This window comes from Phaeobacter sp. SYSU ZJ3003 (genome assembly GCF_041300735.1).
GTDB classification, from domain to species: domain Bacteria; phylum Pseudomonadota; class Alphaproteobacteria; order Rhodobacterales; family Rhodobacteraceae; genus Phycobacter; species Phycobacter gallaeciensis_A.
This window is the reverse complement of record NZ_PXNU01000028.1, coordinates 1-87,602: the sequence shown is the minus strand read 5'-3', so window position 1 is coordinate 87,602 and position 87,602 is coordinate 1. Positions and strand designations below refer to the sequence as shown.

86 protein-coding genes, 2 tRNA genes, 1 pseudogene and 2 riboswitches are annotated in these 87,602 nt (G+C 62.0%); of the genes and pseudogenes, 40 read left to right on the top strand and 49 right to left on the bottom strand.

The window, feature by feature from the left end:
• Position 1 precedes the first annotated feature (1 nt).
• The gene (cueR, locus tag C6W91_RS11335; RefSeq protein WP_370570825.1) at positions 2 to 421 is read left to right on the top strand and encodes a Cu(I)-responsive transcriptional regulator; all 420 of its coding nucleotides are present in this window, start codon (positions 2 to 4) and stop codon (positions 419 to 421) included.
• A gap of 311 nt (positions 422 to 732) precedes the next feature.
• A pseudogene (locus C6W91_RS11330) lies at positions 733 to 1,308 on the top strand (transposase); the annotation flags it as partial.
• A 96-nt stretch (positions 1,309 to 1,404) separates the two neighbouring features.
• Here C6W91_RS11330 and C6W91_RS11325 read toward each other — a convergent pair.
• The 5 genes from C6W91_RS11325 to C6W91_RS11305 all read right to left on the bottom strand — a co-directional run bounded on the left by C6W91_RS11325 (position 1,405) and on the right by C6W91_RS11305 (position 5,742).
• Positions 1,405 to 1,560: a hypothetical protein gene (locus C6W91_RS11325; protein WP_274839873.1), complete on the bottom strand. Its 156-nt coding sequence runs from the start codon at positions 1,558 to 1,560 to the stop codon at positions 1,405 to 1,407.
• A gap of 171 nt (positions 1,561 to 1,731) precedes the next feature.
• Positions 1,732 to 2,916, bottom strand: a complete 1,185-nt coding sequence (locus C6W91_RS11320) for an AraC family transcriptional regulator (RefSeq protein WP_274866707.1) — start codon at positions 2,914 to 2,916, stop codon at positions 1,732 to 1,734.
• Between the two features lie 473 nt (positions 2,917 to 3,389).
• Complete coding sequence (locus tag C6W91_RS11315; protein ID WP_274866706.1) at positions 3,390 to 4,586, bottom strand: UbiH/UbiF family hydroxylase; 1,197 nt, start codon at positions 4,584 to 4,586, stop codon at positions 3,390 to 3,392.
• Positions 4,587 to 4,660: 74 nt separating this feature from the next.
• Positions 4,661 to 4,909, bottom strand: coding sequence for a hypothetical protein (locus C6W91_RS11310; RefSeq protein WP_274829657.1), 249 nt, complete (start codon positions 4,907 to 4,909; stop codon positions 4,661 to 4,663).
• Between the two features lie 188 nt (positions 4,910 to 5,097).
• A complete protein-coding gene (locus C6W91_RS11305) occupies positions 5,098 to 5,742 on the bottom strand; it encodes a pyrimidine 5'-nucleotidase (RefSeq protein WP_274829656.1) in 645 nt (214 codons plus the stop codon).
• Positions 5,743 to 5,886: 144 nt separating this feature from the next.
• On the opposite strand from C6W91_RS11305, the gene C6W91_RS11300 reads away from it, so the two are divergent.
• Positions 5,887 to 6,537 carry a GntR family transcriptional regulator gene (locus tag C6W91_RS11300; RefSeq protein ID WP_274866705.1) on the top strand — a complete coding sequence of 217 codons (651 nt, stop codon included), beginning with the start codon at positions 5,887 to 5,889 and terminating at the stop codon, positions 6,535 to 6,537.
• Between the two features lie 28 nt (positions 6,538 to 6,565).
• On the opposite strand, the gene C6W91_RS11295 is transcribed toward C6W91_RS11300, so the two are convergent.
• Complete coding sequence (locus C6W91_RS11295; RefSeq protein WP_274866704.1) at positions 6,566 to 8,344, bottom strand: glycosyltransferase; 1,779 nt, start codon at positions 8,342 to 8,344, stop codon at positions 6,566 to 6,568.
• A gap of 343 nt (positions 8,345 to 8,687) precedes the next feature.
• Positions 8,688 to 9,851 (bottom strand): glutamine-hydrolyzing carbamoyl-phosphate synthase small subunit, encoded by a 1,164-nt coding sequence (carA, locus tag C6W91_RS11290; RefSeq protein ID WP_274866703.1) that lies wholly within the window; start codon positions 9,849 to 9,851, stop codon positions 8,688 to 8,690.
• Positions 9,852 to 10,032: 181 nt separating this feature from the next.
• Between carA and C6W91_RS11285 the strand changes: the two genes are divergently transcribed.
• Positions 10,033 to 10,506, top strand: a complete 474-nt coding sequence (locus C6W91_RS11285) for a GatB/YqeY domain-containing protein (protein WP_065271200.1) — start codon at positions 10,033 to 10,035, stop codon at positions 10,504 to 10,506.
• Between the two features lie 77 nt (positions 10,507 to 10,583).
• Here the strand turns inward: C6W91_RS11285 and C6W91_RS11280 are convergent, their stop codons facing one another.
• The 3 genes from C6W91_RS11280 to C6W91_RS11270 form a co-directional block, all read right to left on the bottom strand.
• Positions 10,584 to 11,339 carry a prephenate dehydrogenase gene (locus tag C6W91_RS11280; RefSeq protein ID WP_274866702.1) on the bottom strand — a complete coding sequence of 252 codons (756 nt, stop codon included), beginning with the start codon at positions 11,337 to 11,339 and terminating at the stop codon, positions 10,584 to 10,586.
• A gap of 209 nt (positions 11,340 to 11,548) precedes the next feature.
• Positions 11,549 to 12,043: a DUF2244 domain-containing protein gene (locus C6W91_RS11275; RefSeq protein WP_274866701.1), complete on the bottom strand. Its 495-nt coding sequence runs from the start codon at positions 12,041 to 12,043 to the stop codon at positions 11,549 to 11,551.
• Between the two features lie 161 nt (positions 12,044 to 12,204).
• The gene (locus C6W91_RS11270) at positions 12,205 to 13,908 is read right to left on the bottom strand and encodes a cytochrome c oxidase subunit 1 (RefSeq protein ID WP_065271198.1); all 1,704 of its coding nucleotides are present in this window, start codon (positions 13,906 to 13,908) and stop codon (positions 12,205 to 12,207) included.
• A 241-nt stretch (positions 13,909 to 14,149) separates the two neighbouring features.
• Between C6W91_RS11270 and C6W91_RS11265 the strand changes: the two genes are divergently transcribed.
• Positions 14,150 to 14,572 (top strand): HIT family protein, encoded by a 423-nt coding sequence (locus tag C6W91_RS11265; protein WP_065271197.1) that lies wholly within the window; start codon positions 14,150 to 14,152, stop codon positions 14,570 to 14,572.
• Between the two features lie 365 nt (positions 14,573 to 14,937).
• On the opposite strand, the gene lipB is transcribed toward C6W91_RS11265, so the two are convergent.
• On the bottom strand, positions 14,938 to 15,621 hold the full coding sequence (gene lipB, locus C6W91_RS11260) for a lipoyl(octanoyl) transferase LipB (protein WP_274866700.1): 684 nt from the start codon (positions 15,619 to 15,621) through the stop codon (positions 14,938 to 14,940).
• A gap of 133 nt (positions 15,622 to 15,754) precedes the next feature.
• Between lipB and C6W91_RS11255 the strand changes: the two genes are divergently transcribed.
• The 4 genes from C6W91_RS11255 to C6W91_RS11240 all read left to right on the top strand — a co-directional run bounded on the left by C6W91_RS11255 (position 15,755) and on the right by C6W91_RS11240 (position 20,632).
• A complete protein-coding gene (locus C6W91_RS11255) occupies positions 15,755 to 17,386 on the top strand; it encodes a peptidoglycan-binding protein (RefSeq protein ID WP_274866699.1) in 1,632 nt (543 codons plus the stop codon).
• A 170-nt stretch (positions 17,387 to 17,556) separates the two neighbouring features.
• Positions 17,557 to 17,643: transfer RNA gene (locus C6W91_RS11250), tRNA-Leu, on the top strand.
• A gap of 298 nt (positions 17,644 to 17,941) precedes the next feature.
• Positions 17,942 to 18,919: an ABC transporter substrate-binding protein gene (locus tag C6W91_RS11245; protein ID WP_274866698.1), complete on the top strand. Its 978-nt coding sequence runs from the start codon at positions 17,942 to 17,944 to the stop codon at positions 18,917 to 18,919.
• A gap of 3 nt (positions 18,920 to 18,922) precedes the next feature.
• On the top strand, positions 18,923 to 20,632 hold the full coding sequence (locus tag C6W91_RS11240; RefSeq protein WP_370570824.1) for an ABC transporter permease: 1,710 nt from the start codon (positions 18,923 to 18,925) through the stop codon (positions 20,630 to 20,632).
• A 13-nt stretch (positions 20,633 to 20,645) separates the two neighbouring features.
• Here C6W91_RS11240 and C6W91_RS11235 read toward each other — a convergent pair whose 3' ends face one another.
• The 3 genes from C6W91_RS11235 to C6W91_RS11225 form a co-directional block, all read right to left on the bottom strand.
• The gene (locus C6W91_RS11235) at positions 20,646 to 21,164 is read right to left on the bottom strand and encodes an HD domain-containing protein (RefSeq protein WP_274866696.1); all 519 of its coding nucleotides are present in this window, start codon (positions 21,162 to 21,164) and stop codon (positions 20,646 to 20,648) included.
• Complete coding sequence (locus C6W91_RS11230; protein WP_274866695.1) at positions 21,151 to 22,224, bottom strand: ABC transporter ATP-binding protein; 1,074 nt, start codon at positions 22,222 to 22,224, stop codon at positions 21,151 to 21,153. Before C6W91_RS11230 ends, C6W91_RS11235 begins: the two co-directional genes overlap by 14 nt.
• Before the next feature lie 105 nt (positions 22,225 to 22,329).
• Positions 22,330 to 23,040, bottom strand: a complete 711-nt coding sequence (locus C6W91_RS11225) for a GntR family transcriptional regulator (protein WP_274837389.1) — start codon at positions 23,038 to 23,040, stop codon at positions 22,330 to 22,332.
• Positions 23,041 to 23,277: 237 nt separating this feature from the next.
• On the opposite strand from C6W91_RS11225, the gene C6W91_RS11220 reads away from it, so the two are divergent.
• From C6W91_RS11220 to C6W91_RS11200, 5 genes are all read left to right on the top strand, one after another.
• Positions 23,278 to 24,261: an ABC transporter ATP-binding protein gene (locus tag C6W91_RS11220; protein WP_274866694.1), complete on the top strand. Its 984-nt coding sequence runs from the start codon at positions 23,278 to 23,280 to the stop codon at positions 24,259 to 24,261.
• A 57-nt stretch (positions 24,262 to 24,318) separates the two neighbouring features.
• The gene (locus C6W91_RS11215) at positions 24,319 to 25,584 is read left to right on the top strand and encodes a PotD/PotF family extracellular solute-binding protein (protein WP_274829808.1); all 1,266 of its coding nucleotides are present in this window, start codon (positions 24,319 to 24,321) and stop codon (positions 25,582 to 25,584) included.
• Positions 25,585 to 25,655: 71 nt separating this feature from the next.
• On the top strand, positions 25,656 to 26,504 hold the full coding sequence (locus tag C6W91_RS11210; RefSeq protein WP_274866693.1) for an ABC transporter permease: 849 nt from the start codon (positions 25,656 to 25,658) through the stop codon (positions 26,502 to 26,504).
• A 3-nt stretch (positions 26,505 to 26,507) separates the two neighbouring features.
• On the top strand, positions 26,508 to 27,344 hold the full coding sequence (locus C6W91_RS11205) for an ABC transporter permease (RefSeq protein WP_274866692.1): 837 nt from the start codon (positions 26,508 to 26,510) through the stop codon (positions 27,342 to 27,344).
• A 3-nt stretch (positions 27,345 to 27,347) separates the two neighbouring features.
• Positions 27,348 to 27,986, top strand: a complete 639-nt coding sequence (locus tag C6W91_RS11200) for an aspartate/glutamate racemase family protein (RefSeq protein ID WP_274866691.1) — start codon at positions 27,348 to 27,350, stop codon at positions 27,984 to 27,986.
• Positions 27,987 to 27,995: 9 nt separating this feature from the next.
• On the opposite strand, the gene C6W91_RS11195 is transcribed toward C6W91_RS11200, so the two are convergent.
• Positions 27,996 to 28,081: transfer RNA gene (locus C6W91_RS11195), tRNA-Leu, on the bottom strand.
• 336 nt (positions 28,082 to 28,417) lie between these two features.
• Between C6W91_RS11195 and C6W91_RS11190 the strand changes: the two genes are divergently transcribed.
• The 6 genes from C6W91_RS11190 (at position 28,418) to C6W91_RS11165 (ending at position 34,554) form a co-directional block, all read left to right on the top strand.
• Positions 28,418 to 29,188, top strand: a complete 771-nt coding sequence (locus C6W91_RS11190) for a LuxR family transcriptional regulator (RefSeq protein WP_274866680.1) — start codon at positions 28,418 to 28,420, stop codon at positions 29,186 to 29,188.
• Positions 29,189 to 29,306: 118 nt separating this feature from the next.
• On the top strand, positions 29,307 to 30,368 hold the full coding sequence (locus C6W91_RS11185; protein ID WP_274866679.1) for an ABC transporter ATP-binding protein: 1,062 nt from the start codon (positions 29,307 to 29,309) through the stop codon (positions 30,366 to 30,368).
• A gap of 11 nt (positions 30,369 to 30,379) precedes the next feature.
• Positions 30,380 to 31,321: an ABC transporter permease gene (locus C6W91_RS11180; protein WP_274866678.1), complete on the top strand. Its 942-nt coding sequence runs from the start codon at positions 30,380 to 30,382 to the stop codon at positions 31,319 to 31,321.
• 22 nt (positions 31,322 to 31,343) lie between these two features.
• Positions 31,344 to 32,156 carry an ABC transporter permease gene (locus C6W91_RS11175; protein WP_274866855.1) on the top strand — a complete coding sequence of 271 codons (813 nt, stop codon included), beginning with the start codon at positions 31,344 to 31,346 and terminating at the stop codon, positions 32,154 to 32,156.
• A gap of 49 nt (positions 32,157 to 32,205) precedes the next feature.
• Positions 32,206 to 33,237, top strand: coding sequence for an extracellular solute-binding protein (locus tag C6W91_RS11170; protein WP_274866677.1), 1,032 nt, complete (start codon positions 32,206 to 32,208; stop codon positions 33,235 to 33,237).
• A gap of 93 nt (positions 33,238 to 33,330) precedes the next feature.
• The gene (locus C6W91_RS11165; protein WP_274866676.1) at positions 33,331 to 34,554 is read left to right on the top strand and encodes a serine hydrolase; all 1,224 of its coding nucleotides are present in this window, start codon (positions 33,331 to 33,333) and stop codon (positions 34,552 to 34,554) included.
• A gap of 8 nt (positions 34,555 to 34,562) precedes the next feature.
• Here the strand turns inward: C6W91_RS11165 and cobF are convergent, their stop codons facing one another.
• The 7 genes from cobF to cbiE form a co-directional block, all read right to left on the bottom strand.
• Positions 34,563 to 35,324: a precorrin-6A synthase (deacetylating) gene (cobF, locus tag C6W91_RS11160; protein ID WP_274866675.1), complete on the bottom strand. Its 762-nt coding sequence runs from the start codon at positions 35,322 to 35,324 to the stop codon at positions 34,563 to 34,565.
• 77 nt (positions 35,325 to 35,401) lie between these two features.
• Positions 35,402 to 36,079, bottom strand: coding sequence for an energy-coupling factor ABC transporter permease (locus C6W91_RS11155; protein ID WP_274837413.1), 678 nt, complete (start codon positions 36,077 to 36,079; stop codon positions 35,402 to 35,404).
• A gap of 57 nt (positions 36,080 to 36,136) precedes the next feature.
• Positions 36,137 to 36,353, bottom strand: a riboswitch (cobalamin riboswitch).
• Between the two features lie 69 nt (positions 36,354 to 36,422).
• Positions 36,423 to 37,154: a uroporphyrinogen-III C-methyltransferase gene (gene cobA / locus C6W91_RS11150; RefSeq protein ID WP_274866674.1), complete on the bottom strand. Its 732-nt coding sequence runs from the start codon at positions 37,152 to 37,154 to the stop codon at positions 36,423 to 36,425.
• Entirely contained in the window at positions 37,151 to 38,485 is a 1,335-nt protein-coding gene (locus C6W91_RS11145) for a cobyrinate a,c-diamide synthase (protein WP_274866673.1), read from the bottom strand. The genes cobA and C6W91_RS11145 overlap by 4 nt, the downstream gene beginning before the upstream one ends.
• Positions 38,478 to 39,272 (bottom strand): precorrin-4 C(11)-methyltransferase, encoded by a 795-nt coding sequence (gene cobM / locus C6W91_RS11140; protein WP_274866672.1) that lies wholly within the window; start codon positions 39,270 to 39,272, stop codon positions 38,478 to 38,480. The genes C6W91_RS11145 and cobM overlap by 8 nt, the downstream gene beginning before the upstream one ends.
• Entirely contained in the window at positions 39,269 to 39,646 is a 378-nt protein-coding gene (locus C6W91_RS11135; RefSeq protein ID WP_274866671.1) for a cobalamin biosynthesis protein, read from the bottom strand. Before C6W91_RS11135 ends, cobM begins: the two co-directional genes overlap by 4 nt.
• Positions 39,643 to 40,842: a precorrin-6y C5,15-methyltransferase (decarboxylating) subunit CbiE gene (gene cbiE / locus C6W91_RS11130; protein WP_274866670.1), complete on the bottom strand. Its 1,200-nt coding sequence runs from the start codon at positions 40,840 to 40,842 to the stop codon at positions 39,643 to 39,645. The genes C6W91_RS11135 and cbiE overlap by 4 nt, the downstream gene beginning before the upstream one ends.
• Here cbiE and C6W91_RS11125 point away from each other — a divergent pair.
• The gene (locus tag C6W91_RS11125; RefSeq protein WP_274866669.1) at positions 40,841 to 41,602 is read left to right on the top strand and encodes a cobalt-precorrin-6A reductase; all 762 of its coding nucleotides are present in this window, start codon (positions 40,841 to 40,843) and stop codon (positions 41,600 to 41,602) included. The genes cbiE and C6W91_RS11125 overlap by 2 nt on opposite strands.
• On the opposite strand, the gene cobJ is transcribed toward C6W91_RS11125, so the two are convergent.
• The 7 genes from cobJ to C6W91_RS11090 form a co-directional block, all read right to left on the bottom strand.
• Entirely contained in the window at positions 41,578 to 42,342 is a 765-nt protein-coding gene (cobJ, locus tag C6W91_RS11120) for a precorrin-3B C(17)-methyltransferase (RefSeq protein ID WP_370570821.1), read from the bottom strand. The genes C6W91_RS11125 and cobJ overlap by 25 nt on opposite strands.
• Positions 42,339 to 43,055 carry a precorrin-2 C(20)-methyltransferase gene (cobI, locus tag C6W91_RS11115; RefSeq protein WP_274866667.1) on the bottom strand — a complete coding sequence of 239 codons (717 nt, stop codon included), beginning with the start codon at positions 43,053 to 43,055 and terminating at the stop codon, positions 42,339 to 42,341. Before cobI ends, cobJ begins: the two co-directional genes overlap by 4 nt.
• Positions 43,056 to 43,057: 2 nt before the next feature.
• A complete protein-coding gene (locus C6W91_RS11110; protein ID WP_274866666.1) occupies positions 43,058 to 43,687 on the bottom strand; it encodes a precorrin-8X methylmutase in 630 nt (209 codons plus the stop codon).
• 1 nt (position 43,688) lies between these two features.
• Positions 43,689 to 44,849, bottom strand: a complete 1,161-nt coding sequence (cobG, locus tag C6W91_RS11105; RefSeq protein WP_370570820.1) for a precorrin-3B synthase — start codon at positions 44,847 to 44,849, stop codon at positions 43,689 to 43,691.
• Complete coding sequence (gene cobN / locus C6W91_RS11100; protein ID WP_274866664.1) at positions 44,846 to 48,091, bottom strand: cobaltochelatase subunit CobN; 3,246 nt, start codon at positions 48,089 to 48,091, stop codon at positions 44,846 to 44,848. The genes cobG and cobN overlap by 4 nt, the downstream gene beginning before the upstream one ends.
• Positions 48,092 to 48,240: 149 nt before the next feature.
• Positions 48,241 to 49,275 (bottom strand): cobalamin biosynthesis protein CobW, encoded by a 1,035-nt coding sequence (gene cobW / locus C6W91_RS11095; protein ID WP_274866663.1) that lies wholly within the window; start codon positions 49,273 to 49,275, stop codon positions 48,241 to 48,243.
• A 3-nt stretch (positions 49,276 to 49,278) separates the two neighbouring features.
• Positions 49,279 to 49,701, bottom strand: coding sequence for a DUF1636 domain-containing protein (locus C6W91_RS11090; protein WP_274866662.1), 423 nt, complete (start codon positions 49,699 to 49,701; stop codon positions 49,279 to 49,281).
• A 102-nt stretch (positions 49,702 to 49,803) separates the two neighbouring features.
• Positions 49,804 to 50,020, bottom strand: a riboswitch (cobalamin riboswitch).
• A gap of 52 nt (positions 50,021 to 50,072) precedes the next feature.
• On the opposite strand from C6W91_RS11090, the gene cobO reads away from it, so the two are divergent.
• On the top strand, positions 50,073 to 50,708 hold the full coding sequence (gene cobO, locus C6W91_RS11085; RefSeq protein WP_274829575.1) for a cob(I)yrinic acid a,c-diamide adenosyltransferase: 636 nt from the start codon (positions 50,073 to 50,075) through the stop codon (positions 50,706 to 50,708).
• 73 nt (positions 50,709 to 50,781) lie between these two features.
• Here cobO and glpD read toward each other — a convergent pair whose 3' ends face one another.
• The 11 genes from glpD to metG form a co-directional block, all read right to left on the bottom strand.
• Positions 50,782 to 52,350 carry a glycerol-3-phosphate dehydrogenase gene (glpD, locus tag C6W91_RS11080; RefSeq protein ID WP_274866661.1) on the bottom strand — a complete coding sequence of 523 codons (1,569 nt, stop codon included), beginning with the start codon at positions 52,348 to 52,350 and terminating at the stop codon, positions 50,782 to 50,784.
• Positions 52,343 to 53,140 carry a DeoR/GlpR family DNA-binding transcription regulator gene (locus C6W91_RS11075; RefSeq protein ID WP_274866660.1) on the bottom strand — a complete coding sequence of 266 codons (798 nt, stop codon included), beginning with the start codon at positions 53,138 to 53,140 and terminating at the stop codon, positions 52,343 to 52,345. The genes glpD and C6W91_RS11075 overlap by 8 nt, the downstream gene beginning before the upstream one ends.
• A 172-nt stretch (positions 53,141 to 53,312) precedes the next feature.
• A complete protein-coding gene (locus tag C6W91_RS11070; RefSeq protein ID WP_274866659.1) occupies positions 53,313 to 54,392 on the bottom strand; it encodes a DUF1513 domain-containing protein in 1,080 nt (359 codons plus the stop codon).
• Between the two features lie 18 nt (positions 54,393 to 54,410).
• On the bottom strand, positions 54,411 to 55,445 hold the full coding sequence (locus C6W91_RS11065; RefSeq protein WP_274866658.1) for an imelysin family protein: 1,035 nt from the start codon (positions 55,443 to 55,445) through the stop codon (positions 54,411 to 54,413).
• Positions 55,442 to 57,004 carry a di-heme oxidoredictase family protein gene (locus tag C6W91_RS11060; protein WP_274866657.1) on the bottom strand — a complete coding sequence of 521 codons (1,563 nt, stop codon included), beginning with the start codon at positions 57,002 to 57,004 and terminating at the stop codon, positions 55,442 to 55,444. Before C6W91_RS11060 ends, C6W91_RS11065 begins: the two co-directional genes overlap by 4 nt.
• Positions 56,961 to 57,449 carry a bacterioferritin gene (gene bfr / locus C6W91_RS11055; RefSeq protein ID WP_065271139.1) on the bottom strand — a complete coding sequence of 163 codons (489 nt, stop codon included), beginning with the start codon at positions 57,447 to 57,449 and terminating at the stop codon, positions 56,961 to 56,963. Before bfr ends, C6W91_RS11060 begins: the two co-directional genes overlap by 44 nt.
• A complete protein-coding gene (locus tag C6W91_RS11050) occupies positions 57,397 to 57,690 on the bottom strand; it encodes a bacterioferritin-associated ferredoxin (RefSeq protein WP_082996010.1) in 294 nt (97 codons plus the stop codon). The genes bfr and C6W91_RS11050 overlap by 53 nt, the downstream gene beginning before the upstream one ends.
• Before the next feature lie 225 nt (positions 57,691 to 57,915).
• Positions 57,916 to 58,926 carry a porin gene (locus tag C6W91_RS11045; RefSeq protein ID WP_274829569.1) on the bottom strand — a complete coding sequence of 337 codons (1,011 nt, stop codon included), beginning with the start codon at positions 58,924 to 58,926 and terminating at the stop codon, positions 57,916 to 57,918.
• 78 nt (positions 58,927 to 59,004) lie between these two features.
• Positions 59,005 to 60,285, bottom strand: coding sequence for an imelysin family protein (locus C6W91_RS11040; protein ID WP_274829568.1), 1,281 nt, complete (start codon positions 60,283 to 60,285; stop codon positions 59,005 to 59,007).
• Between the two features lie 76 nt (positions 60,286 to 60,361).
• A complete protein-coding gene (gene hemP, locus C6W91_RS11035; protein WP_065271136.1) occupies positions 60,362 to 60,532 on the bottom strand; it encodes a hemin uptake protein HemP in 171 nt (56 codons plus the stop codon).
• 522 nt (positions 60,533 to 61,054) lie between these two features.
• Positions 61,055 to 62,773 carry a methionine--tRNA ligase gene (gene metG / locus C6W91_RS11030; protein ID WP_274866656.1) on the bottom strand — a complete coding sequence of 573 codons (1,719 nt, stop codon included), beginning with the start codon at positions 62,771 to 62,773 and terminating at the stop codon, positions 61,055 to 61,057.
• Between the two features lie 255 nt (positions 62,774 to 63,028).
• On the opposite strand from metG, the gene C6W91_RS11025 reads away from it, so the two are divergent.
• Positions 63,029 to 63,787: an OB-fold-containig protein gene (locus C6W91_RS11025; protein WP_274866655.1), complete on the top strand. Its 759-nt coding sequence runs from the start codon at positions 63,029 to 63,031 to the stop codon at positions 63,785 to 63,787.
• A 46-nt stretch (positions 63,788 to 63,833) separates the two neighbouring features.
• Positions 63,834 to 65,549: a flotillin family protein gene (locus C6W91_RS11020; RefSeq protein WP_274866654.1), complete on the top strand. Its 1,716-nt coding sequence runs from the start codon at positions 63,834 to 63,836 to the stop codon at positions 65,547 to 65,549.
• Positions 65,550 to 65,610: 61 nt separating this feature from the next.
• On the opposite strand, the gene C6W91_RS11015 is transcribed toward C6W91_RS11020, so the two are convergent.
• The 4 genes from C6W91_RS11015 to C6W91_RS11000 form a co-directional block, all read right to left on the bottom strand.
• Positions 65,611 to 66,834, bottom strand: coding sequence for an MFS transporter (locus C6W91_RS11015; RefSeq protein WP_274866854.1), 1,224 nt, complete (start codon positions 66,832 to 66,834; stop codon positions 65,611 to 65,613).
• Between the two features lie 64 nt (positions 66,835 to 66,898).
• Positions 66,899 to 67,639 carry an ImuA family protein gene (locus C6W91_RS11010; RefSeq protein WP_274866653.1) on the bottom strand — a complete coding sequence of 247 codons (741 nt, stop codon included), beginning with the start codon at positions 67,637 to 67,639 and terminating at the stop codon, positions 66,899 to 66,901.
• 166 nt (positions 67,640 to 67,805) lie between these two features.
• A complete protein-coding gene (locus C6W91_RS11005; protein ID WP_065271131.1) occupies positions 67,806 to 68,207 on the bottom strand; it encodes a rhodanese-like domain-containing protein in 402 nt (133 codons plus the stop codon).
• Between the two features lie 182 nt (positions 68,208 to 68,389).
• A complete protein-coding gene (locus C6W91_RS11000) occupies positions 68,390 to 68,791 on the bottom strand; it encodes a rhodanese-like domain-containing protein (RefSeq protein WP_065271130.1) in 402 nt (133 codons plus the stop codon).
• 203 nt (positions 68,792 to 68,994) lie between these two features.
• On the opposite strand from C6W91_RS11000, the gene C6W91_RS10995 reads away from it, so the two are divergent.
• Positions 68,995 to 70,038 (top strand): aldo/keto reductase, encoded by a 1,044-nt coding sequence (locus C6W91_RS10995; protein WP_274866652.1) that lies wholly within the window; start codon positions 68,995 to 68,997, stop codon positions 70,036 to 70,038.
• Positions 70,039 to 70,248: 210 nt separating this feature from the next.
• Here the strand turns inward: C6W91_RS10995 and C6W91_RS10990 are convergent, their stop codons facing one another.
• Entirely contained in the window at positions 70,249 to 71,283 is a 1,035-nt protein-coding gene (locus tag C6W91_RS10990; RefSeq protein ID WP_065271128.1) for a GlxA family transcriptional regulator, read from the bottom strand.
• 135 nt (positions 71,284 to 71,418) lie between these two features.
• On the opposite strand from C6W91_RS10990, the gene C6W91_RS10985 reads away from it, so the two are divergent.
• The 4 genes from C6W91_RS10985 (at position 71,419) to C6W91_RS10970 (ending at position 75,032) form a co-directional block, all read left to right on the top strand.
• Positions 71,419 to 72,336 carry a 3-keto-5-aminohexanoate cleavage protein gene (locus C6W91_RS10985; RefSeq protein WP_274866651.1) on the top strand — a complete coding sequence of 306 codons (918 nt, stop codon included), beginning with the start codon at positions 71,419 to 71,421 and terminating at the stop codon, positions 72,334 to 72,336.
• Positions 72,333 to 72,707: a hypothetical protein gene (locus tag C6W91_RS10980; RefSeq protein WP_274829558.1), complete on the top strand. Its 375-nt coding sequence runs from the start codon at positions 72,333 to 72,335 to the stop codon at positions 72,705 to 72,707. The genes C6W91_RS10985 and C6W91_RS10980 overlap by 4 nt, the downstream gene beginning before the upstream one ends.
• An 89-nt stretch (positions 72,708 to 72,796) precedes the next feature.
• Positions 72,797 to 74,269: a carnitine 3-dehydrogenase gene (locus C6W91_RS10975; protein WP_274866650.1), complete on the top strand. Its 1,473-nt coding sequence runs from the start codon at positions 72,797 to 72,799 to the stop codon at positions 74,267 to 74,269.
• Positions 74,270 to 74,279: 10 nt separating this feature from the next.
• Positions 74,280 to 75,032 carry an SDR family oxidoreductase gene (locus tag C6W91_RS10970; protein ID WP_274866649.1) on the top strand — a complete coding sequence of 251 codons (753 nt, stop codon included), beginning with the start codon at positions 74,280 to 74,282 and terminating at the stop codon, positions 75,030 to 75,032.
• Between the two features lie 59 nt (positions 75,033 to 75,091).
• Here the strand turns inward: C6W91_RS10970 and C6W91_RS10965 are convergent, their stop codons facing one another.
• Positions 75,092 to 75,955, bottom strand: a complete 864-nt coding sequence (locus tag C6W91_RS10965; RefSeq protein ID WP_274866648.1) for a helix-turn-helix domain-containing protein — start codon at positions 75,953 to 75,955, stop codon at positions 75,092 to 75,094.
• 150 nt (positions 75,956 to 76,105) lie between these two features.
• Here C6W91_RS10965 and C6W91_RS10960 point away from each other — a divergent pair, with 150 nt between their 5' ends.
• The 3 genes from C6W91_RS10960 to C6W91_RS10950 are packed head-to-tail and all read left to right on the top strand — an operon-like array spanning position 76,106 to position 78,190.
• Positions 76,106 to 76,312 carry a DUF2061 domain-containing protein gene (locus tag C6W91_RS10960; RefSeq protein ID WP_065271122.1) on the top strand — a complete coding sequence of 69 codons (207 nt, stop codon included), beginning with the start codon at positions 76,106 to 76,108 and terminating at the stop codon, positions 76,310 to 76,312.
• 37 nt (positions 76,313 to 76,349) lie between these two features.
• Complete coding sequence (locus tag C6W91_RS10955; RefSeq protein ID WP_274866853.1) at positions 76,350 to 77,270, top strand: fatty acid desaturase; 921 nt, start codon at positions 76,350 to 76,352, stop codon at positions 77,268 to 77,270.
• A 17-nt stretch (positions 77,271 to 77,287) separates the two neighbouring features.
• A complete protein-coding gene (locus C6W91_RS10950) occupies positions 77,288 to 78,190 on the top strand; it encodes an EamA family transporter (protein ID WP_274829555.1) in 903 nt (300 codons plus the stop codon).
• A 34-nt stretch (positions 78,191 to 78,224) separates the two neighbouring features.
• On the opposite strand, the gene C6W91_RS10945 is transcribed toward C6W91_RS10950, so the two are convergent.
• Positions 78,225 to 78,956 (bottom strand): NUDIX hydrolase, encoded by a 732-nt coding sequence (locus C6W91_RS10945; protein ID WP_274866647.1) that lies wholly within the window; start codon positions 78,954 to 78,956, stop codon positions 78,225 to 78,227.
• Between the two features lie 28 nt (positions 78,957 to 78,984).
• On the bottom strand, positions 78,985 to 79,389 hold the full coding sequence (locus C6W91_RS10940; RefSeq protein WP_065271119.1) for a DUF983 domain-containing protein: 405 nt from the start codon (positions 79,387 to 79,389) through the stop codon (positions 78,985 to 78,987).
• Positions 79,390 to 79,585: 196 nt separating this feature from the next.
• On the opposite strand from C6W91_RS10940, the gene C6W91_RS10935 reads away from it, so the two are divergent.
• From C6W91_RS10935 to C6W91_RS10920, 4 genes are read left to right on the top strand one after another with little or no spacing between them, the layout of a single operon-like run.
• On the top strand, positions 79,586 to 80,080 hold the full coding sequence (locus C6W91_RS10935) for an EF-hand domain-containing protein (RefSeq protein ID WP_274832809.1): 495 nt from the start codon (positions 79,586 to 79,588) through the stop codon (positions 80,078 to 80,080).
• Between the two features lie 22 nt (positions 80,081 to 80,102).
• Positions 80,103 to 80,720, top strand: coding sequence for an RNA polymerase sigma factor (locus tag C6W91_RS10930; protein ID WP_274866646.1), 618 nt, complete (start codon positions 80,103 to 80,105; stop codon positions 80,718 to 80,720).
• A complete protein-coding gene (locus C6W91_RS10925; protein WP_274866645.1) occupies positions 80,713 to 81,117 on the top strand; it encodes a hypothetical protein in 405 nt (134 codons plus the stop codon). Before C6W91_RS10930 ends, C6W91_RS10925 begins: the two co-directional genes overlap by 8 nt.
• Positions 81,114 to 81,668 (top strand): periplasmic heavy metal sensor, encoded by a 555-nt coding sequence (locus C6W91_RS10920; protein ID WP_274866644.1) that lies wholly within the window; start codon positions 81,114 to 81,116, stop codon positions 81,666 to 81,668. Before C6W91_RS10925 ends, C6W91_RS10920 begins: the two co-directional genes overlap by 4 nt.
• A 54-nt stretch (positions 81,669 to 81,722) precedes the next feature.
• On the opposite strand, the gene C6W91_RS10915 is transcribed toward C6W91_RS10920, so the two are convergent.
• The gene (locus C6W91_RS10915) at positions 81,723 to 83,123 is read right to left on the bottom strand and encodes a diguanylate cyclase (RefSeq protein ID WP_274829549.1); all 1,401 of its coding nucleotides are present in this window, start codon (positions 83,121 to 83,123) and stop codon (positions 81,723 to 81,725) included.
• Positions 83,124 to 83,237: 114 nt separating this feature from the next.
• On the opposite strand from C6W91_RS10915, the gene C6W91_RS10910 reads away from it, so the two are divergent.
• The 4 genes from C6W91_RS10910 to C6W91_RS10895 all read left to right on the top strand — a co-directional run.
• A complete protein-coding gene (locus C6W91_RS10910; RefSeq protein WP_065273553.1) occupies positions 83,238 to 83,522 on the top strand; it encodes a DUF3572 domain-containing protein in 285 nt (94 codons plus the stop codon).
• Positions 83,523 to 83,561: 39 nt separating this feature from the next.
• Positions 83,562 to 84,272, top strand: coding sequence for an HAD family hydrolase (locus C6W91_RS10905; protein WP_065271114.1), 711 nt, complete (start codon positions 83,562 to 83,564; stop codon positions 84,270 to 84,272).
• A 214-nt stretch (positions 84,273 to 84,486) separates the two neighbouring features.
• Positions 84,487 to 86,046, top strand: a complete 1,560-nt coding sequence (locus tag C6W91_RS10900; RefSeq protein WP_274837437.1) for a trimethylamine methyltransferase family protein — start codon at positions 84,487 to 84,489, stop codon at positions 86,044 to 86,046.
• Between the two features lie 434 nt (positions 86,047 to 86,480).
• The coding region (locus tag C6W91_RS10895) for a cache domain-containing protein (RefSeq protein WP_370570819.1) at positions 86,481 to 87,602 on the top strand (1,122 nt) is incomplete at its 3' end.

Sequence of the window (87,602 nt, the reverse complement as noted above, 5' to 3'; positions counted from 1 at the left end):
TATCGGTGACGTATCACGGCGATCAGGACTGCCCGCAAAAACGATCCGCTACTACGAGGATATTGGCCTGATCTACCCGCAGCGTAGCGAGAACGGGTATCGCAGCTTTCGTGAACAGGACCTGCACAAGCTGGCCTTCCTCGGCCGCGCTCGCACGCTTGGCTTTACCATTGAAACCTGCCGGGCGCTGATGGCGCTATACGAGGACGAGGGCCGGGAAAGCGCGCAGGTCAAGCGCATTGCCGAAGAGCATCTGGCCCAGATCGACGAGAAGATCACTCAGCTCCAGTCGATGCGTGACACGCTGGATCAACTGGTGCATGCCTGCGCGGGAGATCACCGCCCGGATTGCCCCATCCTGAAGGATTTGGCGCGAAACACGACTGACAAAAATATTGGGGAGCCTGTGGTGCGTCGATGACGCAAACGTGAATTCGCGGGTGCTGTATGGGGTGGGCTTTCGGACGCGGAGAAAGTGCTGTTTTCGCGAGACCTCTAAGGTTTTTTCAAAGCGCGACCAAAGGATGAGGCAGGGCAAAGGCTAGCGCGGCGGCGCATGCGGTATCTGAGTGATCTGCCGCGTCGAGACTTCGGCGTCGGTCTGTTTCCATTTCCCATAGAACACCTCCTGGTTCCTCAGTTGCTGCTCTCCACTTTCTTGGGGCAAGTCCATCAGTTCTCAGTCCGGGATCGAGCGCCGCTTCAGTTTCGAACTTGCTTTCGCGCTGTCTGGTTGTGATGAACCCAAGCGATCTGTCGCGGCGCGAGTTGGCCGTGCAATTCACTGACACGGAAAAGTATTTTGTGTCAGAGGCTTCGGTCTATCGCATCCTCAACGCCTATGACCTGATCACCAGCTTGGCCTATTTGTTTCTGCCCGCCTCTGACTAGTTCCGTGACAAGACGACCCGATCGAACCAGCTTTGGCAGACCGACGTTACCTACCTGAAGGTCATCGGCTGGGCTGGTTTTCCTCTGTCCACGAGCCTCGACGATTACAGCCGCTACATCATCGCCTGGAAACTTTGCACGACGATAAAGTCAGGCGATGTGACCGACACGCTCTACCTTGCGCTGCAGGCTTCGGGTTGTGATCAGGCGAAGGTTCTGTACAAGCCCCGCCTGCTCAGTGACAACGGGTCGAGTTACATCTCGGGCGAGTTCGCCGATTGGCTGGAAGATCGGCAGATGGATCATGTCCGCGGTGCCCCATATCATCCGCACCCCCGGGGCAAGATCGAGCGCTGGCACCAGACCCTGAAGAACCGCATTCTGCTGGAGAACTACTTCCTGCCCGACGATCTCAGGTAGAAGATCGACGCATTCGTCGAGCGTTACAACCGCCGACGATACCACGAGAGCTTGCAGATGCGAATGCTTTCACGGTTGATTGGCGTGACCATGCTATCGTGTTTGAGAGTGACCAAGAAAGGCGAGCTGCCCCTGAAACTGGCCGCCATAGACGCCGGAGGACCGGGGCATCGTAATGGGAAGAAGCACAAGACCGGCCGCCATGGCAGCGGCCAGTGCCAGTGCAAGAAGAGAAGTCATTTCTTTCATTTGCGGTTTCCACTTCCTGGGCTGAATGGTTTTAAAGACGCACTGGCCGTCTGGCGCATGGCGTACTCAAGGTATCGTTACATGTTTTGTACGGTGTTCCGGGGGCGGGGGTCTTGGCAGGTTCTGCCAGCCATATGACCCTATCTGCCAAACCGGGGGGCCACGCTGCAGTTATTGGGTCGCTGCAGCCTGCCGGTATTGGGCAGGTGCCTGGCCAACCCAGCGTTTGAAGGCGCGGCTGAAAGTACTCTGTTCGGAAAATCCGGTGAGGAATGCGATCTCGGCGATCGAGAAGTCGCTTGTGGTCAGCAGTTCATGGGCAAGTTGGGTTTGGGCCTGTTTCAGGGCCTCTCGATAAGTCAGCCCCTCTTCGGACAGGCGGCGGTAGAGAGTGCGTTCGCTCATCCCCATGGCGCGCGCGATGTCGCCCGCTTGCGGCAAGCCATGTTTCAGGGCCTGTGACAGGTGGCGCATCAGATCGGTCATCAGCGGTGGGTTCTTGTGCAAGGCACACATTTCCTCATCCAGATGCCGGATCAGGAAGTCGGACACCGCCTTGTCTCCGAGTCGGACCGGCAGATCCAGCGCGGTGGAGGGCAGGGCGAGGGCGTCCCGGTCTGCTTCAAAGTGAACCTCGCAGCCAAAATACTCGGCATAGCGTTCAGGCGTGCCTCGGCAGGGGTGACGAAAGGATGCATAGGATAACTGGATATCCTGTCCCAACAGGCAGCGGATCTTGTGAGCAAAGCTGGCCAATGCGCATTCATTGCGAAATTGCAGGACGGGATGAGTGACGGAACGCTCTTCGATGATCAGGCGAGCAGGATCCTGAGTGTCATCAAAAAGATAATCGACAGTGTCGGTCATGAGCCGGAAATAGCGCTCGATAAGGCGCATGGAGCTGCGTAGATCAGGTGCCGTCTTGATCGCAAGCCCCAGCACCCCGAGATCGTCCAGCTGGATGGTCTCTGCGTAAGTGGAAATGAGAGCGACCTCATCTTCCTGGGTGCTCCGTATCCAGTCCAGAGCGTTGAAATACTCGGCCTCGGGCATGATCCCATCCGCGCCCGGCCGAAAGCGATAAACAACTTTCCCTTCAGAGAGCAAAGCACCGTCGTCCGACATCGTCAGACCAGCGGCATTGGCCATCGTCGCCACAAATGTTGTTGTTACACTTGGCATTCGACTCTCCCTGTTTGGGAAACGAAGATAATTTATCTTTTGATTTAGGGATAGAGACTTCGGGGTGTCCTTGGCGCCACCACGGGCGTCGTTGCTGCGCCTGCCGGCTCCATTTGGGGGCCTGACGCGCTGTGGGGCGGTGGCAGCGCCTGCAATTTGGGGCTGGTCCGTCATGATGTGCCTCCTCCCTGATGATCCGTGAGTTAACTGATCAGTCAATGCTCTGCAGGGTGTACTGATCGGTACGCAAATGTCAATGTGATTCTTTTCTGCTCCGCTCTCTTCACAAGTTGGAGAGGGGAAATCTAATACTTTTCAGTGGTTTAATAACTTTTTTGCAAAGTTTTCGCGCGCGTGAGTGAAAACGGATCGGTACACCTTTGAGGTGAGTTCGGCGGTGCGATCATGAAGCAAGGTCGTGGGCAGGGCGCCGTCTAGGCCGATCGTGATAGCGACATGCCGTGGCGCCCGCAGAACCCAGCCAGACGGAGGCTCGCTGAGTAAATGGAAATCACGCCACATCCGAAGCGTTCTCAGACGCCTGCAACATGGCAGCAGGGCACTGCGACGTTAGCCGCAACGGGAAAGGCTCGCCAACTATGGCAGGCGCGGCATCCAACATGATGTGCCCGAAGTTCTTTGCCTTGTTACTTTACGCCAAGGCCCATCTGCATCAGGGTCCGGCGCACCGGCGCCATTGAATAGAGCGCATTGAGGCCAAAGGCACGTAGATCGCGCAGCGGGCGCGGTGCCAGCATCGAGGTGCGGTTCAACAGGTCGATGCCTTTGACGCGCAGCATGATGTCCTTGTGGCGGGCCTTGTTGTAGGCCTCCAGCATCGCAGCATCGCCCAATTCCTCGGGGCGGGCCTCGGCCAGTTCCAGCAGACAGCGCAAATCGCTCAACGACATGTTCAGCCCTTGGGCGCCGATTGGCGGCACCACGTGGGCCGCCTCTGCCATCAGCGCCAACCGCTCGCCGTTCAGCCGCTCAGCCGACTGGCTGATGATCGGCCAGATGGTCCGGCGCGAGGCCAGCGTCAGATCGCCCAGCAAGCCACAGCTGCGCCGGGTCATCGCGGCCTCGAACTCTGCCGTCTCCATCTGCAGCAACTCGCTCGCCCGCGGACCGCGTTCCATCCAGACTACGGCTGAGGACGGCAAGCCTTGATAGTCGGGCAGGGGGACCAGGGTGAATGGCCCGCCCGAGCGGTGGATTTCGGTCGAGACGTTTTCATGTGGGACCGGATGGGTTACCGCAAAGGCCAGCGCCTTTTGCCCGTATCGGGTGGTCTTGACCGGAATGCCTGCGGCCTCTCGCATCGGGGAATTGCGCCCGTCGCAAGCAAGAACCAGTTTTGCCTTTTGCTGGCTGCCGTCGGTTAGGGTCACGCGGGCTTCATTCAGGCGGGTGAACAGCTGCGTGGTGCCAACGCCGGTGCGGAAATCCACATTCGGCAGATCAGCCAGCGCTGCGACCAGCTCCCGGCGCAACAGCCAATTGGGCAGGTTCCAGCCAAAGGGCTGGTCCGAGATATCGGCGGCGTTGAAATCCCGCACCACCCGCGGTTCGGGGTGCTCTCCGCCAGCATCGACGATGCGCATGATCTGGAGGGGGGCGGCGTGATCAGCAAGCCGGGCCCAAAGGCCACAACGCTCCAGCAACTCGCGGGCGGGCTGCAGGACTGCGGTGGTGCGCAGGTCGGAGCCATCGACGTCCCGCTCGGTAATCGGGGGGGCCGGATCGACGCAGATCACCCGGAATCCTGCAGAGCCAAAAGTGGCGGCGGCTGTCAGTCCGGCAATACCGCCGCCGGAAATCAGGATGTCACAAGTCTGGTCCATGGCTGCCGCCTTTCATCGTCCGTCTGCCCTGAGATATGCCCCAAGGCAGAGGAATGACAAGCGGCATATGGTCCTTATCCGCGCGTGATCAGGATCAAGAGCGTGAACATCACCGGCACAAGGCACAGGGCCGGAATATAAAGACCGGGAACGCCGAACATGACGACCGAACAGCCCCAGAGGCTGACGAAGGTGCCAAGCGCGTAATAGATATTGTCCTTGGCGCCATAGGCGACCTCTTTGCAAATCCGGCCCAGAAGGGGGATGGCAAACAGCAGCCGCTGCCAGAGAGACAGGCGTTCGGGGAGGGTATAAGCAGTCATATCGCGTTTCCTGTATGTATTACTGCGGCTTCATCTAGGTCAGGAAAGGTGACTGTTGCAGGCGAGATTTCGTCGCAGTCTGCTTACGCGTGGAAAACCGCTCAGCTGAGCCGCAGATTGGCGCAGCTCGGCCGCCACCCTGCCGCGCTGGGCGAGCCGGTGCAGTCATTGGACGCGCGATGTCGGCCTTATAAAATGCGGCTCAAAAACCCAGACAGGTCATCGGTGTGGTGATGGATGTGGTCTTCGTCATGCGGGTCAGGCGCGACATGGACGGTGCGCATGCCCATGGCGTGCGGTGCAGCCAGGTTGCGGGGATCATCCTCGAACATGGCAGCGCTTTGTGGCGCAATGCCCGCCTTGGCAAACACGGTGTCGAATGCCTGCCGTTCCGGTTTTGGCCGGTAATCGGCATGTTCGACTCCGTAGATCCCGTCAAACAGCCCAGCTAGACCGCGCGCTTCAAGAACCCGCTCGGCATAGGGGGCGCTGCCGTTGGTATAGACGATCCGCCGCCCCGGTAGATCCCTGATCCGGGCGGCAAGCTCGGCATCCGGGTCCAGCGGCGCAAAGGAAATGTCGTGCACCGCAACCAGATAGGGATCGGGATCGATGCCGTGCTCTTGCATCAGCCCGGCCAGGGTGGTGCCATGTTCACGCCAGTAGTGTTTGCGCAGACGGTCGGCCTCGGCGTGATCCACGCCCAGTTCGGCCATCACATAATCGGTCATCTTGACCTCGATCTGATCGAACAGCCGCGCCGAGGGCGGGTAAAGCGTGTTGTCGAGGTCGAAGACCCAGTGACGGACATGAGAGAAATGTGATTTGACCATGCCCTTCGATTAAGTTGGATGCAGCTGTTTTGCAATGCAGCGCGGCTTTTCTGGCCTGCGTGATTTCGGCGCAAATTGAGCAAGAGGCTTGATTGGCCGGGGTCGCACTGTAGAAAAGACCGGATGAAATCCCACGGAAAAACCATGAACCACCACCGCAGCAATCAGAAAGACGCCTATGCGCTGATCCTTGAAGCCATCGACGTAGGCGTCTACCGGCCCGGCGACCGACTGGTGGAAAGTGATCTGGCCGAACGCTTTGGCGTCTCCCGCACGCCGATCCGCGAAGCCCTGCAACGGCTTGAAACGCAATCGCTGCTGGAGCGGGACGGCAGGTCGCTGATCGTGGCCTCGCTGGATCATAACCAGATGGCCGAGCTCTATGTGGTGCGGCGCGAACTGGAAGGTCTGGCGGCCCGGCTTGCCGCGCAGCACGCCACCGAAGAAGAGATCCGTGTCCTGCAGGAGATGGTGAAGGCCGATGATCAGCTGGTCGATGATCCGACCGAGCTGGCCAAGGCGAACCGGCGCTTTCACGAACAGATCCACCTTGCCTCGCACAACCGCTATCTGGTCCAGCAGCTCAATCTGGTGCACCGGACCATGGCTCTGATGGCAACCACCTCGCTGGCGGCCAAGGGACGCGGCAAGATCGCGCAGTCCGAGCATAAGGGTATCGTGGATGCGATCAGCAGGCGCGATGCGGATGCTGCGGCAGATGCCCTGAAAGATCATATTTCTATCGCCTTCATGACCCGTCTGAAACAGGATGCTGGCGACCGCAGCAAAGGCTGAGCGTCAGGTTGCGTCTCTTGCAGGCAGGTCAACTCTGTGCGCTGCTGCAGGCCTCGGCCTGTAATGCGCTCCGTGTCTGTGGGTCATAATAATCGTCCGGCGCGTGGACCCCGTGATCGGTCTTGTCCCAGAAAAACGGATGAAAAACCAATTCATAGAGGCCCTTGTAGGCGGCGACGACTCCCATAGGATAATAGAACAGAAGGCAAGGTGCCCACAGGGCCAGCCATCGCCGACGGGTCACAAAGGCTGCGACAACAGCCGTTATCTGGTTCAGGAGCTCAAAAATTACGATGCTTGCGACGGCGAGCGCCAGCCAGCCTTCGGGAACCGTGTCTGCGCTGGGATGAGGCAGCCCCAAGGCGACGAGCCAGAAGCTCCACAGGAATGGCGCGAGCAGAAATTGCCCGACAGAGCACAGAAAGAAGATCTGGAAGCCGATGAACCGCCACCAGCCAAGATCCCGAAGAAGCTGCGCCGGGGATCGCATGTGGACGCAATAGGTTACCATGAAACCTTTGAGCCAGCGTGATCTCTGCTTGATCCAGGGCCAAGGGCGGCAATTGGCCTCTTCATAGGTGGTGGAGGCCAGCATCTCGGTCCGGTAGCCTGCCCGGAACAGGCGCACACCCAGGTCCGCGTCCTCGGTCACGTTGTGGGCGTCCCAGCCGCCGACGCGGTCCAGAATGTCGCGCCGGATGAACATGGTGGTGCCGCCAAGCGGAACGACCAGCCCCATGCGTGCAATTCCATGCAGGATAATGCGGAACCAGCTGGCGTATTCCAGCGTAAAGCAGCGCGCGATCCAGCTGGCGCGAGGATTGTAATAATCCAGGACGCCTTGCACACAGGCCAGTTCAGGAGGAGCATGGGCAAAGGCCGCAGCCACCCGGTGCAGCTGATCGGGCTGCGGCGCATCCTCGGCATCCCAGACGCCGATGATCTCACCCTGGCAGTGGTTCAGCGCGTAGTTCAGCGCCCGAGGCTTGGTCTTCAGGTCCGCATAGGCGGGCACCCTGATCACCCGGATCCAATGGGGCAGCCGGGCCTTTTGCACCGCCCGCAGGGTGATGGCGTCATCCTCTTCCAGCACCAGGATAACCTCCATAAGGTGGCGCGGATACCGCAGTTTCCGGAGCCGGTGCAAAAGCGCGCTGCTGATTTTTGCCTCACGGAACAAGGGCACCAGGACGGAGATGCGGGGCAATTGATCCGGTCGCAAAAGGCTGCGGTGGGGCAGGGGCGGGCGGTAACGCTCTGCAAGAAAGCCTGCGAGACCGATCACCCGAAAGCCAGTAAACAGCAGGAGCAGCGCAAGGGCCAGCGCGCTGAAGGCGTTGAAAACGAACATCGGAACCAGAATGGTCAGGCTCAGCACCATCCCAATCCACACCGCCATTGCCATATGGAGCCTGCCATGGGCGAGGAAGCGGCTGCTCATCTCGGACGGCACGCTTACGCTGGCGTTCCGGACCATCCGGTGCCGCAGGGTGCGCGTCAGAAGGTCCTGCACCTGCACCTTGCGGGCAAGAACCGGTATCACGGTGCCAAAGGCATTGCGCAGTTGTGCCTGAACCCGGTCGGCCTGGCTGAGATCGGCCATGGCCACAACGATGGAATCCCCCAGCCGCATCCAGGGCACGGCAGAGTTTCGCAGCCAGAAGGCCGGGGGCATTTTGTGTAGAAGGATTGGGTCAGGGCGGGCTTTTGCGACCTCGACATAGCGAAAAAAATCTGGGTCAGAGGCTTTGTTCCCCTGGGACGTTCGCGCGCTTTTTTCAAAGGATCGCGTGGTCCTTGGCAACATGGACTGCTGGCTGTCTGGCAGGGATTTTCCATGCTGCCGCAGCGTTAGCGCACGGAGAGCTGCGTCCGCCGGTGGTCCGGCGCTGGGCGCTGGCGGCTGGCGCGGTTTGATTCTAGCCGGAGGGGGGCCGAAAGCGGAATGGTTCCTATTTTTTTGGTTCTGACGCGCGGTGAGATGAACCTGCGCCTGATGCGCCCGGATGAGCGCACTTGCCGGAAGTCGCAATCCCTGTGTGTGTTTGCCCATGTCAAATCAACCCCAGATGGAAGGTGGGGCTACGGTTGCCGCCCATGGTTAATGGGCGGTTAACAGTGCTGAGCTTGGGGTTTTCCCGGGGGTCTTTTTACGAAGCCTTGCGGGTCGCCATGGCTTCCGCAAAACGTTCGAAAAGGTAAAAACTGTCCTGCGGACCGGGGCTTGCCTCCGGGTGGTGCTGTACAGAATAGACAGGGCGCCCGGTCATGGCGATGCCACAGTTGGAGCCGTCAAAGAGCGAAATGTGGGTCTCTTCCACGCCTTCGGGCAGGGACTGCGCGTCTACTGCGAACCCGTGGTTCATCGAGGTGATCTCAACCTTGCCGGTGGAATGCTCTTTCACCGGGTGGTTCGCCCCATGGTGGCCGTGGTTCATCTTGACCGTCTTACCACCCAGCGCCAGCGCCAGCATCTGGTGTCCAAGGCAGATGCCAAAGACGGGCAGATCGGTGGTGTCGAGTATCGCCTTGATCATCGGCACGGCATAGGCGCCGGTGGCCGCCGGATCGCCAGGGCCATTGGACAGGAACACTCCGTCAGGATTATGGGCGAGCACCTCTTCGGCCGTGGCCGTCGCAGGCAGAACGGTCACATCGCAGCCCGCAGAAGCCAAGCAGCGCAGGATGTTGCGCTTGGCGCCATAGTCGACGGCGACAACTTTGTGCTGGGGGGCCTCCTGACGGGTATAGCCTTCGGGCCAGGCCCACCGCATTTCGTCCCAGCGATAGCTTTGGGCGCAGGTGACGTCCTTGGCCAGATCCAGACCTTCCAGACCGGACCAGCCACGGGCGGCAGCAACCAATGCTTCCACGTCGAAGTTGCCTTCCGGATCATGCGCCAGCGCCGCATGCGGAGCGCCCTGCTGGCGGATCGCGCGGGTCAGGCGCCGGGTGTCGATGCCGCCGATGGCGATGCGTCCAGTGCGGGTCAGCCAGGCTTTCAGCTCTTCGGTGGCGCGCCAGTTGGAGGCCAGCGTCGGGTCCCATTTCACCACCATGCCAGCCGCAACCGGATCGCCGGTTTCGTCATCCTCGGGAGTGACGCCGGTGTTGCCGATATGCGGGAAGGTAAAGGTCACGATTTGCCCGGCATAAGACGGGTCGGTCATGATCTCCTGATAGCCGGTCATCGCGGTGTTGAAACACAGCTCGGCCACGGTTCGTCCTGTTGCGCCGAACCCGGTTCCGTAAAAGACGGTTCCATCAGCAAGCGCAAGGCACGCGGTTGGCTTGGACGGTGCGGTATCGGCCATGACACGACTCTCCATGAGGTGAAATTCAAGGGCTTGTAGGGGGTGGTTCAGAGCGGGTCAAGAGCGCTGCGCACAGGCGCGACAAAGCCTGCAGGCAAAGGGCGTCAGAGCGCGCGCTTGAAATGCGGCTTTCAATTGGATAAACGTCCGAATTCCGATGCCATGGGGATGGGTACAGAAAATGGATACGCGTACACGGGTCAATCAGGCCCTGAAGCAGGCCATGAAAGACAAGGCAGCCGAACGGCTGGCAACGCTTCGCCTGATCAATGCCGCGATCAAGGACAAGGAAATCGCCGCGCGCGGTGATGGTGAGGAAGGCAGTATCGGCGATGCTGAAATCCTCGGGATCCTGGGCAAGATGACCAAGCAGCGCAACGAAAGCGCCCGCGCCTATGAAGAGGGCGGTCGTCTGGATCTGGCTGAGCGGGAACTGGCGGAAATTACCATCATCGAAGAATTCCTGCCCAAACAGCTGACCGAAGAAGAGATCCGCAGCGCGGTCAAGAGCGCGGTCAGCGACACCGGTGCGGCCTCGATCCGGGATATGGGCAAGGTCATGGGTGTTCTGAAGTCCAAATACACCGGGCAGGTCGATTTTGGCCTTGTCGGCCCAATGGTCAAGGACGAGCTGTGCTCTGAAGGCGGCTGCTGAGGCAGCTGCCGGAACGGGCATTCGCCGCGAAAAATTGAATGCGTAAAAAGGCCCGCATCGCTGCGGGCTTTTTGCTTTTATGGCAGTTCGGCATCCAGAGCGCCGACCACGGCCCCGGCCTTGCGCAGGAAATCTTCGCGTACCTTTGCGGCAAAGGGATTGGCCTCTGCAATTGCGGCAAAGACGGCAGGGGGGTCCCCCTGAACCATCTGCACCGCTTCGACCAGCCGGTCAAAGCTGGCAGTCGTCATCCGGGCGGGCAGGGGGCCCATGTCGGACAGGGTCCGGGCAATTAGGTGCGTCAGCCCCTGAACGGTGGCGGCCTCAATATCGTGCTGCTCGGCGGTGGTCAGAATCACCTGTAGGCCCAACACCGTTCTGAGAAAGGCCGCCAGGGGCAGGTGAGACCTGCCGCGTATGTTGCAAAGGGCAATCTTGTGACCAGCGAGGCCAGCGCGGGCGCTTTGCGGGCCAAAAAGAGGGTGGGTGCCCACGAGGTCAACATGATCCGGCAGGCGGCTTTGCATGATTTGTACCGGCTCCAGCTTGACCGAGCCGACATCCGCGACAATGGCGCCGGGCTGAAGGTATGTGCGGATCTCACTACATACGCTCCCGATGGCATGAACCGGCACCGCGAGGATCACCAACGGGCAACCAGCGGCCGTGGCCAGATCGCCGGAGCGCTGGTTCGGTCCTGAGATGGCGTCCGGTGGCAGGGCTGGATCGCAAATCACGAGCGGTACATGCGGCGACAGGTGGCGGGCGATCAGCTTACCGAATTGGCCAAAGCCGATCAGGCCAACCGTGTGGATATGAGGCATTGAAGTCATCGAAACGCTCCGGTGTGCCACGATACCGGAGGAGTGTCTGATTCTGCTGCTGACCGCCGGATCGCGGCGGGTGAACATCAAAACAGGTGTATGCGGCCGCCGTTATGGAAACAGCGGATAATAAACGGTGCTGAAAAGAGGCGTCGTTTTACACATGCAGGCTGAGTAGCCCGCGGACCGGGGAAAGTCAAAACCCGATTTCAGCAGGCTCAGCCCCGCAGTGCCGATTGCAGGTCGTCATAGAGTGCCTTGCGCTCATCCTCGGACAGGAAGGCGCCGATCTCGACCTCCCGGCCTCCGCCGCGCAGGGTCACGTAATTGGGCACTGGTCCATCATGGGCGTGCAGTTGGACGGTGGTCCAATGGCGATTGCAATGCCAGCTTTGATGTCCGCCGCGGGGGCCGGTGCGCTCCAGCCGGGCCTCTTCTGGGCCCAGCGTCAGGACCTCCAGGATCTGCCGGTCGCGTCGGCTGCGGTCCAGCGCCCATTTCATGCCGAAGAGGGTGATCAAAAGAAACGGCAAAAGCCCCCAAAGAACGAAGGATCCAAGTAGCGGCAGCAGGGGCACCGCAATCAGAACGGCAGTCAGGGCCAGAAACCGCACGTAGCCTTCGACGGGCAGGGATTGATGCGGCCACAGGTGCAACTCTCGAGGGGCATCGCTATCTGCGGCGCTGTCGGTGGGGGTCCAGTTGTAGGGCATGAGACGAGCAGGATGTAGGGATTGGATAGAGCTTTGAAGTATGGTCCCGGAGGGCAGGTTTTCAAGGCGCGCTTTGTCGCAAAAGACATGATTGAAGCTACGAAAAAAAGGCCCCGGAGCAGATGCTCCGGGGCCTTTTGTTTTACTGTGCCATCCACCTTTTAGTGGGAGTGGGAACGATCCCAGTCTTCCTGCTTGGGCAGGATTTCAAAGGTGTGCTCGGGCGGCGGCGAGGGCAGCGTCCACTCAAGCGTATCGGCATATTCGTTCCAGTAGTTGTTCTGGGTGATGCGTGCGCCGCGCAGCAGCGAGTAGATCACGACACCGAAGAAGAACACGAAGGATGCGAAGGACAGGAATGCGCCGTAGGACGAGATCTTGTTCCAGTAGGCGAAGCCTTCGGGATAGTCGATGTAACGACGCGGCATGCCCTGACGGCCCAGGAAGTGCTGGGGGAAGAAGGTCAGGTTTGCACCGATGAAGAACATCCAGAAGTGAATCTGAGCGCCGATCTCGGAGTACTGCTTGCCGGTCATCTTGCCGAAGTAGAAGTAGATGCCTGCGAAGATCGCGAAGACAGCACCCAGCGACATCACGTAGTGGAAGTGAGCAACCACATAGTAGGTGTCGTGATAGGCACGGTCCACGGCGGCCTGCGACAGAACCACACCGGTCACACCACCAACGGTGAACAGGAACAGGAAGCCGAAAGCGAACATCATGGGCGCTTTGAACTCGATGGAGCCGCCCCACATGGTTGCGATCCAGGAGAAGACCTTAACCCCGGTGGGAACCGCGATGACCATCGTCGCCAGCATGAAGTAGGCCTGCTGGTTCAGCGACATACCGACGGTATACATGTGGTGTGCCCAGACGACGAAGCCCAGAACACCGATCGCAATGATCGCCCAGACCATCGGCAGGTAACCGAAGACCGGCTTCTTCGAGAAGGTCGCGATCACGTGGGAGATGATACCAAAGCCCGGCAGGATCACGATGTACACTTCCGGGTGGCCGAAGAACCACAGGATGTGCTGGTACAGGATCGGGTCACCACCGCCTGCGGGGTCAAAGAAGGTAAAGCCGAAGTTACGGTCCATCAGCAGCATGGTGATGGCGCCAGCCAGAACCGGCAGGGACAGCAGGATCAGCCAGGAGGTAACAAAGATCGACCAGGAGAACAGCGGCACCTTGAACAGGGTCATGCCGGGGGCACGCATGTTCAGGAAGGTGGTGATCATGTTGATCGCGCCGAGGATCGACGAGGCACCCGAAACGTGGACGGCGAAGATCGCCAGGTCCATCGAGAAACCGCCTTCGTTGACCGACAGCGGCGGGTAGAGAACCCAGCCCACGCCAGACCCCATCTGGTCGTTGCCGCCCGGTGCCAGCACCGAGGCAACCGCCAGCGAGGTACCAGCCACGTAGAGCCAGAAGCTGAGGTTGTTCATCCGCGGGAACGCCATGTCCGGCGCGCCGATCTGCAGCGGCATGAAGTAGTTGCCGAAACCGCCGAACAGTGCCGGGATGACCACGAAGAACATCATCAGGATGCCGTGCGCGGTGATCAGAACGTTCCAGAGGTGTCCGTTCGGGGTACATTCGCCCGGAACAGATGCCGCCATCGTGCTCAAGAAGCCGCTGATGAGACCTTTGTCCAGGTGCTCCATGCACATGTACTGAACGCCGGGGTCCATCAGCTCAAGCCGCATGAACACGGTGAACGCGACGGAAATGAAACCTGCAAGCGCCGAAACGATCAGGTAGAGAATGCCGATATCCTTATGGTTCGTGCTCATGAACCAGCGGGTGAAAAAACCGCGCTCGTCTTCGTGGCCGTGACCATGAATGGCTGCGTCTGCCATTTAAGGTGCCTCCTGTTGCAAAACTTAAGGCCACTGGGAGGGTTTCCGGGCGGCCTAGACTCGATGTTGGTTTTAGAGCGCCCTTAAAGGGCCTTCAATGGCGGAGTTTGATCTGGATCAAGAATAATTGTCGCGGGGGGTGGCTTTTCTGGGGGGCATTCCTATCGCGGATCGGCAATGTTAGACCTGCGCCAGCCCGGCGCGCAAAACCGGGAGACCGCCAAGGATGGAGAGACAGCCGATGCCCGCCTATGATTCTGACAATATCTTTGCAAAATTGCTGCGCGGGGAAATCCCCTCGGCGCGGGTTTATGAAGATGATGATACTCTCGCTTTCATGGATATCATGCCCCGGGCAGATGGGCATCTGCTGGTTATCCCGAAAACACCCTGCCGCAACGTTCTGGATGCCAGCCCCGAGCAACTGGCGGCCGTCATGCAGACCGTGCAGAAAATGGGCCACGCGGTGCTCAAGGCTTTTGACGCAGACGGGGTCACCGTCCAGCAGTTCAACGAGGCCGCAGGCGGGCAGGAGGTGTTCCACCTGCATTTCCACGTACTGCCGCGCAAGGAGGGCGACAAGCTGCGCCCGCCGGGCAAAATGGGCGACATGGAGCAGATCCAGGAACACGCGGCCAAGATCCGGGATGCGGTCGCCGGTTGACCGGCTGACGCAATGCTGAGCGACATCGCTGCCGCATCTTTTTGAAGGGCGGCGGCGAATATTAACTCGACCGAAAACTGGGCGTTGTTCGGGGGCGGACCGAGCGGGTGCTGGTCAGGCGTTTTGCCTGTGCCTAAGATAGCCGTCCATGCCCGTCTCCTGCCTCTGGTTCTTCGGCCAGCCTTCTGGGGGCGGGGACACAACACATTGGTGGGATTGGGCGGATCTCCATTGCATTGGTCTGCCGACGCGGCTTCCCTGACAGTCAATATAAGGTGGCAAAGCGATCACGTTCTGTGACTGTGCCGACCTCACACTGATTTGGGGTGTTTTTGCTCGATCACGCCGGGGCAGCAATCCTGGGTTCAGGCGGAGCAGGAAGCCCCGTTGGCGGCGGCCTCTGCCCCGAAGACCTCATCGAAGCTGCGGCGCAGGGCGACATCGACATCGGCCATGGTGACGGGCAGGCCCATATCCACCAGACTTGTGACGCCATGCTCCGTGATGCCGCAGGGCACGATTCCGGTGAAATGCTCCAGATCCGGTTCCACGTTGATCGAAATTCCGTGGAAACTCACCCATTTACGCAGGCGGATCCCGATCGCGGCGATCTTGTCTTCTGCGATTTCTCCGGTCGTGGTCCGCGGTTTGTCCGGGCGTTCGATCCAGACGCCGACACGGCCGCAGCGGATGTGTCCGGTCAGGTTGAACTCCGCCAGCGCGCGGATCACCCAGTCTTCCAGCTGCTGCACAAAACGGCGCACATCATGGCCGCGTTTACCCACGTCCAGCATCACATAGACAACCCGCTGACCGGGGCCGTGATAAGTATATTGCCCGCCGCGTTTTGACGGGTAGACCGGAAACCGCTCTGGGTCGGTCAGGTCTTCCACCCGCGCCGAGGTTCCGGCGGTGTAAAGCGGCGGATGTTCAAGCAGCCAGATGCACTCATCTGCCTCGCCTGCCGCGATGGCTGCGGCGCGTGCCTCCATGAAGTCGGTCGCTTCCTGATAAACGACGGGGGCGTCGGATGTGATCCAGTCAACCATTGCAGGGCACCTCTGATGGAGTTTTAGGAAAATGGAAGTCCAATGCTGCAGGAAAAAATCTGCAGAAAATCAGCATTTTCAGGGTATCCTATTTGCAACGATTCTTTTTGTTGTTCAATAGAGGGCCTGTTTCATGTTCCGTACCCCGATCAAGACCGCGCTTGCGGCGACCCTGTTTCTATCTGCCCCTTCTGGCCCCGTTGCTGCTGATAATCTTGGGGCCGCTCTTCTGGGCGGCATTGTCGGCGGCGCCATCGTCAATGAGGTGAACCGCAACAAGAAACGCCGCACCGTCAGCCAAGGCTATTCGGCCACGCGGGCGCACAACCGTGAAACGCAGGCTTCTCTCAACTACTTCGGCTTCCCGGCGGGTACGCCGGATGGCGTCATGGGGCGTCGGTCCCGGACTGCGATCAGCCAGTACCAGGTCCATATGGGTTTTCCGGCAACCGGTCAGCTGACCGCCTATGAACGGGATTTTCTGGTCTCATCTTATAATCGTGCCCAGATCGGTGGTCCGCAGGTAATCAAGGCGATGCAAGGCCCCAACGGCGTGCGCGGCTTGCTGCACACTTGGCGGGATGAGGCCGCAGGCGTGCGCAGCGCCAGCACCGGCTATGCCGGACTGCCGATCGAGGTCAGCGATGCTGTCGACGAAATCGCCGCCTCTGCCGAACCGAGCGCCGAACAACTGTTGCAGCGCTCTGGGTTCATGCAGCTGGCGGACATCAACGGCGACGGCAAGAACGATTATCTGATCGACACCTCCGTTTCGGGCAGCTCTTTCTGGTGCGGCGCCTCGCATTGTTCGGTCATGGTCTTTGCCTCGACCCCGCAAGGGTACCAGCGCAACGATTTCATGGCGCGCGGTGTCACGACGGCGAGCTTCTCCTGCCATCAGGGCGTGTGCCGCATGAATGATACGTTGCAGGCCTCGGGCCAGGGGGCAGGGCAGGCGGTACCCGCAGCCCCGGCGCCTGCAACACCTCCGGCTGCGTCGCAGCAGGGCGGCACGGTGATGGCATCGGCCGACGGTCAGGCGCTCGGGGCGATCCCGACCTTCAACGCGCCTTCGCAGGCGGCACAGACGGCCTCTCTGGCAAGCCATTGCAGCAAGGTCAGCCTGCTGACCAATTCGAATGGCGGATATATGACCGTGTCGACGATGACGGACCCTGACCTCGCGCTGGGAGAGCAGTTCTGCATCGCGCGCTCCTATGCGATGAATTCCGGCGAAGCCATCGTGGCGACCCTGACGAATGTGACCTCGGCGCAGGTGGACAGCCAATGTGATTCCTTTGCACCGGCGATCCAGCCTTTCCTGGCGCGACTGGACTCTGACAACAGTCAGGCCGTCATGGCAGATGTGCAAAAGTTCGTGCTGCAATCCAACATGTCGATTGATCAGCTGGCCAACACGGCGGCCGTCTGCATGTTCTCGGGCTATCGCCGTGACAAGCTGGATATCGCGATGGGATCGGCGCTGATCATGGTCGCCATCGGCAAACGCCCCTACGCCGAGCTGATCGGCCACCACATGTCGCAGGGTTTCGGTGCAGCCAAATCCGTTCCTGCGGCGCAGGATTGGTACGGCGTTGCTGTCTCGGCTCTGGAAAATGGCGCCGAAGCGGTCTTCTCGCCCGGTCAACCGGAGCGCGCTGGTCTGATCAAGGCGGCGGCTGCGCAACTCGGTGGTTCCGGCCAACTGCAACCCGTACCGGCCTCTGGCGCCGCGGCGGCCTTGCCGACATTCTCGAACAACTGATTTCCGATCCCACTGCGGAAAGGGGCAGTCAACCGGGCGATTGCGGGCCAGTTGAAGTCTCGTTTCAGCGGTCACAAATTTTCGAAGAGGCAAGATGTCAATTTCGGCATTTTGCCTCTTCACATCATCAGGCGGCTCGTCTATACGCCCCTACACCAAGCCTAGGCAGTGCGGTCGTGGCGGAATTGGTAGACGCGCAGCGTTGAGGTCGCTGTTCCTTAACCGGAGTGGAAGTTCGAGTCTTCTCGACCGCACCAAATATCTTCCCTAAGTTGATTGACCTGAGCGTTCCCATGTCGAGGAGCGTAATCGCAGCGGGTCGTTTCCTGCTTGCAAATCAACCAAGCGGTCTGTTCACACAATGAGACGGGCGCGGGCGTTGGTTGGCATCTGTGCGCATGCATGGGGCTGGCAGCAATGCAGGCCATCTGATTGGCAGGGCCTTTGGGTTTGCGGAAATAAGCGCGCTGTCGGCTTTTCAGGCCTTCCGTCGGAATGTTGTTACACGGCACTGCTAGCCCGGTGAGCAATCGTAACCACTCTACGGAGACTCACATGCGTTTCGCTCTTTCCGCGCTCGCCGCCGCCTTGCTGTCCACGTCTGCGTTTGCCGCCGATGTGTCGGGCAAGCTGGTTGTCTATACCTCGCAGCCCAACGCCGATGCCCAGCAGACCGTCGATGCATTTCAGGCCAAATACCCCGACATCGAGGTCGAATGGATCCGCGACGGCACCACCAAGATCATGGCCAAGCTGCGGGCAGAGTTCGCGGCCGGTGCGCCGCAGCCCGATGTGCTGCTGATCGCAGATATTGTCACCATGGAAGGGCTCGAGGCCGAAGGGCGCCTGATGGCTTATCCCGAAGCGGACACATCCGCTTATGATCCGGCGCTGATGGATCCGGAAGGGCATTATTTCTCCACCAAGCTGATCACCACCGGGATCGTCTACAACACCGGCGCCGAGATGGTGCCGACGTCCTATGCCGACCTCCTGAAGCCCGAAGCCAAGGACAAGCTGGCGATGCCTTCGCCGCTGACCAGCGGCGCCGCGACCATTCACATGGCCGCGATCACCAGCAACCCCGATCTTGGCTGGGACTTTTACGAAGGCCTCGCGGCACAGGGTGCCAATCCCAAGGGCGGCAATGGCGGCACCTACAAGGCCATCGCCGGTGGTGAGAAGCTTTATGGCTTTGTTGTCGATTTCCTGCCGATCCGCAACAAGCTGGCCGGTGCCCCGGTCGAGTTCGTCTTCCCCGAGGAGGGCGTGTCGGCCGTGACCGAACCGGCCGCGATTCTGTCGACTGCCAAGAACCCCGACGCGGCCAAGGCCTTTGTCGACTTCCTGATCTCCGAGGAAGGCCAGCAGATGGCATCGGACATGGGGTATCTGCCCGCGCATCCAGGCATCACCCCGCCGGAAGGTTTCCCGGCGCTGCCCGATATCAAGCTGCTCGAATTTGATCCGGCCAAGGCGCTGGCTGAAGACACCGAGAGCAAGATGAAGTTCACCGAGATTTTCGGCGGCTAACCCTTGTCCCGATTGAATTATTCCCGCAGCGGAGAGGGGCTGGCCCTTGCCGCTGCGGTGCTTTTTGCCTTGTTGGTTCTGGTCTATCCCCTCAGCCTATTGGCGCGCGTCGGGATAACGCAGGACGGCATTCTCAGCCTTGCGCCGCTGCTGGAGGCCCTTGGGTCCCGCTCGGTCTTGCGCGCCTTCTTCCATTCTCTGGAAAGCGCTTTTTTGTCTTCTATCCTGTCATTGGTCGCTGGGACGGGGATCGCGCTGGTCATGGGGCTGACCGATATCCGCTGGAAGGGGGCGTTCACCTTCCTGCTGCTGATCCCGATGATGGTGCCGCCGCATGTGACCGCGATTGCCTGGATACAAGCGATGGGGCCGTCCTCGCCGATCCTGCGCAGTCTGGGCATGGCGCCCGAACTGGGGTCGACCCATCCGCTTTATTCCAAGGGGGGGCTCGTCTTCCTTTTGGGCGTGCAGCATACGCCACTGGTTTTTTTGGTGGTGCTGGCCGCCCTGCGCAGCCTGCCGCGGGAAATGAGCGACGCCGCACGGATCGCCGGGGCCCGCAGTATGGGGCTGTTGCGGCGGATCATTCTGCCTTTACTGGCGCCGACGCTGATCGCAGCCTTTGCGCTGGCTTTTGTGTCGTCGCTGGGCAATTTCGGCATTCAGGCGCTGCTGGGCATTCCGGCCCGCTATATCACACTGCCGGTGCTGATCTGGCAGAGGCTTGCAAGCTTCGGACCTTCGGTCCTGACCGATGTTGCGGTGATTGCTTCCCTTCTGGCGGTGCTGGCGGTGACGGTCATTCTCGTTCAGACGCTCTTGCTGCGCCGTACCCGCAACACGCTGATCGGGCCGCCGCAACCACCACTGCAGATTCGGCTCGGCCGGTTGCGGATCTGGACCGAAGGCGCGCTGGCGGGGCTGGTCCTTGCGACGCTGGTGCTGCCGGTTTCGGCGCTGCTAGCGACCGCTCTGGTGCGCACCTATGGGCTGCCGCTGAATGCAGAGACCATCACGCTGGACAATTTCACCGAGGTTCTGTTCCGGCAGGCTGTCACGGCGCGGGCGTTTCTGAATTCCTCCCTCAGCGCAGGTGTCGCCGCCGTTGTGATTTCCGTGGGCTGTATTTTCGTGGCGCGGTTCATGGCTTCGCGCAAGAGCGTTACGCGGCGCGCCGGGATGGGTATCGCCACGCTGGCCGAGATGACCTATGCCATTCCGGGGCTGGTGATCTCGATCGCTTTCATCCTGGCCTTCCTGAAGCCGCTGCCGGTTCTGAACATCGCGCTTTACAACACTCTTGGGATCATCTTTCTTGCGTATCTTTGCGCGTTCTTTTCCGTCGGGTTGAAGCCGGTCAGTGCCGCCTTCGTGCAGCTTGATCCGGCGCTGGAAGAGGCCGCCCGCATCGCTGGGGGCGGCTATATGTTCCGGATGCGCCGCGTCTTTGTGCCGCTTATCGCACCGGCAGCGGCCTCAGGCGCGATCTTGGTGTTCCTGACGGCCTATAACGAAGTGACAGTCTCGGCTTTGCTGTGGTCCTCGGGCAATGAAACCATTGGCACCACGATCTACAATTACGAGGATGGCGGTTACACCACCCTGGCGGCGGCCATGGCAAGCGTCACGATTGTGGCGACGGTCGCGCTGATGGTGGCGCTGGACCGGCTCGGCAAGAACGCTCCGCGTGGCGTGGTGCCTTGGCGCATCTGACCGGACCCGGGGATCAGTCGAGCAGTGGGGCGAATTCAGCGTCGATGGCCTCGAAAACCGGAAGGTAGGCTTCTGTAGTGTCCAGAATGGCCGCGTTGCCCGCGTGCCGGACCCGGATGTCGGCAATCCGCGCGGCAAGGCTGAGGCTTTCACCCCTGGGGCCGGAGCCGTTGTCGCAAAAGGTCAGCGCGCGGCTGAGCACGGTTTCAGTCATTCGGCAGGCCGGGCCGTACAGATGCATCAGATCGGATCTGCTGCGGCTGGCCAGTCCGCGCGCGCCGGAATGATACAGTGCCGCGTCGAAGATTTCGCCATCAAACCCATCCTTGCGGGCAGTTTCGGCGCCGTCGACGGGGTGGAACCCGGTTGTGGCCAGAGAGGGTGCGTAGCCGATGTCGTGATAGGTGGCCGCAGCGATCAGGCGACCGGCGAAGGAACGCCGCGCCTCAATCGCCTGGGCTGTCCTGATCACCTGCTGGATATGGGCCAGCCGGTCATTGTCCGGCGCGAACCAGTCTTCAGGCCGTCTCATCCGGCTCTCCACGGCTTTGCATTTTCGGCAGCACCCAGGCTTGATCGACGGCGAGCGACAGGGGCTGGCCGATGTGCAGCGCCGTACCATGTGTCAGCGACAACAGCGCGCCCCCGGCGATCTCAACCTCTGCGTCCCATATGCCGCCGCGGTAAAGGATGCTGCGGACCGTGCCCTGCAAGCCGTCCTTGCCTGCATCCGGCAGGATTCTGATCCCTTCGGGCCGCAACAAGGCCTGCGCCGGGCCATTCGGATGGCCGGGCAGGGCGGCGGTGGGGAAGCGATACCCGGCCAATTCGGCGCTGCCATTCTGATAGGTGACGGGCACCACCGCGCCCTGACCGATGAAACGCGCGACCTCGGGGCAGGCCGGGCGGTCGTAGATCTCTTGCGGGGTGCCGATCTGCAGGAAGCGCCCGTCCTGCATCACCGCCATCCTGTCGGCCAGTGCCATGGCTTCGCGCTGATCATGGGTGATGTAGATGGTGGTGGCCCCCGAAGAGCGGTGGAACCGCAGCAGTTCCTTCTCCATGGTGCCGCGCAGGTGCGGGTCCAGATTGGCAAGCGGTTCGTCCATAAGCACGGTTTTGGCGCCTCCGGCAAGGCAGCGCGCCAGCGCCACCCGCTGCCGTTGACCGCCGGACAGGGCTTCGGGTTTGCGATCTGCCAGCGCCTGCATGGAGACCGTTTCCAGGTGTGGTTCGGCCATCCGGGCCGCCTGTCTGCGGGACATGCCCGCGGCTTCCAGCGGAAAGGCAACATTGCCCCGCACCGTCATATGCGGCCAGAGCGCGTAGGACTGAAACACGAAACCGGTGCCGCGCTGTTCCGGTGGCACCATGGTCCCGTCCCCGGCAACCAGATCCCCGTGAAGCCGGATTTCGCCCTGATCCGGGGTTTCCAGTCCGGCTATCAGCCGCAGAAGCGTGCTTTTGCCGCAACCGGACTGTCCGACGATGACAAAGAACTCATGCTGGGCAATGTCGAAGGAAACGCCATCGACGGCAGGTTTGCCCGCGTAGGCCTTGCCAATCGAATTGACCTGTATTCCGCCTGCCATCCGTCGCCTTTCGGGAATCAAGAGTTCACCTGTCCGGGCTACATGGTCGGCTGGGGTAACCGTTTTATGACAGGGCGCGTTTCCATACCGGATGCGGGGTGGAGCTCAGCCCTTCAGGATCTCTTTCAGGCTTCCGGTCGGCTTGGGCGTCTCGCTGAGGTCGAGCCCCGAAACGATATCCAGCAGATGGCTTTTCATCAGCTCTTCGGCGTCCTGACCGTCCCCTCGCCGGAAGGCATCGACCAGCGCGTGATGGGCGTGCTTTTCACACAGGGCTCTTTGCCGTTTCCAGTAAAGCGCAATGATCAGCGAAGACCGCGCCACCAGCCGCTCGATAAAGCCCGCGATTGTGGATTGGTCGGCGATGCGCGAAATCTCGATATGGAAATGCCCCGACAGACGCAGGGCCTTGCCGACCTCGCCCTCGGCCAGGGCCTCGTGTTCGGCGGCGATATGCGCCTCCAGCCGGGCTACGTCCTCGGGCGTCATGCGCTCTGCCGCCGAGTGAGCGGTGCGCGGTTCCAGCAGGGCGCGTGCCTCGAAGACTTCGCGCGCCTCGCGCACGGTCGGCTGCGAGACAAAGGCGCCGCGGTTGCGTTTCAATTCGACCAGTTCCACATGCGACAGCGCCTGAAGCGCGCTGCGCACCACGGTGCGCGAGACATTGTAGATCTCACTCAGCTCATCCTCGCCCAGTTTGGTGCCAGGCAGAAGGCGATGCTCATGGATCGCCTGGCTGAGAGAGGCCACGAGATGGGCCGAGGGGCCGTTCACAGCGGGTTGGATAAAATCGGGTTTGTCTACGAATCGCGTCATGGGGTGCTCCTGCCACAGACATGAGGGCTGGCGGATTCCATGACAAGATGAAGTCATATCGAATACGGCATATGACGTCATTGTATACAATATTGTGCGCAATATTTGACCATACCCCGCACAACAGCGGTCAGATTGCAGGCAATTGCGATTATCGGCCCTTTCCGTGACCGGTAGGCTTTGCGCAATGCGTCCGGCTTCGGCCTTTCTGGCTGCAACTGAACGCTGGGGACGCAGATGACCGGACACGCTGATCTTGAACTTGTTGCGCTGACCAAACGCTACGGCGGAACCGTTGCGGTCGATGCCATCGCGCATCGTTTCAAGGCAGGGGTCTATGCCTGCCTTTTGGGGCCTTCGGGTTGTGGGAAATCCTCGACCCTGCGCATGATCGCCGGGCACGAAACGGTCAGCGATGGATCGATCGTGCTGGCGGGGCGGGATGTTTCGCATCTGCCTCCGGCGCGGCGGGGTACGGCGATGATGTTCCAGAACTACGCCTTGTTTCCCCATCTCAGCGTGCGCGACAACGTTTCCTTCAGCCTGCGCATGGCCGGAATCGAAAAGCCCACCCGGGATAAACGCGCCGATGAAATGCTGGAGCTCGTCGAGATGACTGCGCTGGCGGACCGCAAGCCGGACCAGTTGTCGGGCGGGCAACAGCAACGTGTCGCGCTGGCCCGTGCCCTGATCACCCGGCCCCAAGTGTTGCTGCTGGATGAGCCACTCTCGGCGCTGGATCCGTTCCTGCGCATCCGCATGCGGGCCGAGCTGAAGCGCCTGCAGCGTGAGCTGGGCATCAGTTTCATCCATGTCACCCACGGTCAGGACGAGGCGCTGGCGCTGGCCGATGAGATCATCGTGATGAACGATGCCCGCATCGAACAGGCAGGCCCGGCGCGCGATGTTTTCAACCGCCCCAAGACCGCCTTCGTGGCGCGCTTCATGGGCGGGCATAACGTGTTGAAGCTGCCGCAGGGGAATATCGCGCTGCGCACGGATGAAATGACGGTTACCGCCGCGCAGGCAGGGCGCATCGACGGGCGGGTCATCGGGATCGAATACCAGGGAACCCATGTCGCGCTGACGGCCGAGGTCGCAGGAGGTCAGGATGTCACGGCGCTGATGCTGGACACGGATTTCCTGCAGACCCCAAAGGAACTGGGAGAGGTCATTGGCCTCGACTGGGAGGACCGGGTCGCGCACCCGCTCTCCGCCTGAACACCACAACGCAAATAACGCAAAACGCATAACAGAGAGGGAAAGACCATGACGACGATTTCGAAAATTCGCTATAGCCGCCGGGCACTGCTGAAAACGGGTGGCGCGGCGCTCGCGGCCTCTGCGCTTCCGGCGCCGATGGTCTGGGGACAGGAGAGCAAGAACATCACCCTGCGCCAGTTCGGCACCGGCGTGTCCAACCTCAATGAAGTGGCGACCAAGGTCAAAGAGGACCTCGGTATCACGCTGGAAATGACTGCGCTGGATACCGACAGCGTCACCCAGCGCGCTGCCACCCAGCCGGACAGTTTCGATATTGCCGATATCGAGTATTTCGTCTGCAAGAAGGTCTGGCCGACCGGCAACCTTCAAGCCATGGACGCCTCCAAGATCACCAATTACGACAAGATCGTTGGCATCTTCCGCGACGGTAAACTGACACCCGACAGTGAGATTGCGCAAGGCACCGCGCCGCATACTGTCGGTTTCGTCGATGGTCCGGGCGGCACCGATTTCGTCGACAGCGAATCCGGCTGGATGACGCTGATCCCGACGATCTACAACGCCGACACGCTGGGCATTCGCCCTGACCTGATCGGCCGTCCGATCGAAAGCTGGTCCGAGCTGCTGAACCCCGAGTTCAAGGGCAAGGCGTCGATCCTCGACATTTCCTCCATCGGCATCATGGACATGGCCATGGTCTGCGAGGCGATGGGCGAGATCAGCTATGGCGACAAGGGCAATATGACCCGCGAAGAGATCGACAAGACCATCGCGATCTTCACCGAAGCAAAGAAGAACGGCCAGTTCCGTGCGTTCTGGAAAACTTTCGACGAAAGCGTCAACCTGATGGCCTCGGGTGAGGTAGTGATCCAGTCGATGTGGTCGCCGGCCATCACGGCAGTTCGTTCGCGCGGGATCGACTGCGTCTATCAGCCCCTCAAAGAAGGCTATCGCAGCTGGGGCGGTGGCATCGGCCTGTCGGCCTCCCTGTCCGGCATGGAGCTGGATGCGGCCTATGAATACATCAACTGGTATCTCAGCGGCTGGGTCGGCGGCTTCCTGATGCGTCAGGGCTATTATTCGGCGGTGCCGGAGACCTCCAAGAACTTCATGTCCGAAAACGAGTGGGGCTACTGGTTCGAAGGCAAGGAAAGCACCGACATCATCACCTCGCCCTTTGGAGACAAGCTGGCCGGAGCGGGCGAAGTGCGCGACGGCGGCTCCTTCTATGACCGTATGGGCGCAGTGGCCTGCTGGAACTCCGTCATGGAGGAAAACCAGTACATGGTCCGCAAGTGGAACGAATTCATCGCGGCCTGACGCAACACCTGCGGGGGCACCTCTGCCCCCGCAACCACTTCCTGCATTTCATCAAGGACCGGACCCCGGATATGAGCAGACAGATCATCGCATGGATTCAGGCTGCGCCGATGGCGTTGGTGCTGCTTGGGTTTCTGGTGGCGCCCATCATCATGATCGTGATCGTCAGCTTCTGGGGCGCGACGGAATATTCGATCTACCCGGCGTTCCAGTTCGACAATTACGAATTCCTGTTCGGATCGCCGGTCACCTACACGGTGTTTTTCAACACCTTCAAATACGCCTTTCTCACCTGGGCGCTGACGCTGGTGATCGGCTTTACCGTTGCCTATTTCCTCGCCTTCGAGGTGCGCAGCCTGAAATGGCAGATCGGACTGTTCCTGCTCTGCACGATCCCGTTCTGGACCTCGAACATCATCCGGATGATCAGCTGGATTCCCTTCCTGGGCCGCAACGGGCTGGCCAATTCGGCGCTTATCAGCTGGGGCGTCATAGAGGAGCCGTTGGAGTGGCTGCTGTTCAGTGATTTCAGCGTCGTTCTGGCATTTGTGCACCTTTACACCCTCTTCATGGTGGTGCCGATCTTCAATTCGATGATGCGCATCGACCGCTCCCTGCTGGAGGCCGCCCGCGATTGCGGTGCCAGCGGTCTGCAGACCCTGTGGACGGTGATCGTGCCCCTGTGCAAACCCGGGATCATGATCGGGACGATCTTTGTCTCAACCCTGGTGATGGGAGACTTCATCACCGTGCGGTTCATGTCCGGATCGCAACGCGCCAACGTCGGGCGGTTGATTTCGAATGACATCAGCCTGCTGCAATACCCCTCGGCCTCGGCGACGGCAGTGGTGCTGCTGTGCACCGTTCTGATCGTGATCGCGCTGCTCTTGCGGCTGGTCGATATTCGCAAGGAGCTTTGATTGATGGAAACGCGCAGCCGGTCCTTTTACCTCCTCGCCGCCTTTTTCGGTCTCTTCGTGCTCTTCCTCTACGGGCCAATCCTGACCATTGGCATCCTCAGCTTTCAAGGGCCGCAAGGGGGGCTGACATTCCCGATGAACGGCGTGTCGCTGTATTGGTTCCGCGATCTGTTTCAGGAACAAGCCGTCGGCGATATCTGGGGGAGCTTCCGCCGCTCATTTGCGCTGGGGCTGATGGTCATGGTGACCACCGTTGTGGTCTCGGTCCTGGGTGGACTTGCCTTTCGTAAGCGTTTTGCGGGCTCTGGGCTGCTGTTCTATCTCGCCGTCACTTCGCTGGTGATCCCGTCGATCCTGGTGTCCCTTGGGGTCGGGTTGATCTTCAACCAGCTGGGGCTGCCGGTGCATTGGGCGAGTTCTGGCTATGGCAGCCAGCTGACCTGGACGCTGCCCTTTGGCCTGTTGATTATGTTCGCCGTCTTCAACCGTTTTGACAAAAGCTATGAGGAAGCTGCCCGCGATCTCGGCGCCACTGCCTGGCAGACCTTTGCGCATGTGGTCCTGCCGATCATCGCGCCTTCCCTACTGGGGGTGGCCTTGTTCGGCTTCACGCTCAGCTATGACGAGTTTGCCCGCACCCTGATGACGGCGGGCAGCTATAACACCCTGCCGCTGGAAATCTTCGGCATGACCACCAATGTGACCACGCCAGTGATCTTTGCCCTTGGCACCTTGACCACTGGGTTTTCGCTGGTGGTGATCGGGGTCTTTTTTCTGACCGTCTGGCTGATGGCACGCAAAAAGGATCGCGGATCCGATGCGGGCAAGGGGATGGTCTGAGCAATGCCGGTGATCGTGATCAATCCCAACAGCACCGAAGCCATGACCACCAGCATCCTGGCCGCCGCCCGCCGCACCGCGCCGGACATCCGGTTCGAAGGTTGGACCTCGGTCGATGGGCCGCCCGCCATCGAGGGGCCTGAGGATGGCGCGCGGGCAGTGCCGCCGCTGCTGGAGTTGGTCCGCAAGGCCTCGGATACGGGCGCGCGGGCCATCGTGATCGCCTGTTTCGATGATACCGGACTGGACGAAGCCCGGCAGCTTGCCACCTGTCCGGTGCTCGGGATCGGGCAGGCCAGCTATGTCATGGCCGAGCTGATCGGCGGGCCGACAGCGGTGATCACCACGGTGCAGGCTGCCGTGCCGGTGATCGAGGCCAATATCGACGCGCAGGGGCATGCCTCGCATATCGGCACGATCCGAGCCGCGAATGTTCCGGTGCTGCTGCTAGAAGATAGTCCCGCTGAAGCCGCAGCAGCTTTCACCGCTGCCGCCCATCAGCTTCCGTCCGACACCGTAAATGTGATCATCGGATGCGCCGGCGCGGTATCGGTTACCGGCCATCTGGGGGGGCTCCCGGGACTGACCGTCATTGACGGCGTGACTGCGGCAGCGAAGCTCAGCCGCGCGTTGATCGGTTGAGCTCAGCTGTGGTGCGGGCGGTGGGACTCGAACCCACACGGGCATACGCCCTTCAGATTTTAAGTCTGATATGTCTACCATTCCATCACGCCCGCATCCGGCGCCGAGTGTGAAGCGGGCTTTGGGGCCTGAACGGAGCGACCCCCCAGACCAACCTCAAACAGCGCGTTTCAACACCATGTTTCGTATGCAGATTTTCACGCATGTACAAGCGTTTTTGGGACCGCATTGCGCACGGAGTTGCGCCGGAACGCGGCATCGATCTGTTTTTATGCGCGCATTCCCGGCACCGCACTGGCTGCGCCCGGTGCAGTGGCCGAAGGTCTCATCGTCAGTGTGGACGGGGCGCCCTATAACAGGGCAGACTGCTCCGGGAGTGGCTGTAAAACGCTGCCCGGATAAACCTGCCACAAAGAGCCAGATCGGTTGAGATGACCCAATCCGCAGCCACGTCCGATGAACTCGCCAGCGCGATCCGGTCCATCGGAACGCCGGATTTCCTGCCCGCGTTGTTGGATTTCATGCGCACAGCAACGCCGTTTCGCGGGGCCTTTGTCAGTCGGCTCAGCCCCAGCAGGCTGCCCGAGCATATTTATGACAATGTTCGGCAGGAGCGGCGTTCGGTCGTGGTGGACCGCTGGCTGGACCGGGCCTGGCTGCTGGACCCCTTTGTCGTGAGTTATATCAGCGGCAAATATGATCCGGTCATGGTGCTGGATCAGGTGGCGCCGGACCGGTTTTCCCAGACCGATTATTTCAGCATCTATTACCGATCCGTGCGGTTGAAGGACGAGATGGCGGTGTTTGTCACCCTGCCGGAGAGCACCCTGTTTCTGTCCCTCGGGCGGCTGACGGGGGAGATGCGGTTTTCCAAGCGGGATCTGGCACGGCTGCGCAATATACATCCGGTGATCTCGGCCCTGTGCGAGCAGCATTTTCACCGGCGTCCGCAGAGCAGCGACGAGGCGGCGGGCGGCAGCGTCAGCCTTGAGAGCATGATCGAGCAGGTCTGCGAAGGATTGACCTGCCGCGAAATCGAGATCGTACAGCATCTGCTGCGCGGGCATTCCAGCCAGTCGATTGCGTTGCTGCTGGATCTGTCACCCGCAACGGTGAAGGTGCACCGCAAGAACATCTACCGAAAATTGGGGATTTCCTCGCAATCGGCTTTGTTTTCGATCTTTCTGCAATCGGTGACCTGATGTGTTCCTACCCCTTTGGGGGTAGGGCCGACACCCCCTCCTAGAGGTATTTCCCCATTGCCCTTGGGGCTTTAGTCTGACCGGACAGACTGCCAACAGGAACGTGCCGGAACAGATTATGATCAACGTGAGAGAAGTGACAAAACGGTTCGGCATCGGCGCCTCTGCTGTGACGGCGCTTGAAACCGTGTCGCTGGATGTGCCGGAGGGCAGCTTTTTCACCCTGCTGGGGCCATCGGGCTGCGGCAAGACCACGCTGCTGCGGCTGATTGCCGGGTTTGAACTGCCCAGCGAGGGCGAGATCGCACTGGACGGGCAGGAGATCGGCCACCTGCCGCCGCACAAGCGTCCGGTGAACACCGTGTTCCAGAATTACGCCTTGTTTCCGCATATGACCGTGGCTCGCAATATCGGGTTCGGGTTGGAAATGCTGAACCGCCCGAAGGCGGAAATCGCCTCCGCCATCGATGACATGCTGAATCTGGTGCAAATGGGCGAGTTCGCCGCACGCCGGGTGGACCAGCTGTCTGGCGGGCAGCAGCAGCGGGTGGCGCTGGCGCGCGCGCTCGCGCCGCGTCCCAAGGTGCTGTTGCTGGATGAGCCGCTGTCGGCGCTGGATCTGAAACTGCGCAAGGGCATGCAAAGCGAGCTGAAACGCCTGCAAAGCGAAACCGGTATCACCTTTGTCTTTGTCACCCATGATCAGGGCGAAGCGCTGGCGATGTCCGATCAGATCGCGGTCATGTCCGCAGGCCGCGTGCAGCAGGTGGGCACCCCGCAGCAGATCTACACCGCGCCGCAAAGCCGGTTCGTCGCGGATTTCATCGGCGACACCAATATCGTGGCGGCGGACCTCCTTGGCTATGACGGGGGGCAGGCGCGGATCAGCTTTTTCGGCGGGGAGCCTGTACTTGCCAATGCGGCCAGCGACGGCTTGCCTCCTGGGGTGGTCTATGTGGCGCTGCGCCCCGAAACCCTTACCGTTTGCGCGGCGTCCAATGCGGCGGCTGTGCTGCGCGGAACCGTGCTTGACAGCAGTTATTTCGGAGCCGGTTCGCAAATGCGGGTGCGGCTTCAGAACGGCACCGAGATTCAGGTGCAGGTGGCAGAGCCCAGCCCGGCGGGCAGCGAGATCGGGCTGATCCCAGAGACCTCCATGCTGCATGTGCTGGCAGACTGATGGGGCAGGGGATGCAACAAACTTCGCCCACGGCGCAGAATTTGCAGCAGGCCGTTGCGGCTCGTAGCCGGACGGTCCGGCGGGTCCGGTTGTTCCTGCTCTTGCCGACGCTCGTGATCATCGGCGTGTTTGGTCTGGCGCCCCTGTCGATCGCGCTGGTCTATTCCTTGCTGGAGCCGGGAACCTATGGCGGCGTCGAATGGGTGTTCTCGACCGATGCCTATGTGCAGTTCCTGTTCGAGCGGGACATTTTTGATGACACGCTGAGTTTCAACAGCGCCTATCTGCAGATCTTTGGCCGCTCTTTCGGACTGGCGCTATGCGCGATGATCGGCACTTTGATCCTCGGCTTTCCGGTGGCTTATTTCATCGCGGCCCGCCCACCCGAACAGCGCAATCTCTGGCTTTTTGCCATTACCCTGCCGTTCTGGACCAACCTTCTGATCCGTACCTATTCCATGCTGTTGATCGTACGCGACGAAGGGTTCATGAACCTTGCGCTGATGAAACTGGGGCTGATCAGTGCGCCCATCGAGATGCTCTATACCGATGGGGCGGTCTTGGCCGGGCTGGTCTATAGCTATCTGCCCTTCATGATCCTGCCGATCTATGCCTCACTGGAAAAGTTCGACTTTTCCCTGCTGGAGGCGGGACACGACCTTTATGCCTCCCGCGTGCAGGTGTTCCGCCATATCGTCATTCCGATCAGCCGCCCGGGTATTGTGGCCGGATGCGCGCTGGTGCTGATCCCCGCGCTGGGCGCCTATATCACGCCCGAGCTGTTGGGCGGTGGTAAGAAGCTGATGATCGGCAACCTGATTGCCATGCAGTTCGGATCTGGGCGCAACTGGCCCTTCGGCTCGGCGGCGGCGCTGATCCTGATGTCGGTAGTGCTGATCGCGCTTCTGGTATCGCTCCGGGCAGGCGCCGAGAAGGAGAAGGCCCATGGATGATCTGCCCCGCAAGAGGCTTGGCATGCTGTGGCGCAACAGCGAGACGCGTGAGTTGCGGCGTCAGCCCCTGTTCACGGCGCTTTCATGGCTGGTTCTGCTGCTGCTTTATGCGCCGATCGCCGTGCTGATCCTGTTCTCTTTCAACGACAACCGCTCGGTCGTCGTCTGGACCGAGGCGAGCCTCAAGTGGTACGCCAAGGCGCTGGAGAATGACGACATCCGCAACGCGGCCTGGATTTCGATCCGGGTGGCGTTGACGGCCACCACCATCGCCACGGTCGTTGCAACGATGGCGGCGTTGGCGACAACGCGGGGCGGCAGCTATCGCGGGCGCGCAGCGGCGATTGCCCTGATCAATCAACCGCTGATGATCCCGGAAATCGTCACCGCCATTGCCACCCTGTCGTTCTTTTCGATCCTGCGACAGTTGACAGGGATCACCGGGCTGGGCTGGCTTATCCTGGCGCATACGGTGTTCTGCATCCCCTTTGCCTTTATCCCGGTGCGCGCCCGTCTTGCCGACATGTCCGAAACATTCGAGACCGCCGCCGCCGATCTTTATGCCACGCCCTGGCAAACCTTCCGCCATGTCACCCTGCCGCTGCTGATGCCGGGCATTCTGGCGGGTGCCATGCTGGCCTTTGTGGTGTCGCTGGATGACGTAATCATCACCCTGCTGATTGCGGGTCCCGGGGAAACCACCCTGCCGATCTACATCCTGGGCCAGATCCGGCGCGGCGTGACGCCCGAAGTCAACGCGGTCTCCACCATTCTGATCCTGCTGACCGTGGCCATGGTCGCGCTGACCTTCGCCCTGCAACGCAAACGAAAATAACCAGAAGCCCGCACCAGACGGGACCCACCAACCAACAAGAGGAAGATCCATGAAACTGACGATCCTTAAGGCGGGGCTCACCTCCGTCATCGCCCTCAGTGCGGCTGCAGCCAACGCCGAAGGCACGCTGAACATCTACAACTGGGGCAATTACACCAACCCCGAGATGATCGAGAAATTCGAAAAGCAGTATGACATCGACGTCACGCTGGACGGCTATGACAGTAATGAGACCATGCTGGCCAAGGTCAAGGAAGGCGGCAGCGGATACGACATCGTGGTCCCGGGCGACTATATGGTCGCCATCATGGTGGGCGAGGGGCTGCTGGCCGAAATCAACGCCTCCGAGATGGAGAACTTCAAAAACCTCGATCCGAACTGGGTCGATGTCTACTGGGATCCGGGCCGCAAATACTCGGTACCCTATCAGTGGGGCACCACCAGCTTTACCGTCGACAGCGCGGTATACGGCGGCGACATCGACACGCTTGAGGTCGTGTTCAACCCGCCCGAAGAGCTGAAGGGCCGCATCAATATGCTCAACGACATGAATGATGTGATCAATGCCGGACTGCGCTATCTTGATTACCCGCGCTGCAATTCCGACCCCGCCCAGATGAAAGAGCTGCTGGCACTCTTGCTCAAGGCCAAGGAAGACTGGCGCACCATGGATTACGCGGTGATCGAAAAGCTGACCTCGAAGGATGTCGACCTGTCGCAAAGCTGGAACGGCGCCGCGATGCGCGCCCGCGCAGATCGCCCGACGCTGAAATACGCCTATCCTAAGGAAGGTTTCACCGGCTGGATGGACAACGTCGCGGTGCTGGCGGATGCCCCCAACATGGAGAACGCCAAGCTGTTCGTGAATTTCATGATGGAGCCTGAAAACGCGGCGATGACCTCCAACTTTGCCCGCTATGCCAACGGCGTCATCGGCTCCGAGGAATTCATGGACGCAGAAATGCTGGAGGCGCCGGAGATCGTGATGCCTGAAGGCGCCCCGGTGCCGGACTTCGTCAAACCCTGCGATCAGGATGTTGTGGCGATGTACAACAAGGTTTGGACCCGCCTGAAGCAGTAATTCAGCCAAGCAGAAGGGTGGTGGCCCGCGTGGCCATCACCGGAATTTTTGACCGCAGTCCAAGCGCTGGGCTGCCATGCGGGAGCGTGCCCAATGCACCGGACAGCAGACAGTCTGAAGCCGAAAACGGCGCGGGAAATCGGCATCATGCAGGGCTTTCCACCGCCGCCGGAAAAACGACCGACGCTGGACAACTGGGATTTGGCGCCCTTCAACCGCTGGTCCTTCCAGAACATGCGGCGCCTGTTTCCCACGGCGGATGTGCGCAGCGGACCCGGCGCGGCTGCGCCGCTCCAAACGGCCCTGCAGGATCTGTCAGAGGTCTGTTTCGCCACCAGCGAAGGCAGCCGCCAGTCGGTCGGCGATTGGCTGTGGCAAAGCTACACCGACGGGTTTCTGGTGCTGAAAGGCGGCGCCATCATTACCGAGTTCTACGCCAATGATTTTGACGCCGAGGCGGCGCATCTGGGGCAGTCGGTGTCCAAATCCGTGATCGGCATCCTCGCCGGGATCCTGCATGGCGAGGGGCTGCTGGATCTGGCTGCCCCGCTGGAGGAGATCGTGCCGGAACTCGAAGGAACTGGATACGCTGGCTGCACGGTGGATCAGGCGCTGGACATGCTGTCCGGTGCGCGGTTCTCTGAGGATTACGGGCTGCCGGGCAGCGACATGACCCGGGTCGATATCGCCTCGGGTTGGCGCCCGGTGCGGGACGGGGAGATCAAGCCGACCATACGCGACGTGATCCTCTCCCTACCGCAGGAGCGGGCGCATGGGCTCGGCTTCTCCTATCGGTCGATTGAAACCGATGTCATTGCCTGGGCGCTGGAGCGGGTCAGCGGTACGGATCTGTCCGTACTCTTGTCCGACCGGATCTGGCGTAGGCTTGGCTGTGAACAGGATGGGTTCTTTACCGTCGATGATGCGGGCACGGCGCTGGCCGATGGGGGGTTCAACGCGAGCCTGCGAGACTATGCCCGATTCGGACATATGGTGCTGAATGGCGGCCGGGTTGGCGATGACCAGATCGTGCCCGAGGCCTGGATCGATGGTATCTGCACAGGCGCGGATCCATCGAAATTCGGCGCGCCCTATGACGTGCTGTCACCGCAAGGCGCCTATCGGCGGTTCTGGTGGGTGCACGATCCCGGGCGCGGGGTGTTCATGGCCCGGGGTGTGTTCGGTCAGCTGATCTTTATCGATCGCAGCGCCGATGTTGTGATCGTAAAGCTGTCGAGCTGGCCCGACTATCTGATCCCGGCCTTTGGACTGGATGCCGTGCAGGCCTGCGAGGCCCTCGTCAGCGCGCTGGACTAGGGCGGGGGTTACCTTCGCGCGGGGCGGCGCAGGATGTAGATATCCATGATCCAGCCATGCTCCGCGCGCGCCTTCGCACGGACCTTGATGATCTCATCTGCGGCTTCGTGCAGCGCGCCGGATAGGGAGATTTCATTCTCCATCCCGGCATAAGCCGCCCACCAGATCTGAACACCTTCGGGGTCGATGGACTGAAAACTACAGTCGCCGTCTAGCATGATGACCAGCGTGTCGGCACTCTCCGGCCAGCCCGCCTCGCGCAGCTGGCGGCCGGTGGTGATGGTGACGGGATCACCGATCTCATTGAGGGGGATGGCATGGCTCGCCGTCAGCGCCTGGATCGAGGTGATGCCGGGAATGACGCGAATGGAAACCTCGGTCCGGACCTGAAGCCGCGCGGCGATGCGCATGGTGCTGTCGTAGAGCGACGGATCGCCCCAGACCAGAAAGCCGACCTTGCCGCCCCGGGGCAGGTGCTGGTCGATGGTCTCTTGCCAGATCTCGGCAATGGCATCGTGCCAGTTATCCACGCGCTTGCGATAGCTGGCGGTCGCGGGATCGCGTTGTGGCAGGTCGAATTCGACGATCTCTGGCCCCGGCGATTTGATCATCCGGTTGCAGATGTCGCGGCGCAGACCGGCCAGATCGTCCTTACCGGCGCCCTTGTTGGGGATGAGGATCAGATCCAGCCCGTTCAGGGCTTCGACCGCCTGCAGGGTCAGATGCTGGGGATTGCCGGTGCCAATGCCAACAAGGGTGAGATCAATCATGTCAGGCGCCTTTGGAAAAGAAACACGGCCCCGAAACGGGGCCGCGCTATGTGAAACTTCAGATGTCGGCGAAAGGCTTACGCAGCCGCATAAAGGCGGGGAGTGACCAGACCGCTGCGCTCAAGTCCGCGCAGGCTTTTGGCGGCGGCCAGAACGGCCAGATCGGCCAGCGGTTCGATCAGGATGACGGTCATGTAAGCTGCACCAAAGGTAAAGACCGAGGCCATGGTTTCGGCGCCGATGCCCTGACCATAGAAGGCCCAGAAAGCGACCCAGCCGACAACGCCTGCCTGATAGGCGGTCGACAGCGCCAGCGCCTGAGAATACTTCAGATCAACATAGGCAGTGTTCGGAGCGATGATCCGCTTGGCCAGTTCCTTCATCGCGAACAGCGGCACCAGCAGCGTGGTCAGGTTGATGAAATACTGCGGCAGATCGATCGGGGCAAAGAACACGCCCTGGATCAGAAGTCCCATCGCCAGACCGAAGGCAGCAGGTGCAGCGCCCAGCAGCAGGAACAGGGTCGAGCCGAGGATGAAGTGAACCTCGGAAACGCCCACAGGGAAATGCGGCAGCACTTCGAAGAAGGTGAAGACGCCGACAGTCGCAATGGCCGAACGCGCCGCAAAGGATGCGATGCCGGAGGTGGCCAGATCTTCCATCGTCTTTTTCGCAGCAAAGCCCATGGCGCCAGCGGCGGTGGCATAGGACAGGGCGATTTTGACGCCGTTTACGATTCCGGGTTCGATATGCATGTTCTGTCTCCTTGCCGCCTCACCCGGCGGCATTACATAGGTTATGTTTGGGCCATGCAGGCCACGTTTTCCAACGGCAGGTCTCCTGACTCGCGGGTCGATGCCGGTCCGGGGCCTTCCCAGTCCTGATAGGGACCAGTGGCTATGCCCGGTGGCTCTCCGCTCACAGTTGCGGGGGCAGTCACGGATTTGGCGCCTGATGGCTACACCTCACCGTGTTCCCTTTTCATCCTTGGGTCTTGGACCCGTCGGAACCTTTGGTCTTTCAGAGATGACACAGCGCTTACAAAGCTGTCAACGTGTCTGGCGCGTCATCCGTGTTTCAATTGCGGCATATGGGCGATCAGCCGGGCAGGTCCTCATCGGCGAGGGGACCATAGAGGATCAGCACCGGTGCCTTGGTCTCCATCGCGCGAAGAACCTCGGGGAGTTCCCCCACCGTGTGGCAGGACAGCGACTGATCCGGGGTCGAAACACCCAGCGCGATCAGCGCGTGCGTCTCGGGCGGCAGCCCGGCCACCAGCAACCGTTCGGCGAGCGCTGCAAAGGTGCGTTTCCCCATGTAGACAACGGTCGTGGCTTCGGGGTCGGCGAGGGCGGCCATATTCAGCCCTTCGGGCAGGCCGCCGGTCACGTCATGGCCGGTGATGAACTGCAGTCGTCGCGCGGTCAGCCGCCGGGTCAGCGGGATATTGGCGGCCGCAGCAGCTGCCGAGGCCGCGGTGACACCGGGCACAATCTCGAAACCGATACCTGCCTGCCGCAGCGCGGAGATTTCCTCTTCCAGACGGCCAAAGACGCCGGAATCACCGGATTTCAGCCGCACCACATGCGCCCCGGTTGCTGCGTATTCGACCAAGAGCTGGCTAACGTGGTCCTGCCGGGGTGAGGGGCGCCCTGCACGTTTGCCCACTCCGACGAGATCGGCGTCCTTGCGCGCATGGATCAGGATCGGCCCCGATGAAAGGTCATCGAACAGAACCGCATCGGCTGCCCCCAGCCGTTTCACCGCCTTGACGGTCAACAGTTCAGGGTCGCCGGGGCCGGAGGAGACGAAACTGACAAAACCGCTCATGATTGCTCTCCGGTGATCAGGTGGAAGAAGGTGCCGGTCACATGGCCGCGTATCGAGCCGGTTTCCGGCACCGGGTTGCCGTCTGCGTCCATCACCCGGGCCAGCGGGGCGTCCGGTTCATCCAGAATGGTCGAATAGTGGAACTCATGCCCGCGCAAAGCGCCGCCCGCCGCAAAGCCCGGCATCGCGGCCTGCAGCACGGCGCGGCGGTAGCCGAGGTGGAATTTCCGCTTTTCATATGAGGTAACAAGCCCAAGAAGCCCGGCCATCCGGTGACGGTTGCCGTCCTTGTCGATCAGGGCTTCACCAAGGGCCATGTATCCGCCGCACTCGCCATGAACGGGGCGGGTCTCGGCGTGTTTGCACAAAGCCGCGCGGAAGGTTTCGGCCGCCGCCAGCCTACCGCCGTGCAGTTCGGGGTATCCACCGGGGAGCCAGATCAGATCGGCATCCGGGGCCGGGGCTTCATCGGCGAGAGGGGAGAAGGGAATGATTTCGGCGCCAGCCGCGCGCCAGCCTTCCAGAAGATGCGGGTAGGTAAAGGAAAACGCCGCATCCCGGGCCAGGGCGATGCGCTGGGCTGGTGGTTTCGGCAGAGTTTCTGAAGCGGGCGCCGCCCCGGCGCGGGCGGCGGATTTGATCGCCTCCAGATCCACGTTTTCACGCAGGAAGGCGGCATAGCCCGTAATCGCGGCCTCAAGATCCGGGTGTTCGACCGCCTGAATGAGGCCAAGGTGGCGTTCGGGCAGGGTCAGGTCGCCACGACGGGGCAGGGAGCCAAGCACGGGAATGCCTGCGCGCTCCATTCCCAGACGGGTCAGCCTTTCGTGGCGCGGGCTGGCAACACGGTTCAGGATCACACCGGCAAAGGGCAGGTCAGGATCATAGGCGCGAAACCCCAGCGCCGTGGCTGCTGCCGATTGCGCCTGACCGCCTACATCCACGACCAGAATGACAGGCCAGCCCATGCGTTTTGCGGTTTCCGCCGAAGAGCCAAAGCCGCTTTGGCCGCGCGTGGCAACGCCATCGTAAAGCCCCATGGAGCCTTCCCCGATGCAGATCTGCGCGCCGTCTGCCTGCTCCGCAACCGCATCCAGAAGGCCGCCATCCATCGCCCAGGTGTCCAGGTTAAAAGAGGCCCGCCCCGCTGCGGCCAGATGAAAGGCCGGATCGATATAATCCGGTCCGCTTTTGAAGGGCTGCACGGCAAGATCATCCTCGGCCAGTGCGCGCAATAGGCCCAGCATCACAGTGGTCTTGCCCGTGCCCGAGGCGGGCGCCGAAATCATCAGACCCGGCGGATAGGATCCGGTCTTGCCCGTTTCAGTCATCGCCTTCGCTCCAATCCGCCCATTGGCTGTCGGCGCTTTGCGGGCGGTAACGCCGGTCATAGTCCTGCGCGTAAAGGCAGCTTTCGTCGAAGTGCTCGGCGCCAAGTGCACGGCCTACGAGGATCAGCGCGGTGCGCCCGCGCGCGCCCTCGGTCGCCTCGATCAATGTGCCGAGTGTGGCCTTGATGATCTTCTGATCTGGCCATGTCGCCCGCCAAACCACTGCGACCGGGCAGTCGTCGCCATAGGCCGGAGAGAGACGCGCCACCACATTGTCCAGCACATGCACCGACAAGTGAATGGCCAGCGTCGCGCCGGTGCGGGCGAAATTCTCCAGCGTTTCGCCTTCGGGCATCGAGGAGGCCCGCCCCGAGGTGCGCGTCAGCACCAGCGATTGCGCAACGCCCGGCAGGGTCAGCTCGGCTCCCAGCGCAGCGGCGCCTGCGGCAAATGCGGGCACGCCGGGGGTTACGTCATAGGGGATGCCCAGATCGCGCAGACGACGCAGTTGCTCGCCCATGGCGGACCAGACCGACAGATCGCCGGAGTGCAGCCGCGCCACGTCCTGCCCCGCCCCATGTGCGGCCTCGATTTCGGCAATGATCTCATCCAGCGACAGGGACGCCGTGTTGATGATCTTGGCGCCCTCCGGGCAGTGCTGCAGCAGCGCCTCGGGCACCAGCGAGCCGGCATAGAGGCAGACGGGGCAGGCGGCGATCAGGTCGCGGCCACGCAGGGTGATCAGGTCGGCAGCACCGGGTCCGGCGCCAATGAAGTGAACGGTCATGAGGTCAGTCTTTCTGCAATGGCCGCAGTGGCAAGGCCATCTGCGGTGACAACGCGGGGAACGAGAAGGCGGGCGGTTGCTGTGGTGCGGCCGTGGCATGCGCCGCAGAGGGCAGCAGCTTCGGCCAGCGATCCGGTTGCGAACCGGGTTTTGATACGGGGCGACATGGTCGGCGTTTCAAGGCCAGCAATCGCCTCTTCCGACAGGGCGATCATCGGCAGGTTCAACTCGGCGGCAAGGGCTTGAAAGGCGGGGCTTTCCACTTTCGCTGCGAGTGAGGCGAGCGCATCGGGCTGATGCTCGGTCAGCGCCAGGGCGGCGCGCAGGTCGGCAACGGTCGCCGCTTTGCGAAATCCCAGACCCGCGACCTTCATCGTGTGACGCTCCACTGGATGACGGGACGTGCGCGCTCCCAGCCGCGCATGGAGCCAAGCGGCCCGGCTTCGGCCAGTTCCACCTTCATCAGATTCCCGCCGCGTGTGGCATGGGCCTGCATCAGCAGGGTCTCGGTCTCTAGTGTCACGCCATTGGCGACGATCCGCGTGCCCTCGGGCAGCACTTGCCACAGATGATCCAGCAAGGCCTGTGAGCCACCGCCGCCGATGAAAACGCAATCGGGTCTTTTCTGTCCATCCAACACATCCGGCGCGCGGCCCAGAACCGGTTTCATGCGGTGTTCAATCCCGAACCGTTCGGCATTGGTGTGGATGTTGATGAGGCGGTCAGCGCGCGGCTCGAAGGTGATGGCGCGGGCACCGGGGGCCGCAAGACACCATTCCACCGAAACCGAACCGGATCCGCCACCAATATCCCACAGCAGTTCGCCTGCGCGGGGCGAAAGGGCCGATAATGTCAGGGCACGGATGGGGCGTTTGGTGATCTGCCCGTCGCTCTGGAACAGATCGTCGGGCAAGCCGCTGGCGCGGGGCAGGCCCGTGCTGCCCGCCACCTGAAGCGCGGCCACCACGGGGGCAGCGATGCCAGTCAGGTCAAAGGTATCTGCGCGACTGCTGCGCACTTGGGCGCGGGGCCCGCCCAGCGCCTCCATCACCTTCAGCGTTGTTGCGCCGAATCCCTGCGTGGTAAGCCAATCGGCCAGCGCGGCAGGACTATTGCCATCTCGAAGCGTGCAGATGATCCGGGCTCCGGCTGCCAGCACAGGGGTCAGCCGAGCGAAGGGGGCAGCATGAAGGCCAAGGCAAAGTGTCTCCTCCAGTTTCCAACCCAAGGTATTTGCCGCCAGAGCAAAGCAGGAGGGGGCAGGGTGCGATACCCATTCATCCGGGCTGAGATGCGCCACTAGCGATCCACCCGCGCCGTGCCAGAAGGGATCGCCCGAGGCCAGCACCACGGCGCGTTGACCGCGCGCATCAAGCACGGGATCGATGGAAAAGGGTACCGGCCAGGGCTGGCCACGATCACCTGCCTGCACCAGGTCCAGATGGCGGGGGCCGCCAAAGATCACCTCGGCCTCGTCCAGCGCCTTCCGGCTTGCATTCGCCAGCCCAGCCGGTCCATCGTCGCCGAGGCCGACAATGGTCAGCCATTGTTTCACAAGAGGATCAGACATGACGCGCATCCTGCTTCTGGGAGGCACCACCGAAGCCTCGCGCCTTGCCGAGGCACTGGCCGAGGCCGGGATGGATGCGGTGTTCTCCTATGCGGGCCGCACGGCGCGTCCCGTCACCCAGCCGCTGCCACTGCGCGTCGGGGGCTTTGGCGGGGGCGAGGGCTTGGCGGCTTTCCTTCAGGCCGAAGGGATCACCCATGTGATCGATGCAACGCACCCCTTTGCCGCGCAGATGAGTGCCAATGCGGTCTATGCCTGTGAACTGGCGAATGTGGCGCTTTGTGCATTGGAGCGCCCCGCATGGCAGGCGCAGTTGAGCGACGACTGGCGCCATGTGGACAACTTGGCCGAGGCGGTTGAGGCGTTGCCGGAAGTGGGGGCGCGAGTCTTCCTGGCGATCGGCAAACAGAACCTCGCTGCCTTTGCTGGCAAACCCGGAAACCACTATCTGTTGCGGCTGGTGGACCCGCCCGAAGGCCAGATTCCCCTGCCGGACAAGACCGTTGAAATCGCGCGTGGCCCGTTTGATGTGGCGGGGGATCGGGCACTGATGCAGGCCCATGGTATTACCCATATTGTTTCCAAGAACGCCGGTGGTTCCGGTGCCGAAGCCAAGCTGCAGGCGGCGCGCGATTTGGGGTTGCCGGTGATCATGATCGCCCGCCCGAAGGTGCCGCAGCGCCTGACCTTTGGAGCCGTGCCTGCGGTCATGGCGTGGTTGTCTGGCCGCCCGGATCACGGGATCGAACCTTCTGCGTAGCGGGGCGTGTAGACGTGCCGCCCGATGGCCCGCGTGTCGCGGTTGCCAACGATCACCATGGTGCGCATGTCCGCCATTTCCGGCCGTGCGTCCTTCAGCGCGACGGTGGTGATCTCCTGCGTCGGCTTGGTGACGTCCCGGGCAAAGCTGATCAGCGTGTCTTCTCCGCAGGCGGCGCGCAGGATCTCAAGCGCGCGGGCGAACTGGTGAGGACGGGACTGGGAGCGTGGATTGTAAAAGGCCATGGCAAAGCCCGCTTCACCTGCCGCGCGCAGGCGGGATTCGATCAGCGACCAGGGTTTCAGATTGTCGGAAAGGTTGATCGCCGCGAAATCGTGCCCGAGCGGCGCACCGATCTGGGCGGCGGCAGCCAGCATGGCGGTAATGCCGGGAAGCACGCGGATCTCAAGCTCCAGCCAGTCGTTCGGCCCAGCCTCAAGCGCCTCGAACACGGCGGAGGCCATGGCAAAGACACCGGGATCGCCAGAGGACACAACGACAACGCGGCGTCCCGCAGCGGCCATCTCAAGCGCATGGGTGGCGCGGTCGACCTCGACCCGGTTATCCGAAGCATGAAGCACCAGCCCGTCGCGCGGCGCGATGCGTTTCACGTAAGGGATATAGCCGATGATATCTGTTGCGGCGTCGATGGCATCGCGCACCTCTTGGGTCACCAGCGCCTCATCCCCCGGGCCAAGGCCCGCGACGACCAGCCATCCGGTTTCTGTCGCTTGCGTCATGGCCGACGTCCCTGTCCGTGTACCAGCACGATCGAGAAGTAAGGCACCTCGCCGCTCACCTCTGTCAGCTTTTGCACGCTCTGTGTCGGCATGGTGCCGCGTTCCACCAGCCAAGCATCGTCGAGCTTGCCCGCCGCCTGCAGCGCGCGGCGCAGTTTGGGCAGGTTGCGGCCGATCTTCATCACCACCAGCGCGTCGGTTCCGCGCGCGCGCTCGGTCAACTCTTCCTCGCTGAGGGTGGCCATCGCGACGGTCAACACGTCATCGCCCCAGGTGATCGGCTGATCCGTGGCGGTCCAGCAGCCGGACATGCCGGTGATGCCGGGGATGATGTCCACTTCGGCGCGGGCCTGAAGGCGGCTGTGCAGATGCATGAAGGAGCCATAGAGGAAAGGATCGCCTTCGCAGAGGACAACGACGTCGTCGGTCCGGGCGATCTCTTCCAGCCGGTTGGCCCATTGATCGTAGAATTCCGACAGCAGGCGATTGTATTCGGGATCGGAGAAATGGATCTCCGTTGTTACCGGATATTCCATCGCATGTTCCTTCACCGTGTCTGGCAGCAGATGTTCGACGATGGCCCGGGCCTGCCCCTTGCGGCCTGCCTTGCGGAAATAGGCGATGTGGCGCGCGCCGGTGATGGCGCGGTGCGACTTAACACTCATCAGGTCCGGATCGCCGGGGCCGAGGCCTGCACAGATAACTTTGCCCATGGTTATTCTTTCCAGCTGGCCAGCGCGTTGACGGCTGCTACGGTGATGGCCGATCCGCCAAGGCGGCCCTTCACGATCATAGACGGCACGGGAAGGTCCTGCATCAGCGCCTCCTTGGATTCCATGGCGCCGACAAAGCCGACTGGGCAGCCGATGATGGCCGCGGGGCGCGGGCAGGCGGGATCCTTCAGCATATTAAGAAGATGAAACAGTGCGGTCGGGGCATTGCCGATGGCGACCACGGCACCGTCGAGTTTTGGGCGCCACAGCTCCAGTGCGGCGGCGGAGCGGGTGTTGCCCATCTCCTTGGCCATGTTCTGCACCTTCGGATCGCGCAGGGTGCAGATCACTTCGTTGTTCGCGGGAAGGCGCGGGCGGGTGATGCCTTCGCTGACCATATAGGCATCGCAGAGGATCGGCGCCCCCGCCGCCAGCGCCGCGCGGGCGGTTTCGGCCATGCCGGGGGAAAAGCGGATATGCTCCTCGAGCCCCACCATTCCGGCGGCATGGATCATGCGTACGACGACGCTTTCCTCATCGCGGGTGAAGCGGCCCAGATCGGCCTCGGCCCGGATGGTGGCAAAGCTTTCGGCGTAGATCCTGGCGCCATCGGTTTCATAGGTGTGGAGCATGTCAGCTGCCCTCTGTCAGAAGTTCGGGAGCGGCGCGCAGGTCGCGGGCGCTCAGGCGGTGTTTAATGGGCTGATCGGCGGCAGAACCGTTGCGGATCAGGGTGAAGGTGTCATTGGCAGTGGCGGTCAGGGTCAGCGGCGCAGGGCCAGGATGGGCGCAGCCCTTGGCGCAGCCGGAGACATGTAGATGGGCGTCTTCCGGCACATGCGGCGCCAGATCGTGGGCCAGATTGCGGGTCGCCGACAGCGCCTGCAGGCAGCCGGGCGCCCCGGTGCAGGCGCTCACCCGCAGGCGCGGATCCGCTGCGTCCAGGATCAGGCCGGGCAGGGGAGCGATATTGCTGGCACCTTCGATCAACAGCATCCGCCAGGGCGTGAGGCGCAGGGCGCCGTGATCGGCAAGTGATGTGAGCGTGCCCGCTAACATTTGGCCAAATTCCAGCGCAACCAACTGGCCTGCGCCCGTTTGGCCCGGCCTAGCAGCCGAAGAAGCCACGTTGGCGACCAAGCTATAGCCTGATGGAAGTGGTGTGCCTTTGGCTAGGTGCTGCCTCATCCGCCCGCGCCCATCGGGTGCACCACCTGTGTCAAGGAACCATCGGGCGAGGTTCAGTGCCTCGGGGACGGCGGTTTCCCGTGTCACGGACAGGCCAAGCTCGGCGCCATCGGGGCGCAGGATCAGGCCCGATGCATCGCGCTCGATACGGATGTCAGCAGCAGCGTCCCGCAGAACGGGCACTGTGCCACAGTCCACGGCAAATCCGAATTTCCCCGGCAATGTCAGATTCGTGGCCGCCGTCAGAGCGGAGGCCAAACGCCGTGCAATCACCGCGCGGTCGTCGCCTTCTGTCCAGAAGGGTGTCAGCAACACATTGTGCCGTGCTTCGGCAGCCTCATCTGTATCGAGAAGCCCAAGATCCCGTAGGCCAGAGAGCAGCGCAGCGTGGCTGTAGTCCTTGACACCGCGCATCTGCAGGTTGGCTCGGGCTGACAGGTCGAGAAGGCCATTGCCATGTCGCCGGGACAGTTCAGCGACGCCGCGGGCCTGATCGGGGGTGAGCCTCCCCATGGGGGCGCGCAGGCGCACCACCAGCCCGTCGCCCGACATCATTGGGCGCAGGGCGCCGGGGCACCAACCGTAGACTATTGGGGCTGCGCTCATGGTGCGCCCTCCAACTCGGCGATGATCGAATTGCGCCGGGTGACCCACAGACCAGCCTCAGCCAGGGCGCGGAAGCGGTCGCGCAGGGCGGCCAGCGCGTTGGGGTTCTCCCGCTCCAGGAACTCCACGAGATCTTCGCGACCCAGGGTGGCCTCGAAGTAGAGGTCAAACAGGTGTGGCGGCACTGCCTGTGCCAGATGGGCAAAGGCCGCCATGTGATCGAGCGTTGCAGCAATCTCGGCGCCGCCGCGAAAGCCATGGCGCATCATCGAAGTCGCCCAATCCGGGTTGGCGGCGCGGGCGCGGGTGACGCGGGCGATTTCCTCGCTTAGGGAGCGTGCCTGCGGTGTATCAGGGCGGGTGGCGTCCATATGGTATAGTACGGGCGCTTTTTGCCCGATACGGGCCATGGCGGCGGCAAAGCCTGCCTCATGCGCAGCGTAGTCCGAGGCCACGAGGAGGTCCGTTTCCGGCAGGTCCTGAAGGTGTACGAAACTGTCGGCGCCTTTCAGGCGATCCTCCAGTGCTACGCGCGCCTCGGCAATCTCGCCCTTGGCGTCGATGGCATGGGAGGAGGCATTGAGCCAGGCCTCGCCCGCGGCGGCGCGGGCCTCGTCCGAGTAATCGTCCAGATGTGCGCCCATGGAGAGACCGTATTGGCCGGGTTTCGGGCCAAAGACGCGCGGCGCCTCTGCCAAATAGGGGTTATCGGCCTTGGCTTCGTCCCGGTTCGCCAGAGCGGCGGCGGCGGTCTCGAACATCTGGGCAAGGCCGGGAAAGACATCGCGGAACAGGCCCGAAACGCGCAAGGTGACATCAATGCGGGGACGGTTCAGCATGGAAAGCGGCAGAACCTCGAAGCCCGAGACCCGTTCGGAGCCTTCGTTCCATTTCGGCGCAAGGCCTGCAAGATGCAGCGCCATGGCGAATTCCTCGCCCGCGGTGCGCATGGTGGCCGATCCCCAGAGATCGATCACCAGCCCCTTTGGCCAGTCGCCGTGGTCCTGAAGATGGCGGCGCAGCAGCTCTTCTGCCAGCTTGACCCCCTGTGCATGCGCCGCCCGCGAGGGCACCGCCCGTGGATCGGTGGTAAAGAGGTTGCGCCCGGTGGGGATCACGTCCGTGCGGCCGCGAAACGGAGAACCAGAGGGGCCGGGGGCCACCAACCGCCCAGAAAGCGCATCCATGACCCCGGCGATTTCCTGCGCACCGCACTGACCGGTGCCAAAGATGTGCAGGCCCTCGCCGTATTGGCTTTCCTTGATGTCGCAGACAAAGGCATCGATGCGGGTGATCGCCTCGGTAGCGGAGCAGTCGGGGGTGAGGCCCAGATCCGCCTCGACACCGGTGCCTTGCGCCTCGGCGCGGATATCTTCGATCAGACGGTCGCGGCGGGCAGGGTCCAGTCCATCGGCGGTTGAATACTCATCCAAGAGGCTTTCCAGCCGCGCCATGCCATCGGGCAGGCTGGTCTGCGCCAGTGGCGGCGGCAGGTGGCCCACGGTCACACCGGCGATGCGCCGTTTGGCTTGTGCGGCCTCGCCGGGATCGTTGACGATGAAGGGATAGATCACTGGCAGGGCACCGATCAGCGCCTCGGGCCAGCAGGCGGACGACAGGGCGACCGCCTTTCCGGGCAGCCATTCCAGCGTGCCATGGGCGCCGATGTGAAGGACGGCGTCAACCTGTGTCTGGAGCCAGAGGTAGAAGGCCACATAGGCATGGCGCGGGGTGCGCTCCAGATCGTGATAGTCGTCGACGCGGGTCGTAACCTCGCCGCGTTCGGGTTGCAGGGCGATAATGGTCTTGCCTGCGGTGAGGGCCTTCAGGTGGAAGGCGCCGTCGCGCAGGTCTGGGTCTTCCTCCGGCGCGCCCCAGGCCGCCTTGAGGTCGGTTTGCAAGGGGTCGGGAAGCGTTTTCAGAGCCGCCTTGTAGTCCGCCAGCGGCAAGGCGATGCGCTCCTCTACGAGGCGGGCACCAAGATCGCCTGTCCCCGTGACGCTGTAGCCCTGATCTGCCAGAGCGCCCAGTAGCTGTTCGCAGGAAGCCAGCGCATCAAGGCCCACCGCATGGGCGATGTTGTAGGCGCGCCCCGGGTAGGTGGAAAGCACCAGCGCGAGACGCTTGTCGCGGTTTTCCAGTTGCGCCAGCCGCAGCCAGCCTTCGATCCGGTCCACGGCGGCGCGCACGCGGCCCGGATCGGCGCGGTGGGCAAAGCGCGAATACTGGAGGTCGGGGTCTTTCTTGGAAGGCGCCTTGAAGCTGACCACGCCCGCCATGATACGGCCATCCACCTCGGGCAGGACCACATGCATGGCAAGGTCAGCGGGCGACAGGCCCCGCGCCGCCTCGGCCCAGTCCTTGCGCCGCGCGGTGGAGAGCGCCACCTGAAACACCGGACAGCCAGTCACGCTGAGCGGCGAGGGGCGCCCGTCTGAGCCTTGCGCGGAAAAGGCGGTGGCGTTGATGATGGCGGCGGGGGCAAGCCGGGGGAGTTCCGCTCCCAGCCAATCGGCGGCTGCGGGGGCCTTGAGGCTGGCGGCAAAGGTGCCATAGGCGGCATAGCCGCGCGCGCGCAGCTCGGCGATCAGCGCATCCACCGGGGCGGTGTCTGCCGAAGTCAGGTAAGAGCGGTAGAAACTGACCAGCACCAGCGGCCTGTCCTCTTGGGGGATCTGCGCGATCACGCCCCGATCAGGGTCGTAGTAACCATAGTCGGGCGTTGTCTTCATCCCCGGAACCGGGCCCGCGTATAGGCCCGCTGCCAGGGCAAGCTGTGCCAGGGCCGCTTGGGCTGCGACCGCGCCGCCTGCATCGCACAGCGTCTGAAGACGCCGCAGGGTCGAGACCGGCAATGTAGAGAGTTCGTCAAGCCGCGGATCCTCGCGCCCGTCGGCGGGCAGGATCGCGAGGGCGATCCCCTTGCGACGGGCCAGATCCTGCAGGGTGGCAAGCCCGTATGACCAGTAGCTTTCGCCGCCAATGAGGCGCACCAGAACACCCTTGGCGCCTTCCAGCGTCTGTTCGGCGTAGGTGTCCACCGAGAGGGGATGTTTCAGCGCCACCAGATTGGCAAGGCGGCAGGAGGGCAGCTTGCCCTTTGCGCGATGCCAGCCCGCCGCAAAGGCGCCCAGATCGCTGTCGGAAAAGGACAGAACGATCAGCTCCGCCGGATCCTGCCCAACGTCAAAGGGCGTATCGGTTTCTTCAAGGCCGTGACTTTCGCGAAAGACGACATGCATGGGTCAGCTCCACCCGATCTGATCGGATACGCCGAGGACGGCCCACTGCCGCGGGTGGGGGCAAAGCCCCCGCCCATGGGGGCGGTCGGGGGCTGTCCGGTCTTTCGACCGGACGAGACAGCAGTTTTTGCCCCAGTCTTGCACCGAACTCAGGCTCCCAGATCCGCGTGGATGCCGGTCACATCGATATCGTCGTGTTCGGCAATCACCACCAGTTGGGTCTTGCGCGGCTGGGCGCCCCAGGGTTGGTCGTATTGGGCGCGCAGCCGTTCGCCCACCGCCTGAACCAGCATGCGCATCGGTTTCCCTTCCACCGCGACATAGCCTTTGACGCGCAGAATTTTGCGGTTGCGGGCCATGTTGACGATGCGGTCCTGCAGGTCCTGCGGGTCGGAGACTTCGCCCATTTCAACGACGATGCTTTCAAAGTCATCATGCTCGTGATCGTGGTGGCCATCGTGATGACTGGGGCGGGCCTCCAGATCGTCTTCCGCCGCCGCGCCGATCCCCAGCACCACACGCGGATCGATCACGCCTTCGCTCATCGGCAGGATCGGCAGTTGGCGCGGGGCTTCGGCTTCGATTACGGCACGGGCCTTGGCAAGGCCTTCTTCCCCGGCAAGGTCCGCCTTGGACAGAAGCACGATATCTGCACACGAGATCTGGTCCTCGAAGACTTCGGACAGCGGGGTTTCATGATCCAGACTGTCGTCCGCTTCGCGCTGGGCCTGCACGGCGTCAAGATCCGGGGCGAATTGCCCTGCGGCGACGGCTTCGGCGTCAGCCAGGGCAATGACCCCGTCTACGGTGATGCGCGAGCGGATCGCGGGCCAGTCAAAGGCTTTCAGCAGCGGTTTCGGCAGCGCCAGCCCGGAGGTTTCAATCAGGATATGTTCGGGCGTTTCCGGCAGCGCCATCAGGGCCTCGATCGTGGGGATGAAATCGTCCGCCACGGTGCAGCAGATGCAGCCGTTCGCCAGCTCCACGATATTGTTTTCCGGGCAGTTTTCATCGGCGCAGGATTTCAGGATGTCGCCGTCCACGCCTGCGGTGCCGAATTCATTGACCAGCACGGCCAGACGTTTGCCCTGTGGGTTTTGCATCAGGTGGCGGATCAACGTGGTCTTGCCCGCGCCGAGAAAGCCGGTCACCACGGTGACGGGAATTTTGTTGAGATCGCTCATCGGTTACTCCTCGGATGGGCTGTCACCCGGCTGGGGTGCCGGGGGAATGCGGGCGATGGATTGCTTGCGAAAGACCTGCGGGCGGGCGCGCCAAGGGACCAGACCGTCGTCGGTCGCGGCATAGGCCGCCGCGCCTTGCAGGATGTCATCAACGTGTTGATCGGGATCCAGATCGCCGTAGATGTAGCTCCAGCGCTCCGTGCCGCCGCTCAGCACCATGGAACAACCGCGCTTGCAGGCGGACAGGCATTCGACGCCGCGCACCGAAACCCCATCGGGCAGGTCGGCGGCGCTCAGCGCCTGCAGCAACAGGGTGCCGGACCGGGTGGCTTCGGGATCAACGCCTTCGCGCTTGCAGGTGGTGCAGATGGTCAGGGTGACCTCTGGGCTACCTTTGGGGGGCTGTTCAGCCGTATCCTTCGCCATTGGCGGGCGTCTCCTTGCGTCCTGTCAGACAGACGGGGAGAGGCCAGAGGGGAGCCGTATGGATGAATCGGCTCTCATCCGGTCGCGGCACACCCCGTCCGCCCGTAGATTAAGTCTGTTGGCAGGTCTCCCGGCTTGCGGATCTCAAGGCCGCCGCATTGCTGCGGGGTCTTTGCGGTTCTCCGGCCTTCCCGGTGTTACCCAGTGGCGTGGAGACCTCTCCGGTCACGGTCGCGGGGGCGGCTGTGCTTGGGCCAGATGGCCGTGTCACATTCCCTCTTCGCCTGCTTTCGCAGGAACCAACAAAATCCCCTTGCGCTATTGCGGGCTTCCTTGTCAAGACATGGTGCCAAACTGCAGGAGGGCACTTGGTGACCGAAAAGTCTGATAACGGCATTTCCGAGGAAGAAGCGGCACGGCACGCGTCCAAGATGGCGAAAAAGAAAGCGGCGCGTGACCGCATGATGGCCAATAAGGACGGTGAAAAGGGGCTGATCATCGTCCACACCGGCCCCGGCAAGGGCAAGTCCAGCTCGGGATTCGGCATGATCATGCGCTGCATCGCCCACGGCATGCCATCCGCCGTGGTGCAGTTCATCAAGGGCGCCTGGCAGACCGGCGAACGCACCCTGATCGAGGAGCATTTCGGCGATCTGTGCCAGTTCTACGCGATGGGCGAAGGGTTCACTTGGGAAACGCAGGATAAGGCCCGCGATATCGCAGCAGCCCGCGCAGGCTGGGAAAAGGCCAAGGAAATGATCCTGGATGAGCGCAACACCATGGTTTTGCTCGATGAAATCAATATCGCGCTGCGCTATGAATATCTGGATCTGGATGAGGTTCTGGAGTTTCTGGTTGAGCAGAAACCACCGATGACTCATGTGGTTCTGACCGGACGCAACGCCAAGGAAGAGCTGATCGAGATCGCGGATCTGGTGACCGAGATGGGCCAGATCAAACATCCTTTCCGCGCCGGGATCAAGGCGCAGAAAGGGGTGGAGTTCTGAGGCTGCCAGCCCATCTACAGAGGTGTCACCGGGCAGGGAAACCCATGCCCGGTGCGTTTCGATTTCCCCGCCGTTACGCGGCAATCTTGTCCTTGATATAGGTATCGACGGCCGCGCGCTCTTCCTCGGTCAGGCGCAGGCCCAATTTGGTGCGGCGCCACAGGAAATCATCGCCGCTGCGCACCCATTCGTTGGCAATCGCCCAGTCCAACTCCCGCTCAGTAATGGTGGCGCCGAAATCGCGCCCCAGCGCCTGGGCGGATTTTGCATCACCCAGGATCAGCCGCGCTTCGGTGCCATAGGCGCGGATCAGACGCCGGGCCCAATAGGGCGTCAGGAAGGAATAATCCGCTGCAAGGTCCGCCTGCAGCTTGGTCACATCTTTGACCGCGAAATTGCCGCCGGGCAGGGGCACACCTGCTGTCCAGTTGCCGCCGACGCCGGGCAGGGCCTCGGAGATCTTGGCAAGCGCGGCCTCGGCCAGTTTGCGGTAGGTGGTGATCTTGCCGCCAAAGATGTTCAGCAGCGGTGCATTGCCCGTGTCCAGTGACAGCACGTACTCCCGCGTCGCCGCCGTCGCCGAGCTGGCGCCATCGTCATACAGCGGGCGCACACCGGAGTAGGTCCACAGAATGTCGTCGCGGTGCAGCGGCTTTTCGAAATACTGCGAGGCGAAGTCGATCAGGTAATCCTGTTCCTCGGGCGTGCAGGTGGGGGCGGTCTCCGGGTCGGGATGGTCGGCGTCGGTGGTGCCGATCAGGGTGAAATCCTCTTCATAGGGGATGGCAAAGATGATCCGCCCGTCGGTGCCCTGAAAGAAATAGCAGCGCCCGTGGTCGAAGAGTTTCGGAACCACGATATGGCTGCCGCGTACCAGACGCACGCCTTCGCCGCTGTTCTGGCCCAGTTTCTGGTTCAATACCTCCGCAACCCAGGGACCCGCCGCATTGACCAGCATCCGCGACCGACGCGTGAACACTTGCCCCGTCAGACTGTCCTTCAGGTGGATGAGCCAGTGATCCTCGGCGCGTTCAGCCGCCAGAACTTTGGTGCGAGTCATGATTTCGGCGCCGCGCGCCTGCGCGTCGCGGGCGTTGAGCACGACAAGCCGGGCATCCTCGATCCAGCAGTCCGAATATTCAAAGGCGGTCTGGAACTTGTCCTTCAGCGGCGCCCCCGCTTCGTCGCGGCTGAGGTCCAGCTTGCGGGTGCCGGGCAGGATGCCGCGCTTGCCCAGCGTGTCATAGAGAAACAGCCCAAGGCGGATCAGCCAGGCCGGGCGGCGGCCCTTCATCCAGGGCATGATCCGCGTCAGCAGGCGGGAGGTCGGCGTTTCACTGTCGAACCGCATCTCCTTGTGAAAAGGCAGCACAAAACGCATCGGCCAGGAAATATGGGGCATCGCCTTCAGCAGGACCTCGCGCTCGATCAGCGCTTCGCGCACCAGGCGGAATTCGAAATATTCCAGATAGCGCAGGCCGCCATGAAACAGTTTGGTTGAGGCCGAGGAAGTGGCCGAGGCCAGATCGTTCATTTCTGCAAGGCTGACCGACAAGCCACGGCCTGCCGCATCGCGGGCAATGCCGCAGCCGTTGATGCCGCCGCCGATGATGAACAGGTCGGTGATCTTTTGATCAGTCATTTTCGTTTCTTTCGTTTTGGCTGGCGGTGTCTCCCGCCACGATGATGCGTGTTCCCGCGGCGCGCGCGGCCTCGGCAAAGGCATCGGGCATCGGCGCATCGGTGATCACTACGTCGAGATCCGCCACATCACAGATCCGCACTGGGGCGGAGCGGTCGAATTTGCTGTGATCGCAGACCAGAACGCGGGTACGTGCGTTTTTCAGAATGGCGCGGGCGACGGAGACCTCGCGACCGTCGTGGTCCATGATGGCGCCATCCGCATCGAGGGCGGAGGCGCCGATAATGGCGAAATCGACCTTGTAGCGGGAAATGAATTCCACCGCGTCTTCGCCGACGATGGCGCCGTCGCTTTGCCGGACCGCGCCGCCAACCAGGATCAGCTCACGCGCCTCGCCACCCATCATCATATTGATAATGTTTATGTTGTTGGAAATGACTGTCAGGCCGCGATGGCCGGATAGGGCACGGGCCACTTGCTCGGTCGAAGTGCCGATATTGAGCGTGATCGAGCAGTCTTCGGGGATGAGTTCTGCGGCCTCGGCTGCCATCGCCAGTTTCCCCGCCGCGTTCAGCTTGCGCCGGTCCGCGTAGGCGCGGGTGGCGGCTGAGCTGACGCGCACCGCGCCGCCATGCACCCGCGACAGTGCTCCGCGTTGCGACAGATCCCGAAGGTCGGTGCGCACGGTCTGCAGCGACACGCCAAACCGCTGTGCCAGATCCTCGACCTCGACGCGATCCTGAGTGTTAAGCAGCTCTATGATTTCGTTCTGACGAGTCGTGGCATCCATGGGCTTTCCTTTTCAAAGCCCATCTAGCGATTCATTTTCGCTTTGTCATCGTTTGTTTTCGAAAAAGTTCGTTTTGCGCGGAGAACAAAAATCCACTTGTCGCGCAGGCTTCATCTCGCCCGCCCCGGCGATATGCGGGACGGGGGGGGGTGTTTCAGATGTCAGGGGAGTGTCAGATCACAGGGATCAGGTGGTTGTCCCAGCGCAGCTCGGCCTGGTTCAGGACCGACAGGCGACCCTTGCCGATCTCGACGATCTCACCGCTGCCCGAACTTGCGATGAACCCATCTGTCGATTGGGACAGGCCGCAGACATCGGGCAGATGATGTTCCGTGGTGAGGGCGCCGCTTGTGGTGTCCATGACCTGCACCACGCCGCCGCGGGGCGAGGTGACAGCCACTTGTCGGCCATCAGTGGAAAAGGCAATGGAGCCGCCATATCCATTGAGGTTGCGCAGGCGCGGGTCATCGGCGGCCATCAGCCGTGGTGCACTGCCGGGCTTGTGCAGCCCGACGATCGGCACATCTGCACCCAGATCGCCCTGCCATTGCATGGCAAAGGCAACGGTGCCATCCGCCTTCATCGCCAGATGGCGGATCGAATTCTTGTGGAGTACGGCGTCCAGCTCGACCTGCTCGGTCACCTGGCCGTCAAAACCAAGATAGCTGAGGTTGGGCCGCATCGTCGGGATGTTCAGCTTGGCCCGGCCACTGTCGGGGTGGGTGTCGATGCCGCCATTGGCGACGACCAGCCCCGCGCCATCACCGCGCAGCATCATGTCATGCGGGCCGATCCCGCCCGAGGCAAAGCTGCCGATGCGGCGGTAGGGGGCAGCGCCATCCCAGACGCCGATGATACCGCGCCCGGCCTCAAAGTGGTTTTCGGTGGTGAGCAGCAGACTGCCGTCGGGTGTGAAGACGCCGTGTCCGTAAAAGTGATGGCCTGCGGGCGGCTCCAGCCGGGCCAGCTGCGCGCCGGTGCGGCAGTCAATCACATCGGCGAACCGTCCGGGGCGGCGGGCAAAGGCGACCGCGATGGGCCGCATGGGGTGGGCGGTGGCAGCATGGCCGCGACCGGGCAGGGGGTGGCTGAACAGGAGGGTGCCAAGGTCCGAAAGACCCGCCAGGATAAAGCTGCCGTCGGCGGCCTTGCCTGCGGACAGATAGGCGGGCGAGCCCAGATCGGCCCAGCTGGCCGCCGGGGCCATCCCTGCCGCCAGAAGCCCGGCCAGAAATCCACGTCTTGAGGGCATGTCTTTGGGTCCTTTCTGTTAATCGCCATCCAGGGCGTTGAAACCGGCCTCGACGCCAAGTGCGGGACCAAGATCCTCACCGATGGTTTCGCGCAGTTTCCGGATGTCCTGCTGCACTGCCTCGATCCGCAGCCGCGTGCCCGGCTCTGCAACGCCTGCAAAGGTCGGATCGTCGAGGCGGCTGGCGTGCTCGACCGCAGTGTCAAAGTCTGCATCCAGTTCTGCTGCAAGATCGGTATCCCCGTCGCTGAGGATGCGGGTCAATGGTGCCAGCGCCTCCAGCGCCAGGATCACGTGGTGCTGGGAACGGCCCGAACGATAGGCTTCGGCGCGTTTTGGGCGCGGCCTGTCGTAGGTGCCCAGCGGCCGCCCCAGCCGCATGTCGATCAGGATCTGCAGGCCGGCATTCAGCGCCTTGAACAGTTCCTGTTTGACCTCGGCCTCGGTGCGATAGCGATCACCGGGGTGGCGCATCTTGTCGGCATAGCTGTCGCGCCAGTCCGTCCAGATCGCATCTGCTGTGGTGGCGATATCCTCTGCAATGGCGCGGGTCAGCTGGCAGCGGTAGTCGGCGCTGCCCAGCTGCTGCATGTCCTCGTCGTAAAGGAGGAATTCCAGCGCATAGAAGCCGCGCGCTGCAATCGATACGCTGGTATAGGCCGTCGCATCCTTGGCAATCGGATCCTCGGCAGTGATCAGCGCCCGCAGCGCTTTTGGCGTTTTGCCCCGGCTGTCCGGCCAAAAGGCGAGCGCAAAGGCGCGGTTATCCCTTTCGGTCGGCCCGAACCGCAGGTGGCTGACCGCGACCCAGGCATCAAAAGCTTCGCCATAGGCCTGCTGCAACTGGACCGATCCGGGGTCGCAGACCTCAGCGGCTGTCGCGTTCAGTTGCTGGGTCTCCTGCGCCAGTGTTTCGAAGCCCGGCAGAATGTGCTGTTCCAGAGCCTCCTCGACCACACCGGCTTGTGCGGTGGCAGGTGTCAGGGTGAGCGGCAGGGCAAGGCTGACGGCAAGGGCGGGTGTCAGCAAGTGGGACAGTGAGGGGCGTGTCATAGGCTCTCCAGAAAACGGATAAGATCGGCGCGGTCCTCGGGGGAGAGGGAGACCACGGTGTTGCGGGCATCTTGTGCCTCGCCGCCATGCCACAGGATCGCCTCTAGCAGGCTGCGGGCGCGACCATCATGCAGGTAGGTGGCGCGCGGCGACACCTGCTGCGTCAGGCCAATCCCCCAGAGCGGCGTGGTGCGCCATTCCCGCCCGGTGGCGCGGGCTTCGGGGCGGTGATCGGCAAGGCCTTCGCCCATGTCATGCAGCAGCAGGTCGCTGTAAGGCCAGATCAGCTGGAAACTGTGCTCGGGGCGGTCTTTCAGGCGATGGGTCACGAATTTGGGCCGGTGGCAGGCGGCGCAGCCGCTGTCGTAGAACAGTTCCTTGCCGCGCAGCACTTGCGCATCGTCCAGGTCGCGGCGGGCGGGTACGGCCAGGTTGCGGGCGTAGAAGGTGACCAGATCCATGTTCGGTTGATCAATCTCGGTGCCGCGGGCGTCATCATTTCCGTGCGGGGCTGCGCGGCATTTTGTTTGGCTCGTGGTGCATTCCCCCCAAGGGGCGGGAAACAGCGGCGTGGAAATGCCGATATCGCCGGAAAAGGCGGCGGCGGATTGTTCGTGCACCGTCGGCATGCCCGCCTTGAGGCCAAAGCGGCCCAGCATGATCTGCTGAAACTCTTCGGACCAGACCAGATTGGCCCGACCGGAAATGCCATCTCCGTCGGCGTCGTCCGGATCTGCAGCGGCAAGGATATCGGCGGTGGGGATCGCCTCAAGCAGGCCAAGGCCAATCATCGGCGGCGCCACGCGGGGGGACAGCATGGCGTTGGTGTGCAGCGGGCCGTAGCCCAGATCCTCGGCGCTGTAGATCGGTCTGCGCAGCGAGGCGGTTTCGCCACCGTTCAGATCGACGGTCTCTTCTTCATATCGGATGCCAAGCCGGTATTCCGGGGAAATGCCTGGGGCCGAGAAATCCTGAAGCTGCTGCCCATAGGTGGGGTCGGGGGCCGTGCCGATATAATCCTTGATTGCCTGAACCTGCTCGGGCACCGGACCGGGAGCTGAGACGCGCAGAAACATCGCGGCAGAGCGGTAATCCGGCCCAGCAGGCACATGGCCGCGCCCATCCTTCAAATGGCAGCGCTGGCAGGAGCGGGCGTTGTAAAGGGGGCCAAGCCCGTCAGAGGCGCGGGTGGAGGAGGGTGAGAACACCCAGATTTTCTTGAACAGCCCATTGCCCAGTTTGAATTCCAGCTCCTGCTCGAAAGACAGGTTAGCGGAGTGTTGGGAAAAGGCCTCATCGTCGCTGCGGGCGCGTGTTGTCGTCGCGCCGGCAGGATGGGTTTCATAGGCTTCGGGAGCCGAAAAATCCGTGGCAGGGGCCGTCACGGCGCGGATGCGCTGGCTGTCCTCGGTGGTGCGGGGGATCACATCCAGATGCGGATCGCCAAGGGGCAGGCTGGTTAGATCCAGCGCCTGTCCGGTGCTGGCTGCGACAAGCGCCGCAGCCAGAAGAAGGTTACTCTTCAGCCTCTTCCATCTTGGTGGCGTTGAGTTGTGCATAGTTTTCGGCACCGATCCGCTCGTGCAGGTCCAGCTGTGTCTCAAGAAAGTCGATATGGCCCTCTTCATCGGCCATCAAGGCTTCGAACAGCTTCATGGTTACGTAATCGCCTGCGGTGTCGCAGGCTTCGCGGGCTTCCTTGTAGAGCGCGCGGGCGCTGATTTCGGCCGCCAGATCGCATTCCAGTGTTTCCTTGGGGTTCTGGCCGATGCGCAGCGGGTCCAGTTTCTGCAGGTTGGGATGCCCGCCAAGGAACAGAATCCGTTCGATCAACTTGTCCGCGTGCTGCATCTCTTCGATGCTTTCCTCGCGGCTTTTCTTGGCCATGCTGCCCAGCCCCCAGTCTTCCTGCATGCGGAAGTGAAGCCAGTACTGGCTGACAGCGGTCAGTTCATGGCGCAAGGCCTTGTTGAGGTAGTCGATGACGATTGGGTCGCCCTTCATGGCTGTTCTCCTGTCCGAGTGGCTTGCGTAGGTTCTGCAACTGCGCAGGTACACTTACCTTAGCATTGCCGCGCATCGTGTCGAGGAAGAGCGGCATGCATCCGCCACAATCAGCGGCTTTGCCAAGCGCATGGTAGATTTTGCCGGGGGTGATGATCGTCCGGGGATCTGCGGCGCGCATCCAGTCGATGGCGGCGTGAATGTCGTGATCGGTGATCTGTGTGCAGTGGCAGACGATCATGGCCTGGCTCCCTTAGAGGTGGCAAAGGGGATCTCGATTCCTGACATCAGGTATCTGACAAAAATAGTCAGACGGCAAGGGGTAATGCTGACTATTTTTATCGGAGATAGTCCTTGGCACAGTGTCGCTGGTCCAATGGGGGCAGCAGGGCGCATGAAAAAGGGCCGCAGAAACTGCGGCCCAGTCGGGTTCTGTTGCGAAAAGCAGTCAAAACCGAGGGATCGTTCAGCCGCCAAGCGGAATGATCAGGCTCACACCCAGCGTCGTGTCGGCAACGCCGGTGTCTTCGACCTGGGCCAGCGCTCCGGACAGGGTCATGCCGTTCTGGAATTCGTAATCCGCGCCAACCGAGATCAGATCGGTGTCGCCTGCGCTGTCCAGATCACGGTGGGCCAGGGTGCCGGACAGGGTCCATTGGCCAATGCCATAGGCCGCGTTCAGCGTGGCATAGGTGGCGTCATCCGCGCCGCCGCCAAAGTTGGAGAAGGAGGCAACCTCTGCGAAGACATCAAACCCGTCTGCAAAGGAATGGCCGATGCCGACGACGAAGCCTTGTTCGTCATCCACATCGCCAGCGCTTGCGCTCAGATGGCGGGCGCCAATATGGAACCGGGTTGCGCCGACGCTATGCGCCCATTGGATGGCAAAGTTGTCCAGCTCGCCGGTGTTGCCTGCGCCGCCCGCAGCGGCGGTATTACGGCCCCGGTCGAACCAGGCCGAACGGCTGAGACCGGTGTCATCCGCATAGAAGACGCCAAAGGACAGGGTGCCCGCGCCGTTGAGCTCTACATCAGCCAGGACACCGATCTGTTCGGCGAGTTCATAATCTTCGGCCAGGGTGCCGCCAAAGAAACCCGCTGCATCGTCCCATGCGGTGCCGAACACGGGGTGGAGTTTACCAATGGAGACGGTGGTTGCTTCGCCGATGCCAAAGCTGAGGCCGATCTCTTCGACGTAGAGGCCGATGTCGTCAAAGCTGCGGTCGGCAGTGGCGTCAGTCACACTTTCGGCGGTGAGGGTCGAGAACAGCGAAACGCCATTGCCGAAGGTATAGGTGCCGGTGGCGGTGATGGTTGCGTAGGTGTCGCGGATTTCGTTCGCGGCCACGTCCGAAGAGATGATCTGCTCGTTGCCGATTTCGATTTCACCTTCCCAGGTGAATTCGGCCTGTGCCGCCGTTGCGGAAAACACGAAAGGGGCGCCGAAAGCCAGCGCCGCAGCCAGAGTCTTGTTCATAGTACTGTCCTGATATTTGGATTCCGGGCGGCGTATCTGGCTGCGGTTGGCGGCTGGGCCGCCCGGTGATTTTTTGAGTTATTGGAAGACGGCGCCCGGGTTGTCGAGCGAGTCGGAGCCTTCGAATTCGACGTCGGTCAGTTGCAACGTCGCAACCGCGCGTTCGATCGAACGGGTCTGGTCGATCAGACCGTTCACACCGCCCATCACCAGCGCTTCGCCTGCGGCATTGCCCTGTTCCAGCATCTGGTCATAGGAGAAACCGGCCTCGGCTGCGGTCTTGATCCGGCCAAGCGCCTGCATGGTGTCGGCCAGCTTGCCGCGCAGTTCCGCGTCCAGATCGGCATCGGCTGAGGCAACAAGATCAGACAGCGAGGCGCCGGAGACGAGCTCACCGTTCACCCGCACGTATTCGCCCAGATAGACGTTCTGAATGCCAAGCCCATCGTAATAGTGGCTGTTGTGGGTGTTGTCGGAAAAGCAGTCGTGCTCTTCCTCGGGGTCGTTCAGCATCAGGCCAAGGCGCATCCGCTCACCGGCCTGTTCACCGTAGGAGAGCGATCCCATGCCGGTCAGCATTGCAACGATGCCAGCACCTTCATCGGCCATCAATTCGGCGCGGGCGGCGCCACCCTCGGCCCATTGTGCGGCCATCCAGTCCAGATCGGAGACCAACAGTTCGGTTGCGGCCTGCAGGTAGGCGCCGCGCCGGTCACAGTTGCCGCCGGTGCAGGCCTCACCCTTGGCGTAATCGGTCCATGGGCGGTTGCCCGCGCCATGATCGGTGCCATTCAGATCCTGCCCCCAAAGCAGGAATTCGATGGCGTGATAGCCGGTTGCCACGTTGGCTTCGACGCCGTCTGCCTCGTGCAGGGTGTCTTCCAGCAGTGCCGGGGTGATGTCGCTGGTGTCGATGGTCTGGCCTGACAGCTCAAATGCGGGATTCGCGATCACGTTCAGCGCGGCCAGTGCGTTCTCATCTGACGGGCCACCATAGGAGGCATCCACGTAGTCGATCAGCCCTTCATCTAGCGGCCAGGCGTTCACCTTGCCTTCCCAGTCGTCGACGATGGCATTGCCGAACCGGAAGGCTTCGGATTGCTGGTAAGGCACGCGTGCGGCCAGCCAGGCGGTGCGGGCGGCTTGTAGAGCTTCGGCCGAGGGCTCTGCCACCAGCGCATCAACAGCCGCCTTCAGCCGCTGGGCGGTGGTCAGGCTGTCCTGATAGGTCGCCTGGGCAATATTGGCATAGGTGGTCAGAACGGCGCCTTTTTCGGGGGCCGCTGGTGCGGCCATTGCGGCAGAGCCGCCCATGGCGAGGGCTGTGAGAGCGGTTCCGGTGAGAAACAGCGATTTCATCGGGGGTATCCTTGCTTGGTTGGATCGGAAGATGGAGGGGCGCAGGTCGTGCGTAGGCTGTGGCGAGCCTAGGAGGTTATTTTGTGAGGATCAGCTTCCCGGCGCGGGTGATGCGCAGGCTGTAGATCTGGCCGTTCAGCAGAATGCGTGCCTGAATTCCGCCGCGCGTCAGGTCTTCGGCGTGATATGTGGGGAATGCTTCCGTCGTGGCGGTGGTGGCCACGGGTTCAGATGTAATCTGGTTCATGATGAGTGCCCATTTCTGAAATCCGCCCTGTCAAATTCGGCCCGGTCCAGCAGCCATTCCAGGCAGAACCCCGAAAGGCTGCCGGAGCGCGCAAATACTTCGAGCCAGATCTGGGACAGGCTGTCCTGATCGTCAGGTTCGGATGCGGTGGGCGCGGGGCCAGGAGCGATGTTCGACATGATGACGCAATGTGGTTGTCTCGGTTCGTTCGGGCTGGCCTGACAGATCAGGTTGGCTGGATTGCGTTATACCTGATTTATTTACTCACCTTTGTCAATCCGACTTTTTTACTCGGAAATTTGTGCCGAGCGGCTCGCCTTGGTGTGGATTGTTTCCAAAACCCAGGAAGAGGCGCAGTTTTCGTGCGGTCTGTTGCCGTCACGTGTCTGCCGCCCGGCTGCAACCTGGCGCCGCGAGGTCTGATGTTTGCTGAACTTAGGCCGAGTCGCTCAGGTGGCAGCAGACACAATAAAAAAGGCCGCCAATTTGGCGGCCTTTGAAATTTGATAAATTGGGCGTTGCTTAGTCGCGGGTGCCCGAGAACCGTTCCTGCCAGTCTTCGCGCTGCTCGTCTGCGATCTTCGCGAACAGAACCTCCGGCACGGTGAAGCCATGCCCGGCGGGCAGGGCCGAAAGGGCCGCAGCAACATCGGTAGGCCAGCCCATGTCCGAGCTATTCAATGCTTCCATCAGCTTGGCGCTGGCCTGCGGGATGAAGGGTGCGCTGAGCACGGCATAGAAGCGGATCAGGTTGAGGCCGAGACGCACCTGCGCAGCGGCGCGCTCGGGGTCTTCCTTGAACACCGACCAGGGCGCAGCCGATTGCAGGTATTCGTTGCCCGCAACCCAGATCGCGCGCAGCTCCTGCGCCGATTTGCGCACCTCCATCGCGCCCATCTGCTGCTCATAGGCGCGCAGGCGGGTGGTCAGCTCTTCGATCAGCGCCGTTTCCTGTTCACCGTATTCGCCGCCCGCCGGAACCTCTTCGCCGAACTTGGAACGGCAGAATTTGGTGATACGGGAGACGAAGTTGCCCAGGACATCCGCCAGATCCTTGTTCACCGATTGCTGGAAGTTCTCCCAGGTGAATTCGGAATCGCTGCTTTCCGGTGCGTGGCTCAGCAGCCACCAGCGCCAATAGTCGGCGGGCAGGATTTCAAGCGCCTGATCCATGAAGACGCCGCGCCCCTGGCTGGTAGAGAACTGACCGCCGTCATAGTTGAGGTAGTTGAACGACTTCAGGTGATCGACCAGCTTCCAAGGCTCACCCGACCCCAGAATGGTCGCCGGGAAGGACAGGGTGTGGAAGGGGACGTTATCCTTGCCCATGAACTGGACGTATTTCACATCTTCGGCGCCTTTGTCGGTGCGCCACCAGCGTTCCCAGTCGGCATCCGTTTTGCCATGGGCATCGGCCCATTCCTTGGCGCAGGCGATGTATTCGATGGGCGCATCGAACCAGACGTAGAAGACCTTGCCTTCCATGCCGGGCCAGTCTTCCTCGCCCTTCTTGACCGGAATGCCCCAGTCGAGATCACGGGTGATGCCACGGTCCTGCAGCCCGTCACCATCGTGCAGCCATTTCTTTGCGATGGAGGTCGTCAGGACGGGCCAGTCGTTCTTGCTGTCGATCCAGGCGTCCAGCTGGTCCTTCATGGCGGACTGGCACAGGTATAGGTGCTTGGTCTCGCGCACTTCCAGATCGGTCGAGCCGGAGATAGCCGAGCGCGGATTGATCAGATCAGTGGGGTCAAGCTGCTTGGTGCATTCCTCGCACTGGTCGCCACGCGCCTTCTCGAACCCGCAGTTGGGGCAGGTGCCCTCGATATAGCGGTCCGGCAGGAAACGGCCATCGGCGTTGGAATAGACCTGTTTCTCCACCACTTCACGGATCAGCCCGGCCTCGGCCAGCTTGCCCGCGAAATGCTGGGTCAGCGCGTGGTTCTGCGGGCTGGAGGAGCGCCCGAAGTGATCGAAGCTGAGGCAGAACCCTTTGGCAATCTCGGCCTGCACATCGTGCATCTCGGCGCAGTATTCCGCGACCGGCTTGCCTGCCTTGGCAGCGGCCAGCTCAGCCGGGGTGCCATGCTCGTCGGTGGCGCAGAGGAACATTACCTCGTTGCCGCGGCCACGCTGATAACGCGCGTAAAGATCGGCAGGCAGCTGGCTGCCCACGAGGTTGCCCAGATGTTTGATCCCATTGATGTAAGGGATCGCCGAGGTAATCAGAATGCGTTCCATACCATCCATCCACATGTCGCTTTGCCTGACCCTCTATCGCATGGCGGGGGCGGCGGAAACCCCGCCTGTGCCATTCGCGCGAAATCCAACAGAAGTCGAAACATGTTCAAGGTTTTTCTTGAGTATCAAACGGTCCCCGGCCATCGTACCCTCAGGTTGTACAGGGTGCGGGATTGAAACGGTCAATAACCCTTCCCATATTAATTGTATACTACTGCATACTTTGTGATCCTGATTTGTGAGGTCCGTTTCTACATGCTGCAATTTCTGCTCGACGGAGCCTTTGCCCCGTTCACATTGGCGCTTGCTCTGCTGACCGGCCTGATGGTGCTGGAATTGGTGGCCTTGCTCTTGGGCGGGAGCCTGATCGGCGCTGACAGTGATGCAGATCTGGATATCGATGCGGGCGATGGCGGCGACTTCGATCTTGATCTGGATGGTGCGGAACTGGGCGGGGTTGAGGGCATTGATGTTGCGGATCTGGACCTGCCAGATGCAGAACTGGATCTGGAACTGGCACCTGATGCACCTGCAGATGCAGGTGTTTCGACCCCGACAGGCCTGGCATCCTGGCTGGGTCTGGGCCGCATGCCGACGGTGATCTGGCTTGGGGCTATTTTGCTCGGCTTTGGCCTTTCGGGTATGGGCTTGCAGGTGGCGCTGTCCTCGCTCTTTGGGCTGCTTGCCCCGGCTTGGGGCGCAGCCATTCCAGCAGGCGCCTTTGCCTTTTGGTTCGCACGGGTTTTTGGGGCTGCCTTTGCCCGCGTCTTGCCGCAGACCGAAACCGAGGCACTGTCCGAGCGCAATCTGGGCCGCCGCCGCGGTATTGTCACCCAAGGCACCGCCGCCAGGGGGCGCCCGGCTGAGGTGCGAGTCATGGATGGCTATGGCAATGCCCACTACTTGCGCGCCGAACCTTTGAAAGATGGCGATACCATCGCTCAGGGCACCGAGGTTCTGGTGATCCGGGATCGGCGCAGGGGGAGTTACGTGCTTGTTGCCGTCTCCGAATAAGCTTGACGATAAAATTCTAACTTTTGTCCCACAGGGAGGTTTCTCAATGGAGTTTGAGTTTCTGTTGATTGTTGTTGTTACCGTAATTATTTTTCTTGCCCTGTTCGGGCTTGTTATTGGTCGCCTCTACCGGCGCTCTACCCGCGAGATCAGTCTTGTGAAAACAGGGGCTGGCGGCAAAAAGGTGATCATGGATGGTGGCACGATCGTTGTGCCCCTGTTGCATGAGGTCAGCCCGGTCAACATGAAGACCCTGCGCCTTGAGGTGAAGCGCGACGGCGAGGCGGCATTGATCACCCAGGACCGGATGCGCGTCGATGTGGGGGTGGAATTCTACGTCTCGGTCATGGCCACAACAGAAGGGATCGCCCGTGCGGCTCAGACCCTTGGCAGCCGGACCTTCGATGTGGAGCAGCTGCGAGAAATGATCGAGGGTAAGCTGATCGATGGTTTGCGCGCCGTGGCTGCGCAGATGACCATGGATGGCCTGCATGAGAACCGCGCTGACTTCGTTCAGGAAGTGCAGAATGCGGTTTCTGAGGATCTGCTCAAGAACGGTCTGTCGCTGGAATCCGTTTCCTTGACCGCGCTCGACCAAACCCCGTTCGAGGCGCTGGATGAAAACAACGCCTTTAACGCGGTGGGTATGCGCAGGCTGGCCGAGGTGATCGCGGTCTCGAAAAAGGAACGCGCCCAGATTGATGCAGAGGCGGATGTCGCCGTGCGCCGCGCCGCGATGGAGGCCGAGCGTCAGAAGCTGTTGATCGAACAGGACGAAGAACAGGCCCGGATCGAGCAAAAGCAAAAGGTGGAAACCCTGCGTGTGGCGCAAGAGGCCGAGATTGCCGCCCGGACTGAGGACAGTGTGCGTGAAACCGAACGCGCCCGGATTGCACGGGAAGAGGCCATTCGCGCCGCCGACATTGAGCGCGAGCGTAAGATCCGTGAGGCCGAAATCTCCAAGGAGCGGGAGTTGGAGGTCGCTGAACAGGAGCGCCAGATCATCATCGCGCAGAAATCCGAAGAGGAAAGCCGCGCTCGTGCCTCGGCGGATCTGGCCCGTGCCGAAGCCACCAAGGCAACCGAAGCGGTGGCAACCGCCCGCCAGGTGGCAGAGGCTGAGCGTCAGAAGCAGATCGTTCTGATCGAAGCTACGCGCGAGGCGGAACGTCAGGCAACCGGCATTCGTCTGGCGGCTCAGGCGGAGAAGGAAGCCGCCGCCGACCGCGCCGAAGCGCGCCGTGAAGAGGCGCAGGCCGAAGCCGATGCACTCAACATCCGCGCGGAGGCCAAGAAGAACGACATGCTGGCCGAGGCGGAAGGTAAGCGCGCCATCGTTGAGGCAGACAATGTCCTGTCTGAGGCTCAGATCCGCTTCAAGGTCGATCTCGCCCGGATCGAAGCGATGCCCTCCATCGTGGCGGAAATGGTCAAACCTGCTGAAAAGATCGACTCGATCAAGATCCATCAGGTCGGGGGCATGGGTGTTGGCGCAGGCGGTGCAGGCTCCGTGGCCGCACAGGCGGGTGGCGGCGACAAGCCCGTCGTCAATCAGGCGCTCGATTCCATCATGGGCATGGCGGTTCAGATGCCTGCCCTGAAGAAGCTGGGCGAAGAACTGGGCCTGTCCATGGAGGATGGGGTGGCCGGTATCACCAGCGGCGCTTTGGGGGTGTCATCTGAACCTGCCAAAGAGACGGTGGAGGCCGAGGCATCGGCGGCAGAAGAAGCGGCTGATGAGGTGGAGACGCCGCTGGCCTAGATCGCCTGGTTGCACACATTGTATGAAAGGGCCGGATTTCTCCGGCCCTTTTTCGTGGGATCTAGCGTTTCTCGCGCGAGCCTTTCATCAACCGTCCGATGGTAAAGGAGGTGCGCGGGGCGTAGACGTAGTTGGTGCGTTCGTCCGGGGTCGGGCGCGAGCGCATGCGCGACAGGCCGAACAGGATCAGCCCGAAATGGCCAACCGCGATAAAGGCAAACAGCGCCTTGGGGCCGTAGCCGCTGATCAGTGCGGAGGATACATAAGGCGCAGCGATGGCGCCGAGCGCGTAAAAGAACATCAGTGCGGCAGAGAGTTCGACCCGCTCGTCTGATGTGGCAAAGTCGTTGGCATGTGCCGATGAGACCGAGAAGACCGGGAAGGCGGTGAAGCCAAACAACCCTGCCATCATCATGGTGGCCTCGGTGCTTTGACCCGATATGAGGATCGTCAGGCCGCAAGACATAATGGCGGCTGCCGACAGCCAGATCAGCACCCAGCGGCGGTCATATTTGTCCGCAAGCCAGCCCACCGGGTATTGCGCGAGCGCGCCGCCCAGCACGAAGGCTGCAAGGAAAAAGGCGATCTGGTTCAGCTCCAACCCAACTTCGGTGCCGTAGATCGGCCCCACCATCCGGAACGAGGCAGCGCCGATCGCGGCGACGATGACGCCGACAACGGCCAGTGGCGAACAGCGCCAGGCCAGCCCGGGCCGCAGGCGCGGCGCGGCTGGGGTTGCGGGCTGGCTGTTGCGGGTCAGGGTCAGCGGCAAGAGCGCGGCGCAGCAGAGCAGGGCCAGAAGGTTGTAGGAGACGTAAGAGGCCGGTGGCAGTACCGCGATCATCATCTGCGCCGCAAGGGAGGCGATCAGGTCGGCCAGCCGGTAGGTGCCCATGGCCCGGCCACGGCTTTCGTTGGTGACCTTGGCGTTCATCCAGGCTTCGATCACCGTGTAACAACCAGCCACCGACAGCCCGGATGCGATGCGCATCGCGGCCCAGGCCAGCGGCGCTTCGGTGAGGGTGTGTCCGATAAGGCCCATCGCCCCGAGGGCGGTGCAGACGGCAAATGCGCGGGAATGGCCCACCGTGCCCATCAGCCGCGGCGCCCACCAGCAGCCGATGAAAAAGCCCAGAAAATGCGCTGACCCCAGTAGACCGATTTCCTGCTTGTCAAAGCCGAGCGTCAGGCCCGAGATCGCATCCAGCGGTCCGACGCCGCCAGCAGAGAGCTGCAACAGAATGACAGAAAGGAATAGGGCGGCAAAGGAAAGGATCAGGCGCATGGTGTTGCCGACTGTGCCAATGCGCATGGGGATTGCTAGCCCTTTTCGTCAGATCATGTCGTATTCAGCTAACTTTTTTGATTTGCTTCCCGGCTTCTTCCATTGGGGGCGTGCCTCGGCTCTGGCCTTGGTCCTGTCCGGGGGAGGGAGCGGGCGTGTCAGGGGCAACAGTTTCCGTCAAAGGGCCGCCCGGAGCCCGTTGTGTCAGCTGCCAGCTGCGCGGGGGCAGGGCGCGGGCGCGCAGCCGGTCCAACTGCCAGATACGATTGCGGTACTGATGCGCGGGGCGCATGGTCCAGCGGCTTTCGATGCCCTGGGCGCCACCCGCGCCGGGCGTCAGCAGCAGCGCCAGCGGCGCGTTTCCGTCCATCGCCAGAGGCCCGCCCGCCGCAGCTGCCATATGCAGGCGCCGGACCGGGGTGATGGCCGGGGGGGCGGGCAGGTCCGCGATGACAAGCGGGGTGGCGCCGCTACGCAGGGCTTCCTCCATGGTCCAGAGAACATCTTCGGATCGGGGGGCTGTCACCCAGAGAAACCGGGACGGATCCGCAAAATCCACCATGCCGTCGGGGTTCAGTTCTGCGGCGTCCCGGGGCGGAGAGATCCACAGCACTGGCCCGGCCATCGCCCCGGCCAGCCAAAGCGCGAAACTGTACCGGGCGCTGCCACAGGCTTCATGCGCTCGACCGCGCTGCAGGGCGATATCCCCGAGCAGGATGACGCTGGCCTTTCGCTGTCGTTGGCCAGAGGTGGAACCAGAGGCTAGTCCGGTAGGCAGCTGTGGAGGGATGGGGTGAATCGACATGGTTGTCAGATTACAGTGTTCGCTTTTTGTTCTCAATATTGTTTGGCGGGAGTGCAGCAGAAAGGGCAAGGCATGAAGGAGGGGGAATGGGGCAAAAGGAAAGCGGCACGGGAGGGCCGTGTCGCTTGCCTTTTGCCGCTCAGGGCGTGTGATATCCGGCGGTGGGTCAGCTCTCGCGGGGGACGACGGCGCCGCCCTCTTCGGCCCATTTGGTAAATCCGCCTTCCAGATGCATGACCGGGGACAGGCCCATCTCCATCGCCGCGCGTGCGCTCAGCGCCGAACGCCAGGCACTGGCGCAGTAAAACACATAGGTTTTGTCCTGGTTGAAGATGGGCTTGTGATAGGGGCTGTCAGGGTCGATCCAGAATTCAAGCATGCCGCGCGGGCAGGAAAACGCGCCGGGGATCATGCCCGAGCGCTGCAGCTCGCGAATATCGCGCAGATCGACAAAGACGTAAGACTCGTCCTGGGCTTTCTCTTTGGCGTCCTCCACGGACATGGTGTCAACCATGGCGTTGGCTTCGGCAAGCAAGGCCTTGATGCCTTTGGTGATGTTCTGTGGCATGGAGACTCTCCCTGATTAGATCCGCCGCAGGCTGTTCTATTTTCACACCCTCGGCAAGACCCTCGGATGCGACAGGCAGCAGGAAAGCGCAGGGAGACATGACGCGCCCCGGCATTCGGAGGTGCCGGGGCGTCCAGAGAAGGGCGCAGGCCCTCTCTTCACTCAGTGCGGGTAGGCCAGCGTTACCATTTAACCGGACACAAGGCGCCGCCGCTTTCCATCCAAGCGTCCAGGCCGCCCTCCAGATGTCGGACCTCGGGAAGGCCCATTTCCAACGCAGCCTTGGCAGCCAAAGCCGATCGCCAGCCATTGTCGCAGTAAAAGACAAACAGCTTTTCTTCGTCAAAGACCTCCTTGTGGTAGGGGCTTTCCTTGTCGATCCAGAATTCCAGCATGCCACGCGGGCAGGAAAACGCGCCGGGGATCACGCCGGTGCGGTAAAGTTCGCGAATGTCGCGTAGATCCACGAATTGGGAGCGTGCCTGGCTTAGGAGCGCCTGGGCTTCATCGAGCGTCACGTGTTTCACCACGCTGTCCGCTTCGGCGATGAGTTCCTTGTAACTTTTCTTCAGTGGAAATGTCATGGGGTGCTCCTTCAATTCGGGTTATGTTTCAGGGTCTTGTTCCGGGTCCTTACGTGATTTTCGTTCGGGTCGGGCGGTACCTGTTCGCGTTAAGAGTGTGCCTTTTTTGGAGGCAGCAGGTAAAGCGACCAACGGCATAGGGTTGCACTCCTTTGGGTCAGGAGTAGTGTCTTTTGAAACGTTTGAGACAGGGATCGCGCGATATGAAAATGAACCCTCTGGGCCGCACCGGAATGACGGTATCCGAGCTGTGCCTTGGCACCATGACCTTTGGCACCCAGACCAGCGAGGCTGACGCACATACTCAGATCGACATGGCGCTGGCGGCGGGCGTGAACTTTGTCGACACCGCCGAAATGTACCCGGTGAACCCGGTCAGCAAGGAAACCGTCGGCCACAGTGAAGCGATCATCGGCAACTGGAATGAAAAGACCGGACGCCGCAGTGATTACATCCTGGCAACCAAACACTCGGGCGAGGGGCTCGCCGTGGTGCGCGACGGAGAGGCGATCTCGTCAAAGACCATCGCGCCGACCATCGAAGGCTCGCTGAAGCGGCTGAAGACCGATTACATTGATCTCTACCAATTCCACTGGCCCAACCGGGGCAGCTATATGTTCCGCAAGAACTGGAGCTATGATCCCTCGGGCCAGAACCGGGAGGAAACCCTCGCCAATATGCTGGATTGCCTGGAGGCGCTGCAGGCGCAGGTGGACAAGGGCAATATTCGCGCCTTTGGTCTTTCCAACGAAAGCGCCTGGGGCACAGCCCAATGGCTGCGCCTGTCCGAGGAAAAGGGCTATCCGCGGGTGGCTTCGATCCAGAACGAATATTCGCTCCTGTGCAGGATGTATGATACGGATCTGGCCGAACTCAGCGTCAACGAAGACGTGGGGCTGATGGCGTTTTCGCCGCTGGGAACCGGACTTCTGACCGGGAAATACCAGGGCGGTGTGGTGCCAGAAGGATCACGCAAGACGCTGAACCCAGAGCTGGGCGGGCGCCACTCGCCGCGGGTCTACGCCGCCGTTGATGCCTATCTGGAGATCGCAAAGCGCCACGGGCTGGATCCGGTGCATATGGCGCTGGCCTGGTGCCGCACGCGGCCCTTCATGGCCTCGGCCATTTTCGGGGCGACCACCGTTGCGCAGCTGGAGCATGCCCTGCAATCAGTCGATGTGACGCTGGATGCGCAGGTGCTGGAGGAGATCGACGCGGCCCACCGCGCCCACCCGATGCCTTACTGATCGTTCACTACACGAAACAGAGTGCTCCCGCGCCCGCAGGTGCATCGGCTGATGCCGATACCCCTTGGCGGCCTTGGGCCAGGCTCGGCGCTTCCGCGCCGAGCCTGGCCCAAGGGGAACGGTACATGTTTCATGTGCCGGTGACGCGCGGGAGCGCCCCGCGATCCTTCAGCCCGGTTGTGTGACTAGGTCGGCCCGTTTGCCGCACCCTCAGTGGGTGGTGGGGCGGTGATCCTGCGCGGCGTGGTCCGCGGTGGAATAGGCCGTGGATTGCGTTTCGTTCCGCTCCTGGCGCAGATCCCGGGCCGAGCTGCCATGCGCCAGCCGGAAGGCGCGGGCAAAGCTCGATTGCGAGGTGAAGCCCGTGGCCATGGCCACATCCATTAGCGGAAGATCGGTATCGGTCACCAGCCGCCGCGCCTCGGCCAGGCGCAGTTGCAGGTAATGGTCCTGCGGCGTGGTATTAAGGCGCAGGCGGAATTGCTGCTGCAGGCTGCGCGGGCTGGTGCCGAGGCTTTCTGCAATGCGCGCAAGTGGCATTGGATCATCCAACGCTGCTTCCATCAATGCATTCGCCTTGGCCGTCAGCGCGTTGTGCTTGTGTCCGCCAAGGCGGCTTTGCGGGCGGGCCATGCTGGCAGCCCCGTCATAAAGGAACAGACCAGCGACGCGGGCGGCAAATCCGGCGCCATGACGGGCGCTGATGATATGCAGCATCATCTCGATCGCAGGGGTTGCGCCGCCCGAGGTCATCCGTCCGTCGGACACGGTAAAACGGTCGCTGCGGCAATCCACATCCGGGAAACGGGCCGAGAAATTCTCCAGATCCTCCCAATGGGTGGTCGCGGGGTGATCGTTCAGCAGGCCCGCTTCGGCCATCAGCCATGGACCGCCGTCGATGCCTGCAATGGTGGCGCCGGTGCCCGCAATGCGGCGCAGCCCGGCCAGCAGGCTGGGGGTGGCGTGGCGCGCCAGCTGAAACCCGGCCACCACGATCATCAGCTCGCATCCTTCGAGCCGGGACAGAGGCGTGGTCGGCACCGTCAGCCCGCTGGTCAGCATCGGCGGCTCATCCGTTGCGCTGATATAGTCCCAGTCAAAGGCACAGCGACCGGCCAGCCGGTTGGCCGCGCGCATCGGGTCGACCGCCGCCGCAAAGGACAGTGTGTTGCATTCGTCCAGCACCAGAACCGCGCATTTCAGCGGGCGATGCTCGGGTTGCAGGATGTTTTTCGCGGATTTCATCAAGTCGGATTCGCTTTGCGTAAACTGTTCCCCGGAAGGCTGAGGCACAGTAGAGGTCAACGCAAACAGGAATCTGGGGAGGAGCCTGGGGATAACCCACGGCAAAACCCTGTACATTGAGGGGAAAACGAAAACATGCCTCTGACCATGAACCGCGACGTCTTTATCACCTGCGCCGTGACCGGCTCTGGCGGCAGCCAGGACCGCAGCCCGCACGTGCCGCGCTCGCCCAAACAGATCGCCGACAGCGCCATCGCAGCGGCCAAGGCCGGCGCGGCGGTGGTTCACTGCCACGTGCGCGATCCCGAAACCGGCACCCCGAGCCGCGATCTGGGTCTTTATCGCGAAGTTACCGACCGCATCCGCGACAGCGACACCGATGTGGTGCTGAACCTGACCGCCGGCATGGGCGGCGACATCACCTTTGGCGACGTGGAAAACCCGCTGCCGGTCAAGGACGCTGGCACAGACATGATCGGCGCCAGCGAACGCATGGCGCATGTGGCCGAATGCCTGCCGGAAATCTGCACTCTCGATTGCGGCACCATGAACTTTGCTGAAGCCGACTACGTGATGACCAACACCCCCGGCATGCTGCGCGCCATGGGGCAGATGATGACCGATCTGGGCGTGAAGCCCGAGATCGAAGCCTTTGACACTGGCCATCTGTGGTTCGCCAAGGAACTGGTGAAAGAGGGCATTTTGGACAGCCCGGCGCTTGTGCAGCTGTGCATGGGGGTGCCCTGGGGCGCGCCGAACGACCTCAACACCTTCATGGCGATGGTGAATAACGTGCCGGACGACTGGGACTGGTCGGCGTTTTCGCTGGGGCGTGATCAGATGGCCTATGTCGCGGCCTCGGTTCTGGCGGGCGGCAATGTGCGCGTGGGGCTTGAGGATAACCTCTGGCTGGAGAAGGGCGTGTTGGCCGAGAACTGGCAGCTGGTGGAACGCGCAGGCACCATCATCGAGAACATGGGCGCCCGGGTGATCGGCCCCGAAGAGGTCCGCAAGCAGCTCGGCCTGACCAAACGGGCGCCGGTGGCGAAGTGATCCGCCGGGCTCTGACATCCATGGTCTTTTGCGGCGCGGCGCTGTCTGCCGCCGCAGAGGAGGCACCGCTTTGGGAGGGCTACTGGTCCCCCAATGCGGCCTGGTGCGCCCGGGCTGGGGATGTCGGAGAGCAGACGCCTGACTGGTATGGGCGTGAAGGGTTATTCGGCCTGGAATGGAGCTGTGACATCGCGGCGGTCCGCGAGACCGGCGTGGGCAACAGCTGGGCTCTGAAACTGCAATGCCTTGATGCGGGATACGCGTACAGCGATGCGCAGATATTCCTGGTTACGCCGGATGATCGGCTGCAGATCATTGATGAAAACGGGTTCGCGGCCGATCTGGTGCGCTGCGCAGCTCCACAAGACTAAACTGATGGGATGGCGTGCACGGCGCGCCCTGTGAAAGCGCAGGCGTTGCTCGCGCAGAGGCACAGCCAAATGCAAATGGAAATGAGAACATGAAAACAGCAGCAATCATTGGCGGCGGCGTGATCGGCGGCGGCTGGGCCGCGCGGTTCCTATTGAACGGGTGGAACGTACGGGTCTTTGATCCCGATCCCGAGGCGGAGCGCAAGATCACGGATGTGCTGGATAACGCCCGTCGGTCCTTGCCGGGGCTTGGCAATGTGGCCCTGCCTGCCGAAGGCGCGCTGTCTTTCCATCCCACCATTGCCGAGGCGGTTGCTGGCGCCTCCTGGGTGCAGGAAAGCGTGCCTGAGCGGCTGGACCTGAAGCAGAAGGTCTATGGCGAACTTCAGCAGCATGTGGCGCGGGGCGCGGTGATCGGCTCCTCCACCTCTGGCTACAAGCCGTCGCAATTGCAGGAGGGGTTTGACAATGCGGCGCAGATCGTGGTCGCGCATCCCTTTAACCCGGTCTACCTGATGCCGCTGGTCGAAGTGGTCACCACCGAGGCCAATACGCCCGAGGTCATCGACAAAGCCAAGGCGATCATCGCCGAAATCGGTATGTACCCGCTGCACCTGAAAAAGGAAATCGACGCCCATGTGGCGGACCGCTTCCTGGAGGCGGTCTGGCGCGAAGCGCTATGGCTGGTCAAGGACGGCATCGCCACCACCGAAGAGATCGACAATGCGATCCGCTATGGCTTTGGCATCCGCTGGGCGCAGATGGGCCTTTTCGAGACCTATCGCGTTGCGGGCGGCGAAGCGGGCATGAAGCACTTCCTGGCGCAGTTCGGCCCCTGCCTCACCTGGCCCTGGACCAAGTTGATGGATGTGCCGGAATACAACGACGAGCTGGTCGACCTGATCGCCGGTCAGTCCGATGCGCAATCGGGCAAATACTCGATCCGTGAGTTGGAGCGGATCCGCGACGACAACCTTGTCGGCATGATGCGGGCGCTGGGCAATACCAACTGGGGCGCGGGTGCGCTTCAGAACGCCCATGATAAGGCGCGCGAAGGCGCCATGGGGCTGGCCAGCACCATGGAGGATGTCGCCGACCTGTCGCAGCCGGTTCTGACCCTGAACCGCACCGTTCCGTTGGATTGGACAGACTACAATGGTCACATGACCGAAAGCCGCTATCTGGACGCCTTTGCCCAGTCCACCGACCGAATGATGGCAATCATCGGCTGCGATGCCGACTATATCGCCTCGGGCGGCAGTTTCTTTACCGCCGAGACCCACATCCGCCACATCGACGAGGTGCATGCAGGCCATCCCATTCAGGTCAGGACGCGGGTGATCATGGCCGAAGGCAAGAAGATGCACCTGTGGCATGAAATGTTCGAAGGTGAACGTCTGCTGGCGACCGGGGAACACATGCTGCTGCATGTGGATCTGAAAACCCGCCGCTCGGCGCCGCCCGCGCCGCATCTGGCAGCGAACCTTGCGAAGTTCGCTGAGGCGCATGCGGCGCTGCCGACCCCTGAGGGGCTGGGCCGCGCCATCGGCGCGCCGCGCTAGGGCGGCGGCGATGCGGGTTCTGATCACCGCCGGGGCATCGGGCATTGGCCGCGCCATGGGCGAGGCTTTTGATGCCGCCGGGGCCGAGGTATGGGTCACCGATCTCGACCCCGCAGCGCTGGAGGCGCTGCCGGATCACTGGCACTGCCACGCGGCGAATGCCGCGTTGGAGCCGGAGATGCGGGCGGTCTTCGACAAGATCGCCGACGCTGGTGGGCTCGATGTGCTCTGCGCCAATGCAGGCATCGCCGGGCCGACCGCGCTGGTCGAGGATATCGACCTTGAGGACTGGCGCTCTTGTGTCAGCGTCAATCTCGAAGGCGCTTTCCTTGCTGCCAAACATGCCACGCCGCTGATGAAATCGGCGGGGCGGGGGGCTATCGTGCTGACGTCCTCGACGGCGGGGATCTATGGCTATCCGAACCGGGCGCCCTATTCGGCGGCGAAATGGGCGGTGATTGGCCTGATGAAGACCCTCGCGATGGAACTGGGGCCTTTTGGCATCCGCGCCAATGCGATCTGCCCCGGCGCGGTGGAAGGACCGCGCATGGAGGGCGTGCTGGAACGCGAAGCGGCGCTGAAGGGCATGAGCCGGGACGCTGTGTATGAGGGCTACGCGTCGGGCACCTCGATGCGGTCCTGGGTGACAGCCGCGGATGTGGCCAATATGGCGGTGTTCCTAGGCTCGGATGCCGCGCGGCTGGTGTCGGGGCAGGTGATCGCGGTGGATGGTCATACCGAAAACCCGGACCCGAAGGTCTGAAGGTGGCTCTGCCTGCTGCCGCAGGCCGAGCCTGAAGCTGCGCCGGGGCGCAGCTGTGCCTAATCGCAGATACCGGTCTTCCAGGCCCGCAGCCGTTCGGGCAGCTGACGAGCGGTCAGATCCGCCTCGCGGATCAGCTGGTCGAAATGGTTGGTGAAGGTCTCGATCCGTTCGCGGTCGCGGAAGGCCATGTAGTGGCTGCCGGCATAAAACACGCAGAGCAGCGGCCCGAAAATGGTCACGGGCGATGCGAACAGGCGTTTTGCATCAAAGAGATAGATCCGCAGTCGCGGGTAGAGTTGGGTGCAAAGCCGCTCGAAATGATCCAGCTGCTCCAGCCGGATGTCCAGCGGTAGGCCTTCGTAGTAGCCACAGGCATTGGCAAAGCTTTCCAGCTCATAGAGCGGCATCGCGATTTCATAGTCGGATTGGGCTTGCCGCATCAGGGACAGGCGGTCTTCGGAGGCGCCGATGGCCTGATCGGCAGTGCGGCCCAGGTGCGGCGCATATTCCCATTCCAGCAGGGCGCGGGTTTTCAGCAGATCGGGCAGGGCGGCCGGCACATGGCGGATCTTGTAACCCGCCGCCTCCCGATGCCATTCGAAAATCCTTTCATCCACCAGGGCGCGTGGGGCCTCGGTGACGGACATGCTGGAGGCCAGCAGCTCTGCCGCGCTTTCGGGGCGGTCCGACAGGCTCAGCAGCCAATCCGCCGATACGCCAAGCGCCGAGGCGCAGGACCCCACCACATGCGCATTCGGCAGCCGGGCGCCGTCATCGGTGAGCAGCTGCGAAATGGTGGACCGGTCCACGCCGGTCTGGCGGGCCAGGGCGCTTTGACTCATCCCGCGTTCACCAAGTGCCCGGTTCAGGCGTTCGCGGAATTGCTGCGCGCGAACCCGTTTGTCAATTTTAGTATCCATTGGTGATAAATATCACATGTGATGAAGTTTGTTAATTACATTCAGAATGTCGAACATCCGATACCGGGCCTAGTCTGAACGTAGAAGCAGAGCAGGACGCGACCGACGGCAGCGCCTGCCAGCTCCAGTCAGCACAGTGTAGGAGGTACTATGGAAACGCGCAGACGTTCTGTCGTGAAAGCGGTGATCTGGAATGTGATTGGCCTGACCGTGATGACGGTTGTGGGCATGCTTGCAACCGGATCGGCGACAGTCGGCGGGGCGATGGCCCTGGTGAACACGGGGCTGGGGTTCGTCACCTACCTGATCTATGAACGGATCTGGGCCGGGATCGCCTGGGGGCGGGCGCATGTCTGAGGCGCGCGCACAAATGTCCGAGGCAATCGGCCAGGGTATGGAGGCGCCGATACTGCCCTCTGACCTGATGCCGCGCGGCGTGGAATGGGGCACGCTGGTGCTGATCCTGATCTGCTATACCGCCTGGTTTGCGGTGATTTTCTGGCTTGCGGCCCTCAGCATGGCGCTGGCCGTGGTACTGGCGGGCGTGTTGATCGCCTTTCACTCTTCGCTGTGTCACGAGGCCTTGCACGGGCATCCGTTCCGCAACCGTCTGCTGAATGAGGCGCTGATGGCGCTGCCGCTCAACCTGGCGATCCCCTACGGCCGCTTTCGCGACACCCATCTGGCGCATCATCAGGATGAACGGCTGACGGATCCGTTTGACGATCCCGAAAGCAATTTCATGTGCCCCCAGGTCTGGCGCGGGCTGGCGCCGTGGAAACGTGCGGTTCTGCGTATCAACAACACGCTGCTGGGGCGGATGCTGCTGGGGCCGCTGATCGGGCAGGTCTGTTTCATGGCAGGGGACTGGCGGCTCGTCCGGCAGGGCGACAGGCGGGTGATTGCGGATTGGCTGCTGCACATTGCGGGCAGCGCGCTGGTGGTCTGGCTTGTGCTGCGTGCGCCGATGCCGGTCTGGGCCTATGCCATTGCCGCCTATCTGGGATTGGCACTGCTGAAGATCCGGACCTTTCTGGAGCACCGCGCCCATGAAGAGGTCCGTGGCCGCACCGTGGTGATCGAGGATCGCGGGCCGCTGGCGCTGCTGTTCCTCAACAACAACCTGCATATCGTGCACCACATGCATCCAGGGGTGCCCTGGCACGCGCTGCCGCGGCTCTATCATCGGCACCGCGCGCTCTATCAGGCAGCCAACCGTGCCTATGTGTTCCCCTCCTACCGGCAGATTTTTCGCGACTATTTCCTGCGGGCCAAGGATCCGGTGCCGCATCCGCTCTGGCAAAAGGGGAAATAAGCGCTCATAAGCTGATCATGCTGACCTGGATTCCCGTTTCAATCGCCGCCGCGAGCTTTCAGACCGTACGCTTCATGCTGCAAAAGGTTCTGAGCAGTGTCACCCTGTCCCCGGGCGGGGCGACCTTTGCCCGCTTTGCCTATTCGGCGCCGATCATTCTGGCGGCACTGGCGGCTTATCTGATGGCAACAGGGCAGAGCCTGCCGCATCTAGGCCTCATGTTCTGGGTCTTTGCCACCATCGGCGGCACGGCGCAGATCCTCGCCACGGTCTGTGTGGTAGCCCTGTTCAAGCAGCGCAATTTCGCGGTTGGAATCACCTTCAAGAAGACCGAGGTTATCCAGACCGCGATTGTCGGCCTTGTGGTGCTGGGGGACGGGATCAGCCCCTGGGGCTGGGCAGCGATCCTGATCGGGCTCTCGGCCGTGCTCGTCTTGTCGAAAACTCCGGAAGTGAAGGGCGCCTGGTGGCAGCATCTGACCAACAAGGCCTCACTGCTGGGGCTTGGCTCTGGTGTGCTTTTCGCCTTTTCCGCCGTCAGCTATCGCGGGGCATCACTGCAACTGGGCGATCTGGACCCGATCTTTCGTGCCGGTGTTACGCTGGCATCGGTTGTCTCCTTGCAGACGGTGCTGATGCTGATCTGGCTGGCGCTCAAGGAAAAGGGTGAGATTACCCGCGTCTGGCAGGCGCGCCGGGTTGCGGTCTGGGTTGGTCTGACCAGTATGGGCGGTTCGTTCTGCTGGTTCTGGGCCTTCACCTTGCAAAACGCTGCCTACGTCAAGGCGCTGGGACAGATCGAACTGGTGCTGTCGCTGCTGGCCTCGGTCCTGTTCTTCCGGGAGAAAATCACCGTCCGCGAAATCACCGGCATGGGACTGCTGATCCTGTCGATCCTCGCGTTGGTGCTGGCGATCTAACTAACCCCCTGCGTTGGCAAAGGGCCGCGCCGTATCAGGAGCTTTCCGGCATCGGATAGCCCTTCAGCCGCAGGAACAGGCTGGTTTCATCATCGTTGCGGAAATAGGGTACGCTGTCCGGCGGGTTGGTGTCGCGGATGCGGCCAGTCACCTCGGCCAGAACCACTTCGGTGATAAAGGGCAGATCGAAGGTGCGCACCTCGCTGAGCGGGATCCACTGCAGATGCGACAGCTCGTCCGAGGCCTGTGAGAAATCATCGAGATCGCCGACAATGGCATCGGCATCGATCAGAAAGAACCGCGCATCAAACCGGCGGGGGCGGCCCGGCGGCGTCAGTGCCCGGAACACGAATTGCAATGCCCGCGCCGAAGGCAGATGGCCGCTTTGCGCAAAGGCCTGCCAATCTTCGGGAATCGGATCGCTCCAGTCCCCCGGCGTACCCAGCAAGAGCCCGGTTTCCTCCCACAGCTCGCGGATCGCGGCAATGGCCAGTGCGTGGTGCAGATCGTGCGGCGCCTGTTCGGACAGGCGGTCGCGGCAGACTGCGGGCAGAGGATCGGCCAGCGGCACGGAACTGTCGGCCAGATCCACCGCGCCGCCGGGAAAGACGAACTTGTTCGGCATGAAGGCAGCCTTGGCGCCACGCTGGCCCATCAGGACCTGCGGGTCATCGGCCATCCGATCACGTACGGCGATCACCGTCGCCGCGTTGCGGATTGCCGTTTTGTCCTGACTTGTTACGCCCTGAACCTCTGCGCTGCTCATCTGCCTCTCCCCTTTGTTTCCAAAGGGTTCAGGTTCTGTCTTCGAACCCGTGCATCCGCCGCGCCCATTGATAGGCGACGACAACCCCCTTCAGTCTGGGGAGAAGATACAGCGACGAAGCCAGACAGCCAATCGAGAAAACTGTGAACGTTACGAGAGGTGCCGGCCGCCAGGCGAAATAAACCACATGCAACAGCGGCGCCATCAGATGGCCCACCACCAGAATGGTCAGATAGGCGGGGCCGTCATCGGCGCGGTGGCCGGACAGATCGAGGCCGCAATTACTGCAGCTGTCGTTCACCTTGAGGTAGGAATGCAGCAGTTTGCCTTTGCCGCACTCGGGGCATTTCTGGCGCCAGCCTTTCAGCAGGGCAGGCATCGTCTCGCGTTCGGTATCGGTGTCGGGGGCCATCACGGCTTGGGACTCAGTCATGAAATATCCTGTGTTGCAAACGCATGTTTGCGCGCTTCTTGCCCGAGGGAAAGGGGGGCGCACAAGGTCTGCGGCTGGATGCCGCAAAAATAGCGGGCAAAAGTAAATCACATTTTTGCGACGGAAAGATCGGGCTGCGGCGTTTCTTCTATGCATCGGGCAGCACAGGGCTGCCACCAATCAAAGGGAAGATGACATGAAACATACGCAGTTCATCGCCGCTATCGTTGCAGTTGCCGGCCTGGCCGGAGCTACGGCTGCTCTTGCTCAATCGGGTCCCGGCCATCACGGCCCTAAAGTGTCGTTCGAGGAACTGGATGCCGATGGCAATGGCGCGGTATCGCCCGAGGAAATGACCGCCCACCGCGCGGCCCGTTTCGCGCAGGTTGATGCGAATGGTGACGGCAAACTGTCGGTCGAGGAAATGCAGGCCGAAGGCGCGCGGCGCGCAGCCCAGCGTGCGGCGCGGATGATGGAACGGTTCGACAGCGATGGCGATGGCGCCCTCAGTCAGGATGAGTTGCCTGATCACTCCAAGCGTGGTGATATGTTCTCTCGGATGGACAAGGACGGCAATGGCGCTGTGTCAAAGGAAGAGTTTGACCAGGCCCGGATGAACCGTGGTGGTATGCATCATGGCGGCAAGGGCGGCAAGAATTGCGGTCAGAAACAGGGCATGGGGCAGAACTGATCCTTCAGGCGTGCTGCAAAGAATGGATACATCAGCGGGCAGGGCTTCCTTGGAAGGCCTGCCCAAGGTGAGCGCGTCGCCGGATGACGAGGTGCTGCTGGAACTCTTTGCCCAGGGCGACCAGCGCGCGGCAGCCCTGCTGACCGAGCGGCTTGGCCCCCGTGCATTCGGGGTGGCCATGCGGGTTCTGGGCAACCGGGCCGAAGCAGAGGATGTGACACAGGAGGCGATGATGCGCCTGTGGGGGATCGCTCCGGACTGGCGGCGCGGAGAGGCGAAGATCTCGACCTGGCTCTACCGGGTGGTGATGAACCTTTGCATCGATCTGAAACGTCGCCAGCGCGGAGGGTATCTGGACCTGGACGCGGTCCCCGACCCGCCGGATCCGGCGCAAAGCGCGCCCGAGGCGATGCAGGACGGTGCCCGCCATGATGCGCTGCAGGCGGCGCTGATGCAATTGCCCGAGCGGCAGCGTCAGGCAGTGATCCTGCGCCATCTGGAAGAGCTGGCAAATCCGGAGATCGCCGGAATTATGGATATTAGCGTTGAGGCGGTCGAAAGTTTGACCGCCCGGGGCAAGAGGGCGCTGGCGGCACTGCTTGCCGGGCGCCGGGAAGAGTTGGGGTATCACGATGGCTGACACCGAAAAAGATATCGACCTGCTGGAGGCGCTGTTCGAAGAGGCGCGGCGGGACCAGCCGACATTGCCGGATGACCTGAGCGCGCGCATTCTTGCGGATGCGGAGGATGTGCAGGCCCGGCAGGCGGCGGCTTTGGCCGTGCCCCCTGCGCAAAACCCGGCCGCGACATTTGCCGCATCCGCAATCGGGATGTGGTGCCAGTTTCGCGCTGCGGTTGGCGGATGGCCCGCCATGGGCGGCATGGCGGCCGCCTGCGCTGTCGGGCTGTGGATTGGACTGGCGCCGCCGTCTTTCCTACCGGACCCGGCCGAGTTCACGCAGCTGTCCGTGGATACGACAGCACTGCCATACGATAGTTACGACCTGGCTGTGATGCTGGGTGAGGAGACAGAATGAGCACTGACGGACAAACCCCGGCCTCTTCGAATACAGCGCGTCCCGGCTCCTCTGGCGGCGGAGCGGATGAACCCCGGACTGGAATGCGGCTTTGGTTGAAGGTACTTCTGGCCGTGTCTCTGGCGACCAACCTTGCGGTGGCAGGGCTCGCGATCGGGGCGTTCATGCGCTGGCATGACGGATCGCATCCGGGCAAGCGTCCTCCCTCGGTCGGGTCGATGATATTTCGCGATCTGGACCGGGAGACCCGGACAGAATTGCACCGTCGCGCCGAAGGGGATCATGGCAGCTATGGGGCCCGCCGCCGCGCCGAGGGCGAGGCGGTCATCGCGATCTTGCGGGGGGATCCCTTTGATGCCGGGCAGCTGGCCAGGGTCCTGGAGCAGCAGGCCGACAACCGGCGGGCCTTTCAGATCTCGGTGCAGCGGGCCTGGATCGCACAGGTGGAGGCCATGACTGCAGATGAACGCGTCCGCTATGCCGAGCGGATGCGGGAGATGCTGCGCCGACATGCGGAATGGCACAAGGCGCATAGGTCCGGGAAACCCTGATATTGCTGCGCAACGTAGGCAGTGCCGGAAACTAATAGCAGCGATGAGGAGCGCTCAGGCGACTGCTGTGTCGGGCCGTGACAAGGTGACCTGGTTGCGGCCTGAGTTCTTGGCGCCATAGAGCGCCTGATCTGCCTTGGCGATCAGAGAGGTGACATTTGTCATCTCCTTCTCAGCACCATCGCCAATGACCGCGCCGATGCTGATCGTCACCGCGATCGGTTCATCAATTTCTGGCACATCAAAGGGAGTGCTGTTGATCGCGTTGCACAGGGCAACGGCGGCCTCGCTCGCTTCCTGTTCATTGGCGCCGGGCAGGACGATCATGAACTCCTCGCCGCCGACCCGCGCCAGCAGGTCCACCGGGCGCAGGTGGCTTTGCAGCCGGCGGGAGGCTTCGATCAGAACCGCGTCGCCGGCTGGGTGGCCATAGCGGTCGTTGATCTGCTTGAAGTGGTCAAGGTCGGCCAGCATCAGGGCGAATTTATCGCCGCTTTCGGCGGCGCTGCGGGCGGTGCGGTCCAGAAATGGTTTGGCATAGCGGCGGTTGAAGAGCCCAGTCATTGGATCTTCGACAGCGGCGCGCAGCCCGTTGCGGACGCTGTCGCGCAGCAGGTCGTGGCGGTGCTTGTATTGCAGCTGCGTGCCAAGACGCAGCGCCAATTCCTCGACGTTGAACCCGTTTTGCAGCACATCATGGGCGCCGCGGTCCAGCGCTTCGGCCGCGATATGCGCATCGGCCGGATTGGGCACTGCGATGACCACCGACTGACGGGTGGTGGCCCGGGCCCTCAGATCGGCCAGAAGCCGCAGGCCGACGCCCGACGACATTTCGTTCAGCTCGATAATGAAAACATCGGCGACGGGATCGCTCATCAACGGCTGGATGTCACCGATCTGATGGGTGCGGATGTCATGCGGCACGTGGTGGGACAGACGGTCCTGCCAGTCCCGCGCAGTCTGGATATCCTCGGCCACCAGCGCCACCGTTGCCTTGATGTTGTGGGGGGCGCGACTGCGGTCGGTCAGGGGCAGGACAAAGCCATGCGAGGCATCGCGCTGGAGGTTCAGTTCTTCATTGGCGCTGCGGGTGCGCAGCAGGCTGCGGATCCGGGCCTGCAGGATCACATCGTCCAGCGGTTGCGGCAGCACGTCGTCGATCCCTGCCGAAAGCGCCTCAAGCCGCCGCATGGGGTTATCCGTGCGGCTGACGGCGATCACCGGCACATCCGCCAGGCTGTCGTCGCGGGTCAGTTCCCGTTTCACATCTGCGGCACTGCCATCGGGCAGGGAGTTGGCGGTCAGAACCAGATCGGGGCGGCAACCCCGGGCAATTTCAAGTACACCGGTGACCTGTGTCGCCAGCACGACATCATAATAGGCGGCAGCAAGCTGCACCTTCATCATGATGCGGTTGGTTGATACACCGTCTATGACCAGAATGGTTCCCTGCACGCGCAATCCTTTCGAGGCATGCGTTTCTATGACTAGAAGTTTTCACCTCTGCTGGTTAATAAACCCTTTCATATTTTCATTAAAATGGCCGCAAAGTGTCAGGAAGGTGCCGATATGCAGTTTTCCGCCGATCAAGCTGAAACCATTGCCTTGCAGGCCCTTGCCTGGCTGTCCGGAAATGACGAGTTGTTCCCGGTGTTTATGGGCGCAACCGGCGCCAGCGAGGACGATTTGCGCAGTCGCGCCACCGATCCGGAGTTTTTGGGCTCGGTGCTCGATTTCTTAACGATGGACGATTCCTGGGTGATGGAATTCTGCGACAGCTTGGGCCTCAGTTATGAGATGCCAATGCACGCGCGGATGGCGCTTCCGGGTGGTGCGCAGGTTCACTGGACCTGATATGCAGTGCTCTGACCCTATTCTGATCAGGATCTTGTGATGCCGGTAGATGCTTTTCTGTTCGACAAGGACGGAACCCTTTTTGATTTTGCTGCCACCTGGAACAGCTGGGCGGCCGGGGTGCTGAAAAGCCTCGCGGGCGGGGATGTGGCCCTCGCAGGCGTCATGGCCGATACGCTGCGGTTCGATCTGAAGCGGGAGTGTTTCCATCCGGACAGTTTCGTGATCGCGGGCACCAACGGTGAGGTGGCGGCGGCCCTGGCGCCCCATGTGCCGCACATGAGCGAGGCCGAGCTGGAGCGGTTTCTGGCCGAAGGTGCAGCCAATGCGGCGCTAGCCGAGGCCGTGCCGCTTGCCGATTTCCTGGACGGGCTGCTGGCGCGGGGCAAGGTGCTGGGGGTGATGACCAATGATGCCGAAGTGTCGGCGCTGAGCCAGCTTGAGCGGGCAGGGGTTCTGGACCGCTTCACCTTTGTCGCCGGGTTCGACAGCGGCCATGGTGCCAAACCGGATGCCGCGCCGCTTCTGGCCTTCTGCAAGGCCTGCGGGGTTGCCCCAGAACGGACCGCGATGGTTGGCGACAGCCTGCATGACCTGCAGGCGGGGGCGGCGGCGGGCATGCGCCGTCTTGGGGTGCTCACCGGAATGGCCAGCCATCAGGATCTGGCGCCCCACGCCGATGCGGTCTTGCCGGACATTGGCCATATTCCCGAATGGCTCGACCGCGCGGGCCAGCCAGCGGCGCAATAACCTGCGATCCTGACGTGACGTTGCTGTGCGGATCTGTCCGCGCAGCCAAAAATTTGGGCTGAACTGTTCACTTGTGTCCAGAAAATGCCTCCATGCACCCCGGGGAGTGAAAAAACGACAGCGGATGTCGTGAACGGAAAGGTTGCAGGCCTCGTTCTCGGGCCAGTTGAACGGCGCAAGAAAACGCAGACGCTTCAACAGGACGGAGGTCATCATGGCACGAGCAACAGCGGGACGCAGGCGCGGCGGCGGCAGAGCAGGCGCGGCGGCCCGGCGCGGAGACGCGGCACTGGCGCAGATGCCTTGGTCGATCCCGGTGAACATTGACCGTCCCATTGAACCGCTTAGCCCGGAAGGTGTTGAAGCCATCCACGATGGCGCCATGCGCATCCTCGAAGAGATCGGTATTGTCTTCCTCAACCCCGAGGCGCTGGAGATTTTCAAAGAAGCAGGCTGCCGTGTAGAAGGCGATCTGGTGCGGATGGACCGCGAGTTCGTGATGGAGATGGTGGGCAAGGCGCCGGACAGCTTTGACATCACCCCGCGCAATCCAGAGCGCAGGATCCCGATTGGCGGCAATCATATCCTGTTCGGTAATGTTTCCTCCCCGCCCAACTACTGGGACATGGAGCTGAACAAGAAAGTCGCGGGCACGCAGGAGCAGTGCCGGAACCTTCTGAAGCTGACGCAGTATTTCAACTGCATCCATTTCGCCGGTGGATATCCGGTGGAGCCCGTGGATATCCATGCCTCTGTGCGCCACCTTGATGTGCTTTATGACAAGCTGACGCTGACCGACAAGGTGATGCACGCTTACTCGCTGGGCAAGGAGCGGGTTGAGGACGTGATGGAAATGGTGCGGATCGCCGGGGGGCTCAGCCATGAAGAGTTCGAGTCCCGCCCGCATATGTACACCAACATCAACTCGACCTCGCCGCTGAAGCATGACTTCCCGATGATCGACGGCTGTCTGCGGTTGGTCCGCAAGGGGCAGGCGGTGGTTGTGACGCCCTTTACCCTGGCCGGGGCGATGGCGCCTGTCACCATGTCGGGTGCAGTGGCGCAATCGCTAGCGGAATCGCTTTGTGCCATTGCGTTGTTCCAATATGTGCGGCCCGGTACGCCCTGTGCGATTGGCACCTTCACGTCAAATGTGGACATGAAATCCGGTGCTCCCGCCTTTGGCACGCCAGAATACATGCGCGCCACCCAGATGACCGGCCAAATGGCGCGCTACTATGGTCTGCCGATGCGCTCTTCCGGGGTCTGCGCGGCCAATGTGCCGGATGGGCAGGCCATGTGGGAAACTTCGAACTCCCTCTGGGCGGCGGTGCAGTCGGGCACCAATATGGTCTACCACGCCGCTGGCTGGCTGGAGGGCGGTCTGATCGCCAGCCCGGAAAAGTTCATCATGGATTGCGAGGTGCTGCAGCAGATCCAGCGCTACTTGCAGCCGCAGATCTGCGCCACCGGCCCCGAGGAGATTGCTCTGGATGCCATCCGGGAGGTCGGTAACGACGGGCACTTCTTTGGCCTGAAACACACGCAGGACCGCTATACGGATGCATTCTATCAGCCGTTCCTCAGCGACTGGCGCAACTATGAAGCCTGGGAGGCGGCAGGTGCAGTCTGGACGCCGGAGCGGGCGCATAAGATCTATAAGGACATTTTGGCCGATTTCGAGGCGCCGCCGATGGACGACGCGATCCGCGAGGAGCTGGGCGATTTCGTGGCCCGTCGCAAGGCCGAAGGCGGCGCACCCACAGATTTCTAATCAAAATCGGCGACAGGGAGTCATAAGGGAAACGCCAAGCGTGGGGTCAAAATGACCCGTGGCCCTCTGATTCCCTGTCATTTTGTCCAAAGGGCCAGAAAGTTTGCATGCGCAGATTTTCTGGCTACTGCTGTCTGCCCGGATTGTGAGCCGCGGGTCTGAGACAGAGCGCGGCGGTCTCAGTTTTGATGACCGCGATAGCTTGTGTTTTCCTTGCAGTGTTCGTGGCTTACGCAGACTCTCTTGGCAGAGTCCCGTGTCGGAATAGTGAAAACCTGGGATGGTTTTCCGACTGGTTTCCTGAGGTATTTGGCCGAATTTCGTGCGCTTTCAGGGCCGCGTTGGCTAAAACCACCGACGTTAATCTAAGAGAAAATTAGGGAAGTATCTCTAACCTTGCATGTAAATGAGCGTCACTAAAGGACCAGTCTACTATGCCTACGTTTCTCTACCGATTGCCGGCCCGTATCTATGCGCTGGCAGGATTGGGGGTTGCTCTTGCCGCCGCTTTGACCTTTGTGCTCCTGACCCGCGCTGTCGACAATGCCTACGAGATGCGGGAAAAAGAACTCGACAGCCTGACCGATGCCATGGTCAGCGTGCTGGCCGATCTGGAGGCGCAGGTTCAAGCAGGTTCCCTGACCCCGGAAGAGGCCCAGGAACGCGGGATCGCCGCGGTTGAGACGCCGCGCTTTGGCACGGCGGGATATTTCTTTGCGCTGAACCGGCAGAACTACATGGTCGCCCATCCGGTCGCCAAGCAGCTGATCGGCAAGGATCAGACCATGTTCGAAGACGTCAATGGCGTCCTTGTGTTTCAGGAATTCCAGAAGATCGCGGATTCGACGGGTCACGGTCCGCTCATTTTCCACTTCAACAAGCCTGACTCGGACATCCCTGAGGCAAAGATGGGCTATGTGAAGCTGTTCGAGCCCTGGGGCTGGATCGTCGGTACTGGCGCCTATGTAGCCGATATCGAGGCGGATGTTGCCGCCATGCGCAATTCTGCCCTGATCGCGTTGGTGATCGGACTGGCAGCCATGGGGATTGCAGCCTTCTTCCTGGCGCGCAGCGTGATCAAGCCGGTTGAACGGATCAAAGACCGTATGCAGTCCATGGCCGAAGGGGACACCAGTGCCGAGATTCCGGGATTGGCGAGCCACAGCGAGATCGGCGATATGGCGCGCACGCTGGACGTGTTCCGTACCTCTCTGATCCGCCAGAAAGAACTGGAAGCAGAACAGAAAGAGCGCGACCAGGCTCAGGCTCAGGTGGTACAGACTTTGACCAGCCGCCTGTCGGTTCTCGCGAATGGCGATCTGACCGTGCGTATCGACAGCGCCTTCCCCGAGGACTACGAGCAGCTGCGTATCGACTTCAACCGGACGGTGGAAAACCTCAGCGATACCGTGTCGAAAGTGGTGGAATCCGCGTCCAGCATTCGCAACGGCGCGGCTGAGATCAGCCAGTCCTCGGACGATCTATCGCACCGCACCGAAAGCCAGGCCGCAACGCTCGAAGAAACCGCTGCTGCGCTGGATGAACTGACAGCATCC

What these genes read in the sequence shown, in the direction of transcription:
- C6W91_RS11125 (WP_274866669.1), top strand. Translation starts at nt 40,841, where the DNA reads ATGACGCGCATCCTGCTTCTGGGAGGCACCACCGAAGCCTCGCGCCTT.
- C6W91_RS10945 (WP_274866647.1), bottom strand. Translation starts at nt 78,956, where the DNA reads ATGAGCAGCGCAGAGGTTCAGGGCGTAACAAGTCAGGACAAAACGGCA.
- C6W91_RS11040 (WP_274829568.1), bottom strand. Translation starts at nt 60,285, where the DNA reads ATGAAATCGCTGTTTCTCACCGGAACCGCTCTCACAGCCCTCGCCATG.
- C6W91_RS11255 (WP_274866699.1), top strand. Translation starts at nt 15,755, where the DNA reads ATGTTCCGTACCCCGATCAAGACCGCGCTTGCGGCGACCCTGTTTCTA.
- C6W91_RS11190 (WP_274866680.1), top strand. Translation starts at nt 28,418, where the DNA reads ATGACCCAATCCGCAGCCACGTCCGATGAACTCGCCAGCGCGATCCGG.
- hemP (WP_065271136.1), bottom strand. Translation starts at nt 60,532, where the DNA reads ATGAACCAGATTACATCTGAACCCGTGGCCACCACCGCCACGACGGAA.
- C6W91_RS11065 (WP_274866658.1), bottom strand. Translation starts at nt 55,445, where the DNA reads ATGACACGCCCCTCACTGTCCCACTTGCTGACACCCGCCCTTGCCGTC.
- lipB (WP_274866700.1), bottom strand. Translation starts at nt 15,621, where the DNA reads ATGGTTGACTGGATCACATCCGACGCCCCCGTCGTTTATCAGGAAGCG.
- C6W91_RS11145 (WP_274866673.1), bottom strand. Translation starts at nt 38,485, where the DNA reads ATGACTGAAACGGGCAAGACCGGATCCTATCCGCCGGGTCTGATGATT.
- C6W91_RS11000 (WP_065271130.1), bottom strand. Translation starts at nt 68,791, where the DNA reads ATGACATTTCCACTGAAGAAAAGTTACAAGGAACTCATCGCCGAAGCG.
- C6W91_RS11230 (WP_274866695.1), bottom strand. Translation starts at nt 22,224, where the DNA reads ATGGCAGGCGGAATACAGGTCAATTCGATTGGCAAGGCCTACGCGGGC.
- cobG (WP_370570820.1), bottom strand. Translation starts at nt 44,849, where the DNA reads ATGAGCGCAGCCCCAATAGTCTACGGTTGGTGCCCCGGCGCCCTGCGC.
- cobJ (WP_370570821.1), bottom strand. Translation starts at nt 42,342, where the DNA reads ATGACGCAAGCGACAGAAACCGGATGGCTGGTCGTCGCGGGCCTTGGC.
- C6W91_RS11020 (WP_274866654.1), top strand. Translation starts at nt 63,834, where the DNA reads ATGGAGTTTGAGTTTCTGTTGATTGTTGTTGTTACCGTAATTATTTTT.
- C6W91_RS10920 (WP_274866644.1), top strand. Translation starts at nt 81,114, where the DNA reads ATGAGCACTGACGGACAAACCCCGGCCTCTTCGAATACAGCGCGTCCC.
- C6W91_RS11205 (WP_274866692.1), top strand. Translation starts at nt 26,508, where the DNA reads ATGGAAACGCGCAGCCGGTCCTTTTACCTCCTCGCCGCCTTTTTCGGT.
- C6W91_RS11165 (WP_274866676.1), top strand. Translation starts at nt 33,331, where the DNA reads ATGCACCGGACAGCAGACAGTCTGAAGCCGAAAACGGCGCGGGAAATC.
- C6W91_RS10955 (WP_274866853.1), top strand. Translation starts at nt 76,350, where the DNA reads ATGGAGGCGCCGATACTGCCCTCTGACCTGATGCCGCGCGGCGTGGAA.
- C6W91_RS11275 (WP_274866701.1), bottom strand. Translation starts at nt 12,043, where the DNA reads ATGCCCTACAACTGGACCCCCACCGACAGCGCCGCAGATAGCGATGCC.
- cbiE (WP_274866670.1), bottom strand. Translation starts at nt 40,842, where the DNA reads ATGTCTGATCCTCTTGTGAAACAATGGCTGACCATTGTCGGCCTCGGC.
- bfr (WP_065271139.1), bottom strand. Translation starts at nt 57,449, where the DNA reads ATGAAGGGCGACCCAATCGTCATCGACTACCTCAACAAGGCCTTGCGC.
- C6W91_RS10995 (WP_274866652.1), top strand. Translation starts at nt 68,995, where the DNA reads ATGAAAATGAACCCTCTGGGCCGCACCGGAATGACGGTATCCGAGCTG.
- C6W91_RS11110 (WP_274866666.1), bottom strand. Translation starts at nt 43,687, where the DNA reads ATGCTCCACACCTATGAAACCGATGGCGCCAGGATCTACGCCGAAAGC.
- C6W91_RS11245 (WP_274866698.1), top strand. Translation starts at nt 17,942, where the DNA reads ATGCGTTTCGCTCTTTCCGCGCTCGCCGCCGCCTTGCTGTCCACGTCT.
- cobF (WP_274866675.1), bottom strand. Translation starts at nt 35,324, where the DNA reads ATGATTGATCTCACCCTTGTTGGCATTGGCACCGGCAATCCCCAGCAT.
- cobA (WP_274866674.1), bottom strand. Translation starts at nt 37,154, where the DNA reads ATGAGCGGTTTTGTCAGTTTCGTCTCCTCCGGCCCCGGCGACCCTGAA.
- C6W91_RS11180 (WP_274866678.1), top strand. Translation starts at nt 30,380, where the DNA reads ATGCAACAAACTTCGCCCACGGCGCAGAATTTGCAGCAGGCCGTTGCG.
- C6W91_RS10925 (WP_274866645.1), top strand. Translation starts at nt 80,713, where the DNA reads ATGGCTGACACCGAAAAAGATATCGACCTGCTGGAGGCGCTGTTCGAA.
- C6W91_RS10965 (WP_274866648.1), bottom strand. Translation starts at nt 75,955, where the DNA reads ATGGATACTAAAATTGACAAACGGGTTCGCGCGCAGCAATTCCGCGAA.
- C6W91_RS11185 (WP_274866679.1), top strand. Translation starts at nt 29,307, where the DNA reads ATGATCAACGTGAGAGAAGTGACAAAACGGTTCGGCATCGGCGCCTCT.
- metG (WP_274866656.1), bottom strand. Translation starts at nt 62,773, where the DNA reads ATGGAACGCATTCTGATTACCTCGGCGATCCCTTACATCAATGGGATC.
- C6W91_RS11070 (WP_274866659.1), bottom strand. Translation starts at nt 54,392, where the DNA reads ATGCCCTCAAGACGTGGATTTCTGGCCGGGCTTCTGGCGGCAGGGATG.
- C6W91_RS11305 (WP_274829656.1), bottom strand. Translation starts at nt 5,742, where the DNA reads ATGGTCAAATCACATTTCTCTCATGTCCGTCACTGGGTCTTCGACCTC.
- C6W91_RS11045 (WP_274829569.1), bottom strand. Translation starts at nt 58,926, where the DNA reads ATGAACAAGACTCTGGCTGCGGCGCTGGCTTTCGGCGCCCCTTTCGTG.
- C6W91_RS11320 (WP_274866707.1), bottom strand. Translation starts at nt 2,916, where the DNA reads ATGACGGACCAGCCCCAAATTGCAGGCGCTGCCACCGCCCCACAGCGC.
- carA (WP_274866703.1), bottom strand. Translation starts at nt 9,851, where the DNA reads ATGGCCGATACCGCACCGTCCAAGCCAACCGCGTGCCTTGCGCTTGCT.
- C6W91_RS11155 (WP_274837413.1), bottom strand. Translation starts at nt 36,079, where the DNA reads ATGCATATCGAACCCGGAATCGTAAACGGCGTCAAAATCGCCCTGTCC.
- C6W91_RS11270 (WP_065271198.1), bottom strand. Translation starts at nt 13,908, where the DNA reads ATGGCAGACGCAGCCATTCATGGTCACGGCCACGAAGACGAGCGCGGT.
- C6W91_RS10970 (WP_274866649.1), top strand. Translation starts at nt 74,280, where the DNA reads ATGCGGGTTCTGATCACCGCCGGGGCATCGGGCATTGGCCGCGCCATG.
- C6W91_RS11210 (WP_274866693.1), top strand. Translation starts at nt 25,656, where the DNA reads ATGAGCAGACAGATCATCGCATGGATTCAGGCTGCGCCGATGGCGTTG.
- cobN (WP_274866664.1), bottom strand. Translation starts at nt 48,091, where the DNA reads ATGCATGTCGTCTTTCGCGAAAGTCACGGCCTTGAAGAAACCGATACG.
- C6W91_RS10905 (WP_065271114.1), top strand. Translation starts at nt 83,562, where the DNA reads ATGCCGGTAGATGCTTTTCTGTTCGACAAGGACGGAACCCTTTTTGAT.
- C6W91_RS11025 (WP_274866655.1), top strand. Translation starts at nt 63,029, where the DNA reads ATGCTGCAATTTCTGCTCGACGGAGCCTTTGCCCCGTTCACATTGGCG.
- C6W91_RS11300 (WP_274866705.1), top strand. Translation starts at nt 5,887, where the DNA reads ATGAACCACCACCGCAGCAATCAGAAAGACGCCTATGCGCTGATCCTT.
- C6W91_RS11225 (WP_274837389.1), bottom strand. Translation starts at nt 23,040, where the DNA reads ATGACGCGATTCGTAGACAAACCCGATTTTATCCAACCCGCTGTGAAC.
- C6W91_RS11295 (WP_274866704.1), bottom strand. Translation starts at nt 8,344, where the DNA reads ATGTTGCCAAGGACCACGCGATCCTTTGAAAAAAGCGCGCGAACGTCC.
- C6W91_RS11265 (WP_065271197.1), top strand. Translation starts at nt 14,150, where the DNA reads ATGCCCGCCTATGATTCTGACAATATCTTTGCAAAATTGCTGCGCGGG.
- C6W91_RS11015 (WP_274866854.1), bottom strand. Translation starts at nt 66,834, where the DNA reads ATGCGCCTGATCCTTTCCTTTGCCGCCCTATTCCTTTCTGTCATTCTG.
- C6W91_RS11175 (WP_274866855.1), top strand. Translation starts at nt 31,344, where the DNA reads ATGCTGTGGCGCAACAGCGAGACGCGTGAGTTGCGGCGTCAGCCCCTG.
- C6W91_RS11060 (WP_274866657.1), bottom strand. Translation starts at nt 57,004, where the DNA reads ATGCACAACTCAACGCCACCAAGATGGAAGAGGCTGAAGAGTAACCTT.
- C6W91_RS10940 (WP_065271119.1), bottom strand. Translation starts at nt 79,389, where the DNA reads ATGACTGAGTCCCAAGCCGTGATGGCCCCCGACACCGATACCGAACGC.
- C6W91_RS11200 (WP_274866691.1), top strand. Translation starts at nt 27,348, where the DNA reads ATGCCGGTGATCGTGATCAATCCCAACAGCACCGAAGCCATGACCACC.
- C6W91_RS10900 (WP_274837437.1), top strand. Translation starts at nt 84,487, where the DNA reads ATGGCACGAGCAACAGCGGGACGCAGGCGCGGCGGCGGCAGAGCAGGC.
- C6W91_RS10960 (WP_065271122.1), top strand. Translation starts at nt 76,106, where the DNA reads ATGGAAACGCGCAGACGTTCTGTCGTGAAAGCGGTGATCTGGAATGTG.
- C6W91_RS10950 (WP_274829555.1), top strand. Translation starts at nt 77,288, where the DNA reads ATGCTGACCTGGATTCCCGTTTCAATCGCCGCCGCGAGCTTTCAGACC.
- C6W91_RS11135 (WP_274866671.1), bottom strand. Translation starts at nt 39,646, where the DNA reads ATGAAGGTCGCGGGTCTGGGATTTCGCAAAGCGGCGACCGTTGCCGAC.
- C6W91_RS11050 (WP_082996010.1), bottom strand. Translation starts at nt 57,690, where the DNA reads ATGATCGTCTGCCACTGCACACAGATCACCGATCACGACATTCACGCC.
- C6W91_RS11310 (WP_274829657.1), bottom strand. Translation starts at nt 4,909, where the DNA reads ATGACTGCTTATACCCTCCCCGAACGCCTGTCTCTCTGGCAGCGGCTG.
- C6W91_RS10910 (WP_065273553.1), top strand. Translation starts at nt 83,238, where the DNA reads ATGCAGTTTTCCGCCGATCAAGCTGAAACCATTGCCTTGCAGGCCCTT.
- cobI (WP_274866667.1), bottom strand. Translation starts at nt 43,055, where the DNA reads ATGGGCAAAGTTATCTGTGCAGGCCTCGGCCCCGGCGATCCGGACCTG.
- cobW (WP_274866663.1), bottom strand. Translation starts at nt 49,275, where the DNA reads ATGAGCGATCTCAACAAAATTCCCGTCACCGTGGTGACCGGCTTTCTC.
- C6W91_RS11220 (WP_274866694.1), top strand. Translation starts at nt 23,278, where the DNA reads ATGACCGGACACGCTGATCTTGAACTTGTTGCGCTGACCAAACGCTAC.
- C6W91_RS11170 (WP_274866677.1), top strand. Translation starts at nt 32,206, where the DNA reads ATGAAACTGACGATCCTTAAGGCGGGGCTCACCTCCGTCATCGCCCTC.
- C6W91_RS10985 (WP_274866651.1), top strand. Translation starts at nt 71,419, where the DNA reads ATGCCTCTGACCATGAACCGCGACGTCTTTATCACCTGCGCCGTGACC.
- C6W91_RS10935 (WP_274832809.1), top strand. Translation starts at nt 79,586, where the DNA reads ATGAAACATACGCAGTTCATCGCCGCTATCGTTGCAGTTGCCGGCCTG.
- C6W91_RS11090 (WP_274866662.1), bottom strand. Translation starts at nt 49,701, where the DNA reads ATGGCGAAGGATACGGCTGAACAGCCCCCCAAAGGTAGCCCAGAGGTC.
- C6W91_RS11075 (WP_274866660.1), bottom strand. Translation starts at nt 53,140, where the DNA reads ATGGATGCCACGACTCGTCAGAACGAAATCATAGAGCTGCTTAACACT.
- C6W91_RS11285 (WP_065271200.1), top strand. Translation starts at nt 10,033, where the DNA reads ATGGATACGCGTACACGGGTCAATCAGGCCCTGAAGCAGGCCATGAAA.
- C6W91_RS10930 (WP_274866646.1), top strand. Translation starts at nt 80,103, where the DNA reads ATGGATACATCAGCGGGCAGGGCTTCCTTGGAAGGCCTGCCCAAGGTG.
- C6W91_RS11325 (WP_274839873.1), bottom strand. Translation starts at nt 1,560, where the DNA reads ATGAAAGAAATGACTTCTCTTCTTGCACTGGCACTGGCCGCTGCCATG.
- C6W91_RS11280 (WP_274866702.1), bottom strand. Translation starts at nt 11,339, where the DNA reads ATGACTTCAATGCCTCATATCCACACGGTTGGCCTGATCGGCTTTGGC.
- C6W91_RS11315 (WP_274866706.1), bottom strand. Translation starts at nt 4,586, where the DNA reads ATGGACCAGACTTGTGACATCCTGATTTCCGGCGGCGGTATTGCCGGA.
- cobM (WP_274866672.1), bottom strand. Translation starts at nt 39,272, where the DNA reads ATGACCGTTCACTTCATTGGCGCCGGACCCGGTGCTGCCGACCTGATC.
- C6W91_RS11005 (WP_065271131.1), bottom strand. Translation starts at nt 68,207, where the DNA reads ATGCCACAGAACATCACCAAAGGCATCAAGGCCTTGCTTGCCGAAGCC.
- C6W91_RS10975 (WP_274866650.1), top strand. Translation starts at nt 72,797, where the DNA reads ATGAAAACAGCAGCAATCATTGGCGGCGGCGTGATCGGCGGCGGCTGG.
- C6W91_RS11010 (WP_274866653.1), bottom strand. Translation starts at nt 67,639, where the DNA reads ATGTCGATTCACCCCATCCCTCCACAGCTGCCTACCGGACTAGCCTCT.
- glpD (WP_274866661.1), bottom strand. Translation starts at nt 52,350, where the DNA reads ATGACTGATCAAAAGATCACCGACCTGTTCATCATCGGCGGCGGCATC.
- C6W91_RS10990 (WP_065271128.1), bottom strand. Translation starts at nt 71,283, where the DNA reads ATGAAATCCGCGAAAAACATCCTGCAACCCGAGCATCGCCCGCTGAAA.
- C6W91_RS11235 (WP_274866696.1), bottom strand. Translation starts at nt 21,164, where the DNA reads ATGAGACGGCCTGAAGACTGGTTCGCGCCGGACAATGACCGGCTGGCC.